Origin of the sequence: Neorhizobium tunisiense (assembly GCF_039631515.1) — a bacterium.
Classification (GTDB): Bacteria; Pseudomonadota; Alphaproteobacteria; order Rhizobiales; family Rhizobiaceae; genus Neorhizobium.
This window is the reverse complement of the sequence record NZ_JBDIUU010000010.1, coordinates 1-115,343: the sequence shown is the minus strand read 5'-3', so window position 1 is coordinate 115,343 and position 115,343 is coordinate 1. Positions and strand designations below refer to the sequence as shown.

Genomic DNA, 115,343 nt, shown 5'->3' with positions numbered 1-115,343 from the left:
TTTCCACAAGGGTATGCCTGGCGACTACGCCCCCGCGCAACATGCCCGCGACGTTCCCGGCGTGACCGGCGCTTGCCTCGTAACCCGAAGAGACACCTACGAGCGCGTTGGCGGCTTTACCGAGGACTACGTGATCGGCGACTATGAGGACAGCGACCTCTGCCTCAAGATCCGCCGGCTCGGGCTCCAGATAGCCTACGAGCCGGCAGCGTGCCTCTATCATTTCGAGCGCCGCTCGATCCGCCGCAGCCAGGACTACATGCGCGGCGTTGCAAGCCAATACAATTCATGGCTCCACACGCAGCGCTGGGAGGACGACATCACCGAACTGATGGCGAACCTGTTCGGCAGGGACCACGATCGACCCGCGGCAGGGGGTATGGGAACCCGGGAAAGGAACGCGGCATGAGCCATGCGGCACTCCTGCACCCCAATAGGCCGGCGCGGCTGATCGATGAAGACCGCGTTCGCTGGCTCATCGAATCCGTTCGGGGCAATCGTTTTCTGCCGCAACCGGAATCCACCAATGTCTTCGTGGGAGACGGTGATTTTCGCGCGATAGGAGCGGAGTTTCTCGGTTACTTCATTCGCATCGGCGGCCTGCGCGAAGACAGCCGCGTGCTCGACATCGGCTGCGGTATCGGCCGGATGGCCGTGCCGCTCACGCAATATCTCGATCCGCAGACGAGCCGCTACGATGGCGTCGATCCCGTCGAGGGCGGTATTGGCTGGTGCCAGCGAACGATCGCGCCTGCCTACCCCAATTTCGCCTTCCAGCGGCTGGACATCGCGCACGAACTCTACAATCCAGACGGCAAGATCAGCGGGAAGACCTTGAGGCTTCCCTTTCCGGACCGTCATTTCGACTTCGTCATCATGACGTCCGTGGTCACTCATCTGCCGCCCGCGGAAATCCTTGTCTACCTCGCCGAAGTCCGCAGGGTCCTGTCACCAGGCGGGCGCCTGTTCATGACCGCCTTCGTGGTCGACCGGATCGCGGCGGCAAACGAACACGGCCGGCGCGATCCGCGCCTCGCCTTCCGCCGCTATGGCGAAAGCCCATGCTGGTTCGTACCCAACCAGCCGCCGCTTGCCGCGGTCGGCTTTGAAGACGGCTTTCTGGACAAGGCGCTCGAACGGGCCGGCCTCTCCGTCGCTCTGAAATCGCTTGGCCATTGGCGTGGCACCACCGCGGGCCACCATCAGGACTTCATCGTGGCGAAACGCCGGGGAAATGGTCGATGAGCAAGCGCATTCTGGTGGCAGCGCACAACCATCCGTCCCTCCACCCGGGTGGAACGGAGATATTCGCTCACGACCTGTTTCGCGCCTACCAGCGCGAGGGGCACGAAGCCCTGTTTCTCGGTGCCACCAACCAGATCCACCGCGAGGCAAGGCCAGGCACGAGCTTCCAGAGCATCGGTTCGGCGGGAGATGAGGTCCTGTTGTGGTCCGGGCACTTCGACCGCTTCTTCATGAGCCAGATCGATCTCTACGGTGTCGTGCCTGATATAACGGACTTGCTGCGCGATTTCCGGCCGGATGTGGTTCACCTCCATCACCTGCTGCTGCTGGGCGCCGAGTTCCCCCACATCGTCCGCCGCACCTTGCCCGACTGCCAGATCGTCATGACGCTGCATGACTACTACCCCATCTGCCACCATGACGGCCTGATGGTACGCACCGGCAGCAAGGAACTTTGTTACCAGGCCAGCCCTGACCGCTGCCATGCCTGTTTCAAGGATATTCCGCTCGATCGCTTTGCCCTGCGCGAACGCCACCTGAAGGCCCTCCTGAGCACGGTCGACCACTTCGTCTCGCCAAGCGCCTTTTTACGCGACCGCTTCGTGCGGTGGGGACTGGACGAAGACAGGATCAGCGTCATTCCCAATGGTATTCCCACCCGAACTGCCGGCGCGCGAAGGGAGCTGCTGCAGGGCGGCAAGCCGGTCTTCGGATATTTCGGAAATCTCAACCCCTGGAAGGGGGTAACCGTCTTGCTCGACGCTTCGCGCCAGCTTCTGGCCGATGGCCTCGATTTCGAGCTCCGCGTGCATGGCGGAGCGCCCTTTCAGAGCGAGGGCTTCGTCGAGGAGATCAATCGGCGCTTTTCCGAAACGTCGGAATCCGTGCAGTCCCGAGGACCCTACCGCCGCGAAGATATTGCTGATCTCGTTGCAGCGGTCGATTGCACCATCGTTCCTTCCGTCTGGTGGGAGAACGCCCCGCTTGTCATTCAGGAAGCCCAGGCCCAAGGCCGTCCGGTCATCGCTAGCAATATCGGGGGAATGGCGGAAATGGTCGAGCATGGCGTCAACGGCCTCACCGTTCCACCCAACGATGCCAGAGCGCTCGCCGCGGCGATGCGGACCATAGTGGAAGAACCGAACCTGCTGCGCCGGCTTTCCGAAAACGCCCGCAAACCCGACGACATCGACACGACCGCCCGCCGCTACCTCAAGTGGATGGAGACGGCACAGGTTCAGGTATTGGAGAGCGTATGACCAGTCCCGCTGAACGACCGGATGCCGCATCCGAACAGGACAACGCCAGGCCGATGAACGGCCGGGTGGATGCCGTCGACATGGGCAGGATCTTCGGCTGGGCATTCGACCCGATGGCGCCGGACCAACGGCTCACCATCCGTGTCCTCCTCGACGGCAAGGTGATTGCCGAGGCCGTTGCCGACCGCAATCGCCCCGACCTGCGGCGCAACGGTATCGGCGACGGCAAACACGCATTTGAAATCGCACTGCCTGATCCCCTCCAGTCCCGGGCGAACGATATCGTCGTCATGGCGCGAAATGGAGCCGGTTCCGAGCAGGCCCTGCGCGTTCCCCAGCCAAACGAGCAGGCGGCCGAGGCTCTTATCGCCGCACCGCTGGCGAAAGTGCTCGACAAGCTCGATGTGTTGATGGCGGCGCAGCGGCAGTTGCAGGTCTCGCAGCGCTCGCTGCAGCGCGCACCGGAAATCGATGCCGACAAGCCCGAGACCGCCGGCCTGACCGATGTCAGCAATGCCGTCGAAGGCCTCAAGGTGGAGATCAGCCAGCGGCTGAATGATCTCGATGTCCACCTGATGCGGATGGATGGGATTGTGGCAGGAATGGAAAAGAACCTGAACGCGTTGCGCAAGCGTTCGAACGGCGAAATAAAGCCCCTGCTGCTGCTGTTGTTCGTTCTCGTGGGATTTGCCGCGGGCGCCAGCCTTGTGCTGGTTGCCAGAATCTGACCCAGGGAGGGTAAGGCGTGCTGATTACAGAACAATCCCCCGCTGTCACCGCCCCCTCGACGGGCAGGCATGCGGTGAGCAGGGCAATACGCTCCGGAAGGGTTATCGGCTGCCGTATCGACGAGGCAACCTTGCTGATCGTCGGCCTTGGCCGTGTCACGGCCGGCGAGGTAACGGTCGGCGTCGGCGAGGATCAGGCCGTCACGCGAAGCTCGTTTGTCTCGGAATGGCGACTGGCCGCACCCTCGCCGCGGGCCAGGCATGGGTTCGCAGCGCTCCTTCCGGCCGTGGACACGGACCTGGCCATGACCACGATCCGGTTCGGAGAGGAGGAGACGGGCGCACGCTACATTTTTGCGCCCCGGCTGGCTTCCGCGGAGGAAGCAGCCGCGCTTGTGGTCGAGTCCGCCGGATCTCAGTCAGCCGCCGTCCTCAACCGGCTGATGGACGCTCTGATGGTCGGCAATGTAAGCCGACGCCGACTTTTGACCATAACCGCGCTTTTGCAGTCAGCCCACGCCAGCGATGGTTTCATCGAGTTGATTGGCGAGAGCCATGATGGTGCGGCACTCCTGCAGGGCTGGAGCCGCGGCATGGCGCCAGGTCCTTGCCGGGTCTCCGTGGTCGGTAACGTGACACCGGTGGTCGCAGAATGCGGTATCGCCATCTTTCCTCGCCCCGACGCTCCCGACGGCGCCTCCGGTTTCGTCGGCCTTATCGAGGCCAGCCAGGCTACCCGCGCTCCCGACATCGAGGGGCTGGTCTTTCGGGGGCGCGCCGGCTGGCGGTATGTTGCGGTTCATCCCCGAAAGCGCATAGCCGGCCCGCTGGAAACCCCGGAACACATCCGGTCGATTTTGCTGCGAACCCAAAGCACTCCGGACGTGCTTCTGTCCCTGCGAGCAGCCGCCAACAGCTTTGAGGGCAAGGAAACCGTCTCCAGCCTGCCGTATCCCGTCCGGATGGGAATAGACAGTGCATTTGAGACGGATGGAGGAAACCTCCTCGTCTGCGGCTGGCTTTATGACCCCGACGGCCACGTCGCAACGGTAAGGCTGCGCCGACGCGATGCTGCGGCTCGCCTCGACGAGGGCTGGACGCGCTTCGATCGCCCCGATGTCACCGACAGCTTCAACGACCAGCAGCACTTCGCGCCGAGCCTTCTGAGCGAACAGCGCGCGCATGGCTTCATCGCCCATGCCCAATTGCCGCATGAAGATCCTGGTGCGCCCCTCTACTTCGAACTCACGCTGCACGATGAGCGCCGTGCGTTCCTGCCGTTGAAACCAATGCGGGTTTCGGCGCGCTCGGCGGTATTGCGCCAGATCGGCTCCATCGATCCTGCGAACTATGCGCTGCCGGCGATCGTCGATTCACAGATTGTCCCGTTCCTCGGGCGATCCGGAAGATCGACGCCGGTCATAGAGACAATCCTAGATGCCGGCTCCTTCGACGAGGAAGGCAGCCCGCCGATCGTCATCGGCGCGGGAGAGAGCGAGGAGGACATTTCCCCGCTGCTGGCCTTGCTTGCGCTCGATCCGGAGACCCGGCGCGTGCCGATCGTGATCGCCATGCCGGCGGAACGCTTTCGCAGGCAGGGTGCCCGCCTCAGGGAGCTCGCGCGGTTCTATGGCCTTTCGGCCACGCTGGTGTCGGCGAAGGGAACAGGCGACGTCTACGACATGCTGGAAGCTGGCACGCAGGCGCTCTCCTGTGAAACGGTCGTGTCGCTCTCCGCCTCACTGATCCCGCGCGGGACAGGCTGGTACGGCAAGCTCCTGGCCACGGCCGCGACGCTGGAAGGAAGCGTCGTCTCGCCCGTCCTGGTTTACGAAGACCATTCCATCCGCTGGGCGGGAAGCTGGATCGATGACGGCAATCGCGACGAACCCGTCGTGGGCCGCTATACCGGATATCCCCTCAAGGCGGCTACCGACATGAAGCTGACCCGCATCGCATCGGCCTCGCTCGAGTGCTGCGTCATGCCTCGGGATGCCTTGTTGCGCGCCGGCGGCTTTTCCGGCGGTTATCTGGGTGCGCAGGAAAAGGGTCTGGATCTCGGCCTCCGTCTCAGCCGCTGCGGGTTTGACTCCTATTTGCTGCCATCGGTGCAGATGTGGGGCTGCGACGACGCACGCGACGGTGACAGTCCGGCGATGGCGGCCCTGGTGGAAGAGATCGATCGAAAGATCTTCAGGAGCCAATGGTTGCCTATCCTCACCGCTGAAAAGCACCCGGAAAAGGGGCCCGCATGAACGAGCAGCTTCGCGTCCTTGTCGTCTCGCATGGGCACCCGACGGTTTCGCTCGGTGGGGCGGAAATCGCATCTCACAACCTGCATCGCGGCCTGAACGCGTTGCCGAACGTGCAATCGGTTTATCTCGCACGGGTCGGCCACCCGGTCCCGCGGCATGCCTCGTCCGCGCTCATGAGCCTTCGCCTTGCCGAGGATGAGTTGCTGTTCCACGCGGACGACTACGACCACTTCTTTTTATCCAACGGCGATACCCAGGCGATCAGCCGGGACCTCTTGCGTTTCGCGCGCGATCTCCGGCCGCATGTCATACATTTCCATCATGTTCTCGGTATTGGCCTTGAAGCCCTCTACGCCCTGAGAGAGGCGTTTCCGCACGCGGCCATCCTCGTCACCTTCCACGAATACCTGTCGATCTGCCATAATCACGGGCAGATGGTGAAACGGCCTTCGGGCCAGCTCTGCGAAACGGCATCCCCGGCCGCCTGCCACGGCTGCTTTCCCGACATTCCCGTCTCGCGCTTCCTCAAGCGGGAGCTGTTTGCGCGCGGAATGCTCGGCCTTGCCGATGCCTTCGTCTCCCCCAGCCGGTTTCTGGCGGAACGCTATGCCGCATGGGGCATCGAAAAGGACAAGCTCAGCGTGATCGAAAACGGCATCGCCATGGAAACAGCCGCCCCCGCGCGCGAAACGCAAGGTCCCAACCCGCGCCGCAACCGCTTCGCCTATTTCGGACAAATGACGCCGTTCAAGGGAGCCGACCTCCTGATCGACGCCGTTTCGCGCATCCCGAAGGAGATATGGGGCGAAGACTCCTGCCTGATGATCTTCGGCGGCAACCTCGAGCGGCAGCCGATCGAATTCCAGGAGCGGATGAAGAAACTTGTCGCGGACGCAGGCGACCGCGTCCGTTTCTACGGCGCTTACCAGAACGCGGATGTGCCGCGTCTCATGCGTTCGGTCGACTGGGTGGTTCTGCCGTCCGTCTGGTGGGAAAACTCGCCCGTCGTGATCCAGGAGGCCCTGCTCCATCGCAGACCGATGATCACGTCCGACATCGGCGGGATGGCCGAGAAGGTGCGTGACGGAAAAGACGGCCTGCACTTTCGCGCCGGCAGCAGCCAGGACCTCGCGGACCGCCTCGTTGAGGTCTTGGGTGATGGCCAAATCTGGAAGCGGCTGCGAGGCTCCATGCGACAACCCGCCGACCGCCTCGCCTGCGCGCAGGAACACATCAAACTCTATCGCACGCTGCTGCGGCGCAAGCTCGACACCGCCATGACCGAGAGCCCAGCGCTTCTTGCGCACTCGTTTTGACGCCTCTCGCCTTGTGAAGCGCTGAAGGGGCTTCGATCGGGAGGGGATAATCAGCCCAACCCTTGAGAAGCCGGTCGGAAGATCGCCTGGAGGCTCCCTCCATGCAGACGAAAGTCCGCAAGGCCGTCATCCACCGCCGGTTTGGAACAAGGATGCTGGACCTGATGGGCTGTCACTCTTCAGCAAGACCGACTTGCCGAACAGGCTCGGCAACATTCGGATCACGAATGCGCAGCGCCATCCGCGCCTAGGCGGCGTGCCATACGGCTGTCCAGTTCCGCCATCCGGCGCGCGAAGCCGGCATTTTCCGGCTGGTATGTCATGGCGTCCACAAGCATGGTCCGCGCCGCCGCAAGCTCGCCGTCGCGGATGTGGCGGTTGGCCCGATGATAGAGGAAGTTTGCTCGCTCTATCGGAGAGAAAGCCGATCCGAAGCGTGCATGAAGCCGGTCGGCCCAGGCCCGATGCCGTGCGATCGCCGTCACCGCGATCTGATAGGGCCGCATCGGCGCCATGACCCGGGCTGCACGGGCCAGCGCGCGCAGGGCCGGAAGATCGTCCCCGCGGCAGGCCTCGATTAGCGACTGGGCGCGCGCCGTTCCGGTGAACGCCCGAACGGTACCATGGCCGGTCATGTGGACCGGCACGAGGTGCGTCCTTTCCTGCAGCGTCGCGATTCGCGCCGCATGCTGGTGATCGACGGCGTGGAACGGATCGAAGAAGAGATAGGCCCGGCCGGCTGCGTGATCAGGCGCGATCCCCATCTTGGCGTGGAGGTCGGGCGAAAAATGGCGGGCAAACCTGCCGTCGAAAGGAACGGCTTTCGGATCGATCGAAACTTGCGGGCAAAAGGCGATGGCAACGGCGGCGTTGAAGCGCCTTCGATATCGCAACGCCGCGTAGCCGCCCTGCGAATGCCCGTAGAGAATGCGCTCCGGCGCTGCGGCAAGGATCGGCTCGGCCGCCTCGACAGCCTTCACGACACTCGCCGCGGGAAACCAGTTGGGCCGTCGGCTGATGAAGCCAAGCGCCGAAATGTCGGCTTTTTCGCAGAACCGCTGCCCCCAGAAGCGGCTGCCGTTCGCCTTCATTTCCATCTCGTTGAAGGTGACGAGAAGATAGGAAGATGATCCCGGACGATGTATCACCTCCAAATTTTCATCTGAAAATACCAGCATGTGGCGACTCACCGGATAATCATGGGAAGTATACTTCAACATTTGAAATATACGACATATTCGGATAATATATAGAAAGACATACCTGAATTCAACTTCGAATCCATGCTTGCACCTTAGCGATATATTTCTTCGTCGCTTACCCCAGGCTACAGAAGAGGTTTGTCCTGCTCGCAGCGCTATTGCTCATGTCCAGCATCCATGCGTGCCGTGTCTCTCCCGGATGCCGAAGAGACACGGCATATGACTTCGTTAAACGCCTGGGTGAGCGGCCGTTCTTGAGATTCTTTCTGAAACCGGAAGACTTTCGACTTACTATCCGGTCCTGCTGACACATATTCTCGATAATGAACACTCGACGGAAGACAATAGGGAGTTTGGGGTTCTGGCGGCTGATGTCTCGAGCCGTCGCTTTTTTGCTTGCGCTGCCGCTTTTCGGTCTGGCCGCCACGCCGTCGTCGGAATTGGGACAGGTGGCGATCGTGCTGAAATTGAACGGCGCCGTCGGTCCAGCGACGGCTGACTATGTGAAACGCGGTCTTCAACGCGCCGCCAATCAGCACGCCGGCCTCATCGTCCTGCAGATGGACACACCCGGCGGTCTCGATGCATCGATGCGCGACATCATTCGCGCGATCCTTGCCTCCCCCGTCCCTGTCGCGAGCTTCGTAGCGCCGAGCGGAGCGCGAGCCGCCAGCGCCGGCACCTATATTCTTTATGCGAGCCACATCGCGGCAATGGCGCCGGGCACCAATCTGGGCGCGGCGACGCCGATATCCTTGGGCGGAGGGTCCGATGAAAGCCCGGATGCCGGCAAGGAAAGCTCAGGTAAACCGGACAGTACGCAGGGGCGACCTTCACGTAGCGCCAGCGAAGCAAAGGCGATCAACGATGCAACCGCCTATATCCGCGGCCTCGCGGAACTGCGCGGCCGCAATGCTGACTGGGCGGAACGTGCCGTGCGCGAAGCCGCGAGCCTTTCCTCGGACGCCGCCGTGCGCGAACATGTGATCGATTTCACCGCCACCTCCATTGAAGATCTTCTGGCGCAGGCTCGAGGTCGCGTCGTACGGGTCGGCAATACGGATGTCCGGCTCGAAACTGCCGGTCTTGACGTTCAGGATTTCGAGCCGGATTGGCGAACCCGATTGCTTTCGGTGATCACCGACCCGAACATTGCGCTTATCCTGATGATGGTCGGTATCTATGGCTTTATCTTCGAGTTTCTTACCCCAGGGACATTCCTTCCCGGCACGATCGGAGGTATCTGCCTGCTCCTCGGCCTCTATGCCCTCGCCTTGCTACCCACGAACTATGCGGGCATTACGCTGATCGTTCTCGGTATCGGGCTGACCGTCGCCGAGGCCCATTCACCGTCCTTCGGTGCCCTCGGCCTGAGCGGAGCGGCGGCGCTGGTGCTGGGCGCGACGATCCTGTTTGATACGGATATACCGGGTCTGGAGGTTTCCTGGCCGATCCTTGGGAGCGTCGCGCTTGCAAGCATCGTCCTCAGCCTCATCGTTGCCCGCCTTGCCTTCATCTCACATCGGCGCCACGTGGTCACCGGTACGGAACAGATGATCGGTATCGACGGCAAGGTGATCAGTTGGGAGGGCACTTCAGGCTACGTCATCGCGCACGGCGAGCGGTGGAAAGCAGTCTCCGCCGAGCCGTTGGCCGCCGGAAACGATGTACAGGTAACCGGCCGGAAAGGCTTGACACTCGAAGTCACCCCTGTTGCGCAGCAGGATTGATAACTTTCGAAAATCAGGGAGGAAAAGTCATGGGCATGTTTGCAGACTTCGCTTTCTATCTCGTAGTCGTCCTTCTGCTGCTGCTCGTCATCGCGTCCGCAATCAAGATCCTGCGGGAATACCAGCGCGGCGTCGTTTTCACGCTCGGCCGCTTCACCGGCGTCAAAGGCCCGGGGTTGATCTTTCTCATCCCTTATGTGCAGCAGATGGTCCGGGTCGATCTACGCACGCGCGTCCTCGACGTTCCCAGTCAGGACGTCATCTCCCACGACAACGTCTCTGTCAGGGTCAATGCCGTGATCTATTTCCGGGTGATCGATCCCGAGAAGTCGACGATCCAGGTCGAGGACTTCATGATGGCAACGAGCCAGCTGGCCCAAACGACGTTACGCTCGGTGCTCGGCAGGCACGATCTCGACGAGATGCTGGCGGAACGCGACAAGCTCAACCGCGATATACAGGAGATACTCGATATCCAGACCGACGCCTGGGGCATCAAGGTCGCCAATGTCGAAATCAAGCATGTCGACATCAACGAATCCATGATCCGTGCGATCGCCCGACAGGCGGAGGCCGAACGCGAGCGGCGGGCCAAGATCATCAATGCCGAAGGCGAGCAACAAGCCGCAGCGAAACTGCTGGAGGCAGCCGAAATCCTGGCAAGGCAACCAGAGGCCATGCAGCTTCGTTATCTCAATACGTTGAATGTCGTTGCCGGCGAGAAGACCTCGACGATCATCTTTCCATTCCCGATGGAATTCAGCAATTTTATGCTGCTCAAGTCGGATAAATCACCGAAATGAAAAGCAGCTCCAGAAGGAAAGCATGATCCGCATTCAAGCGGCAAAATCCGGCACACGTGCATCCGGACATTCGGCGGCGATAATACTCAATCCGATGCGACATTCAGGCAAGCATGAACGTGACCCGGCGTGATCGCGCGCAGTTCCGGCCGGATTCGGCGGCAGTGATCGGTGGCAATCGGACAACGCGGATGGAAATGACAGCCGGATGGCGGGTTGAGCGGCGACGGTATCTCGCCCTGTATCGGCATGAAGCGACGGCGCTGCATGGAAATCTTCGGCATGCCCTCGAGCAGCATGCGCGTATAGGGATGGGTGGGCGACGCGAAGAGCTGTTTCGTCTCGGCAAGTTCCACGACCCGTCCCAGATACATGACCGCAACCCGGTCGCAGAGATGGCGGATGACGCCGAGGTCGTGACTGATGAAGATCATCGCCAGGCCGCTGTCACGCTTGATATCCATCAGAAGGTTGATGATCTGCGCCTGCACGGAGACGTCGAGCGCGGCGACCGCCTCGTCGCAGATCAGCATGTCGGGCTTGACGGCGAGGGCCCGGGCGATGCCGACGCGCTGGCGCTGGCCACCGGAAAACTGGTGCGGATAGCGGCCGATGCTGTCGGCCGGCAAGCCGACGCGGGCGAGGATGTCGCCGACGTAGTCCTTCACCTTCGAACGCGGTACCAAGCCGTGCAGCACCGCCGCTTCGCCGATGATATTGCCGACGCGCAGTCGCGGATTGAGCGAGGAAAGCGGGTCTTGGAAGACCATCTGGATCTTCAGCGCATCCCGCTTGCGGGCGAGGAAACTGTCATAGGTTTCGCCGCGGAAGCGCCGCTCCCCGGACGAGACCGGCAGGATGCCGGCGATCATCCGCGCCAATGTCGATTTCCCGCAGCCGGACTCGCCAACGACGCCGAGCGTCTCGCCTTCTCGCAATGTCAGCGAGACATTGTCGACAGCGCGAAGCACGGTCGGCTGGCGATTGCGCAGGAAATGGTCCGCGAGATCGCGAAGCGGGCTGCCTCCGACCGTGAAACTGCGCGACAGGTCTTTTGCTTCGAAGATCATCTCGTTCACGGGGTCAATCCTCGAATGGATGGTAGCACCAGATGCGGTGGGTTCCGGAGAGCTGCTTTGCCGGCACCGGCTCGCCGCAGATTTCCGATACCCGCTCGCAGCGGTTCGCGAAGGGACAGCCCTTTCCAAGCGCAAGCAGCGACGGCATGTTGCCAGGGATCTGCTTCAGCTTCTCTCCCGGCGCGTTGCGCGACGGTACGGAATCGAGAAGCTTGCGGGTGTAGGGATGACGGGCGGAACCGATGATCTCCTCGGTCGTGCCAATTTCCATCATCGCCCCGGCATACATGACCATGATCCGGTCGGCGAGCTCCGACAGCGTCGAAAGGTCGTGGGTGATCCAGATCATGCCGAGGCCACGCTCATCGATCTGCCGGCGGATCTGGTAGATGATCTGTGCCTGGATCGTCACGTCGAGCGCGGTCGTCGGCTCGTCGGCGATGATCAGGTCCGGCCCGAGCAGCAGCGCGATGGCGATAACGATGCGCTGCCGCATGCCGCCGGACATCTCGTGCGGATAGGCGGTGAGCCGTTCCTCGGGCGAAGGGATGCCAACCGACTTCAGCGCCTCGATGCAGCGGGCGTGCATGTCCTTGTGCGGAACGTTCTCATGGGCCTCGATCGCCTCGTACATCTGGTCGCGGACGCGCATCAGGGGATTGAGCGTCATCAGCGGGTTCTGGAAGACCATGGCGATCCGCCGGCCGCGATAGCGGCGCATCGCCTCGAAATCGAGCTTCGTCAGGTCCTCGCCGTTGAGGCTGATCGAACCGGAAACGATACGGCCCGGCTCATCTATCTGGCCCATGACCGACATGCCCGTCACCGACTTGCCGGAACCGGATTCGCCGACGATACCGAGCACTTCGCCTCGCGCCAGATCGAAGGAAATGTCGCGCACGGACTTGATGACGCCCTGGCGGGTGAAGAACCAGGTATTGAGCCCGTCGACCTGGAAGAATGGTTCGCTCATCGGCGGCCCCCCTAGCGGTCCAGCCGCGGATTGTTGAGATCGCGCAGCCGGTCGCCGAGCAGGTTCATGGCGACGATCATCACCAGCAGCACGACGCCCGGATAGATGCTGATCCAGTATTTGTGCGAGAAGATGAACTCGTAGCCGCTCGCGATCAGCATGCCGAGCGATGGCCGAGTGAGCGGCAGGCCGACACCGAGGAAGCTCAGCGAGGATTCGAGCGAGATAGCGGCCGCGATGTTCAGCGTGAAGAGCACAATGATCTGCGGCATGCAGTTGGGCAGCACATGGCGCAGCATGATGCGTGTCGGCGAAAGACGCAGACAGCGAGCGGCCTCTACATATTCCTTGCCGAGTTCGCTGATCGCGAAGGAACGCGCCGTTCGGGCATAATAGGACCATTGCACGATGACGATGGCGAGCACGACCTTGCTGACCCCGTTGCCGAGGATGGCGAGGATCGCCAGGCCGACGAGCAGCGCCGGAAGGCCGAGCATGAAGTCGACGGCGCGCATGATGATCGCGTCCGTCAATCCGCCCCGCCAGGCCGAAAGAAGCCCGAGCCCCGTGCCGATGACCATGGCGGCGCCGGCGGCGACAAGCCCGACGAAGACGCTGATCCGGATGCCGTAGAGGATAGCGGAGAGCATGTCGCGGCCGAAATTGTCGGTACCGAGGCGGAAGACGAAGTCCGTCTCCTGATCCAGCGACTTGGCGATCGCGAGGAGCGTGGCGTTCGCAGGCAATGGATTGCTGGACGTGATCCTGACCTCGTTTCCCTCCGGATTGTCCACCGTCCACCACGGCTGGATCGGGTGTTTCTTGCCGCCTTCGACGGTAGCACTGGCCGGAAGATTGCGAATCTGCAGGTTGGCGAGCTTCGCACCTTCCGGCCGGACACCGACGCTCATGCAGTTCGCCCCACAGGGCTCGGCCGTCAGCGAAAGGCGGGTCCCGGCCGGCGAGACCGGTTGGATGGTTGCCTTGCCGCCCTCAAGGCGGATAGTGGCACGTGCCTCCTCGCCCGGCAGCATCCGCTTTGAGCCCGTGGGCTTCAAGGCATCGGAGAGCTGAAGCTGGGTTAGGTCGTACGGATCGGTCAGCGCTATCAGCGGCGCGAAGATCGCGCAAAGCACGAAGAAGAGGCTCACCGCGAGGCTGATGATAGCGGAGCGGCTTTCGGCAAAACGCGCCGCATAATCTGTGAAACCGCTCGTGCTCATGCCACTCTCCGCCGCAGAACGGATTTGACGCGCGGGTCGATGACCATCTGCAGGATATCGACGATGAAGTTGATGAAGATGAACAGGAGCGCCGTGTAGGTGAGCTGCGCGACGATCATCGGCCGGTCCAGCACCTTGATCGAATTGATCAAGAGCTTACCGAGGCCCGGCCAGGAGAAGACCGTCTCAGTGATCACCCCATAGGCCAGAAGGTTGCCGAGTTCGATGCCGGTAACGGTGACGAGCGGCACCAGCGCGTTGCGCAGGATATGGCCGATCACCACCCGGCGGCTCTTCACACCCTTGGCATAGGCGAACTTGACGAAATCCAGGCGCAAGATTTCCATCACCGCGGCGCGCGTCACCCGCATCAGCAGCGACATCTTCAGGAGGGCCAAGCTGAAGGCCGGCATGATGACATGCGACCAGCCGTCGAGCGTCCAGAGGCTGGAGGTGATACCGAAATGGGTTGCGAGCTGACCCCGGTCTCCGACCGGCAGGATCGGCAGGGCGATGCCGAAGGCGACGATCAGCAGCATTCCCTGCCAGAAGGTCGGAATGCTGACCCCGATCAGCGAAAAGGCCATAATGCTGCGACCGAGCAGCGATTGCGGCCGAAGGCCCGCATAGAGCCCGGCTGGCACGGAAACACCAATGGCGATGACGAAGGCTATCAGACCGAGTTCCAAGCTGGCCGGCAGGCGCTGCAGCAGGATGTCGACGACCGGTTCCTTATAGACGAAGGACGAGCCCCAATCCCCCTGGACGGCGTTGACCAGGAAAACCAGATACTGCTCCCAGAGCGGCTTGTCGAGGCCAAGCGCGGTGATGGCCGCCAGACGGTCGGCCTCGGAGGCTTCCGACGAGATTAGAATATCCACCGGATTGCCGATCAGCCGCACCCCGACGAACAGCACGATCGACAGGACGAGCACCACGATGACGCTTTGCAACAGGCGTTGCAGTACGAAGGACAGCATCAGGGGTCGGCCTTCAGGTAGGCGTTGATATTGCGTTGCTTGGCGGTCGGCATGGACCCCGGTGTAATGTCCTGCACCAGCGACCCGAAGTGCAGCGCATATTCGGCGCATATGCCGCCCGCACTGCCGGTTTCAAGCCGCTCCTCGATCTCGGAACGGATCGCCGAGCCACCCGGCAGCTGCGCCAGTTCCTCCAGGAAAGGCGCCTTGCCGTCCGCCGCCGCGATCGCGGCATCGTGGACGAGCTCGTGGCCGCGGTGCTTGCCGAGGGTTTCGCCGAGCCGCATCATCGCAAACTCGCCGAAGATTGCCCCGTGCGACAGGTCCAGATTGGCCCGCATCCGCTCCGTATCGACATGCAGGTCGCGCACCAGGAGTTCGGTCCGCACGAGGATTTCGGACATGGCCGCAACGACTTCGGCCAATCCGTCCTCGAACATCTGGTTGGCGCTTCCGTCCGATTCGAACGGGCGATGGGCGGTCGCCATCAGCGTCGCGGCACAGGAATAGAGCCTGTTGCTGCTGGCGATGATGCCGTAGCAGAGGATCGGGTTGATCTTCTGCGGCATGGTGGAGGAGCCGATGGTACCCTCGATGCGCCCCTCGTGCAGTTCTCCATATTCCTCCGAGGAACTCTGGTAGATCTCCTCTGCGATCTTGTGGCAGATGGAAGCCGTCAAGCCGAGCGCGTTGACGTATTCGCACATATGCGTGCGGATCGCCCGCGACGGGATCGCCATCTCGCCCATGCCGACAAGCACGGCAACGCGAGTCTGGAAGGCAGGGCCCCGCCTGCCGAGCGCCGAGAAGCAGCCGACCGCGCCGCCGCTCATGACCACAAAGGCCCGCTTTTCAGCCTCCTTGAGCCGATCCGCGGCCTGCAGAAACTCTTCGATCCAGACAGCCACCTTGAAGCCGAAGGTGATCGGCACGGCATGACGGAAATGGGTGCGCCCCGCCATGATGGTGTTCGCATGGGTGCGGGCATGGCGGCCGAGATGACGCAGGATGTCGGCAAGAAAGCCGTCCATAGCGACCTGCGCACGCTTGGCAAGCAGCAGCAGCCCCGTCTGGATAATGTTCTGCGTGGTGATGCCCCAATGAACGTACCCGCCGTGCTCGGGACCACAAAGCCGGACAAGCTCGTTGATCAGCGGCATCAACGGGTGGCGGGTCGTCCGGTAACCGGCGTCCAGCCGCTCCATGTCGAGACACTCACAGCGGCAGTGGTCGGCAATGACTTTCGCGGAAGCGGCGGGGATCATGCCGAGTTCGCCCTGGGCCAGGGCCACGGCCTTCTCGACATCCAGGAAGGCCTGATACATGGCCCGCGGCGCGAATGCGTCTCGCAGTCCCCGATAGTCATATTGCGACGTCAGGGCGTCGTTGAATTCAGTACCCATCTGGCTTCTTGCTTTCATGAAAATAGCGGCAGGACCGCCATTGCGGTGCCGGCCCTGCCGGTGCCGCCTCACTCGGGATGCGCGGTGTAGAAGATGTTGGTCAGGTTGGCGTTGGCGTCATAGTGGACGCCGTTGCGCACGCCCCAGACGCCGAACTCGTGGTACAGCGGCACATAACCGTCGTCCTTATAGACCTGGGCCACGGCGGAACGGAGCAGCGCTTCCCGCTTGCCATCGTCGAGCGTCGACTGGGCGTCTTCCAGCGCCTTGTCGGTGACCTTGCTGGAATAGCGTCCGCGGTTGGCGCCGCCCCACCCGCGATCGGGATTGCGCGTGCCGGCAAGATTGATCATCTGGCTCAGCCCCTCGCCGGTATCGGCAGCAGCGCCGGCCAGATAGAGACTGAACTCATAGGCGCTCGCCTTGGTGAAATAGATGCTGAAGGGGAAAGTCTCCAGCGTTACGTTCAAGCCGATCTGCGACAGCATCGCGGTCACCGCCTGGGCGACCTGGGCGCCGTTGACGTAACGGTCGCTCGGAGCATTCAGCGTCAGCGAAAAGCCGTTGGGATAGCCGGCCTCGGCCAACAGGCGCTTGGCTTCCGCCGGATTATAGGGATACGGCTGCAGACCCGGGTCATAACCGAAGACGCCATCGACGACGATCTGGCTTGCCGGCTGCGCCATGCCGCCCATGACGGTCTCGGCGATCTGATCACGGTTGATGGCAAGATTAAGCGCCTTGCGAACGCGCGGATCGAGGAAGGGGTTCTTGCCATCCGTGCCGGAGACCTTCGGCGTCTTTTCCTGGCCCTGGTCGGGCAGCAGGAAGATCAGCAGCGTCGAGGGCATGGACGACAGATGATATTTGCCCGACGATTGGATGCTGTCGACGCTGTTGATCGGCACGGCGTTGATGACGTCGACCGCACCCCCAAGCAGCGCGGCGATGCGGGCGCTGTTGTCCGGCAGGGATTTGACCAGCACTGAATCATAGGCAGCCGACGCACCGTAATATTGCTGATTTCGTTCCAGCTCGATCTCGACATCGGGCGTGAATTTCCTGACGCGGTAGTGGCCGATGCCCGGTGACGTCTTGCCATTGTTGAAATCGCCCGTCGCCAGCCAGTTGTCGTTGCCGCAACTCTTGTCGTCGTAAGTCAGCGTGCGGCCGGTCGGGTTCTCGACGATGCCAATATAACTCAGGTTGCGCAGCAGGTTCGGATCGGGTTTCTTTGTCGTGATCTCAATCTTGCCGCCGCCCGCGTCCTTGATGCTGCCGATGGTCGAAATGAAGCTGCTGAACAGGCCGGGGCTGTTCGGCACGTTGCGCACCCGGCAGAGCGAATAGATCACGTCGTCGGCGCCCAGTGGATTACCGTCGTCGAATTTCGCCTTGGACTCAAGGTCGATCACCCATTTGGTGTCGCCCTGGATCTCCCAGGATTTCGCAAGCCGCGGTTCGACATTGCCGTTGACGCCGTTGGCGTAGACGAGCGCATCCGAAATATTCTCGCGAAGATCGAAATTATAACCCGCCCGGTGGAAATGCGGATCGGCCGAGGTGGCGAGCGCCGCAAGGCCGACGCGCAATTGCTCGGCGGAAGCCGCGGCGGGGACCAGCGAGGTCGCGGCCGCAAGCGCCAGGCCGAAATATGCCAGTGAAAAGTCCTTCATGGTTCCTCCTCCCATTCGTTGCGCAGGACCGTATCGCCGCATCGCCGCCGGAAAAATCGAAATTTTCTGGCTTCGATTGAGTTTTCCTCAATTGAACGCTAGAAATGGCGGCGGGAGGAAAATTCCAATGCGAACAAGGCGTAGAGGGTTGCCGCCGATGACCTCGCTGCCGGTCTTCGAGGCGGTAGGCCGGCACATGAGCATCGCAAAGGCTGCGGACGAACTCTGCCTGACGCCGGGGGCCGTCAGCAGACAGATCCAGAACCTCGAAACGTTCCTGGGCTGCGATCTGTTCGAACGGATGCACCGGAGGATCGCGCTCACGCCCGCCGGCGAAGTCTATTGGGCAAAGATCCATGCCTCCCTGGGCCAAATCCGCGCCGTCACCAGCGACCTGTCCGTCAGCGTCGACCTCAAGCCGTTGGTGATCGGCAGTCCACGGGTCTTTCTGCAGAAATGCATCATGCCGGCGCTCGGAACGCTCTATGCGCGCCACCCCGACATGGTCGTGAAATTCGTCACCGGCAGGCAGGATCCGGAGGGATTGGACGGCCTGGTCTATGTGGGCGAGACGGAGATCAGAAAAGGGTTCTTTTGTGAAAAACTCGCCGATGCCGACCTCATGCCGGTCTGCAGCCCGGCCTATCTGCGTCGCGCCCCACCCCTGGTGACACCCGATGATCTGGAACGGCACGTGCTCCTGCGGTCGGCCGAATTCACCCGCAATTGGGAACGCTGGCTTGGCCACCGCACGCAAAGAATATTCGCCCATACACGTTTCATCGACCTGGAGAGTTCCGGGCTCGAATTGACCGCCGCCGTCGAAGGCCTCGGCATTGCGATCGTCCGGCAGAAACTCGTGAAGCAGGAATTGGCGGACGGCCAGCTCGTCTCGCTTTTCGAAGAACATATGGTCCACGAGCACTATGTCTTCATGTTCTCGGAGCCGAAGCTTCGCTCACAGAGTTTCCGCTTCTTCCGCAGTTGGCTGAAGGACGCCGTCTAACCGCAGTTTCTGACGTGGGTTACGATGTATCGACTTGTAGGATATCTTTCAAGTCTATAAATGGGAAGCCGAAAATGATGCCCCGGTGGGCAGTCGGCGACATCAGGCGACGAGGCGCTGCAAGGGAGGTGAACGTGGCGGTCACAAAACTGGAGCGGCAGGATAGCCGCTGGGGTCACATACGGGGAAATTGGGCGACGCTACTGCTGCCGATCAATGAAGACGATTCAATCAGTTTCTCGCGCCTGACCGACGCAATCGACCGACTGATTGCCGCCAGGGTGGACGGCATTTACTCCAACGGTACCGCAGGTGAATTCCACAATCAGACAGAAACGGAGTTCGGCCAAATTCAACAATTGTTGGCGGACCGCTGCAAGGCTGCGATGATGCCGTTCGTAATCGGTGCGTGCCAGCCTGATCCCCGCATATCCTTGGAACGTGTTCGACGGGCGGCAGGACTGAAACCAGAAGCCATCCAGGTGATCCTTCCCGACTGGTGGCCGGTGACGGCCGTGGAGGCAACCGATTTCCTGAAAATGGCCGCCGATGCGGCCGGCTCGGTGCCGTTGCTGCTCTACCAGCCACCACATGCCAAGCGCGTCTTTACCCCGGCCGAGCTGGCCGTCATCCTCGAATCGGTCCCGCAGGTTGTCGGCGTGAAACTTGGAGATGGAGATGCCTCCTGGTACGAGCAGGCCCGCCGGCATCTCGACCCCTGGGGCATTTATGTACCGGGGCATCATCTCGCGACAGGCGTAAAACAAGGCATTGCGGCCGGGGCGTTCTCGAATGTCGCCTGCCTCAGTCCGTTGGGAGCGCAGCGCTGGACTGCGTCCATGGCAGGCAACCTTGATCAGGCGCTCGAAATAGAACACCGGCTGCGCACCTTTTTGGACGACCACATAGCGCCTTTCGCAAAGGTGCACGGCTACTCGAACGCCGCGCTGGACAAGCTGCTGGCTGCGATCGGAGGATGGGCGGAGATCGGCACCCGGCTGCGCCGGCCTTATCGCTGGATCGATCCATCAGTCGTTCCAGCATTGCGGGAGAAAGCCAAAGCAGCCCTTCCCGAAATCATGCTGTGATCGTTGAGGTAAACATCGTGACACCGCCGAACATTCTGATGATCATGACGGACCAGCAACGTCGGGACACGCTCGGCATCTATGGCTGTGACTGGATCCCCACCCCCAATCTCGACCGACTCGGCGAAGCCGGAACGGTCTTCGCGCACTGCACGGTCGACAACCCCATTTGCACGCCTTCGCGTGCCAGTATTTTCACCGGCAAGCCCGTGCCCGATCATGCAGTGCGGCGGGTGCACGACAATCTGCCTGCGGAGGAAGTTTTGTTCACGAAGCGACTGCGGCAGGAGGCCGGCTATAGGACCGCGCTTTTCGGCAAGCTGCACGTCAGCAGCCGCGTGCAGGAAGAGCGCGAGCGACACCCGCATGATGGTTTCGATATCTATGAATGGTGCCTGGAGCCGTCAGTCTCGATGCAGAGCCCCCTCAACGGCTATGCGGCCTGGCTGCGCGAGACGGCGCCGGACTTCTTCGCCGCCCTTCAGCGCAATGGCCGAAAGGAACTTCATCATCCCGAAGCGGTGCACATGAGCAAGTGGGCGGCTGACCGGACCATTACCTTCATCCAATCGATGAAAGCAGAGAGACAGCCTTTCTTTTGCCTGATGAGCCTGTTCGACCCTCACGATCCCTATGAGGATTATCCCCTCACGTTCAGAAATTGCATAGATGCAGCGAAGATTCCGGACCCGGTCGTTTCGCGTACGACACAACCCGGATGCGTCCGTCAGGAGCAGCAGGGTTCCTATCTCGGACGTTTCTCAGATTTCTCTCCGGAGGAAATACGCAAGATCCGTCTCGGTTATGCCGCCTCCATTGCCTTCCTCGATGTGCAAGTCGGCCGGGTTCTGGCGGCACTTGACGAAGCGGAGATGACCGAAGACACGCTGGTTATCTTCATATCCGACCACGGCGACCAACTTGGCGATCACGGGCTCTTCGTCAAGGGAGTTGCACTCTACGAGCCTACCGTCGGAGTGCCGCTATTACTGCGTTGGCCAGGGCGCACCATCGCCGGCACCCGATGCACCGCACTTGCGCAAGGTCGCGACGTGGCGGCCACATGTCTCGCCGCAGCAGGCCTCGATACGCGATCCTGCCCCGAGAGCGAGGATCTGGTGGTCATGGCATCCCGGAATGCGGCGCGGCGCAGCAGCGCGATCTGCGCCTACCGCAACTCCGGCGTAAACGACAGCGGTAGTTTCTGGGACCCACCGATGCTGGCGACCATGGCGCGGGACCAGCGCTTCAAGCTGACGCTCTATACTAGCGGAGGATTGAGCGAGCGGGAGTTGTTCGACCTTCAGACCGACCCGCAAGAGACAATCAATCTCTCAGGCGATCCTGATTACACCGAAATCGAAATCAAGCTGCTCAACGACATCGCCGCTTTTCTACACAATGAAGCGGCGACGGCGACACCGCGGGCAACATCGTCCATCCCCAATGCGATCCAGCGGTTACAGAACAGAATTAAATAGGAGGAGCCCGCGTCGCGCGAGGATGAACGGCTGCGTGGAACACGAAGGACCCGCCGAACCTCTCCGTCTCGCTGACATAGCCGGCGGCATCGACGGCCAGCCGTCAGCCGAGGTCATCGCGGATGCAGGCCTTGAAATGCCCTTTCGCCCCTTCCCGCAGCGGCGGAACAATGCCCGCACAGGCTTCGATCGCGACCGGACAGCGGGTACGGAAGACGCAGCCGCTTGGAGGATTGGCCGGGCTCGGGATATCGCCCTTAAGGATTTGGCGACTGGTGTGCCTGGAAGGATCGGGTGACGGAACGGCCGAGAGCAACGCGCGCGTATAGGGGTGTTGCGGATTGGCATAGAGCTGGCGGCTTGGCGCCATTTCCATGATCCGCCCTAGATAGAGCACGACAACGGTATCGGCGACGTATTCGACCACCGCAAGATCATGCGCGATGAAGAGCATGGTCAGGCCGAGCCGCATTTGCAACTCGCGCAGCAGATTGACGATCTGCGCCTGGATGGAGACATCGAGCGCCGACACCGGCTCGTCGGCGACAAGCAGGTCAGGTTCGAGCGTAAGCGCCCGCGCAATGCCGATACGCTGGCGCTGGCCGCCGGAAAATTCGTGCGGATAGCGGGAAATCGCATCGGCAGGCAGGTCCACCGATGCGAGAGCCCGTGCAGCCTTTGCGATCCGCTCCGGCTTGCTGCCGGTCCGCTGGATATCCAGCCCTTCGGTGAGGATTTCGCCGATGGTCATTCGCGGCGAGAGGCTGGCGAAGGGATCCTGAAAGATATACTGGACGCGCCGATGCAAGCGGCGAAGTTCACGACCCTTGAGGCTCACCGTCTCGGCGCCGTCAAAACGGATGCTGCCGCCAGTCGGCGCGATGAGTTGTGCGACCATCCGGCCGATGGTGGTCTTGCCGCTGCCGGACTCCCCGACAAGGCCAACGACTTCGCCGCGTCTGATATTGAACGAGACATCCTCGACGGCACGGACGACCGGCCCCCGCCCGAACGCTACGGGTGCGAAATGTTTGGTCAGCCCGCTGATCTCAAGAAGAGATTCATCAGACATCGCTCAGACCTCCTGCCATCGGATACAGCGGCTGAACTGGCCCTCGCCTGCATCGGCAAGCGGCGGATAGGCCTGCGAACAGGCCTCTATGCGATAGGGACAGCGAGGGGCGAAAGGGCAGCCTTGCGGCAGGTTCATCAGACTTGGGACCGATCCGGCAATGGTCGGCAGCGGCGTACCCGCTTCTCTGAGAAGCGTCGCTGTCCCAAGCCGCGGCACCGAACGCATCAGGCCCTGGGTGTAAGGGTGACGCGGATGAGCGAAGACCCGGGCCACGCTGCCTGTCTCGACGAGCGAACCCGCATACATGACAGCCACGCGGTCGGCGACCTCCGCGACGACCCCGAGATTATGAGTGACGAACAGCATGCCCATGCCGCGTTCCTTCTGCAGCTGGTCGAGCAGGTCGAGGATCTGCGCCTGGATAGTGACATCGAGGGCTGTCGTCGGTTCGTCGGCGATCAGCAGGGTCGGGTTGCATGCAAGCGCCATGGCAATGGTTGCCCGCTGCCGCATGCCGCCCGACAGTTCGTGCGGATATTGACCGGCGCGCCGGCGCGGATCGGGAATACCAACATCCTCCAGCCCCCGGACGGCATCCGACAACGCCTCCCGATGGGACTTGCCGAGATGAATGCGGATCGGCTCGGCAATCTGCTCACCTATCGTATAGACCGGATTGAGACTAGTAAGCGGCTCCTGAAACACCATGCCGATGTCGTTGCCGCGTACCCGGCGCAGGGCTTCGCCGCCGATGGCCTGCAATTCGACGATCTCGCCGGACTTGCGTCGGAGACGCAGCGTTCCCGCGGCGATGCTGCCGACGCCGCGCGGCAGGAGCCCCATGATCGACAAGCTCGTCACCGATTTTCCCGAACCAGATTCTCCCACCAGCGCCACAGTCTCCCCGGTCCCCACCGCAAGGCTGAGGTCGCGGACGGCGGCGATCTCCCGATCACCGATGCGGAACACCGTCGTCAATCCGGAGATTTCGAGGATCGGTCCAGAGCTCATCATCGCTTCAGAAGGCCGGTTTGACGCAGGATGCCGTCGATGATCGCAGCCTCTTCGTCGTTGAGAGGTCGCTGCGGACGGGCCATGATATTGGTGTCGATGACGCCGAGTGCGCGCATGGCGGTCTTGAAGGCCCCTACTCCGGCAGAGCCCGCGCTGGTCCGTGGCAAGCTGACCCACACCATCTCGAAAAGCCGGCACAGCCTCTCCTGTTCCCGGCGGGCCGCAACGAAGTCGCCCGCCTGGCATAAATCCCAGAGGCGCACATAGCCGTGCGGATCGACATTGGCGAGACCGGGCACGATGCCATGCGCGCCCATGTTCACGACGCTGTCGGCGACGATCTCGGAGCCCGTCATGACGAAAAAATCCGGCAGATCGGCCGTGTCGGCCATGACATAGCGAAGGTTGCCGTCATCGCCGCTCGAATCCTTGAGGCCGATGACGGTGCCCTCGCGGGCCAGCGTGACCGTCGTCTGGCGTTCGAGCTTGGTATGAACGCAGACAGGAATATCGTAGGCGATAACCGGGATGTCGACGGCCTCCCGAATGTAGCGGAAGTGATCAATCGTCTCGGACTGGTTCGTGCGCGCATAGAATGGGGCGGTGACGACAACCGCATCGGCACCGGCCGACTGCGCCGTCCTTGCATGGGCAATCACACGCTCCGTCGTGGGATCGATCACGCCGACCAGGATCGGCACGCGGCCGCCCGCCTGCTTGACTGCATGTTCGATGATGCGGCGCCGCGTGACTTCGTCATGAAACACGACCTCACTGGTCGAGCCAAGCACGAACAGGCCGTGCACGCCACCACTCAGCAGATGGTCGATGGTGCGCGTGAAGGAAGGATAGTCGACCTCGAAAGCCGTCGTGAGCGGAGTGACGACGGGTGGAACGACACCGGTAAACAGGGGCATTTTCGACCTTTCACTTGAGTTCGGAGCGTGGGTCGAAGGCATCCCGAAGCCCATCGCCCACGAAGTTGATGGCAAGAACGGTCAGGACGAGCGCTCCGCCGGGAAACATCCATTGCCAGGGATAATTTTCGAGCACGTTGGTGGCGCGGGCCGCGTTTAGCATGTTGCCCCAGCTCGCCTCCGGAGGCATGACGCCGAGCCCCAGGAACGAAAGTCCCGCTTCAAGCAGGATTCCGCTTGCCACCTGCAGGGTGGCATAGACCACGAGAATATCGATCGTATTGGGCAGGCCGTGCCGGATCAGCAGATGCCAAAGGCCCGCTCCCATGCCGCGGGATGCCACGACAAAGTCGCGCTCGCGTAATTCCAGCAACCGGGCCCGTACCATGCGGGAGAGAACCGGCCACGACAGCAGCGAAATCACGAAGATGGTCGGCAGGATGCCGCTGCCGACGATCGAGGCGAGGACCAGGAGGAAAATCACCGGCGGCAAGGTCATGGCGAGATCAACGAACCGCATCGTGGCACCATCAACGAGACGTCCCGCAAAGCCGGCGATGGCTCCGATAAAGAAACCGATGAACGTGGAGACCACCATCGACACCGTCGCCACCAGCAGCGAAATCCGTCCGCCTTGCAGCAGCCGCGCCATGATATCCCGGCCCACCCCGTCGCTGCCGAGCCAATGGGCCGATGACGGCCCCCGGTTCATCGCCAGCAGGTCGATGTCATTGGGCTTGTAGGGCCACCAGAGATCATAGGTGAAGGTAAGCAGCAGGATCGGGACCAGGATGGCCAAGCCGGCTACGGCTGCGCCGTTTTCGAAAAAGCGGGAAAGCGCGCGTCGGATGGGGCCGGCCGAGCCGGTACGTATCAGGCTCGCCATCTTACGCCACCTTGATGCGCGGATCGACAGCAGCATAGGCGATGTCGGTGAGCAGGTTGACTATGATGACACAGGCGCCGGTGAGCAGTGTCGCGCACATGATCACGGGATAATCGCGCCGGACCACCGCGTTGATCATCAGGAGGCCCATGCCAGGCCAGTCGAACACGCTTTCTATGAAGATGGCGCCTCCGATGGCGATGCCGATGGTCGACCCGATCAGCGTGATCACCGGCAGCAAAGCGTTGCGGACGGCATGCTTGACGATGACCCAGAACTCACGAACGCCCTTGGCGCGCGCCGTCCGCACATAGTCCTGCGACAACACTTCGAGCAGAGAAGAGCGCATATATCGCATGATCAGCGCGCCATGACCGATCGACAGCAGGGTGGCCGGCAAGATGAGATGCGCCAACAGATCGCCGATGGAGAAGGGAGCGCCAGGCGTCAGCATCCCGCCGGCCGGCACCCAACGCAAAATGACCGCAAACACATAAAGCCCCAGCAAGGCCGTCAAGAAGGCCGGGCTCGAAATCCCGACAAATGCCGCCGTCGAAAGCGAGAGATCGGACAATCGGTTACGCCGGACCGCGGCAAAAATGCCGGTCGCGATTCCAACGACGACGGCGATGGCAAGCCCACTGAACATCAGCAGGACGGTCGGTCCGATCCGGCTCGCGACGAGTTGCAGAACCGGCTCTCCACTGCGCTGGATGGAATAACCGAAATCTCCGGTCAGGGCCGCAGCGAGCCAGGCGACATACTGCACCGGCAGCGGCTGGTCGAGACCGAGGCGCGTTCGCAACATCTCAACGTCGGATGCCGCCATTGGCACCGACGGATTGATGTAAGCATCGATCGGGTCGCCCGGCGTGAGCCGCAGCAGTATGAAGATAAGAACGGTCAGGGCCAGCAACATCAGCAGGCCGACAGCTGTGCGGCGAAGAAGGTATTGCAGCATGTTTCACCAGCAAGGTCCGCAGGGGATGCGGCCGGACGACCAAGCCCGACCACAACTTGATTCATCCTGGATTCAGGGAGCGATGTCCCATTTCTCTGGATGGGAGACAAAGGGGCCGCCGGCTGGAGCCGGTGTCCAGAAGAAGTCTTTGAGCTTGCTGGAGACGACTCCATAGCGGCTGGCGACCCACAACGGGCCCCAGGGAAGCTCGGCATTCATTTCCTTGCAGACCCGCTGCCATTTGGAATCCGCCTTGGCCGCATCGGTTTCCGCCATCGCTGTGTTCAACGCCTCGGTCAGCGCCGGCATCTCGACCCGCATGATGTTGTTGCCAACCGGCGGCAGTTGCGATCCGTTGAGCCCTACATTGAGAGAGGCCGGGTTGGGACCGTTTTGCAGGCCCGCATAAATCATGGGGAAATCCTGCCACTTGTCGCTTCGAACGATGCCGTTATAGGCCGGTACATCGAGGGCACGCGGCACCACGTTGATGCCGACCTGGGCCAGCATGGCCTGCATCGCCGCCATGACATTGGCAACCTGTGGCGTATTGTAGTAAGTCAGCCACGAGATCGGCTTATCGCCATTAATCTTGTCCCAGCCGGCCTGCGCCAGCAGGTCCTTCGCCTTCTGCGGATCGTAGGCGTAATTGATCAGTTCCTTCGGAACGATCTGCGGCGCGACATAACCGCAATTGGCGAGCTTGGCCGCGCCGCCGAACAGGCTCGAGACGATCGCGTTTCGGTCGATCGCGTGCATCACGGCCTGACGCACGCGCAGGTCCTTCCAGAGTCCAACCCTATGATTGAAGCCGATATAATTCACCACATAGGAGTCGCCCTCGATCACCCGGAAGTTGTCGTTACCCTTGAAGGTCTTGGCGTCATCGGGCTCGGCGAAGGTGAACTGGATCTCTCCTGCCCTGAGTGCGGCGACAGCCGAGGCAGCATTGGCAAAATAGCGGTTGATCAGGCGATCGACCTTCGGCTTGCCGCCTCGATAGCCTTCATAGGCAGCCATTTCGACATATTGATCGCTGACATATTTCACGAATTTGAACGGACCCGTCCCGATCGGCTTGGTCGACCACCAGGAGCTTTTGGCGATCTCGGCGACCGGGATCTGGGACAGCGCATGCTGAGGCAACATCATTACATAGCCGAGCACCGACAGGAAGGCGGAGTTGGGCTTGCTGAGCTTGACGATCGCCGTGTGCTGGTCAGGTGTCTCGATCGAAGCGACATCGGCGAGCCGCGCTGCGAAAAGGCCCCCGCTTTCGGCGTTTTTGGCAAGCTCGAGCGTGAATTTGACGTCCGCTGAGGTGAAAGGCTTGCCGTCATGCCATTTGGTATCGACGAGCTTGAAAGTGTAGGTCAGGTTATCCTGGCCGACAGTGAACTCCGAAGCGAGAGCGCCGACCAGCTTCGAGAGATCGGAATTATAGATGACCAGCGGCTCGAAATAGGTGTTGAGCCAGGTGAAGCCGGCCGTTGCCGTCATGGGATTGAAATTACCCTGAAACCCGCCAGGCCCGACGTCGAAGCCACCGGTGATGGTCTTGCCCGCTTGCGCCAATGCCGGCGTAGCCACCATTGCCGTGGTCGCAGCAAAAGCCAAGGCCGTTGCCGCCACAAGGCGACCGAAATTCCGTCTATTCATGCTCTCCTCCTCCTGTTTGTTTATTTTGGTTTATTGCTGAACCGGCTCGACCTCCTCGGGCCGGTTCTTCGCAATCACCCTCCTGATTCCGGAATAGTGGTCACTCAAACGCTTTCGGGCGGCCTCGACATCTCTGGCGGCGATGGCTTCGACGATCTCGTGGTGATCACGCCAGGTTGCCAGAGGGGTGGGACTTGCCAGATTGGCGAAACCCGAGGCCTTGTAGAAGGCGGACCAGAAGATATCGATCAATGCGCTCAGCATCTTGTTGTTCTGGCAGCGGAACAGAAGCTGATGAAACTGCTGGTCCTCCTCGGCAAAGCTCTCACCGCGTTCCGCACGCTCGCGCATGCGATCGCTAATGCACCGAAGCTCGGCAATATCCTCCTCATCGATCATCTCGATGGTCCTGTCGATGAGGCCGGTTTCCAGCACGCGCCGGATCTCCTGCAGCTCCTCCACATCACGCAGCGACGCCTGCAGCCCGTAGGCAAGATTGTCCAGCAGCGGCTCGAACGAGAACTCCCTGACGAAAACACCGATGCCGCGCCGCGTCTCCAGGATACCCACCGACTCTAGCGCCTTGATCGCCTCCCGTACCGAGTTGCGCCCAACACCCAATTGCTGCGCCAGGAACGTCTCCGGCGGCAGGGCCGCACCGGCCGTCAGCTTATTGTCCTCGATATAGTCGCGCAGGCTTTCCTGCACGCTGACGTGCAGAAGCGGCGGACGCTCCAGCGGCTTTATCGGCTTGGCCAAAAATTGCTCCATGTGCAGTTTAACAGTCGAATGAGATTGCATCTATATCGACTTGTAGGATATCTAGCAAGTCTATAAATAACGAAAGCGGATTTGGGAAAGCGGGCCTATGCCCAGTCCAAGCAGGATCATCGCCGGAAGGGCAAGTGTCAGTGGCATAGGTATGAGGAAAACCAGGCCGCCGAGAATGGCAAGGAGAGCGGCGGGTTGATGGTTTGAGCAAACTCGATCGGCGTCAGCCAGCCGAGGCCAGAGTGCGGGCGGTGATCACGGCGGTCTCGATAGGGATCGAACCGACGACGACTCAATCAGACGACCTAATGGCCCGGAAATCGATATTTGCGAGTCCTGTTTGGAACTCAGGGTCGCAGATCCAAAGCTTTAAACGGTCGCCAATAGGAAAATCGCAGACCACATCAACCGAAGAGGCCGACGCTGGCGATGTAGCAGCTCCCTGGAAACCCTGCCAAGATCTTAGGATCCAAATTGATCGAGCAGACAGGAAACGCTCTAAGCCAGACAGAGATGGAAACTACCCTACCCGCGAACGGTAAACGCGGCGCGAAATGCCTCAAGCGCCATCTGCGGATCACCCTTTGCGAAGGCCTCCAACCCGACGGGCCCACGATAGCCCATCTCGTGAAGCGCGCGCGCTATCATCGGGTAATTTACCTCGCCGGTACCTGGCTCGCACCGACCGGGCACATCGGCTACCTGCACCTCGCCGATCCATGGGAGGCAGGCACGGCAGGTTTCGATCAGGTTTCCCTCGCCTATCTGCACGTGATAGAGGTCGAGGTTGAGGCGTACGCGCGGGTGATTGACCGAGGCGACCAAAGCCAGGGTATCCTCGGCGCGACCGAATGGCGTGCCGGGATGGTCAACCGGCAGATTGAGGTTTTCCAGTGTGAAGACAACCTTTTCCTCCTCCGCCATATCAGCAATGCGGCAAAGCGTGTCTCTTGCCTTCAGCCACATCCGTCCCGTCACCACATCGCTGGGCCGGGCTGGGAGCCCACCCTCGCCAAGCCCGGTCCCATGCAGGTTAAGGCGCGCGACGCCGAGCCGCTTGCCGACCATGGCCGTCTGGCGCGCGGAACGCAGCAGCTCGTCGGCGCCCTCATCGTCTGCAAGCCGGCCGGTAAGATAGCCGTTCATGATCGAGAACTTGGCCCCCGATCTCTCCAGCGCGGCGAGATCGTGATCCGACCAGTTCCATAGGCCGACTTGAAAGCCCAGCTCGGTCAACCGCGCACAGCGCCACTCGATCGGCTTGTCGCGCCAGAGCATTTCCGCACAGGCGGCGAGCGTGAAGGGTTGATCCATGTTTACTCTCTCGATTGTTATGGGGCGAAAGAAGGTGCGTCTTCAATCAGGCCTGGCGCTGCCGCAGGCTATGTCGGCAAGCGTGCCGGATGCCGATGACATCGGGCGCTCCCCTCACGTTTTCTGCCCTTCGATGCGGATGACAGTGCCATTCGAGGCAGCCATAGCGTGAATGACTTTCTCGATGTCGAGCCCTTGGGCGAAATCGGGACCTGAGTTCGGACCGCCGGCGATCGCCACCAGCAGGTCGCGCGCCTCGACCACCTTCTGCTCGTTGAAGCCGAAATTGTGTCCCGGTGCCGGGCAGAAGGCGGCAAAATCCGGCTGTGTCGGTCCGGTTAGATGACGCACAAAACCGGCCTCGCCGGCGCGATGCACCCACAATTCGTTCATGTTCTCCTGATCGAACACGATCGTGCCGTCGCTGCCATGCACCTCCCATTGCAGCCGGCACTTGCGGCCCCGCGCCACGCGGGAAGTGGCGAACGAGCCCTGCGCGCCCGAGGCGAAGCGCAGGAGCGCCAGCGCACTGTCCTCGTTCTCGACCCGTTTCGGCCCATCCGGAGAGGGGCGCGTGGGGATGGTGACCTGGGTCTGGGCGACCACATCGGTGACCGGCCCCATCAACGCCAGCATATGGCTCACGAGGTGGCAGCCAAGGTCGCCGAGCGCACCCAGTCCGCCACCCTCGTGAGTCATCCGCCATGACCACGGGAGGAGCGGATCGGCAGAATAGTCTTCGTCATAGACGCCGCGGAAGGCGACCGGCCGTCCGATCGCGCCGTCGCGGATCAGGCCGCGCGCCGCCTGGAAGGCCGGGCTCCTGAGATAGTTGTAGCCGAGGATGGTCATCTGGCCCGGATGTGCGGCCGCCGTCGCCGCCATCGCCTCGGCGTCTGCCAACGTGAGCGCCATCGGCTTTTCCAGCCACACGTGCTTGCCGGCCTCGAGCGCCGCCTCGGCCATCGGGCGGTGCATGCCGTTCGGGGCGGTGATCGAGACGATGTCAACCTTCGGATCGGCTACCGCCTCCTCCCAGCGCGCGGTGGCGCGGGCAAAGCCGAACTGGCGGGCGAAGGCTTCGGCACTCTCCGGCGTGGCATCCGAGAGGATCTCAAGCCGGTGATGCGCGCCGCCGAATACTGCGGCGACGTTGCGCCAGGCCATGGCGTGGCACTTGCCCATGAAGCCGGTGCCGATGAGGGCGACCCCGAGCGGACGTTGAGGCATTGACGACGATTTGTCCATTTCCGTTTGCCTCAGATCGTTCCGCCGAGCGAGCCTTCGAGCTCGGCCATTTCCTGGCCACCGGCCATCAGGTCCTGTAGTTGGGCAGCCGTGATTTCGCCGCGCGTAGCGGTGCCGAGCGTTTGCCCCCGGTTGAGCACGGTGAAGCGGTCGCCCACGGCAAGCGCATGGCGGACATTGTGGGAGATGAACACCACGCCTATTCCCTGGGCACGCACGCGGTTGATGGTCGCAAGCACATTGGCGGTCTGCCGCACGCCGAGCGCCGAGGTTGGCTCGTCGAGGATCAGCACCTTCGCTCCGAAGTAGACGGCGCGGGCAATCGCCACCGTCTGCCGCTCGCCGCCCGAAAGCGTGCCGACCGCCTGGTCCGGACCGCGCAGGTTGATGCCCATCTTGCGCATCTCTGCCATGGTGATCTCGTTGGCGGTGTCGATATCGAAGCGCTTGAACAGGCCGCGTCCCTTGGTCGGCTCGCGTCCCATGAAGAAGTTGCGGGTCACGGACATCAGCGGGATCATTGCCAGATCCTGGAACACCGTGGCGATGCCGGCCTCCATGGCGTCCCGCGGACTGTCGAAGGAAAGCGGTCTTCCCTCGAAAGTGATGGAGCCCTCGGTCGGCTTGTGCACGCCCGACATGGTCTTAATGAAGGTCGACTTGCCGGCGCCGTTGTCGCCGAGCAGGCAATGGCATTCGCCGGCGCGGAGGTCGAAGGTCACGCCGTTCAGAGCGATGACGTTGCCATAGTGCTTTTTGATGTTTTCCATATGGATGATGGGGGCGGACATCTCAGCGCTCTCCGGTCACACGTCGGCGGATGACGTTGTTGAAGATCACGGCGAGCAGCAACATCGCGCCGAGGAACACCTGGAACCAGTCCTGATCGAAGCGGGTATAGGTCAGCCCGATTGTGACCATGCCGAAGATGATCGCACCGAAGAAAGCACCGATCGCGGAACCGTATCCGCCGGTCAGGAGGCAGCCGCCTATGACTGCGGCGATGATCGCCTCGAACTCCTTCATGAAGCCGCGGCGGGCGTCCGTGGAACCGGCATCGATCACAGTGATGATGGCAACAAGCGCGGCGGCCATGGCCGTCAGCATGAACAGCGAGATCTTGACCCGACGTACGGGTACCCCGGAATTCTGCGCCGCCAAGGCGTCACCGCCAGTGGCGAAGATCCAGTTGCCGGCTGGCGTGCGCAGCAGGACATAGGTTGCGACAAGCGCGAAGGCGATAAACCAGATAATCTCGACCGGGATGCCCGGCACTTTGGGCACGCCGGATTTGAAGCTATCGACAAGACCCGCCTTTGCCAGCCACGTCAGGACAAATCCGAAGGCATCGCCGGAAAAGATCGGCGCCAGGAAATCGCCCTCGACCGCTTCGCGGATGCCGCGCAGCTGGGTCGAACCGCCGGTGAAGATTTTCAAGCCGACCAGTGATGCGCCCCGCAGCACGAAAAGACCGGCGAGCGTGACGATGAAGGAAGGCAGCCCAGTGCGCAGCACGATCAGCCCGTTGGTCACGCCAAGTGCCGCGGCGAGCCCCAACGTCAATGGGATTGCGATGATGAGCGGCATGCCGACATTGACGACGAAGACGCCAAAGACCATGCCCGCAAAGGCCACCATCGAGCCGATCGACAAATCGAATTCGCCGCCGATCATCAGCATGGCCGCGGCGATGCCGAGAATGCCAAGCTGTGCGGCCGGCGTCATGAAGTTCATGATCCCAGATAGCGTGAACATGGTGCGGTCTGCGGTCAGGAAAAAGAACACGGTGACGAGAACCACGCCCCCGATCGCTCCCAATTCCGGCCGCTTCATGAGTTTCGTTGCGAAGGACTCGGTTTTGATCCGTTCGTCCGCTCGCGACAGTGTTTCTGTCGACATTGACCTGCCTCCTGATCGGTGGCCGAGCCGCGACGTGGAACGCTGCGGCCCGGCAATCAACTGCGGTTAACGGATGCCTTTGGCCGAAAGATCGATGACCTTGGCGGCAGCCTCCTTGGTCACGAGGTTCGGCCCGGACGGAACGTCGCCACCTGGAACAAGGCCATACTGCGCATTGAGCGCGAGGAAGGCGACTGGCAGATAGCCCTGCAGGAACTGCTGTTGGTCGATGGCGAATGCCGCCTTGCCGTCCGCAACGAACTTGAGGAAGCCAGCCGAAAGGTCGAAGGTGGAGATCAACACGCCGCTGCGTCCGACCGCCTGCGCCGCCTTGACGCTGGGCTCGCCAACGAGCGAGGCGTTGAGCGCCAGGATTACATTCAGGTCCGGATCGGATTCCAGCGCTGCACGCACCTTGGCTTCGACCTCCGCCGGGTCGTTGGTGGTCGGCAGCACTTTAATTGCCTTGCCGAAGCCTTCCTTGAAGCCGGCGCAACGCAGGTCGAGTGAGACGTTGCCGACTTCCTGGTTTACGCAAATGGCCTTTTTGCCGCCCAACTCGGCAAGTTTCTGGCCGGCGATCTTGCCGGCGTCGAATTCCGATTGACCAACATGCAGCAACGCACCGAGCTTATGCGCGACATCCGAACCGGAATTCATGGAAATGACCGGAATGCCGGCAGCAACTGCGCGCTTGATCGCCGGACCGAGCGCGTCGCCATCAGGAATCGAGACGACGAGGCCATCGGGGTCCTGGTTGACGGCGGCGTCGATCATCTGGCCCATCTGGACCATGTCGAAGGTTTCCGGCGAGCGGAACTGGACTTTGACGCCTGTGTCCTTAGCCGCCTTTTCGACGCCGTTTTTCACTACAGACCAGAACGGATCGTTTGCCTGGCCGTGAGCCACGACGATGATGTCGGTTGCGAGGGCCGGACCGGCCATGGCGACGACCGCGGCGATGGCGACGGATGCAAGTAATTTCTTCATGCTAACCTCCCGATTGAGTTCCCCTTGGACGTCACTCCCGTACGTCCATTCCTCCAGCCGAATAGGCCGGAACCGAAAGCCGGTGGCGACACCTCCCGTGTGCCACGGCAATGCGTGGGCGATGGCCCCGGCCACCGCCCTAAATGCTTAAAGCGCCAGATCGACCGATTGGCCCGACCGTGCCGACTGGGTCGCAGCCTCGGCCATCGCCAGCGCCGCAACGCCGTCCGCCAGCGTGACCGGGATACGGGCACCGTCGAGAATGGCGCGCAGGAAGGCATCCCATTCCGCAGCATAAGCGCGCATGTAGCGCTCCAGGAAAAAGAGCTCTGGCTTGGCGCTCGTCACGCCGGCTTTCGTCGCCTTTGACACCGTGTGTTCAAGTACGTTTGCCGCTGACAGCAATCCCTCGGCGCCCAGCAATTCGACACGCTGGTCATAACCGTAGACGGCGCGGCGGCTGTTCTTGATAACCGCGATGCGCCCGTCGGCATAGGTCAGCGTCACGACGGCTGTATCGACGTCGCCCGCCGCGCCGATCTCGGCATCGACGAGCGAAGTGCCAACCGCATGAATGGTCTTCGGCGCATCACCCATCAAGAAATTCGCCATGTCGAAGTCGTGGATCATCATGTCGCGGAACAGTCCGCCCGACACCTTAATATAGCTAACCGGTGGCGGGGCCGGGTCGAACGAAGTGATCGAAAGCAACTCCGGCTTACCGATTTCGCCGGCGTCCAATGCCGCCTTGACCCTTGCGAAATTCGGATCGAAGCGACGATTGAAGCCGATCATCACCGGGACACCGGTGGCCGAAGCCACCGCCAGACATGCCTTGGCGCGCTGCAGCGAGAGATCCACCGGTTTTTCGCAGAGCACCGCCTTGCCGGCCCTCGCCGCATCCTCGATCAAGTTGGAATGGGTATCCGTAGAGGTCGCAATCAGCACGGCGTCGATCGAGGCGTCCTCGAGGATCGCCTCGGAACTTAGTGTTTTCGCACCATAGGAGCTGGCCAGAGATTGCGCGGCATCTTCGTTCACGTCCGAGACGGCAACCAGTTCGCTCCTCGCATGAGCCGCAATATTAATGGCATGCACACGGCCAATGCGGCCGGCACCGAGCAGTCCGATTCTTAGCACTGACATCCTCCAGAAAGCGGCCTCCCCGCCGCCTTGCAATGGACTATCTCCAAATTTGCTCGCGCGAGCAAGAACAATTTGCTCTCGCGAGCAAAAAAATCTGAATAAACGAAAAAGGCGCTATCAATAGAGGCTAAACCAATACAAAACAGAGGCGGGAGATCGGAATGCCAAACGAAAAGAAACCCCCTTTTGCCGAAAACGTCACGGCGGACGATGTCGCAATCGCCGCAGGCGTATCACGCTGGACGGTGAACCGCGCCTTCCGCAAAGATGCATCGATATCGGCGAAAAGCCTCCAGAAGGTGATGGTTGCGGCAGAGCGTCTCGGTTATCTGCCCGATCTGGGGGCCGCCAGCCTCGCCTCCGATCGTTCCAATCTGGTGGCGCTGCTGATCGACGATTTCGCCAATCCGCACAAGCTGGTCATGATGGAGCGCCTCACCCGCATCCTGCGGCGCGAGGGCTGGGATATCCTGCTGGTAAACACGCTGAACAGAGACGATGCCGGCCATGCTCTGCTGAATGCAAGCCAGCGGCGCGTCGATGCGGTCATCCTGATCGGCATCCAATTTGATGACGACGTGCTCGAAACAGCGCTCCAGGCTCGCCGTTTCCGCAAGCTGATCGTCTTCGCCCGCAGTTCAGAAAATCCGAACACCATCTCGATCGCAGTCGATGATGTCGGAGCAATGACTGAACTGGCGCGTTACGTGCATCAACGCGGATACCGGCGCCCTCTGTTTCTTGCAGGACCGCAGAGCTATTCGGCACATCTGCTCCGGAAAGAAACATTCCTTCAATATTGGGGGAAACATTTCTCGTTCCAACCCGAGTCGGTGACAGTTCCTGCCTATGATCCCGCGTTGGCCGGAACTATCGTGATGGAAACGTTAAGCCGTCGGGGACCATCAGACTTGCCGGATGTTATCGTTTGCGAGAACGACGCACTCGCAATGGGGGCGAGTGACGTTATTCGCCACGAACTGGGACTGGAAATTCCTGGGGATATTGCCATTACAGGCTTTGACGACGTGCCCCAAGCGGACAATCCAAACTACCGCCTTACCACCTATCGGCAACCCCTCACGGAAATGGTTGAATATCTCGTCAAAGTTTTGGCGGATCCGGAGGAGCGGGATCTCAATCGCCTTTTCAATGGAAGATTGATACCGCGGCACAGTGCTTAAGGGCCGACTTGACAGTAAGAGAGCGAAACAGCCCATCTTCGATGGAGTTTACCCGCTTCCGTATGAGTACTTTTCAGGTCCCGATCACCATCCTGACGTGGCTTTCACTTGAGAAATTTGCCAATACCTCCGGCATCATGGCAGGGGGAGCAGGTCAGCAAGAACGGGGCGGGACCCGAGGTCTCCAAGAGATTGCCATGAAGGTATTTTGGTGTGCGGAATATTTGCCCAATTCAGGCAATCCAGAAATTTTGCGTGGCGGTCCACGTCGTCCAGAGGCGCTTCGATCGCGCCTTTGGCATGAAGACGGTCAATACTCAGTTGCCTCCCATCGGAGGTAGTTACGGTGATGACATGTGGCAATCTTTCGATGCCCCGTTCTTCATCTGGCGTATAAGCTGACATCGAAATGCGGGACATGAGATTGCGCAAATCGGGACGCGCGACGGCGTCGGGCGTAAAGTCCGAAAGTCTCAACCGGCCGTGAACAAACGCTGTCGCCAGGCAATACTGCATCGAGAACCGCGCCTCCATCTCATCACGCGGCTCTGAATAAGCGAGATTTCGCTGCGCGGAGACGCCGACTTTCGCATCGATTCTCTGGATGTCGCTGATTTCGAGTTGATGTTGCTGCTTGAGATCGAGCAATGCGTCGATGGCTCGATGCGTGGAGCCGCAACAAGGATGCCTCTTCGTCACCAGCCCGCGTGTCTCGATAATATGATGTGCGTCGAACGGGAGTTTATCCCACCCGGCGGCATCTTCGCCGCCGCAAAGGTCCCGAAATCCCTGCTTGCCTTCGAGAATATCCAGACGTCCCCGCATTCCGGCTTTCGCGAGTAAGGCTGCCTCCACGGCGTTCCTTGCGGCAACACCCGCATGAAACGGTTTCACCATCGTGCCAAATTGACCTTTGGGACCACTTGAAAGGCTCACTGCAATGCTCATCGCCTGCGCCGCCTCACTCTCCGTGGCGCCCAGCAGCCGTGCGACGCCGGCCGTAGTGCCGATGCAGCCGACCGTGGATGTCGCGTGCCAACCGATGTTGTAATGGGAAGGATTTACGCCGAAACCGACGGCGGCCTGCGCTTCCAGTCCGGCAAGATAGGCTTCGAGGAAAGCCCTTCCGGTAATCGCTCTATCATTGCTGGCCACAGAGAGGAGCGCTGGCACCAGAACAGCGGAGGCGTGCGCCCTTGCCGGATGAAAATTATCATCGAAATCCAAACTGTGAGCTGCGGTGCCGTTTATGAGCGCGGCAATTGGCGCAGGCGCTCTGGAGCCTCTCACAACAGCCGACGGGCCCTCCCCGCCGATCTGGCTTGCGAACGCACGTATCGCGGCTTCAACCGGACTTTCCCGGGCTCCTGCCAGCATGGCGCCATATGTATCGACGATCGCGTCATTGGCGCGCGACAACGCAAGAGTTGAGAAATCCGAGCGCGTCGCGACCTGACGGGCTATGTTTTCGATGACTGTTGCCATTGACGAATATCTCCACGCGGGTTTGGTTGGCGTCGAAGATGTTCGAGCACATTAAATTGTGCAATCTTATGCGGTTAGCGGGTAACACTACCAAAATGACGGGGTCCCCATGTCGAAAGACAATAATCTTCCGATCAATGTAAAGCACATCGAAGCATACGATGCGATCTCCGCCACCGGCTCCACGATCGCCGCTGCCGCTGAACTCGGCATATCGCAGTCCAACGCAAGCCGGATGTTGCATCAGCTCGAGAACTATCTGGGCGTACGTCTCTTCGATCGCGAGAAAAACAGACTGTCGCCAACCCGGGAGGGGCTGCAGCTGGGGCCCGAAATCCGATCAATTTCGGACCGCCTGCATGCCTTGAGAATCTCGGCCCGCGAACTGGAAAGCGGCAGATCGGGAGAAATACTTTTACGCTTGGCATTTCCGGCAAGTCTGACCGTGACGATGGTTCCCCGGTTGATCCGGCGTTTCCGACTTGAGAACCCGCAGGTCAGAACAGAAATCGCGTCTGGCAACTACCTTACCATCGAAAGAATGGTTGCCGACCGTGTCGCCGACATCGGCTTCGTTCGTCTTCCTGCCGTCTCTGCGGGACTGAAGCACGAAATCACGATGTCGTCGCGGAATGTGTGCGTGATGCATGAGGATCACCCGCTCGCCAGCGAGAAGGTGCTTTCGGTCAATGATTTGAAGGGGCAGGATCTGATTTTGCTCAACCGCGAGCGGCCAATGCGGCACGAGTTGGAAGCGCTTTTCTATAAGGCCGGGTTACGCCAGAGACCGGTTGTGGAGGCACACTCGGTGGCATGCGCCTGCGCGCTCGCCGCGGAGGGGTTGGGTATCGGAATAGTCGGATCCCTACTGGCCAAGGAACATACGCAGCTACCCCTTCGTTTCGTGCCTCTGGAGCCGGTACTGCCGGTAACTTACGCAATCATCAGCGCAGACGGTTATGCCCTGCCTAAAATCGCTCAGCGTTTCCTGCACTACCTATCGGAATGGGAGATGATGAAGGCCGTGGTGCCGAAAGCGGACGTGTTCTGACAGAGCGGTTGCCGTGACCTAACTTGACCAGGAAGGTGCAGAATCTCAATCTTGTTCGCGTTTCGATCAAGCACAAACATGCCTTCGCTGGAGCAATCACCCGAGGGAATGCGACGCCAAGGCATAAACGACCGGGGCGCCATTCTGCCCTGTGCCATAACTGGCGGCTTCCTGGGTCACCATGGTCTTCACCGTGTTGTGGACGCTCAAGCCGCATTGCTGGACAAGGGATGCAAAGGCGCCAGTATGAAAATGGGTGTCTATGCGCAAAAATCCGCCGGCATGGGCGGCGACATGCGGATGGGTAACCCTGATTGCGTCCGCGTCGCATGCAGCAACCACCGGCCCCACCACATGCCCCCGTCCGAAACGGCGGCGCATCGAATAGGCCCTCAGGCGCTGCCCTTCGTAAAGGCCGTAGCCAATGGAACTGTCGAGCAGCCGCAGGAGGTGCTGGCGGCGGGCCGTTCCGAAGGCCGGCGCATCGAGATCGATGACGGCATCCAGGTCTGCGCGATCCAGCCGGCGCAGGGTAAGCCCGTCCTCAAGTGGGGCAAGCGGCGCCGGCGCTAGCGCGATCCCCTGGCACTGATAGACCGTACCCTTCGGTATGAAGCCGAGCGACATATAAAGCCGCCGGGCTTCGCGCGTGGAATTGAGCCGGGTACGGTCGTGGCCGCAATCGGCCATGATCCGTGTCATCAACCATTTCGCCGCACCGTTGGCCTGCAGCCTCGGCGAGGTGACGAGCATGCCGAACGTGGCGAAGTTTTCTCCGTGTGGAAACCACATTGCGGAAGCGCCGACACGGCCGATTTCGTCCAGCGCCACATAACCTTTGCCGATGTCGAGCAGGTGCTGCCAGTCCGCCGCCCTATGCGGCCAGCCAACGGAGATCGACAAGGCCTGCAACTGGGAGATTTCGACATTCGCGACATCGGCAAAGCGCATCTCGAAATTTTCGACATTAAAGGTTTTTGGTAATTCACTATCCATCATTGATCCAGCCGAGATGGTATATCCTCGTCCGTGGCGAACCGCCCGGATCTCCCGACAGTGATGTTAGTCGAGATCCCGCGAAACATTTCACTGCTGAAGCGAAATCGAACACAAGATTTGACCGTATCGCGTCCACTTTCGGCAGCCATTGGTTTCCCATGCCTCTAACTTTGATTGTCAGAATTGGTTCGCATGCTGTGCAAAAGCAAGGCATGGCGGCCACGAGGTGACGGCTTTGAGGCAGGAAGGATGACGATGCGCGCCTTGGACATCCTGGAGAAGCTGGTCGGCTTTCCCTCGGTCGTCGGCACGCCCAACGGCAATATCGTCGAATGGATTGCGGACTATCTCAAATCCTTCGGGATCGCCGCGCATATCCTGCCGGGGCCTGAAGGCGACAGGGCCAATCTTTTTGCCACGATCGGCCCTGCCGGCCACCCGGGCTACATCCTGTCCGGCCATATGGACGTGGTCCCGGCCACCGAGGCCGGCTGGGACAGCGATCCCTTTTCATTGAGGAGCCGGAAAGGCAGGCTCTACGGGCGCGGAACAAGCGATATGAAGGGGTTCTTGTCGGCCGCTCTGGCAGCCGTGCCCGCGCTTCTCGCAAGCCCGCTTTCACGCCCGATCCACCTTGCCTTTTCTTATGACGAGGAAGCCGGTTGCCGGGGCGTGCCACATCTTCTCTCACGGTTGCAGGACCTGTGCGCCCCGCCGCTGGGTGCCATCATCGGGGAGCCGAGTGGAATGCGCGCCATTCTGGCCCACAAAGGAAAGGCGGCAGCCCGGGTGACGCTCAAGGGCCGTTCGGGCCACTCCTCCCGGCCGGATCTCGGCCTCAACGCGATCCACGCCATGACGGATGTGCAGCAAGCTGCGATTGACGCGGCCGGCAGTCTCTCACGCGGACCGTTCGAGGCCGAGTTCGAGCCACCCTATTCCTCGCTGTCGATCGGCACGATCGGTGGCGGCCAAGCGGTGAACATCATTCCCGAAATCTGCACCCTTGAACTGGAAGCCCGCGCCATCTCGTCCGCAGATCCCGAAGCGCTGCTCGCCCCGGTGCGGGCGGTTGCCGAGGGCTTGGCGACGAAAGGCTTCGATGTCGACTGGCAGGTTCTCAGCGCCTATCCGGCGCTGCTGCTGGCGCCGACCTCTCCCCTCGCCGGTCTTTTGCAAGCTCTGACGGGGGTCGAGCCGCTGGCGGCGGTCAGCTACGGGACGGAGGCCGGTCTCTACCAGCGCGCCGGCGTGGATGCGATCATCTGCGGGCCTGGCGACATTGCCCGCGCCCATAAACCCGATGAATTCATTCTGGCGAGCGAACTCGACGACTGCCAGGCCATGATTGAAGCGCTTGGGCGGCATTGCCGCGCAGACTTCCAATGAGCAGGAACGTATCCGGACCATGACATTCCTCTTCAATTCCGATGCGGCCCGCGGCCGGATTTTCCAGGATGCCTTCGCTCGGGAAATCCCCGACCTGCCATTCTCCATGGATCCGGCGACGGTGGACCCCGAACAGGTGCGCTATCTCATGACCTGGACAGTGCCGGAAAGTCTGGCGCGTTACCGCAATCTCGAAGTGCTGTTCTCGACCGGCGCCGGTATCGACCAGTTCCGCGCCGCCAGCGTGCCCGACGACGTGAAGATCGTGCGCATGGTCGAAGAAGGCATCGTGCGGATGATGCAGGAATATGTCGCCCTCGGCGTCCTGTCGCTCCACCGCAACCTGGCGGCCTATCTGGCGCAGCAGCAGGCGGAGGTCTGGAAGGTCCTGCCGCAGGTTCAGGCCGCAGAGCGCCGTATCGGCGTCCTGGGGCTTGGCAATCTCGGCCAGGCCGTGCTTGAGCGGCTGAAACCCTTTGGCTTTCCCTTGTCCGGCTGGAGCAGGTCCCCGCGAGAGATTGAAGGTGTCAGGTGTTTCTCCGGCGAGGATGGTCTGAAGACCATGGTTGCCGAGACCGATGTGTTGATCTGCCTCCTGCCGCTGACCGACGAAACCCGCAGTTTTCTCGACGCAGAGCTTTTCGCCAGGTTGCCGGCGGGCGCTGGACTGGTTCATGTCGGACGTGGTCCCCAGCTCGACCAGGACGCGCTTCTCGCTGCACTCGACAGCGGGCACATATCCGGCGCCGTGATCGACGTCACCGACCCGGAACCCCTGCCGCCTGGCCATCCCTTCTGGCATCACCCACGCATCCTGCTGACCCCGCATATTGCCAGCATCACGCAGCCCCATACCGCCGCGCGCGCCGTCATCGACAATATCAAGCGGCTTCGCGCCGGGCTCGACCCGATCGGCCTGGTCGATCGGCAGCGCGGCTACTGAATCTTCAACCTCGAAAGGAATACCATGTCGCTTCTCAAGACCATCGAACCTAACCCCTCCTTTGCACCGCGCGAAAACGTTCCCGCACCGGACCGGCTGATCTCCGGCGACCCGCAGTTCAAGACCTGGGCGCAGGACACGGCCCATGGCGAACTGGTGCATACCGGCGTCTGGGAAGCGACGCCCGGCGTCACACATTCGATCAAGGGCCAGACCTTCGAATTCTGCCACATCCTTTCGGGCGTCGTCGAACTTACCCCCGAAGGCGGCCAGCCCGTTGTCTACAAGGCCGGCGACAGTTTCGTCATGAAGCCGGGTTTCGTCGGCGTGTGGAAGACGATCGAGACCGTCCGCAAGATCTACGTCACCGTTACCCCTTGATAGGTGCGGCCGCGGCGCGGCAACCGCTTCGGGGCCGCTCCGCAGAATACGCCGTGATACGCCGCCAAAACGGACTTTTCCGCTGCGGCCCTTCGCTCTACCGGATCAAGCGGTTCCAGCAATCCGGTAATATTGCCGTCCAGTGACCGGAGATATGCCGATGAGCCTCAGTTTCGATCCCGACAGCCTGGCCCTGCCGATGGGACATTTCATCGGCGATCGCCTCGTGGCGGCCGAAGGCGTCATTGCGATGCACCGTCCGTCCGACGGCAAGGCTTATGCCGAATGCCCCGTCGCCGATGCGGATCTCGTCGACCAGGCGGTGCAGACGGCAAAGGCGGCGCTGAAACAAAGCAATTGGGGCGGCATCCGCCCGCGCGAGCGTGTGAAGGTGCTGCATCGCTGGGCCGATCTCATCGAACAGGATGCCATGGCGCTTGCAAGGCTGGAGGCCGTCTCTTCCACCCGCCCGGTCGGCCACCTGGTCGAGGGCGACATCGCTGTCTCGGCCGAGCAGATCCGCTTCTTCGCCGAATTCGCCGACAAGGAAGGCAGCGACCTGGTGCCAACCGACGACGGCAATCTCGGCATGATCATGACGGAACCCTATGGCGTCGTCGGCGCCATCACGCCCTGGAATTTCCCGATCAACATGGCCGTGTGGAAACTCGGCCCCGCGCTTGCCGCCGGCAACGCCGTCGTGCTGAAGCCGTCCGAGATGACGCCGTTTTCTACCATCCGGCTGGCGGAACTTGCCGTGCGGGCCGGCATACCGGCCGGGTTGATCAACATCGTGCTCGGCGACGGCATGACCACCGGCAACGCCATGACCGGCCATCCCGATATCGCCAAGGTGAGCTTTACCGGTTCCACCCGCGCCGGCTCGGCGATCATGGAAAACATCGCCCGCACGGGCATCAAACCGATGACGCTGGAACTTGGCGGCAAGAGCCCGCAGCTCGTTTTCGCTGATGCCGATATCGGCAAGGCAGCAGCGGCCGTGACCGCAAGCATCACCAGCAATGCCGGCCAGGCATGTGTCGCCGGATCGCGCCTGATCGTCGAAAAAAGCGTTGCCCCACAGCTGATCGACGCCATCCTGAAGAAAATGGCAAACATTGTTCCGGGGCCGACCTGGGATGCGGCAAGCCAGTATTCTCCGATCATCTCCGACAGGCAACGCCAGCGTATCGACGACATCATCGCGGCCTCGGTCGCGGCAGGCGCCGAATGCCTGACGGGCGGGCGCCCCATGGACGCCCCCGGATATTTCTACTCTCCGACCCTGGTCACCGGCGTCGACCAGACGTCGCCGGCAGTGATCGAGGAGATCTTCGGGCCGGTTCTGACGCTGCAGACGTTCGAGGAGGAGGAAGAGGCCATGACGCTTGCCGATCATCCGAGCTACGGGCTTGCCGCCGGCCTGTTTACCAGCGACCTATCGCGCGCCATCCGCCTGACCCGCCGGCTGCAGGCCGGCACCATCTGGGTCAACCGCTATGGCCGCTCGCGCGACCATATCCTGCCGACCGGCGGTTACAAGCAGTCCGGCATAGGCAAGGATCTCGGCCGGGAAGCTTTCCAAGCCAATCGCAAGAGCAAGAGCGTCTTGATCAGTCTTTGAGGACATAAGAACATGACATCATACAAGATTGCCCTGATCCCCGGTGACGGCATCGGCCGTGCCATGGTTGCTGCCGCTTGGTCCGTGCTGCAGAAAGCCGCCGGTGCGCATGGCTTTGGTTTGGAAGGCACGAATTTCCCGTGGTCCTGCGCCTTCTACAGGGAAACCGGCGCGATGATGCCGGCGGACGGTATCGAGACGCTACGCGGCTTCGACGCGATCCTGCTTGGTGCCGTCGGCTGGCCAGCGGAAGTGCCGGATTCGGTCTCGCTGCACGGCCTGCTGCTGCCGATCCGCAAGAGTTTCGTGCAATACGCCAATATCCGCCCCCACCGTCTGCTGGCCGGCGTCGAAGGCCCGCTGAAGGCGACCGCCTTCGACATTCTCTGCATTCGCGAAAATACCGAGGGCGAATATTCCGGCGCCGGCGGCCGTGTCCATCAGGGCACGGCGGACGAAGTGGCGGTCGAGACGTCGATCTTCACCCGCAAGGGCGTTGAGCGCATCCTGCGCTTCGCCTTCGAACAGGCACGGGCGCGGCGCGGCAAGCTGGCCTCGGTGACCAAGTCGAACGCCCAGAAATATTCGATGGTGTTCTGGGACGACGTCACGCGGCAGCTTTCGGCGGAATATCCTGACGTCGAGGTCACCAGTTATCACATCGACGCCATGGCGGCGCGCATGGTGATGGCCCCGGAAACGCTCGACGTCGTGGTCGCGTCCAATCTTTTCGGCGACATCCTGACCGATCTCGGTGCGGCCATTCAGGGCGGCCTCGGTTTTGCCGCATCGGCCAATATCAACCCGGAGCGCAATGCGCCTTCGATGTTCGAACCGGTGCATGGCTCCGCGCCCGATATCGCCCATCTCGGGATCGCCAACCCGATCGCCACGGTCTGGTCCAGCGCAATGATGCTCGATCATCTGGGCGAAAAGGATGCCGCGAACGCCGTCATGACGGCGATCGAAGCGGTCACGGCCAGCGGCATCGGCACGGTCCCCGGCAGGGACCGGACAGACGCCATCACTGCGGCGCTGCTCGCCGCGCTCTAACATCGTATCGAGGATCGGACATATGCGGAATTTGAAGCTCCCCTCCCTGTTTCGGCAAGAAGGTTTGATCGGCGGCGCCTGGGTCGGCGCCCGGTCCGGCAAGACCGTCGACGTCTTCGATCCGGCGACCCGGGACGTAATCGGCACCGTTCCCGACATGGGAGGCGACGAGACACGCGCGGCGATCGAGGCGGCGAACAAGGCCTATCCAGCATGGAAGAAGAAGACCCATGCCGAGCGTGCCGCACTACTAGAGGCGTGGTACGCCCTGATGCATGAGCATCTCGAAGATCTGGCGCTGATGCTGACCACCGAACAGGGCAAACCGCTCGACGAGGCGCGCGGCGAAATCCGCTACGGCGCCTCCTTCGTCAAGTGGTTTGCGGAAGAGGCGCGCCGCATCGGCGGCCAGACCATTCCCTCTCCGACACCCGATCGCCGCATCATCGTCCTGAAGGAGCCGGTCGGCGTCTGCGGCATCATCACGCCCTGGAATTTTCCAAACGCGATGATCACCCGCAAGATCGCCCCGGCGCTCGCCGCCGGCTGTACCGTGGTGGTGAAACCTTCGGAATTCACGCCTTATTCAGCACTTGCGCTCGGCGTTCTCGCGGAAATGGCCGGCATCCCGGCAGGCGTCGTGAACATCGTCACCGGCATGCCGAAGGAAATCGGCAACGAGATCATGGCCAACACGACCGTGCGGAAAATCTCGTTTACCGGCTCCACGCCGGTCGGTTCGCTGCTGATGCGCGGCGCCGCCGACAGTATCAAGCGGCTGTCGCTGGAACTCGGCGGCAACGCCCCCTTCATTGTCTTCGACGATGCGGATATCGATCTTGCCATCGAAGGGGCGATCATTTCGAAATTCCGAAATGGCGGCCAGACCTGCGTCTGCGCCAACCGCATTCTCGTGCAGGCGGGCATCTACGATCGCTTCGCCGAGAGGCTCACTGCCCGGGTGAATGCCATGAAGGTCGGCCCCGGAACCGAGCCGGGTGTTTCGATCGGCCCGATGATCAACGATGCGGCGATCGCCAAGATCAACCGCCATGTCGAGGATGCCCTCGCCAAAGGGGCGACGATCGTCACGGCCAAGGCCGATCTGCCGGCCGGCAGCCAGTATACGGCTCCGATCGTGCTGACCGGAGCCACCGCCGACATGCAGCTTGCCAGCGAAGAGACGTTTGGCCCGGTCGCGCCGCTCTTCCGTTTCGAAACCGAGGAAGAAGCGATTGCCATCGCCAACGGCACGCCCTTCGGGCTGGCCGCCTATTTCTACACGGAAAGCCTGAAGCGGGCTTGGCGGGTCGGCGAGGCTCTGGAATTCGGGATGGTCGGGCTGAATACCGGCCTGATCTCCACCGAGGTCGCCCCGTTCGGCGGCGTCAAGCAGTCGGGCCTGGGGCGCGAGGGTTCGCAGCTCGGGATCGAGGAATATCTGGAAGTGAAGACTTTCCATATCGGCGGGCTCAACTGAGCCCGTTTCCGCACCGGAACGCTTCGAAAAGGTGGAGTTGCGCTCGCAACTCCACCTTTTTGCTCTCAACGATGACAGGCGTTCCGTTACTGGACCTTGTCGAGCACCTTGTAATAAAGCCCGACCAGCGGCAGGAACCACGGTTTGCCGAAATGACCCGGAACTGCCGGCCAGTCGAGCCCCTTCACGGGGTTTCTGTCAGGCCGGCCGAGGATTGCGTCGGCGACAGTCATGCCGAGATGGGTTGCAAGCTGCGCGCCATGGCCGGAATAACCCATCGCGTACCATAACCCGTCATGGAACCCCGCCCGCGGGTAACGATCCTTGGTGATGTCCACCAGGCCGCCCCAGCAATAGTCAATCTCGACATGGGATAGCTGCGGAAAGATGCGGGTCAGGCTATCGCGAAGGATTGCGCCGCTCCTGGCATCCGAACGCTGGTCGGAAGTCGCCGAAAATCGAGCCCGGCCGCCGAAGATCAGCCGGTTGTCCGGCGACAGGCGCCAGTAGTTGCCGATATTCATACTGTTGACGCAGGTGCGGTTGCCCGGCATCGTCGCGGCGACTTCCTGTTCCGTCAGTGGCCGCGTCGCGATGATGAAACTGCCGACGGCCATGATCCGACGGCGGAAATAACCGAAATTCGGCGTCGTGTAGGCGCCGCTGGCCATCAGGACATTGTCGGCCGTGACCGAACCTTTGGCCGTCTTCAGCACATGTCGGCCGCCCGATTTCGAAACATCGGTGACCGTCGCCTTCTCGACGATGATGGCACCACACCTTTTGGCCGCCTCGGCGAGACCGACGACGTAGCGTCCCATATGCATCATGGCGCTCTTCTTCGACAGCATGGCGCCGTGGAAAGGTGAACCGATCTCCTGGGCGAGGTCCTTGGGCGACAGCAGCGCCGTATCCGAATCGACCTCCGCGTGAACCGCCTCGAAATTCCGGGCGAGCCCTTCGAAATGCTGCGGCTTGGAAGCAAGCTTCAGTTTGCCGGCACGGCGGAAGTTGCAGTCGATACCTTCCTCGGCAATGATTGCTTCCAGCGTGTCGATCGAGCTGTCGAGCGCCTTGTAAAGGGCGATCGCCCGCTCCTTGCCAAGCTCCTGCTTGGCCGCAAGATAGCTGTGGGCAAGGCCGTTGTTCAGGTGGCCGCCGTTACGGCCGGACGCTCCGAAGCCCACCGTTTCCGCCTCCAGCACGATAACCTTCGCACCGGCCATGGCGAGCTGCCGCGCCGCGCCGAGCCCGGTAAAGCCGCCGCCGACCACGGCAACGTCGTAGTGACCTTCGATCGGCCCTTCGACGGCGCCCGTAAAACGGGGCGCCGTATCATGCCAGTAGGAGACATATTTCATCGGCTTCGGCCTTCCTTAGAGACCGACCACGCCCGGCAGGCCGGAAATGTCGGAGATTTCCACATAGCCATAGAAGGGGTTGGCCGGCTCGTGACCACGGTTGACCCAGACCTTGTTCTTGATGCCGAGGTCATGCGCCGACATCAGGTCGTAACGGAAGGACGAGGAGCAATGAAGAATGTCTTCCGGGCCGCAGCCGAGCATGTCGAACATGTATTCGAAGGCCTGAAAGCGCGGTTTGTAGGCATTTGCCTGTTCCGCCGTATAAACGGCGTGGAACGGCGCGCCGAGCTTTGCGACGTTGGAGTGGATCTGGTCGTTCATCGCGTTCGAGAGGATGACGAGCGGGATTTCCCTAGCGACCTTGGCAAGACCGGCAGGGACATCCGCATGGGGACCCCAGGTCGGCACGCGCTCATAGACCATCCTGGCGTCCTCATCCCTGAAAGCGACGCCGTTCACCTTGCAGCTGCGCTCCAGCGAGTTGTGGACGACATCCGCATAAGGTTTCCAGTCGCCCATGATCTCGTCCAACCGGTAGGCTGCAAAATTCTTGATGAACTTCGCCATGCGCGGCTCGTCGAGACGATCACCATAGAGATCACGCGCAGCTTCGGCCATCTGGAAGTTGGTCAGCGTGCCGTAGCAGTCGAAGGTGATGTATTTCGGGCGGAAGGTAGTCATGCGCTTGGTCCTTGCGTGATGGCCCATCGAGCCTTTCGGTTGACGACATGATCATAAGGCCGCTTCGGGCACCCGAGCCGACTGATTTCCCCCAATCCGAAGCAGAAAGTTTCGTATCGTGGCGCCGGTTTGGCATTTGGTTGCTGATCGTGGCCGACGTGGCGGCCAGCGACCGGGCTTTTTTCGACCATGATTATCGGCGCGCGGCATAAGATGCGGTCCCATGCCGCTGGTTTGGCGAAAGATACCGCCGCCGAGCCCGCCTTCGGATAATCGTCCGGCCCCTTCCCCTCGAAACTCGAAGTTCAAAATGGAGAGCATTGTCGATGCAAGTCGGAGACATCGAAACCATATCTTTCGGTATCGAGCACCTGGATCGCGCCACCCACCTTTCGCGCGAAGCCGGCTGGCCGCACCGCCTGCAGGACTGGCAGGTCGCCCTGCATCTGAGCCAGGGCGTGGTCGCGTTGGACGAGACCGGCGAAGTGGTCGGCACGGCATTGATGACCCCCTATGGCGATGACTGCGCCACTATCAACATGGTGATCGTCGGCGCCAACCTGCGCGGCCGTGGCGTCGGACGGCGCCTTATGGACGCGGTCCTCGGACTTGGCGGCGAACGGCCGCTTCGGCTGATCGCCACCTCCGACGGCCTGCCCCTTTATGAGAAGCTCGGTTTCCGGAAGACCGGCGCTGTTTTCCAGCATCAGGGCACCGTCGGCGAGGTGCCGGCACCCACCGAAACCGAGGCCGCCACGGCTGCCGATCTGTCCGAGATCACCGCCATCGATCGCGACGCCTTTGGCGCTACCCGTTCGGCGCTGATGGCAAAGCTTGCCGAAATCGGCGAGTTCGCCGTGATCCGCCGCAACGGCAAGATCGCAGGATTTGCCTGCATCAGGGCGTTCGGTCGCGGCGAGGTCGTCGGGCCGATCGTTGCAACGGATCTCGAGGACGCCAAGGCGCTCGTCAGGCATTTCATGAGCCGCAGGTCGGGTGCCTTCCTCAGGGTCGACACCGTCGATGCCGGCCTCGCCGCTTGGCTGTCTGAGCATTCGCTCGCCCATGCAGGCGGCGGTATCGCAATGGCGCGCCCGGTCGTTGCCCGTCCCGCCCCCTCGACATTCACCACCTTTGCCCTGGCCAACCAAGCCCTGGGCTGATCCGGAGACGACCATGCTCAGCAATTCCCTCATCGAACTCGATCGCGCTCATCTCGTCCATCCCGTCGCGTCCTATCGCGGCCATGAAAAACAGGGCGTGCGGGTGCTCGCCTCAGGCAAGGGCGCGACCGTCACCGACGCGCAAGGGCACCAGCTGATCGACGGTTTTGCGGGCCTCTGGTGCGTCAATGCCGGCTACGGGCATGAGTCGATCGTCGAGGCTGCGGCCCGTCAGATGCGGGAGCTTCCCTACGCGACCGCCTATTTCGGCCTCGGTTCCGAGCCGGCCATCCGGCTTGCCGCCGAGCTTGCCGAACGGGCGCCGGGCGATCTCGACCATGTCTACTTCACGCTCGGCGGCTCGGACGCCGTCGACAGCACGATCCGCTTCATCCGTTATTACTGGATTGCCAAGGGGCAGCCACAGCGCGATCAGTTCATCTCGATCGAGCAGGGTTATCATGGTTCCTCCACGGTCGGCGCCGGCCTGACGGCACTGCCGAACTTCCATGCGGGCTTCGGCATTCCCTTCGACTGGCAGCACAAGATTCCGTCGCCTTATCCGTATCGCAACCCGGTCGGCGAGGACGCAAAATCGATCATCGAAGCCTCGCTTGCCGCGTTGAAGGCGAAGATCGAGGCGGTCGGCGCCGGTCGCGTGGCAGCCTTCTATGCAGAGCCGATCCAGGGTTCCGGCGGCGTCATCGTTCCGCCCAGGGGCTGGATGAAGGCGGTCCGCAACCTCTGCAAGGAATATGGCATCCTGTTCGTCGCCGACGAGGTGATTACCGGCTTCGGCCGCACCGGGCCGCTGTTCGCCTGCAGCGAGGACGACATCGTCCCCGATTTCATGACGACGGCCAAGGGCCTGACCTCGGGTTATGTTCCGATGGGCGCCGTGCTGATGGCGGATCATGTCTACCAGGTGATCGCCGATGGCGCCGGTGCCTCGGCGGTCGGGCACGGTTACACCTATTCGGCCCACCCGGTCAGCGCGGCCGTCGGTCTGGAAGTGCTGAGGCTCTACGAGGGCGGGCTGCTCGAAAACGGCATCAAGGCCGGCGCGCGACTTATGGCAGGTCTCGAAAGCCTCAAGTCCCACCCGCTCGTCGGCGATGTCCGGGGTCGCGGCATGCTCGCGGCCATCGAGCTGGTGACCGACAAGACCGCCAAGACGCCGCTTCCGGCCGAAGCCGCGCCGGCTCGCCGGGTATTCGACCGCGCCTGGGACAATGGCCTGGTGATCCGGGCCTTTGCCAACGGCGTCATCGGATATGCCCCGCCGCTCTGCTGCACGGAGGCGGATATCGACGCGATCATCGAACGCACCGCAAAGACACTGGATCAGACCCTGGAAGATCCCGATGTCCGGCGCGCGGTGAAGGGTTGACCCGGCCTTGGGGCTGCCGGCCGAAATATCGTCGGCAGCCCGTTTTCGAAATTTTGTGCCGAGCGGCCCTACCGATTCGGCGAAAACCGTTCCCTCAAACTGTCACTATTGTCGCTAACGAGGGCCTTGAAGCCCCTAAAATCCGGGATTTTTGATAGAAAAAGGTCCAGGTCGGGAACAGCATATTCTTTCGCAGACGGCGTTCTGCCAGCAGCATCAACTGGGGATATGGAATTGACGAAAGCTCTTCCGGAATTCAAGTACATGACCTTCGACGTGGTCGGCACGCTCATCGATTTCGAGAGTGGTCTGACGTCCTGCCTGCAGGGCATCGCCGCCGAAGCCAATGTCGCAATCGACAGCGAAGAGGCGCTTTCCCTGTATCGCGCCGCCCGGTATTCCGGAGATGCTGATCTTTTCCCCGACGACTTGGTACGCGTCTATCTTGCGATTGCGCCGAAGCTCGGGCTGCCGGCCGAGGAGGCCCATGGCATTCGCCTGCGGGATTCCGCCAAGACCTGGAAGGCTTTCCCCGACAGTGCCGCGGCGATGGCAGAGCTTGGCAGCCGTTATCGCCTGATCGCCATGACCAATGCGCGCCGCTGGGCTTTTGACTATTTCGCGGCGGCGCTTGGCAATCCGTTTTATACGGCTTTCACCGCCGACGACACCGGTACGGAAAAGCCCGATCCGGCCTTCTTCCACAAGGTGTTCGACTTCGTTGCCGAGGATGGGAGCGACAAGAGCGACATCCTGCATGTCGCCCAGAGCCAGTATCATGACATCGGCGTTTCCCGCGACCTCGGCATGACGAATTGCTGGATCCAGCGTCGACATGCCCAGCCTGGCTACGGCGGCACGATCGAGCCGTCGCAGTTCACCGAACCTGACTATCATTTCACGTCCATGGCCGGATTGGCCGAAGCTGTGAGGACCGCGCACCGCAGCTGACAGAATTCACGATTTTCAAGCATCGGGCCAAACCACGGAAGATGGGTTGCCCGCCAACCAGCGAAAAGGGGAATGACATGAACGACAAGATCACGAACTGGACCACGTCTGACGACGCTATGATCGAGAATGCCATCCGCCGGGGCGCAAGCCGCCGCGAACTGCTGACGATGATGTTGGCAGGTGGCGTCGCGCTTTCCGCAGGTGGCCTGATCCTCGGCCGCGCTTCCAGCGCGGCGGCTGCCACCCCGAAGTCGGGCGGACATTTGAAGGCGGCCGGCTGGTCGTCGTCGACCGCCGATACACTCGACCCGGCCAAGGCGTCGCTGTCGACCGACTACGTCCGTTGCTGCGCAATCTACAATCGCCTGACCTTCCTTGATAAGAGCGGCACCGTTCAGATGGAACTCGCCGAAAGCATCAAGAGCGGAGACGCCAAGGTCTGGACCGTCAAGCTTCGCTCCGGCGTCACCTTCCACGACGGAAAGTCGCTGTCGTCGAAAGACGTCGTCTTTTCGCTGAAGCGGCATCTCGATCCTGCCGTCGGCTCCAAGGTCAACGCGATCGCCAAGCAGATCACCGACGTCAAGGACGTCGACTCGCTGACGGTCGAAATTACCCTGGCCAACCCGAATGCCGACTTGCCGACCATCCTCTCGCAGCATCATTTCATGATCGTGCAGGACGGGACGACCGACTTTTCGAAGGGCATCGGTACCGGCGCGTTCAAGATGGAAACCTTCCAGCCGGGTGTCAAATCGATCTTCACCAAGAACCCCAACTACTTCAAGGCTGGCGGCGCCAACGTGGACTCGTTCGAATTCTTCGCCATCAGCGACGACAACGCGCGCGTCAACGCTCTGCTTTCGGGAGATATCCATCTCGCGGCGTCGATCAAGCCGCGCACGATGAAGCTGGTGGAAAGCCAGCCCGGTTTCGTGCTGTCGCAGACCACGTCGGGCAACTATACCGACCTCAACATCCGTCTCGATCTCGCTCCCGGCGACAAGGCCGATTTCGCTGCCGGCATGAAATATCTGATCAACCGCCAGCAGATTCAGAAATCCGTGTTGCGCGGTCTCGCCGAAATCGCAAACGACCAGCCGGTCTCTCCGGCCAGCGTCTATCACAATGCGGACCTGAAGCCGAAAGCCTACGATCCGGACAAGGCGAAGTTCCATTTCCAGAAGGCCGGCCTGATCGGCCAGTCCATCCCGATGATCACGTCGGAAGCGGCGACCTCGGCGGTTGAAATGGCGACGATCGTACAGCAGTCCGGCTCCGAGATCGGCATGAAGTTCGACGTTCAGCGCGTACCTTCCGACGGCTACTGGTCGAATTACTGGCTGAAGGCGCCGGTTCACTTCGGCAATATCAACCCGCGGCCGACGCCCGACATCCTGTTTTCGCTTCTCTACGCCTCCAACGCACCGTGGAATGAAAGCCAGTACAAGTCGGCGAAATTCGATAATATGCTCGTCGAGGCGCGCGGTCTTCTCGACGACACCAAACGCAAGGAAATCTATGGCCAGATGCAGGTGATGATTTCCGAGGAAGCCGGAACGGTCATCCCGGTCTACATTTCGAACGTGGATGCGATCTCGGCGAAATTGAAGGGCCTTGAAGCCAACCCGCTCGGCGGCATGATGGGTTACGCGTTTGCCGAATATGTCTGGCTCGACGCCTGAAGCTGATCCCTGGCGGCAGGGGAGCTTCCCCTGCCGCCGTGGTTGCGCCTGACAGGCCTGTCCCGGCTCGTGCCCGGATGGTGCCGGCTATCTCAAACTTTTCAGGCAAGGAAACCCTTTTGCGCACCTATGTCCTTGGACTTATCGCGAACCGGCTCGGCAGTTCCGCGCTGACGCTGCTGATCGTGTCCTTCGCGGTCTTTTTCGCAACGGCAATGCTGCCCGGCGATACCGCCACGATCCTGCTCGGTCAGGCCGCGACGCCGGAAGCCGTTGCCGGCCTGAGGGCCGCGATGCATCTAGACGAACCCGCCCTCCTCCGTTTCGGGCGATGGCTCATCGGCCTGCTGCAGGGAGATCTGGGGATATCCTATGTCAACAACGTGCCAGTCGCAGATCTGATCGGGGCACGGTTCGTCAACACAATGCGCCTTGCCGGCATCGTCACGCTTTTTGCAGTTCCCCTGTCGCTGACGCTCGGCATCACCGCCGCCATGTTTCGCGGCTCGGTCTACGATCGTATCGTGACAGTCGTGACGATCGGCGTCATCTCGGTGCCCGAGTTCATGATCGCGACCTCGGCCGTGCTGTTGTTTTCCGTCTATCTCAAATGGCTGCCGGCGCTTTCGTTTACGAGCGACGTCACGTCCTTCTGGCAGGTGCTGAGGATCTACGCCATGCCGGTCATCACGCTCACCTTTGTCGTTTCGGCCCAGATGATCCGCATGACCCGCGCCGCCGTCATCGATACGATCAACACGCCCTATGTGGAGGCCGCGATCCTCAAAGGCGCGTCACGCTGGCGGGCGGTCCTGCTGCACGCATTGCCGAACGCGGTCGGCCCGATCGCCAATGCGATCGCGCTCGCGCTCTCCTACCTGGTCGGCGGCGTCATCATCGTCGAGACGATCTTCAACTATCCCGGCGTCGCAAAGCTGATGGTCGATGGTGTTTCCACCCGGGATCTCCCGCTCATTCAATCCTGCGCCATCATTTTCTGCGTCGGCTACCTCACACTCATCACGTTCGCCGACATTGTTGCAATCCTGGCCAATCCGAGGGTGCGCTGACCATGACCACGTCCACGACGCTGCCCCGCAGAGTGAGTTATCGTTTCAGCTGGGTTGGAATGGTCGGCTTTACGGTCATTCTCTTCTGGGCGGTCATCGCCCTTCTCGCGCCGCATATCATCCCCTATCCCGTCGGCGAGATTGTCGACGAGGACTATTTCGGCCCGATCAGCAGCAAACTGCTCCTCGGCTCCGACTATCTGGGCCGGGACATGTTCTCGCGCATCATCATGGGCGCCCGCTATACGGTCGGCATCTCGCTTGCCGCCGTCTGCCTCGCGTGTTTCAGCGGTGCGGCGCTCGGCATGGCGGCTGCGGTGATCGGCGGCTGGTTCGACACGCTACTGAGCCGCCTGCTTGATGCCCTCAACTCAATTCCGAGCAAGCTTTCGGGTCTGGTCGTCGCTGCCGCAGTCGGGTCATCGCTCCCCGTTCTGATCCTCATGCTCGCCGTGATCTACACGCCCGGCGCCTATCGGTTTGCCCGGTCGCTTGCCGTAAACGTCAATACGATGGATTACATCACGGTTGCCCGGACCCGTGGCGAGGGCATTCCTTATGTCGTCTTTTCGGAAATCCTGCCAAATATCACCGGGCCGCTGCTTGCCGATTTCGGCATCCGCTTCGTGTTCGTCGTCCTCCTTCTCTCCGGGCTTTCCTTCCTCGGCCTCGGCGTCCAGCCGCCCTATGCGGATTGGGGAGCACTGGTTCACGAGAATATCGGCGGCCTGCCATTCGGGGCGCCGGCCGTCATCGTTCCCTCGCTGGCAATTGCGAGCCTCACCATCAGCGTCAATCTGCTGATCGACAATTTGCCCAAGAAGATTCGCGATCGGAGCAGGTGAATGGAAAATCTCGTTGAAATCCGCGATCTGAGGGTAGAGGCAACGACCGATGCGGGTCGACGCATCGAGATCATCAAGGGCATCGACCTCGACGTCGCGCCGGGCGAAATCGTCGCCCTGATCGGAGAAAGCGGATCGGGAAAGACGACGATCGCGCTGACGATCATGGGTTATGCCCGTCCCGGATGCCGGATCACGAGCGGCAGCGTCACGGTGGCCGGCAAGGACATGGTGACGCTGAGCGAGCGTCAGCGCGCACATGTACGTGGCCTCGAGGTCTCCTATGTGCCGCAGTCCGCCGCGGCCGCTTTCAACCCGTCGAAGCGCATCATCGACCAGGTCGTCGAAGTGACGCGCATCCATCGGCTGATGCCGCTAGCGCAGGCAAGGGAGAAGGCAATCTCCTTGTTCAGGTCGCTTTCGCTGCCCAATCCCGAGGAGATCGGCAACCGTTACCCGCACCAGGTTTCCGGCGGACAGTTGCAGCGTCTTGCCGCCGCGATGGCCCTTATCTCCGATCCGAAGCTCGTCATTTTCGACGAGCCGACCACCGCGCTCGACGTCACCACCCAGATCGAGGTGTTGCGCGCCTTTAAGGCGGTGATGAAGAAAAGCGGCATTGCCGGCGTCTATGTATCCCACGATCTCGCGGTCGTCGCACAGATTGCCGATCGCATCGTTGTGCTGCGTGGCGGCGATGTGCAGGAAGTCGGCAACACCGCCGATATCCTGTCCGATGCCAAGCATCCCTATACGCGCGAGCTGCTTTCGGCCTTTGAACCGAAGTCTCGCGGTGAAAGCGTCGTTGTTGCGGCGCGGGAACACACGCCGCTCCTGAAGGTCAATGGCCTGATCGCCGGGTACGGTCCGGTCCAAGCCGACGGTCTGCCGCTCGTCAAGGCCGTGCAGGAGGCAAGCCTGTCCCTGCAACGAGGCCGCAATCTCGGTATCATCGGTGAATCCGGCTGCGGCAAGTCCACGCTTGCTCGCTCGATTGCCGGCATCCTCCCCGCATCAGCCGGTCAACTGACCCTCGACGGGCGCGAACTTGCCCGCTCCGCCCGGCATAGAAGCCGCGAGCAGTTGCGCGAGCTGCAGATCGTCTTCCAGCATGCGGACACCTCGCTCAATCCGGCGAAAACGATCGAGGAAATTCTTGGACGGCCGCTGAAATTCTACCACGGCATGAAAGGCAAGGTCCGGGACGCCCGGATCGACGCGCTTCTCGACATGGTCCGCCTGCCGAAGACACTTCGCAGCCGGACCCCCGCCGAGCTTTCCGGCGGTCAGAAACAGCGCGTCAATTTTGCCCGGGCGCTCGCCGCCGAGCCGAAACTGATCGTCTGCGACGAGATCACCTCTGCCCTCGACACCGTTGTCGCGGCGGCGGTCATCGATCTCCTGAAGGAAATGCAGCGGGAACTTTCCCTCTCTTACATCTTCATCAGCCACGATCTCTCGGTCGTCGAAGCGATCTGCGACGAGATCGTCGTCATGTATAACGGCCGCAAGGTCGAGGAAATCACGCCTGCGATCTCGAAGGTCCCGCAGCACCCCTATTCGAAACTGCTGTTCTCGTCCGTGCCAAAGCTCGATCCGGGCTGGCTCGATCGCCTGGAGCGTGATCCGGAGCTCGTCAAAACCTATGTGCACGGCTGAGGCGGCGATCGCCGTCTCACCTCCATGGACAATGCCCGGCTATACCTTAAACAGGCTGATCAGCGGCATATGCGCTTTGACGATCGGCGATTTCAGGACAACGAAGCTGAAATATTTGTCGATGCCGATATCCATGTCGGTCAGCCGTTCCATGATCGTCTGATATTCGCCGATACCGGCGGTGACAAATTTGAGCATATAGTCGTACCCGCCCGACACCAGGTGGCATTCGATCACCTGGTCGACTTTTTCCACGGCTGCGAGAAAACGCGCGAAGTCGATCTGCCGATGGTTTTTGAGCGTGACCTCGGTGAAGACCGTCAATGTCTGGCCGAGCTTGCCGATGTTGATCTGGGCCGAATAACCCTCGATATAACCTTCCTGCTGAAGCTTCTTGACGCGCATCAGGCAGGGGCTGGGTGAAAGATTGACCAGTTCGGCTAGCTCGACATTGGTGATGCGGCCGTTCTTCTGCAACTCGTAGAGGATCTTGATGTCGATACGATCGAGCTTCACGTGAGGACACCTCCCAAGGGCAGCGGCATTTTATGCCGCAGATTTTCAAGATCGACTTTAACGCATTGGCTTGTCTTGTCTATTCCATTCTGCGCAGGAACGGTCAGCACAATAAGTTGCATCATCGGCCATGAGCGGAATCTTGTGCGGTTCAAGGGGCGTGTGCAGTAACCTCGACGCGGGCTGCACCATTATGCTGGCGCACCGACCCGTTGTGCCAGGAGAATGATCATCATGCCAGCACCGCTCACGCTCGTCGAAACCGACGACCGACTGCCGCCTTCCGCCGACGCGGTGGTCATCGGTGCCGGCATCGTCGGCGTCTTCACGGCCTATTATCTCGCCGGACGCGGCCTGAAGGTGGTGCTCATCGAGAAGGGGCGCGTCGGCGCAGAACAATCGAGCCGCAACTGGGGCTGGTGCCGGCAACAGAACCGCGACGCGCGCGAACTTCCGATGGCGACCAAAAGCCTCGACCTGTGGGAACGTTTTGCCGCCGAGACCGGCGAGGATACCGGCTTCCGGCGCTGCGGTCTCCTCTATCTCAGTGACAGCGAGGAAGAGCTGGCAGGCTGGGCCCGCTGGCGGGATTTCGCCCGCACGGTGGGCGTCACCACCCACATGCTCGACAGTGCCGAGGCAACCGAACGGGGCAAGGCGACGCACCGCACCTGGAAAGGCGGGGTGTACTCGCCGACGGACGGGACGGCCGACCCCGCCAATGCTGCCCCGGCGGTCGCCCGCGCAATCGTGAAACTGGGTGGGGCGGTGCTCCAGAACTGCGCAGCGCGCGGCATCGAGATGGAAGGCGGCCGGCTCTCGGGCGTCGTAACCGAACGCGGCACGATCCGAACCAAGGTGGCAATCCTGGCCGGCGGTGCCTGGGCGTCGTCCTTCTGCCGCCAGCTCGGCATTCGGTTCCCGCAGGCCTCGATCCGTTCCTCCATCCTTTCCGTCGGTCCCGGTGACGGGACCCTGCCGGACGCGCTCCACACAGCCCGCGTCTCGGTGACCCGCCGCGGTGACGGTGGCCACACGCTCGCGATCAGCGGGCGCGGACGGATCGACCTGACGGCCCAGAACATGCGTTTCGCGGCGCAGTTCCTGCCGATGTTCATGCGCCGCTGGCGCAGCCTGTCACCCGGCGGCCTCGAAGGTATCCGCAGCGGCCATGAAAGCCTGGCCCGCTGGCGGCTGGACCGGCCGACGCCGATGGAGCATATGCGCATCCTCGATCCGGCGGTCGACGCGAGCACGATCAAGCTGACCTACGAGCGCGCCGTCGAATTGCTGCCGGCGATCGGCGGGCGCCGCATCACCGCGAACTGGGCCGGCTATATCGATTCGACCCCGGACGGGGTTCCGGCGATCGGCGAAGTCGCGAATGTTCCGGGCTTCCTTCTGGCCGCGGGGTTCAGCGGCCACGGCTTTGGCATCGGACCCGGCGCCGGCCACCTGATCGCCGACATCGTTACCGCCGCCACGCCGATCGTCGACCCGCTACCCTATCATCCGAAACGTTTTCAGACGTCCGCCTGGGGCAAGGTGGCGGATTTCTGATCCTGGGGCCTATAGACTAGAGTGAAACCCGCGAACCAAAGGACACGGTGAACCGAATGCAGGCACGCCAGCTCGAGGTCTTCTGCATGCTCATGCGGACCGGGACGGTGACCGGCGCCGCGGCGATGCTCAACATATCGCAGCCGGCGCTCAGCCAGATCCTGCTGCATGCCGAGGACCAGCTGGGTTTCAAGCTGTTCAACCGGGTCCGCGGGAAGCTGGTTCCGACCCGGGAGGCCGAAGAGCTCTATCCGGAATGCGAACGGATTTTTTCGGAGCTCGGCGCCCTTCGCCGCCGGACCACGGACATGCGTTTCGGCCGCACCGGACTGATCCGGGTCGCTGCGTCGGCACCGCCGGCGATGTCGATCGTACCCAAAGCGCTTCTGTCGTTCCGTGCGGCCCATCCCGATATCGTCGTGCGCTCGCTGATCGCCCCGCTGGTCAACGTCGTCGACATGATCCGCGACGGCGACGCGCCGCTCGGAATCGTGATGAACAACACGGCCCGTCCGGGCATCGAAGTCGAGACACTCGGGCACACGCAACTTGTCTGCATCATCCCCGAGCGCCACCGGCTGGCCGAACTGCATCGGATCGGCTTTGCCGATTTGCAGGACGAGACCTTGATCTCCTACCGGGCCGGCACACTGCCGGGCCGCCTTCTGGTCAGCGCCGCGGCCGCGGAAATGCAGATATTCAACCCGGCGATCGAGATCGATATCTCGATTACCGCTCTCCCCTTCGTCCGCGACGGCTTTGGTGTCGCTATCGTTGACGGGCTCCTGCCATGGCAGCAGTTCCCGGGCCTTGTCCTCAGGCCGCTGCGACAGAAGGTTTCCGTGCCGATTGCCCTGCTCACCAGCCGGGACCGGCCTTTGACGGGAAGTCATCTCGCCATGCGTGACGATCTCCGCGAAGCCTGTGCCAGTATCCTGAAGGCAAGCGGTCTGGAATCGTAAGCCCTGGCAACCGGTCAGGCATCGCGAACCCAGAGGCCAATCGGCAGGGGCCTGGCGGGCGCCTGTTCGCGGAGCCGTCCCGCGTCACAGACCCTGATGCAGGCCGTTCCGGCGATCAGCTCGGCACCGGCGAGCTGACAGTAACGCCCCTGGCAGCGGCCCATTCCGACGCGTGCCAGCGATTTGACCCGGTTGGCTTCGCCCCCACCGTAGATGACGCTCTCACGCAACTGGCCTGCCGTCACCCCTTCGCAGCGGCAGACGACCGTATCGTCCGGAACGGCGCGGACCATTTCGCCCGGCCAGGGAAAGGCGCGCGCCATGGCGCGGGCAAAACGTTCGTAGCGGCCCAACCGGCGCAGATCCGATCTCGCATCCGGCGAAGGAAGGCCCATGTCGGCAAGGCAGGCGGTCGCGGCAAGCCGACCGGCGACCTCCGCCCCGTCCGCACCGAGAATTCTCAGGCCGTCACCGGCCAGATAAAGTCCCGCAGCCGCCCTTCCCATCCGGTCGGCCCGGGGCAGCCATTGCGACCAGCTTTCGTCGTAGTCGAACGTGCAGCCTGCCAGGCCTGCGAGCTGCGTTTCGGCGCGCAGGTGCCAGCCAAGGCCGACCATGTCGCATGCCGTCACATGCGCCCGGCCGCGAGCATCCCGCCAGCACAGGCCGACGGGGCCGCGTTCGTCGGTCTCGATCCGGTCCAAGGTCACGCCGGCATGATAAAGCCGGCCGAGCCTTGCCCTCATCAGCAGACCGCGCAGGACAAGGCCAGGCCTTGCCAGCATGCCCGGAAGACCTGCCGCCTGGTCGCGGATCGAGGACGTGTCGAGGATCGCGGCGATTTTGGCGCCGGCTTTCAGCAACTGGGTCGCGACGAGTGTCAGCAGCGGTCCCGAACCGGCAAGAACGATCCGGCTGCCAAGGGCGACCCCTTGCGCCTTCAAGGCGATCTGTGCCGCCCCCAGGCTGAAGACTCCCGGCGCCTGCCAGCCGGGGATCGGCGCCAGACGATCCATGGCGCCGGTGGCGAGGATCAGGCGGTCGTATGTGAAATCCTTGCGACCGGCGGGCGTCAGCGCCTGCAGAAAATCGCCGGCGATCGTCAGGACCGAACTTTGCGGATGGTAGTCGATCTGTCCGGCGGCAAGCATGCGGTCGAACACCGTATGAAGTGCCTCGGCCTTACGGGCTTCCGATCCGTAGAGCTGTTCCGGCGATCGCACGAAGCCTGGTGGCGGGCGTCGATAGATCTGGCCGCCGGCCTTGATGCCCTCGTCGATGATTATGGGCCTGACCCCGGCCTGAACCAGCATCTCGGCGGCGCGGATACCGGCCGGTCCGGCACCGACGATCACCACCTTTTCACCGCCCGATGCCGTCATAGCCATGCTTCCGGCGGCACGGTCCGCAATTGCATGCCCTCGGCGACCAATGTCGAACAGGCACGCAGCCGCCCGCCGTCTTCCTGCCAAATCCAGCAATCCTGGCAGGCTCCCATCAGGCAGAAGCCGGCTCGTTTCTCCCGGCCGAATTCCGACTGCCGCACGGCAGATGCGCAGACTAGGACGGCGGTAAGCACGGTGTCGCCGGCCAGGGCTTGGCAATCGAGGCCATCCAGCCGGAACCGGACCTGCGGCCTGCCATTTTCGGCAAGGCGCACAATTCGGCCCCCGGGGCCGGCGGGCTGGAATTCGGATGTCATTCGGCAGCCTCTTTCCGTGCCTCGGCGGGGGTTGGCATGTTCGTGAAACGTGCGCGCACATCCGCGAACGCGGCGGCCACGCCTTCAGCCCCGACCCGACCCTTCATCCGGCGGAAGATCTCCGTCTTGGTGAAGAAGCGCCAATGGATGGGAAGGCCCTGCAACAGGTCGGTCAGCAGGTCATAGGCCTCCGGCGTCCATTGCGCCTCGTAACCGTCGCGCTCGGGACCATAGTGGAAGTGTCCGGTCGGCGCGGTCCGAGCGGCTCTCACCTTTTCGGTCTCAGCCTCGTCCACCATGCCGCTGCGGATAACGACGCCGTAATCACGCTCGGCAGCCTCGGAAGAGACATAACCGCGTGCGACGTCCTGCGCCACGCGCCAGGTCTCGCGCTCGATCGGGTTGCCGCGCCCGCCGCCGCCGGCCGAGCGGATTTCCAGGACATCGCCGGGCTGCAGAATCGCGGTATCGATATTGCCGAGCCGCTGGAAGTCGTCGCGGCCGGGGTTCAGCACCATGTCGGACAGGCCGGCGGCCCTGCCGCCCAGCGTGCCCCAGGGGCGGAAAAAGCTGCGGTCGCGGTTACGGGCGGTGATCCGGCTGCCGGGCGAGAAGACCCGGAAGGCCATTTCGGTCGCCAGCCCGCCGCGCCAGCGTCCGGCGCCGCCGCTGTCCCTTGCCAGGCCGTATTTGACGAACTCGATCGGCACTTCCGTCTCGGTGATCTCGATCGGGGTATTCTTGAGATAGGCCGCATCGGCGCCGGAGCCGTTGGTACCATCGCGGTGAGGCATGCCGCCGCCGCCGCCGACAACCGGATTGACGGCGGCGATTACGGTGCGGCCGTTCCGTTCGTCCGTCGTCATGACGTTGACGATGCAATTGTTGCCTGCCGGTGCTGCCGGCAACTTTTCAGGCACGGCCTGGCAGAAGGCACCGAAAATGACGGAACGCAGGCGCGCGCAGGTCAGCGAGCGCATGCCGACGGCAGCCGGCGCGATCGGATTGAGCACGCTGCCCTTCGGCGTGATGCAGGTAAACGGTCGGGTCAGGCCGGTATTGAGGAGGATCTTCGGGTTCAACGTGTAAAGTACGTAATACACACCGACCAGAAGCATCGTATGGCGCGGATCACCGCCCGAGGGGACATTGAGCGAGGAGCCGAGCTGCGGGTCGGAACCGGTGAAATCGAGGATCGCCTCGTCGCCCCGGATCGTCAGCGTCAGCTTCAGACGGCACGGGTTGGCTTCGACCGAATCCTCGTCGGCATAGTCGACGAATTCCCAGGTCCCATCCGGCATCGAGCGCAGAAGATCGCGCGCCTGCGCTTCGGCGTGGTCGAGCAGGACCTCGGTGCCTTCGAGAAAGGCCTGCTTGCCGAATTTCTCGACCATGGCAAGGATCTTGCGTTCGCCCGTGTTGAGCGCCCCCACCAGCGCTTTCATGTCGCCGATATTGAGATCGGGCTTGCGGACATTGGTGGTCATGATCTTAAGAATGTCTTCGTCGAAAACTCCCTCGTTGACCAGTTTCATCGGCGGGAAGCGGATGCCCTCCTGATGGATCTCCGTCAGCGCTCGCGACAGCGAGGCCGGCACCGCGCCACCCATGTCGGTGTTGTGGATATGACCGCCGGTCCAGGCGATGATCTCACCATCGTAGAAGACCGGTTTCCACAGATGGGTGTCCGGCGCGTGCGTCGCCACGAAGCAGGAATAGGGATCGTTGGTGAAGGCCACGTCACCGGGCTTGTAGTCGTCGATCATCGCGATCGCGCGGGTATAGGTAAGACCCGGATACCAGGTCGCGCCCAGTCCCATCGGCACGCCGAACGTCTCGCCTTTGCGGTTGATCAGCATGACCGTGAAGTCTTCCGTCTCCTTGACGAAAGCGGAATGCGCTGTCCGCTGCAGCGTATAGGCCATGTTTTCGGCAGCAGCGCGGGTGTGGTTGGCGAACACCTGAAGGTTCAAGGGATCGAACATGGGCCGTTACTCCGAAAAGGTGAGATGCAGGTTCAGTTGACGATCGACCTCGACATGCGTGCCGCCCGGGATTGCAAAGGTCGTATCTTCCTGGGCAACGACCGCCGGGCCGGCGAAGCGGCTGCCGGGGCGCAGGCGATCACGCCGATAGAGGCCGATCCATTCGAAGCTCTTGCCGGTATAGACCGGGATTTCGCGTTCGGGATTGACCGCCTCTCCGTCCTCTTCGGCATTGACCGGGATTTCCAATTCCGGACCGGCGCCGATTGCCGAGAGACGCAGGTTGACGATCTCGATCGCGCCATCGGGATCATGGAAATCGTAGAGCCGGGCATGCATGGCATGGAAGGCTTCCTCGATCGAAGCGAGCCTGCCCTCGGCGATCCAGGCTGGCTGGATCGGCACTTCGATCTCGAAGCTTTGGCCGACATAACGCATGTCAGCGGAGACATTGAGCGTCGCGGCGCCGGCATGCCTCTGCTTGGCAAGCCAGTCACGTCCTTCGACGGCAAGCGAAGCCAGCGCCTCGCGCAATTGTGGTGCCGCCTGGTCGGAGAGATGCGTAAACACCGTACGGATGAAGTCGCCGCGCAGATCTGCCACCAGGCCGCCGAGGGCCGAGACAACACCCGGGCGCGGGGCGCCGATCACCTTCGCCATATGAAATTCGCGGGCGAGGAACGCGCCGAGCATCGGGCCGCCGCCGCCGAACGGCATCAGCGTGAATTCCCTGAGATCGACGCCGGCGCGCGATGCGAGCTTCTCGACCTCGACGAACATTTCCGAGATGGCGATGTCGATGATGGCCTGGGCGGCCTCCTCCGCAGTGCGGCCGATCTTTTCAGCGAGCCGGGTGACGGCCGCGCGGGCAAGGCCGACGTCGATCTGTAGCTGCCCATAGGCCATCTGGCTGTGACCGAGCCAGCCGCAGACGGCCATGGCGTCGGTCACCGTCGCCTGCTCTCCGCCGCGTCCGTAACAGGCCGGTCCGGGTGTCGAGCCTGCCGATTCCGGTCCGACCCGCAGTACGCCCTGCGCATCGACACTGGCGATCGAACCGCCGCCAATGCCGATCGAGCTGACCGACACGGACGGGATATGCAACGGGAACTCACCGACCAGTTCGCCGGTGCCGAATTGCGGTTCGCCATCGATGATCAGCGCAAAGTCGGCCGAAGTACCGCCGATATCGAGGGTGAGGATATGTTTTTCGCCCGCACGACGGGCGAGCCAGGCGGCACCGATGACGCCCGACGCCGTGCCCGAAAGCAGCATCTGCACGCAGGAGCGTTTGCCTTCGTCGGCATTCATCACGCCGCCGTTCGACTTGGTCAGCAGCGCCGGAGCGGTGACGCCACGCAACAACAGTTTTTCCTCGAGTGCGGTCAGATAACCGGAGACACGCGGATGAACATAACCGTTTAGGATAGCAGTGGTGGTCCGCTCGTATTCGCGGATCACCGGCCAGACCTCGCATGACGTAAAGACAAAGAGTTCGGGGGCGATCCGGCCGATTTCCTGCTTGACCGCCACCTCATGGATGTCGGTGCGCCACGAATGCAGGAAGGAGACAATGATGCCGGCGGCGCCATTGGCCTTCGCCTTTGCAACCGCTGCCGCAACCGCCTCCAGATCAGGCGCCTCGATCTCGCTGCCATCCGCCCGCAAGCGAGCGGGAATGCCGAAGATCATGTCGCGGGCGATAAGCTGGTCGGGCCGGGAGCAGAACAGCGAATAGACGTCCGGCATCCGCAACCGCGCCAGCTCGATCACGTCTTCGAAGCCGGCATTGGTCATCAGCGCCAGCGACACGCCACGACGCTGGATCACGGTGTTGATGCCGACGGTCGTCCCGTGGACAAAACGGCTGATGGCGGCCGGATCGAGCCCTTCCCGTTCGGCCAGAAGCGACAGTCCTGTCATCAGTTCCGCACCCGGATCGTCCGGTGTCGTCAGAACCTTGAGCGAGGCCACTCGGCCGGATCGCGTTTCCAGCGCACAGAAGTCGATGAAGGTCCCACCGATATCGACGCCGATCTTCCAGTCCTGCTGATCGCTGGTTCCTCTGCCGGGCGCGGCCGCACTGTCCATGTCGCTCAATCCTTTCCTGCTGCTTGTCATGAAGCTGGCACGAATGGGCAAAGGCGGTCCAAGAGCGAAAAAGCCGCTGCCCATAAGTGCCGCTTATGCTCCGTCGCCCATAGGTCCGACTTATGGGAAGACGAAAACCTCGACTTTGACACCGGACGGTCGCACCGGAATGGTGGCGGGTATGAGAGACATTGCGGAAATAGCCTTATGGATGTGATCGTGCTGGGTGGTGGCCTGATGGGGGCCGCATCGACCTATTTTCTCGCCCAGCGTGGTCTGCGCGTGACGCTCGTCGAGCGGAACCGGGTGGGCAGCGGCGCGACGGTCGCCTCCTTCGGCAATATCCGCCGCAGCGGCCGCTACCTGCAGCAACTTCCCCTCGCCCGACGATCGTTGACGCTTTGGGGCAAGGCTGCGGAGATGCTTGGCCGGGACGTCGAGTTTCGGGCAACCGGCCATGTTCGGCTCGTGTTCAGTGAAAAGGGGCTTGATGAGATGCGCGGATTCGCGAGAGCTGCGCGACCGTGGGGGCTTAATCTCGAGGAACTAACGCCGAAGGAGCTCCATGCACGTTTTCCGGGGATCGGGCCTGAGGCAATGGCCGCATCCCTTTCGCCCGAGGATGGAAGTGGCAACCCCCGCCTGATCGCACCTGCCTTCGCGGACGCCGCGCGGCGGATCGGCGCCGAGATCGTCGAGAACGTAGGGGTGAAGGCTATCCGCCAAACGGACTACGGCTTCGAGGTCGACACATCAAATGGCACCTATGCCGCGGCAGCGCTGCTCAATACCGCCGGCGCCTGGGGCGCCCGGATCTCCGCCCAGTTCGGCGAGCCCGTTCCGATCGTTGCGAAAGGGCCGCAGATGGGCGTGACCGAGCCTTTGCCCCATCGTATCCTGCCGGTCGTCGGCGTCTGGGCTCATGATCATGGCGGCGGCTACCTGCGTCAGGTCGAGCGCGGCAATATCGTCTTCGGCGGCGGCGCAGCGCGGACCGATGTTTCGCTCGATAGCGGCCATGCCAAGGCAGATCCCGCCCGCCTGCCGGGTCAACTCCGTTCCCTCCTGCCGATCCTGCCGGCACTTGCGAAGGTCTCTGTCATCCGCACATGGTCCGGCTGCGAAGGTTATGTCGGCGATGGCTTGCCGGTCATGGGGCGATCGGCAACGACATCGGGTCTTTTCCACGCCTTTGGCTTTTGCGGACACGGCTTCCAGCTCGGGCCGGGTGTCGGCGATGTGATGGCGGAGTTAATGGCGACCGGCGTGACTGAAACACCCATCGATGATTTCCGCATCGGACGATTTCGCCAGACGCATGACGGAGAATTCGGCGTCGCTGTCGCCGTGGCCAAGCAGGTCCAGATCGCGCGTGGCGCGAAACTCATCGGCGACCCAGGTCAACGCGACAAGGATCCTATCGATGCCCCGCGCGGCCCGTCGCAGCTCCCTTCCAAGGTATCTACCCCGTGTTGAAGAGGTGATCGAACCGGAAAGGCTGATCTGCGCCTGCGGCGGTTGCCTGCATTGCATCGGCGAGGATAGGGCCTCTGGCACCGCGATGCGATGCACCGGCCCGATCAGTCCGGCACCTCCGCCGCCGATCAAGCCGAGACGAAGACGGCGGCCACTCATGCGGATAACGGGATTATCGGCCAAGCGGCCTCTCCTTTTGATGGCTATGCCGGGCGGTCACTATAGAACGCCCGGCATTGTAGTTCAGGCGTCGAGGAACAGGTCGCTTGTGTAGATCTGCTCGGGCGAAAGCGGATCCTTCACCGTGCCGAACTCCTGGAACATCTTGTTGAAGTCGGTCAGCCACTTGTTGACGGTGCCGTCTTTGGTGAAGGCATCCAGTTCCTTCGCCGTCAGCATCTTGCGGCTACGCGCGACCTTCTCGGTCGCATCCGCCGGCGCGTTGAGGAAGGCGGTGGTAATCTGGATAGAGCGGTCGAGATTGGCGACGCGATAGTCCATCGCCTTTTTCATCACGCGCAGGAATTTCTTCACGAGGTCCGGGTTCTGCTGCACGATCTCGTTGCGGGCAACGAAGGTGTTGATGAACGAGGTCTGCGGAAAAAAATCCTGGTTGGAGGCCAGTTCCTTCATGTCCGGCACGCGCGGCTTGATCGTGTCGATCAGTGGATACCAGATGCCGGCAGCATCGATTTGCTTGGAGGTGAAAGCCGCGACCACGGTCGAGGGATCCATCGGGACGACCTGGATATCGTTGATCGTCATGCCGTTCTTGGTGAGTGCCATGCGCAGGATCATGTCGCCGGAAGTGCCCTGCGGCACGCCGACCTTCTTGCCCTTCAGGTCCTTGATCGAAGCGATGGCGGCCTGGGTGATGACGCGGTCGGAAAAACCGATATCGTTGACGCCGACCACCTTGGCCTTGCCGCTGGCCGGAAGCCAGAGCGCGCCAGGGCCGATCGTGCCGAAGTTCAGGCTGCCGGCGCCCATCGCCTGGATCTGGATCGGGCCGTTGGTGAAGACCTTGACATTGGGCGTGATGCCCTCGGCTTCCCACAGTTTCTGGTCCTGGGCGATCGCCAGCACGCTGGCATTCGGGAAATCGGCAATGTAGCCAATCGTCATGTCCGCGGACTGGGCGCTGGCCCGTCCGCCGATTGCAAACGTGCTGGCAGCCGCCACGGCCGCCGTCGTTTTCATCAGGTTACGTCTCGTCAGCATGTTCATTCCTCCTCTTGTAACAGCTGATTACGGCAAGGCGTCAGGCTGCAGCCGGGTGATAGACCGACCGCCAGACTTCGTTGCGCAATGCCGAGAATTCCGGGGAAAGGCGCATCTCTTCGGTGCGCGGATAGGGCAGATCGACCGGAACGATCCTGTGAAGGCGGCCCGGACGGGCGGCCATGACCACGACGCGGCTCGCGAGATAGACCGCTTCGTCCACATCGTGGGTGATGAACATCACCGTGCGCCGCTCCTTGCTCCAAGCGGCGAGCAACTGATCCTGAAGCTGGACGCGGGTCAAAGCATCCAATGCTCCGAACGGCTCGTCCATAAGCAAGATCTTCGGGTTGACCGCATAGGCCCTGGCGATCGCACAGCGCTGTTTCATGCCGCCGGACAGCGTCTTCGGCAACGAATCCGCAAACTGGCTGAGGCCGACGAGATCGATGAAGTGATCGGCGATCTTGCGCCGCTCGGCCTTGGGATGGCTGGCGATCTTCAGTCCGAACTCGACGTTCTGGCGAACGGTCAGCCAAGGGAAGAGCGCGTATTGCTGGAAGATGACGCCACGTTCCGGCCCCGGTCCCTTGACCGGGGCGTTGTCGACCAAGACCTGGCCGGACGAAGGAGCCGTCAGGCCGGCGGCAATGTTCATGGCCGTCGACTTGCCGCAACCGGATGGGCCGACCACGGTGATGAACTCGCCGTCCTCGATATCGAGATTAAGGTCCTGCAGCGCGTTGAAAGCCGTCTGCCCGGCGATGTTGAACGTCTTGGTGACGTTCTGGAAGGAGATCTTGGTGGTCATAGCTTTTCCTGCCAGGCGGTCAGCACGCCATCGATTGCCTGCACGATCCGGTCCATGATGAGACCGAGCACGCCGATGGCGACAAGGCTTACGAAGATTGTCGGAAGGTCGTAATAAAGTTGGGCCTGCTGCATGCGAAAACCGAGGCCCGACTGCGCAGCGATCAGTTCGGCCGCCACCACGGTCGCCCAGGAGGAGCCGAGGCCGACGCGCACGCCAACCATGATATAGGGCAGCGAGGCTGGCACGATGACCCGCCGGAAGATAGTGAAATCGCTAGCACCGAGCACGCGGGCGGCATTGATCAGCGTCTTGTCGACATTGACCACGCCCTGGTAGGTCGCGACGATGCTCGACAGGAACGACGCCAGGAAGATGACAAAGATCTTCGGCGTCTCGTCGATGCCCATTGTGACGATCGCCAGCGGAATGATGGCGAGCGGCGGAATGGTGCGGAAGAACTGCACGTAGGGTTCGATGATGCCGCGGGCGAGACGATACCAGCCCATCAGGAAGCCGATCGGGATCGCAACGGCAATACCGAGCGCAAAGCCGGTGAAAACGCGGCCGAGGCTGGAGATCGCATCGGTCCAAAGCAGGCCGTTCTGCGCCTGGATCACCGCCTGCCTGGCGACGGCGAGCGGCGTCGGAAGACCGACGACGCCCTGCGACGTGACGAAGGCCCAGAGAAGGATGCCGACGACAACGGCAACGGCGTTGACCGCCAGCATGCCGAACGAACCGGACAGGAAGGACGGCTTCTGAGCCGGCTCGAAATTCTGCTCGCCCCTCATCGCGCACCCGCCATAACGTCTCGCGTCTTGAAGTTGGATTCGATCAGCCAGTCGCGCAGTACGTCCAGAAGCTCGCGTTTCTTGTCGTCATGCGCCGGATCGCTCCAGAGGTTCTTCACCTCCATCGGATCGTGTTCGAGGTCGAAAAGCTGTCCGTCGGTCGAACCCTTGAAGTGGACGAGCTTCCAGCTGTCGCTACGGACGCCGGTCATGAACTCGACGCCACCCGCCATCGCCACATCGCCGATCTGCTCGCAGAACACGTGGGCGCGCGGCGTCCAGTCCTTGCCTTCCAGCGCCGGCTTCAGGCTCTGGGCCTCGAAACTTTTCGGCGGCGTGATGCCGGCATACTCCAGAATGGTCGGGCCGAGGTCGAAAAGCTGGCAAAGCCCATCGATCGAGCGGCCGCCTTCGAAACGCCCGGCCGTCGACCAGATGACGGTCGGCACACGGGTGACGACGTCGTACATCGACCATTTCTGTACCAGGCCGTGCTCGCCGAGGCATTCGCCATGGTCGGAGGTGAAGATGACGATTGCATCCTCCAGATAACCGCGCGCCTCCAGCGATTCCAGCAATTCGCCAACCTTTTCGTCGATCAGGGTGACATTGCCGAGATAATGCGCCCAGAGACGCTGCATCTGGTCTTCGGTCGGGTCGAGGCTCCAGACGACGGAATCGTGGTCGACCTCGACGTCGTGCTTGCGCTTGTCCTTCAGCTCCTGATGGAGCGAATCCAGCTCCTCTTTCGTCGGCTTCGGTAGCGGCAGGTCGTTGCGTTTGAGATAGGCCTCGGTGTAACGGGCCGGGGGATCGAAGGGGGGGTGCGGTCCCGGGAAGCCGACCTGCAGGAACAAAGGCTCGGTCGTCGGATAGGTCTCCACCCACCACTTGGCCATGTTGCCGACGAAAGCGTCGGAATGCAGCGCTTCGGGCAATTCCCAGTCGAAGCAACCAAGGCGGTCGCGATAATCGTCGAGCTTGCGATAGTGCTCGCGCTGCTGCTTCACGAGACCGTTGGCGGCGAGCGCCTTGTCCCATTCATCGAAGTACCAGCGACCCTCCAAATAACGGTCCTTGTTTTCCACAACGTAACGCTCGTGGAAACCGGAATCCGAATTGTAGGGGATGGTGTGCATCTTGCCGACATTGACGCAGCGGTAACCCGCCTCGCGAAGGTGCTCCACCCAGGTCCGCTGCCATTTCTGGCCGTTCGCCAGAACGCCGGTCGTATGCGGATAATAACCGGTGAAGAGACTGGCCCGCGACGGAACGCAGCTTGGCGCCGTGATATGGCAATTGGTTAGCGCCACGCCCTTTTCGACCATGGCGTCGATATTCGGCGTCACCGCATAGGGGAATCCGAGCGCTGCGATGGAATCGTAGCGCTGCTGATCGGTCATAATCAGAATGATGTTTGGCCTTTCAGCCATATGTCCTGCTCCTCCGCCCAGACCACCACCGGCCTGCCCTCATTTCAAGCCAAAACAGCCGTCGCCCGCTCTTTCGCTTGCCTCACATTCAAAACGATGGCATAAAGTGAACGTTAACGCAACGATCACTTACACGGTTTTTTGGTCTCGAAATGAACATGAGCGGCTCAGAAAAAGAAGCGAAAAACGTGCCCACGTTAGCTTCAATCGCGGATCGGGTCGGCGTCTCGATCAACACCGTGTCGCGGGCGCTTCGCGCACCCACCACGGTGCGGCCCGAGCTTCGCCAGCGCATCAAGACAGCCATGGAAGAACTGAACTACGTGCCGAACCGGCTTGCCGGCGGACTGTCCGGCACCCGGTCGGACATTGTCGGGGTGGTCGTCACCTCGCTCTATTATTCGGAATTCGCCAGCATCATCGATACGCTGCAGTCGGCGCTGCTGGAGCACGATCTGCAGGTCATGCTGGCCAACACACGCTACAATGCCGACCAGGAATTGAGGCTCGTCCGCTCGATCCTCAGCTGGCGCCCGGCCGCGGTGGCAATCATCGGCATCGACCATCCACCGAAAGTCGTCGAGCTGCTGATGGCGTCTGGCATTCCTATCATCGAGATGTGGGATACCGGTGGCGAGGTGATAGACACGGCTGTCGGCTTCGACCATGTCAAGGTCGGCTTCGCCCAGGCGCAGCATCTGATCGACCAGGGTTATCGCCGTCTCGCCTTTCTCGGCAGCGTCCGCGACAACGACAAGCGCGCCCAGAAACGCCTGATCGGCGTGCAGGCGGCAGCGGCGGCGGCCGGTCTGCCCGACATCGTCAGGCAAACCATCCAGCAGGGCGGTAGTCCCGAACTTGGGGAAAGGCTTGCCGTCGAGCTTCTGGAGAGCCATCCTGAGATCGACGCGATCGTCTGCAACAGCGATGTGGTGGCTTTTGGCGTTCTCAGTACCTTGAAACGGCTCGGCAGGCGCGTGCCGGAAGATATCGGCGTACTCGCCTTCGGCGACAACGAAGCGGCCGGCTGCGTCACGCCATCGCTGACCACCGTTCGCCCGGCGCGTGAACGGATCGGCAAGCTGACCGCCGAGGCCATCATCGCGCGGATCAACGGCGCGGAGCCGAGCACCACCGTCGTGGATTGGAAACTTGTCGAGCGGCAAAGCACGAGGCGCCGTGAACCATGATCATATCGCGCTGTGCCTTCCGATAACCTCGGAAATCGACCACACCTTCCAATGTATTATGCAGGAACGGCCACGCCCGGTATCCAAGCCGAGGCGATCTCATCCCATCAGCGTGTAAGGTGGGAGCATATGATGCCTGCTCCATAGCTGCAGCGACCGTCGTTATTCGCCGCCCTGCTTGGCATTGTTGACCGGCGTCCGCTCGGAATTTGCACCGAGCGCTACGCTTGCCAGCGTCCACACTTGAGTCTTGAGCGCGCCTCTGATGCGCCATTTCAGGATTTCGGTAATCAGTTCCTGCTTGGTTGCCTGATGCGCGGGCTTGCTCCACAGATTGCAGACCTCAGTCGGATCCTCGCCCGACCGCCGCCCGATCTCCCGATCCGGCGGGCGAACCGAGCTGAGCGAGGGGGGAGGCCGTGGCGGCAAAATCGAAATCCCCGTATCCGCAGAATTTGACATCATCCGGCACCCGGATGCCAGGCCGGCCGGCCTCGAACAGGGCAACATGACACCGCCGAATCGGGCTGTATCCCGCGGTCGATTAGACAGATTCACGCTCGACGAGGGCGCACTCGACCTTCAGCTGGTCATGGCTGCTTTTCAGGCCGCCGGCGATATCGTGGATCATTTCCACGGCCATGGCGCCCATCTCGAACAACGGCAGGTGCAGGGTCGTCAGCGGCGGGCGGATGAACTGGGCGATGTCGCGGTTGTCGAACCCGATCACGGAAACGTCCTTCGGGACTGACTTTCCCCGTTCCTTGAGCGCTTCGATGCATCCCAGCGCCATCAGGTCGTTGGCGCAGAAGATGGCATCCGGTGGATTGGGCAGCTCCATGAGGACATTGGTTTCCGTGTAGCCTGACGACGGCTCCCAGTTTCCGTAGCGCACCAGTTGCGGGTCGAAGGTGAAGTCGTTGCTGGCCAGCGCCTGCTTGTAGCCGCGCAATCGATCGCGCGGGTTGTCGAGACCTTCCTGCCCGTTGATCAGGGCGATGCGGCTGCGCCCGGCGCGGATCAGCCGTTCCGTCGCGGCGCGACCGCCGGCAACGTCGCCCGGCAGGATGGACGGAAGACGCCGGCTCTCGTCGTAGCAGTTGACCAGCACCGAAGGCACGGTGAACAGCGCCGCCGGCGGGGCGATCTTCCGGGTCAGGATGGTGCCGAAGATATAGCCCAGCAAGGGCTGCTGCTGGCACAGCGAAAACACGTTCTCGTCGGGGTCTTCGCCGGCGCGGAAAATACCGAGCGTGACGATGATGCCGAGTTCGAGCGCCTTTTCCCGCGCGCCCTCGAAGGCGAGCGCCATCCAGGGATCGGTCGTCAGCTCGTCCGTGATGAAGCCGATGACGCTGTTGTCGGACAGGTCGCCGGACGGCGACCTGTTGGGGAGCCTGTAACCGAGTTCCTGAACCGCATCCATCACCTTCTTGCGCGTGGCTTCGCTGAAGCGGGCGCCGGAACTGCCGTTGAGGATCAGGGAAACGGTTGCCTGTGACACACTCGCTCGCGCCGCGACATCCATCATGGTTGGTTTCAAGGCGTTCTCCATGTCGCGTGCCGCAACACCGCAACGTTTTCCCACCTATCTCCGCATATTCCGGAATCGGTCGAATGCCACGGCAACGATAATGAACGTACCTATGAACATTCCTTGCCAGAAAGTCGAGATGCCCAACAGGATCAGGGAGTTGCGAATCACCTCTATCAACAGCGCCCCAACCACCGCGCCAAGCACATTGCCCTCTCCGCCCGCCAGATTGGCGCCCCCGATCACCGCGGCGGCAATCACGGTCAGCTCCATTCCCTGCCCGAGATTGGTCGTAACGCTTCCCAGCCAGCCCGCCATCAGGATGCCGGCGACGCCGGCGGTCAATGCCGAGAACATGTAGATGCTGACTTTCAGTCGCCTGACCGGAATGCCGGCCAGCACCGCCGCATTCTCGTTGCCGCCAATGGCGAACAGATGCTGCCCCCACCTCGTCCATCGAAACACCAGTGACATGACGATCGCAAGGGCGCACAGCACATAGAGCGGATGCGGCAGGCCGAGCGTCGAGCCGCCGCCGATCCACAGCAGCAGGTCATGATCGGGGCCGAATTCCCAAATCATCTTGTTGTCCGAAAGGACCATGGCCAGGGACCTCGCGGCCGAAAGGGTTCCCAGCGTTACGACAAAGGCCGGCATACCGGCATAGGCGATCAGGATGCCGTTGAGCAGGCCGACCAGCAGGGCGGCGCCCAACGCAAGACCGGCAGACAACCAGAAACCCATGCCGCTGGCCATGGCCACACTTATCACCATGGCGCTCAGCACCACGCTCGAGCCGACGGACAGGTCGATGCCGCCCGATGCGATCACGGCCGTCATGCCGATGGCAATGACCGCCACGAAGGCGAAATTTCGGGCGACATTGAAGAGATTGCGATCGCTGGTGAACGCATCAGTCATCAGCGACAGGGCCAGGCATGCCAGCACGGCCGCTATGAAGACCCAGAAGACCTGCAGGTTCTTCAGCCGGGCAAACCAGCTGTCGTGCTGGGAATTGTTGATGATGTCGTCGAGTGTCGTCATGGCGATTTTCTCCTAAGCGGCATCGATGGCGCCGGTGATCAGTCCGGTCACTTCCTCGGGCGACGAGGCGCCCACCGGTTTTCGGCAGACCAAGCGCCCGCGGCGCAGGACGGCAATATTGTCGGACACGCTGAAGATGTCCGGCATCCGGTGGCTGATCAGGATCACGCTGATGCCGCGGTCGCGCAGGCGGCGGATCAGGTCGAGCACTTCGGCCACCTGGCGTACCGAGATGGCCGCCGTCGGTTCGTCCATCATCACGATCTTCGGTTCCGACAGCAGCGTGCGGGCGATCGCGACCGCCTGGCGCTGCCCCCCGGACATGCGCCGCACGAGCTGCCGCGGGCGGGTTTCGGACTTGAGCTGCTTGAACAGGTCGGCAGAGACCGTGTTCATCCGCTTGAAATCGATGTATCGGATCGGCCCGAACCGGCGCAGCGGCTCCCTGCCCAAGAAGACGTTTGACGCGGCCGAGAGATTGTCGGCAAGCGCGAGGTCCTGGTAGACCATCTCTACCCCCTCGCGCTGCGCATCGATCGGCTTGTGAAAGACGACAGACTTTCCATCGATGCTGAGTTCGCCGGTAGATGGGCGGAAATTGCCGGCGATGATCTTGACCAGCGTGGACTTGCCCGCGCCGTTGTCACCCATCAGTCCCAGCACTTCTCCCGGTTCGATGGACAGCGACACGTCGCTGAGTGCCTGGATCGCCCCGAAGTTTTTCGAAATTCCTGAAAAGACAAGTCGCGACACGTGGTTCTCCCTCCCCCGCGATGGTTTCCTGGCGCGCCGGCAGGCCGCTCCTTGCCCCGCCGGCGTTTCCGTTTTGCGCATTTAATAACTAATTACTTGACTTAATATTATTAGTAAACAAAATCCATCACACAGGAATGTTGCAGGGGAGTGCGACATGAAACTGCTGGTTACAGGCGCCACGGGGAAGGTAGGACAGGCTTTCCTGCCGGCGTTCCTGTCGGATCTCCGTTTCGCGGATTGGGAGGTGGCGGCGCTTTGCAACAACAGGACCGTCGAGCCGGCAGACCGCCTGTCCGTCGTCGCGGGTTCCATGTCGGATCCGGCCGTGGTCGCCGGGGCCCTGCAGGGCGTGAGCCATGTGATCCACATGGCCGCCGTCAAGGAAACGCCGGAACAGATCTTCGATGTCGCTCTGAAGGGGCTTTTCCTGCTGCTCGACGCGTTCCGCAATTCCGATACCGCCCGGCAGTTCATCCTTCTCAGCGGCGATTGCACCGTGGGCCATATCTTCCAGCGCTACGATGAGCCGATAACGGAAGCCTCGGCGCGCCGCGCCTACAAGGGCTGCTATGCCCTGACCAAGACCCTGGAGGAGGTGATGCTGGAGCAGTTCGGCATCCAGTATGGGGTGAATTGGACGACCCTGCGGGCGCCCTGGATCATGGAAAAGGATGACTTCCGCTTCGCGCTTGCCCTGGGCGACGACCAGTTCGGCGGCCCAAGTTGGGCGGAACTGATCGACGCAGATGCGCTCGAACAGTGCCGCAAGGGCAGCTATGCGCCCGTCATGCGCGACGCCGGGGGCGGCTATCTCAGGCGCAATTTCGTCCATGTTGACGATCTGGTCGGCGCGATCCTGGCTGCTATCGACAACCCGCACGCCACCCGCCAGCTCTTCAATATTTCAATGGACCAGCCAGTGGATTATGGCGATCTCGGCGCCCGGCTGGCGGCGCGGCATGGCTTACGGCCGATCGAGATCGACACCCCGTTTCACAGCAACTGGCTCGATAATTCCAAGGCGAAAATGCTGCTTGGCTGGGCACCGCAGGTCGATCTCGAGCAGATGATCGATCGCGCATGGCGCTACGAGCGCGCGGACAACGACCCGCGCATTGTCTGGTATCCCGGCTGAGGCATGAGGCCTCGATCGGTGTAAGAGGAGGAGGAAAGAAAATGAAAATCAATATATTGGCCATAGCGGCCATGTCAGTTGCGGCGCTTGTTGCGGCGCCGGCCGCAGCGCAAAGCAAGAAGACCTTGGCGATCGTCGTCAAGGGCCTCGACAATCCGTTCTTCGAACAGATCAATCTCGGCTGCAAGAAGTGGAAGTCGGAGAATGCGAGTAGCGACTATGAATGCCTCTATACCGGCCCGGCTTCATCAGCGGATGAGGCCGGCGAGGTCCAGATCGTCGACGACCTGCTGACGAAAGGCGTTGCGGCCATCGCCATTTCGCCCTCGAACGCGCCGGCCATGGCGACCCGCATCAAGGCCATCGCCCCGACCGTTCCGGTCATGACTGTCGATGCGGACTTTCTCGAGAAGGACCATGGCCTGCGCAAGACCTATCTTGGCACCGACAACTACCTGATGGGCGTGAAGATGGCCGAGCAGACCATGAAGCTGAAGCCCAAGGGCGGATCGGTCTGCCTGCAACTCGGCAACGTGGCAGCCGCCAATATCAATGCCCGCGCCCAGGGCTTCCGCGACACCATCGGCGGCGCCAAGAACATCGATCGCCTGACCGGACAGGGCGGTTGGAAGGAAATCGGGGGGTGCCCGGTTTACACCAATGACCAGGCAGACCTTGCTAACCAGCAGATGTCGGATGTGTTTACTGCAAATCCCACACTGGACGCCTTTATCCTTGTCGGCGGCTGGGCCCAGTTTGCCCCGCAGGCCTATGCGCAGGTCACGGACCAGGTGATGCCCAAGCTCAAAAGCAAGGAGCTGATCATCATCGCCGGCGATACGCTGCCGCCGCAGACCAAGGCCTTCCGCGAAGGTCGCAGCCATTCGCAGGTCGGTCAGCGCCCCTTCGAGATGGGCTACAAGGCGCCTGACGTCATGATCAAGCTGATCAAGGGCGAGAAAGTGGCCGATCCGCTGTTTACCGGCCTTGACGTCTGCAACCTCGACGATCCGGGTTTCTGCGCCAAGAACTAGTGCGTATCCATGCCAGCGACCGAGGTGCCGGTTCGTCTCAAGGCCCTCGAATGCGAATTATTAGTAATAGTATTAATTCGCCAACAGATGTGAAACCGTGTTTAGCGCGACCTTTGAGGAATGAGGATCGCGGGGAGGAGCAACATGAAACGTCTCAATTCGCTGATGCTTGCCGCAGGCCTGGTGTTCGCCGCCAGTCCGTCACTTGCCGAGGACAAGCCGGCGCTCGCCTTTGTCGTCAACGCCGCGTCCGATTTCTGGAAACTGGCTGAGGCTGGCGTGAAGGCGGCCCAGGCCGAATTGCCGGGTTACGACCTGCAGTTCCGTTATCCGGCCCAGGGGACCGCCGCCCTGCAGAATGCCCTGATGGACGACCTGGTCGCCGCCGGGGCGGATGCGATCATGATCTCGTCGGCCGATCCGAAAAACTCGATCGGCGCCTTCAACAGGATCGCGGCCCAGGTGCCGCTGTTCACCACCGATAGCGATGCGCCCGCCAGCAAGCGCATCGCCTATCTCGGTTCGTCCAATACGGATGCCGGGGTCCAGGCCGGCGAGATCGCGCGGGCGGCCATGCCCAAGGGCGGAAAGTGCATGGGCTTCGTCGGCTTCCTGGGGGCCGACAATGCCGTCGAACGGATCGCAGGCTTCCGCAAGGCGGTTAAAGGATCCGGCATAGAGCTGGTCGATGTGCGTGGCGACGATGTCGATTTCGCCCGCGCCCGGTCGAATGTCGATGACGTGCTGGCCGCCAACCCTGACATCACCTGCATGGTCGGCTTCTATTCCTATAATCCGCCCAAGATCTACGAAGCGCTGCAGGCGGCCGGCAAGCTGGGAAAAATCCAGGTCATCGCCTTCGACGAAGACCCCGTCACTCTCGGCGCGGTCAGGGAAGGCAAATTCGCCGGAACGGTGGTCCAGGATCCCTACCAATGGGGATACCAGGGCATGAAGCTGATGGCCGCCTACCTGAAAGGCGACAAATCTCAGGTACCGGCAAACGGCCTGATCATCGTGCCGACCAAGAAGATCGACAAAGGCAATGTCGATGCCTTCGCCGCCGAGTTGAAGGCGCGCGTGGGGAAATAGAAGCCGTCTCCAAAACGGTCCTGCTGCACGAACTCCCGTGGTTCGTGCAGCACCTATCCGTCCCTGCCATCCGGGAGTTTCGATGACGGCCTATCGGCAAAAAGACATATCGCTCGACCTTCTGGGGATTACCAAGGTCTACCCGGGAGCAATCGCCCTCAACAATGTCTCGCTGAGCATTCGTGGCGGCGAGGTGGTCGGCCTGGTTGGAGAAAACGGTGCGGGAAAATCCACGCTGATGAAAGTGCTAAGCGGCGCAATCGCACCGGACGAGGGCCACATCGTCATCGACGGCAAGGAGGTGACATCGCTGACATCGGCGCGCGTGCATGAGCGCGGCATCGCCCTTGTCCACCAGGAACTCAATCCGTTTCCCAATCTCAATGTGACGGCAAACGTGCTTCTCGGGCGCGAGATCAGGCGCGGGATGTTCGGCTTTCTCGACCAGGCCGCCATGGAGCGCAAGGTCGCGCCGATCCTCGCCAGGCTGGATACTCGTTTCGGTCCTAATGACGCTGTCTCCGGTCTCTCCCTGGCCGACCAGCAATTGCTTGAAATCGCCCGTGCGCTTTCGATCGATCCGCGCCTGCTCATTCTCGACGAACCTACGTCCAGCCTGACCCTGTCCGAGACCAAGCGTCTTCTTGACGTAATCAGGCAGTTGAGCGCCGACGGCGTGGCGGTGCTGTTCATCACCCACCGCCTGGCTGAAGTCGAGGAGGTGGCGAGCCGCGTCGTGGTGCTGCGTGACGGCCGCAATGCCGGAACCCTCGGTTGCGGCGAGATCACCAAGGACGCCATGATCCGGATGATGATCGGCCGCGATGTCGGCCAGTTCTATGAAAAGGCAGAGCATGATCCCGGCAGGCCGGTCCTGGAATTGAAGGGACTGCGCACAAAGGCCTATCCGCAGCATCCGCTCGACCTTTGCCTGCGCGCGGGGGAGATCCTGTGCCTGACGGGCCTCGTCGGCGCGGGACGTACGGAGCTTGCCCGCGCGCTTTTTGGCATAGACCGCATCGAAGCGGGCGTGCTGGAGATCGAGGGCCGGCGGCTCGTCGGCCATTCCGTTCCAGCCGCCATCGCCGCCGGCCTCTGCCTGGTGCCGGAGGATCGCAAGACGGAAGGCCTTTTTCTCGATTTCTCGATCACCGAGAACATCGCCCTCCCGAGCCATGCCGCGCTGTCGCGACTAGGATTTGTCGATATAGGCGCCGAGACCGCCCTGGCTGAGGCATCGCGGCGCAAACTGAACATCAAGACGGCGGGCCTCGGTCGCGCGGCGGCAGAAATGTCAGGTGGCAACCAGCAGAAGGTGGTCTTGGCCAAGTGGCTGGCAATGAAGCCCAGGATCATCATTCTGGACGAGCCCACACGCGGTATCGATGTCGGCGCTAAGGCAGAAGTCTACCGCCTGATGCAGGCGCTAGCCGCCGATGGCGTAGCGCTGCTGATGATCTCGTCGGACATGGAAGAGGTGATCGGGATATCCGACCGGGTCGCCGTCATGTGCCGCGGTCGCATCGCCGGTACGCTCGCGCGCGATCAACTGACCGAGGAGACCATTCTCCAACTGGCCGTGGAATAGGAACTCCGTAGCATGCAGAAAAAAGATATCGGATTAGCCACGCTTGTGATGACCGTCGGCGCAATCGTCGCCGTGATGAATCCACGGTTCCTGTCGCCGATCAACCTGGCCAACACGGCAAACCTGATCGGCCTGTTCGGGCTGTTCTCCATTGCCGAGGCCTTCGTCATCGTCACGGCGGGCATCGAACTGTCCATCGGCTCGGTGATCGCGTTGATAGGCGTTATTTTTGTCGATCTTATCGCCAGCTTCGGCGTTCCCTGGCCAGTCGCACTTGCAATCGTGATGGTGCTGTCAGTCACCATCGGGCTTCTGCACGGCTGGCTGATAACCCGCCTCAAGCTTCAGCCTTTCGTCGTCACGCTCTGCGGGCTTCTGATCTATCGCGGCATTGCTCGCTTCTACACTAGGGATGGCACGGCCGGCTTCACCTTCGGGTCCGACTTCCCGATGCTGGAATATCTGATCGCGGGCCGCACGGCCGGCGTGCCACATTCCGTCGTCGCGTTCCTGCTGGTAGCCGTTGCCGCCTGGTTTCTCCTGCACCGGACGGTGCTCGGCCGGCATCTTTTTGCCGTCGGCAAAAATCCCGAGGCGGCGAGTTTTTCAGGTATCGACACCACCAGGGTCATCATCCAGGCCTACGTGCTTTGCGCTTTCCTGACGGGCATTTCGGCGGTGTTTTTCGCCATGTATACCCGCTCTGTCCAGCCTTCGTCCCATGGCAATTTTTACGAGCTGTACGGCATAGCCGCCGCGGTCCTGGGCGGCTTCTCCTTGCGGGGTGGCGAGGGGTCGATCATCGGCGTGGTGCTGGGCGTGATCCTGCTTCAGGTCCTGCAAAATCTCGTCAATCTCTTGGGCATCCCCTCTTCACTGAATTTCGCCGTCATGGGCAGCGTCATCCTTGCCGGCGTGATCGCCGACACGCAGTTTTCCCGCTACCGCGACGCCCGCAGGCAGGCCATCGCCATGGCCGCCTTGGAAGACGGTGGCAAGCCTCAGGCGTGAGCTGAGAGCTTCCGACGGAGGCTACGATTGCAGGGGCTAAACGGCTTCCGACCCCTCTCCAGTCAATCGTCGAAACCGCAACCAAGAGCCTTCCCGCCCTTGTTGGTCATCTGTTGCTCTTGATGATATTCGCGCGCCGACAACGTCACCGGACGCGACTGACTTCGATTAACATCTTACGCTTGCTTATAAATTTGCGCAGGATTGGTCGGGAAAAGGCTTTGCTGAAACCGTGCGAAGCCTGCAATGAGGATGCTGGCGCTGAGCCGCCTAAAGCTTGCTGGGTCGCGGATTTGAAATTTGATCGCTAGTCTCCATGGCAATAGCTGTCCCGCTGTCGAAGAGAGACCAGAAATCCCTATCGGCCGAAGGAGCGGACCAAGGCGATTGTCGACGTGCTGGGAGCAGCTCTATAACTTGCTATCAGTGATGTGAGACTCAGCTGGACGCATCCCAGGCCGACGATGCTCCGGGAGACTTCTGCGAGACACTTGGACAGGAAGACGTCATGACCAACGCACAGCCGACGACCGGGACAGCCGCCAAGCGCAGAGTACCGCCAGGCCTCGTCCTGGCATTCTGGCTCATTCTGTTGCCACTGGCGCTGGCTGGCCTCGGAATCTGGCAGCTCGATCGGTCTGTCGAGGCCAGCCGCTCCGTCCAGCTCGATGCCCAGGACATGGCTCGCGCACTCGACGAAATCCGACCTATCGTGGCCCAGGCGCCGGGTTCGATGATCCGCTTCGAGGGCGGGAGATCCTATCCGGCCTCGATGGCGGTTGCGGAGCTGGAAAATGCAGTTGGCGAGAACGATCTTCTCCAAACGGTGGCCGCGCTCCGCCATCCGTTCGCCTATGTCACGATTGCGGGAGGAACGCTGGCCTTTCTGGGCGGCGCGATCGGCCTGCTCTCTTCGAGCCTTGCCGGTTCCTCGGCCCGGCAGTCGCGCGACCAGCTGGTGCGCAGCTTCACGTGGCTGAGAATGGCGCTGCCATTTTTCTTGGCGGCCGTGATGCTCGGACTTGGCTTTGCGGGCGTCGGCGCCACCGTGTTCGAAACGATGACGCTGCCGTTCTGGGGCGATATCTCGGGCAATGCCGTGAAACTGGCGCTGGCTGGCATCATCCTTGCGGGCATCGCACTCTACTGTGCCATCACCGCTGTCCGCGGACTGCGCCGCGTCTTCGCGCTGGTCGAGCCGGAGCCGATCGTCGAACGGGCCCGTGTCGTGAGCGAGCAGGATGCGCCTGCGCTTTGGACATTCGTTCGCAATCTGGCGACACGCATGCAGGCTGGCGCGCCGGACACCATCGTCGTCGGCCTGACCAGCGGTTTCTACGTGACCGAGAGCCGGCTTCTGCTGCTTCCGGAAGAGCGGTTGATCGAAGGCCGGACCCTCCACATGCCGGCGCCCTTCCTCGAGCTTTTGGACACCGTCGAGATTGCCTCCATCGTCGGGCATGAACTTGCGCACTTCGCCGGCGAGGATACGCGATATTCGCAGAGGTTCGTGCCGATCTACTCCAGCCTGCAACGCTCACTGGATGCGCTTTATCGTGCCGACATCAACGGAGATTTCGGCATCGCCGCCGGTCTTCGCCTCGGTTACCACGCGCTGTCACGCTTCGATGCAGCGGTTGCCCACTGGAGCCGGCTGCGGGAGTTCGAAGCCGATCGCCATGGCAGCACCGTCGGCGGCCCGACCGGCGCCGCATCCGCTCTCGTTCGCGTTCACGTCGCCGACTCGGGCGTGCATTTCGTTCTTAGCGATGCCTTCCGGGGAAATGAAGAACTTGGTCCAGATCTTGTTGCCGCCATTGCCAAGGTGACGACCGAGCGGGGTGTCGATGATCCGGCCGCGCATCTGGAGGACCGTCAGTCCCACCCCACAGACAGCCATCCGCCGACGATCCAGCGCATTCAGGCACTCGGTGTCGCGATCGACGACAAGCTACTGGCTCACGCGACGCGCCGGCCGGACGCGAGCGTTGCGTCCTTCGGGCGGCGCGCCTTTGCCGACTGGGATCGACTTTGCCACGACCTGTCTGCGGACTTCCTGGTCAACGCCAGCGCCGTTCGGAGCGAATATCGCGAAGAGCTGAAAACTGCGGCCGCCGGCGTAGCCGAGCCGGAACTGGCCGTGCATGAGAATACCGGGCCGATGGCCGGGGCGATGATGTTCATCTTTGTGCTTTTCGGCCTGTTCATCGCGTGCACTTATCTCTTCCCCTACCAGATGGGGCTCGGCGGCAATGAGAACGACAAAGCGATATTGGCGGCAGTGCTTGGCGCCGGCATGCTCCTGTGCCTTGCGGCCTTCGTCTTCTACCGCCGCCGCGCCGCCCACCCATTGATGGTGTTCACCCCGGAGACGCTGCAGTCGCCTTGGCTAAGCGAGCCGGTGCGGTGGGACGCCGTTATCGGCTACCAGGTCTACGCCTCCACCCGTTTTACCCTTAAGTTATATCTGGGGGAAAACGAGCCACTGCCCGACCGGACACGGTTTTCGTTTTACAATAAGGTCAAGCCCAAGCGCCGGACGATCGAACTGGACGCCATCGGCATTCGCGGCATGAAGGCCGATGCGTTTTCGGAACTTGTCGGTCGTTATCTCGCCGCCGCACATGCACGGCGCGCACTCGCGGCGGAAGAGCTTGAAGCAAGCCCTATTGCTTCCTCTGCCGGCGCCTAGCTGTCTTTCCGACCCCCACCAAAGTCATTTTCGCAATGTCGGCCGGAGGCGCCGAGCAATTGACCGGCTGACCCTGAACAATCCGCTGCCGCCGGCGGCGTTGCGAGCCATGCGACGCGGGAGTAGAATGCAGTTCTGTGGACCAGGAGCGATGGAAGCATCGTGGAAGGAGGTCCGACATGAACAATGCGCTCTCAAATGGCAGCCCGTCGGGACCGCCGCAACAGGCTGGCGTCATCTTCGCCGACGATGTGCATGAAATGGCCGTCCAGGCCGCTGTTCTCGCCTTGCTCCCCGATCCCGCAACTGCGCGGTCTTGCCTTGATATCGCCGAGGATGTCGCACGAGCCGTCCATGGCACCATGGCCGCCGCCCATGTCGGTGCTGACCCTGAAAAGATGATCGCCGCGCCTGAGGAAATCGACCTGCAGATGCTGAGAGAGCACAATGAAGGCTCGCCGCGTGAGCGGCTGGAGCGAGTCGCCCGCGCCTTCGAGGATTGGAAGCGGGACAAGCCCGATAGAGAGCGTCTCCATCTCGATGACTGCCGTGGCGATCTCGGCCGTTGCGTGACGCGCGAATGCCACGAGACGGCGCTCGTCGTCGCCCCGCGCCATGGCAATATGGATGCCTGCGACGCGTTTCACGACATTCTTTTCAACGAACACCAGCTGGTGCTGGTGCCACCACCCGGCCAATATGCCGGCGACCTCCTGGGCCATGTCGTGATTGGCTGGAAGCCGCACGAGCATGCGCAGCGCGCGGTCGTCGCAGCGAGACGCTGGCTGGCGGTAGCCGATCGTGTCACCGTCCTCTGCGTCAACGACAAACCCGACGGAAGTTATCAATTCACGGCGCGGGAACTGCTCACGCAGCTCGGCCTTGACGGCGACGTTGTCGCGATCAGCTCAGGCAGCCGCTCCGTTGGCGAGACGATCCTCGATTTCGCGAAATCTGGGAATGCCACCTGCCTGCTGATCGGTGCCTTCAAGCATGGCTATTTTCTGGAGCTGGTGCTCGGTCGCGTCACCCGCTATCTGTTGTCGCATAGCACACTTCCGATGATGATGAAGCATTAGCCGCCGGCTGGCCCAGGTGACCATCTTGTCGCGGTCGGTGATAGTTGATCAGCCGATGCTCACGGCGAATCCGTTCCCGCAGACGCCGATCCCGAGAGCTTGGAAAAGCGCTAAGCAGCCCCCACCGGAGACCGCGAAATGTCGCCGGTCGCGGTCTCAAGCCGGCCGTCGCGCAGCCGGAAAATATGGTCGAAGCGGTCGAGGATCATTTCATCGTGCGTGACGACGATGATGGCGGCGTTCTGGTCGATCGCGATCCGCCGCAGCAAGTCCATCACGATCCTGGCACGCTGCGAATCGAGCGGTGCTGTCGGTTCATCGGCGAGAATGATGCGTGGCCGGTTGGCGAGCGCGCGGGCGATCGCCACACGTTGGGCCTCGCCGCCCGAGAGCTGCGAGGGCATCGCATGCTTGCGGTGGCCGACCTCGAGATAATCGAGCAGGCCTATGGCGCGATCGCGCGCCGCCGCGGCGCCGAAGCCGGCAAGGTGGAGAACGACCGCGACATTGTCGCTGCCATCGAGAAAAGGCAAGAGATTGGGATACTGGAAAATGAAGCCGATCTTGTCGAGCCGGAGCCGACGCAGATCGGCCTTGAGCCAGCGATCGTCATAGACGGCTTCACTGTCGAGCATGAGGCGGCCGCTGCTCGGCTCCAGGATGCAGGCAATGCAGTTGAGCAGCGTCGTCTTGCCGGAGCCGCTCGGCCCCATCAGGCCGATAACCTGGCCTGGATAGACGTCCATGTTGATGTCGATGAGAGCGTCCACCCGGGCGCTGCCCGCGCCAAAATGTTTGGAGAGGTGTTCGACCCGGACGATTGCCTGTCTGTTTTCCCCGGTCATCGCCCTACCCCGATGCCGCGAGCGCTTCGGCCGGATCCACCTTGAGGGCGAGCCGAATGCCGAGCGTGCTCGCGGCGAGACAGACCGCGATCGTGATGACGAACACGACCGCGACACTCTCGATATCCAGCACGAGCCGTCTCGGGAAATAGGGCTTGAAGATGAGAACGAGCGCGAGGCCGATGAAATAGCCGAGCAACCCCATCGACAGGGCCTGCTGGACGATGAGACCGACGATGGTACGGTCCGGTGCGCCGACGAACTTGAGCGTGGCGATCGAGCGCACCTTGTCCATGGTCATCGTGTAGATGATCAAGGCGATGATGACTGCCGACACGATCACCAGAAGCACCATGATCATCATCTGCTGGCTGCGCGCCTTCTCGATGACGAACTTGCTCAACAGGGTTTCCTGCTGCTCCTGGGTCAGTGTGGTGAGGTGTTTCCACCGCGACAGCGCCGTGGCCACCTCGTTGATGGGGACATAAGGTGACACCTTTGCGATCACCGCGTTGATCTGGTCGTTGGTTTCCGCAGCACCGCCGCGCGCGACCTCGCGCCGCGCAGCCGGAGGGGCGAGTTCGAACTGCAGCGCTTGCGCGTCGTGCAAGGTGATGTAGCCAACGGGATCGCCGGAGGATGTGACCTCGTCACGCATCAGGCCGACGATTGTGAAATTGTGTCCGTGCGTACCCAGCGGCACTTCCTGTCCGAGCTTCAATCCGGTCGAGCGATCGATGATCATTTCGTAGTGGTCGCGCAGGATGTCACGCCCGGTCGATAGCTTGCGGGGCCCGCCGGGCCGGCCCGGCTCGAAGCCGATGAGGAACAGGCGGAGCGGCTTGCCATTCAGCTCGGTCTGCACAGACTGGTAAGTAACGGCGCCGGCGCGCTCTATGCCGTAGACCCGGCTGACCAGCTCGCGCGTATCGCCGGGAATGCGCGACGATTCGGCGAATGGCCCATTGGTGCCAGCCTCGACCACCCACAAATCCGCGTTGGCCGCCCGGGCCTGCCTCAAGGCGTCGTCGATTAGCCCGCCATAAACGCCAGTGATCATGATGACGATGCCGAGCAGGAGGCTCAGGCCAAAATTGGTCAGGACGAAGCGCAGAAGGTTGTGCTTGATGTCCCGGTAGGCCAAGTTCATCGGGTCGACCCTTCGCTGATCTTGGCCGCACGGCCGACACGCAGTCCGCCGCGCAACTCGGTGACGATAACGGCATGTTCCGGCACACCGCCGGTGATTTCGAAGCGCCCATCAAGCAACCGGTGCCCGAGTGTCACGTCATGCTGCTGAAGGTGCCCGTCCTCGACGGTCCATAGCGTGCCCTGATTGTTGCCAAGCCCCGTGATCGCCGTTTCGGGGGCAAACAATGCCGCCGGAAGCCGGAGTGTCGTGATGTAAACTTCGGCCTGTTCGCCGAGGTGGAAGTCCGCTGGCAACGCGTCGAAGGCGATCTCGACCCGTCGCTCCTCGTTGACGCGATCGCTTTCCGGCTCGATGCGCACCACGTGTCCGGCGATCCGCCGACCCGGCTGGGATCGCAGCACGATCTCGGCGGATTGGCCCACAGCGATCTCGCCGGCCTTGCTCTCGTCGATATAGGCGAGTGCCCACACCGTCTTCGGATCGATCAGCGTGAACACCGGCTCGCCCGCGCCGAGCGCTGAGCCCGGTTCCTTGAGGCGCGCGGTTACCATGGCGTCGTAGGGCGCCGCGAGGATATTAAAGTCCAATATCGTCGATTGCAGTTGCTGTTGTGCTTTCGCGTCGCCAATATTGGCCCTGGCCACCAAGACGTCGCTTTGGGCCAGGTTCACGTCGGCGAGCGCTGCGTCTAGAGCGGCCTGTGCTGTCTGCGCCTCTTCGATCGAGATGTTGTTGTTCTTGAGAAGCGACTGCCGGCGCTCGTTGATGCTCTTGGCATTTGCATAGTTCGCCCGCGCCTTTTCAACGCTTGCAGCAGCTCTTTGAAGATTGGCATCAGCCAGGTCGATGGCTGCGTTTGCCCTTGCAACCTGCGCGCTTTGCTCGCGGTCATCAAGCCGGGCGAGAATTACGCCCTTGGCGAGACGATCGCCGACATCGGCGCGAAGGTCGACCAGCACGCCAGGCACCTTGAAGCCGACCCTGGAGGTCACGCGCGCCTCGACCGTGCCGAGGCCGAAAACCTGCACCGGCACATCTCGTTCGATGGCAGCAACCTGGATTTCGATCGGGCGCAGGAACACCGCCCATGCGCTGACACCTGCACCGATGGCGATGGCCAGCACAATGGCAGAGGCGAGAATGCGCGCGATTGTTGGTCGCCGTGTCTTGCCGGCGACTTGGTCCTGTTTATCTCCGGCAGCGGAAGGAACCTCCTTGACGCCGGGCTTTGGGATTTCAAGCATGTGCGTTCCTTCAATCGGGGGCGCCGATCATCCTGTTTACGCTGCACCTTGGCCGAGGCACTCGCAATGACGTGGATCAACTGCCGCCTCTCTGTTCTCGAAAACAGCGAGACAATAGCGTAGGCCGGTCGGGAGACGCTTGACCGGCTGCTCGCCTTCGTCGACACAGTGGCCAATCGTAAACGGACGCGATGGACGACCACACACAATGACAAATCTCGTCGTTATTCTCTTCGGGCTAACCTATCTCGGGATGGCATTGGGACGCGTCCCGGGACTGAGGATCGACCGCGCCGGTATCGCAATGATCGTCGCAGTCGCGCTCGTGGTTATCGGGGCTGTTCCCGTCGACGCGATCAGCGAAGCGATCCATTTTCCGACCTTGCTTCTGCTCGGCGGCTTGATGATCCTTTCCGCGCGTGTTGGTGCAAGCGGCTTCTACGACGCGGCGTCGGTCTGGATAGCGGGCCAGGCGGGCAGGCCCCTGCGCCTGCTCGCCTTGACGATCACGGTCGGCGGCATCCTCTCCGCCTTTCTTGTCAACGATATCGTAGTTTTCGCCATGACGCCGCTGTTGTGCACCGGCCTCAAAGTGCGGAAACTCGATCCACGGCCATTCCTGCTTGGTCTCGCAGCGGCCAGTAACGCGGGTTCGGCCGCCACCTTGATCGGCAATCCGCAAAACATCCTGATCGGTCAGGCCGGTGCACTGGGCTTCTGGTCCTATTTCGCACAGGCCGTCGTCCCGGCAATCGCAGCCCTTGGTCTCAGTTTCGGATGCATCGCGATCATCTGGCGATCAAGCCTCGCAGCGGCAGACGACAATGCACCACTCGAGCCTGTTGCCTTCGACCGCTTGCAGGTCGGAATCTGTGCCGTCGCCCTTCTGGCGCTGCTTGCGCTGTTTGCCACGCCGCTCCCACGCGAAATCTCCGCTCTTCTGGTCGCAGCCTGCCTGATCGTAAGCCGCACGCTTCCGACCAGGCAGCTCTTCGATGAGATCGATCTGCCATTGCTGATCCTGTTTGCGGCCTTGTTCGTCGTCAACGACGCCTTCGCCCGTACAGGAATCCCGGAGGAAGCGGTGCGGATTCTTGCCGCCCATGGCCTCCTTCCCGATCGGGTTTCGTTCCTGATGCCGATCTCACTCTTTTTGAGCAACACGATCGGCAATGTTCCGGCCGTGGTGATGATCCTGAAGGTCTGGCAGGGGATCCCGGAGGGGGTCCTGGTCGGCCTCGCTATTCTTTCGACGCTGGCCGGAAACCTGTTTCTGGTCGGAAGCCTGGCAAATCTGATCGTGGCAGAGCGTGCGTCAGCCCAAGGGATACGGCTGACCTTTCGGGATCATGCGAAAGCGGGCGTACCGATCACGGTTCTGTCCATGGCCTTCGCCGGATTGTGGCTGTGGTTCGGCGGGTTCATGCCCCTTTAGGCATGCTTGGCAAACCCTCAGTTTCGGGCTGGGACAGCCTTCAGCATTATTGTCACTGCGATCAGTCCGGCGCCAATCCAGATCGTGATGATGGCGACCATGGCGACGCGGCCTTGCCGAACCACGAGGCGATGCGGCCGAGCAGGATCAGCGGCCAGCCGACGGAAAGCGCGATCAAAGCCTGGCCGAGTGGCGTCAGGCCATAGCCGACCAGCACCAGGAATTTGCGATGACCGAACTTGTCGGCAACGTAGCCGGCGATCATCCTGGTAAAACTCGCCACGGCGTCGGCGACGCCCTCGATAATCCCGAGCGCCGCCGCGGGGAGAGCCCGTCCGCCGGGCTCATTTTTCCCCATAATAGCTGCCGAAGTATTTAACGGGTGACCAAGCCGGAAGGATGTGGGGCAGTTTTGGCGATAGAACACTATAGTCTTGTGCGCCGTAGACTACCCTTCCGTCCATGATAGTCAGTACAGAAGATATCGAGCTGATCTGATCTTCCGGCACGGAGAAGTAGTCCCTGTCGAGAACGGCGAAGTCTGCCAGATTTCCGGGGGCGATTACGCCCATTTCTGATTCTGTGTTCATGAACCACGCTGCGCCATTGGTGAAAAGTTTCAGCGCCTCGGTGCGGGATAGGCGATTGTCCGCGGCAAGAATCTCGGATCCGGAGACGGACTTGCCGGAGACCATCCAACTTATAGCGACCCAAGGATTAAACGTGGCTGCCCGGAAGGCGTCGGTGGTCATGGCCAGCGGCATGCCGCTATCGACGAGCATGCGCAGACGCGGTGTCTCCAACGCCTTCTCGCGACCATGGGTCTTGATGAAACCATCGCCGTGCAGCGCCATCTTGGCGTCCAGGGCAATACCGCCACCCAGCTTTTTCACCCGAGCGATGTTCTCCGGACTGATGGTCTCAGCGTGCTCGAGGCTCCATTTCAGGCCATCGAGCGGGATCATCTCGTTCACCTTCTCCAGCGCGTCGAGAAAGGGGGAGATGTTCTCGTTGTAGCTGACGTGCATGCGGAACGGGATGCGCCGCTGGACCAGCTTCATCACATCCTGCTCGACGAAGCGCCGCATCTTCTCAGGCTCGATGATGACAGCCGGACGGTCGAAGTTCTCATGATCGTGTACTTCCCCGCTCAGAACCTCCCCGGCACCTCGATATTCGTGGCCATGTGCCAGGGTGGGGTGGAGGTTTTGCCCTGCACTTATCGGCGCCGTTTTCGTGATCGCCTCGATTTCCAGATCCACCATGTTCACTGGCCCGCCGTCGCCGAGTTGCAAGTCCACAAAGGGCATGCGCACATTGAGGCGGTTGCCTCGTGCAAGCACGTCTACTCTCGCCTGGGCCTCCGGGTATGGCCACCTGCCGCCGTTGTCGATGATCGAGGTCACGCCGAACCGGTTCAGACCGTGAATGCTGTAGATCAACGAGCTCACCTGTTCGTCGAACGTGGGCGGCGGCACCATGCTCTCGAGGGCGAGAAACAACCAAGTATAGCCGTGGACCACGCCAGTGGGATTGCCGTGGCTGTCCTTTTCGAATTCGGTGTCCGGCACCTTTGGGAACCGGGCGGTTCCCACGCCAAGCGCTTCCATCGCCTGCTTGTTCAAGAAGGCTTGGTTATAGGCATATTGCACGATCAGGGGGCGATCGGACACCGCGCCGCGCAATTCGTCCAGCGTGGGAAAGCGGTTCTCCTCAAATTGGTAGGGTGACCAGCCTCCAATAACTTTGACCCATTGGCCCTTCGGCGTGCGTTGGGCCTGCTCGCTCAGCATCGTCAACGCCTCACGCAGCGTCGGCACGCCATCCCATCGAACATTGTAGCTGTAAGCCAGATCATTGAGGACATGGATATGGGCATCGATGATGCCTGGGATCAGTCTGCGGCTGCGCGCATCGATAATCTCGGTATTGGAATTCTTTAGGCCGAGAATATCCACATCAGAGCCGACGGAATAAATGCGGCCATTCTTGACCGCCAAAGCCGAAGCTTCGGGCTGAGCACGGCTGCCGGTGAAGATCTTTGCGTTGATAACGATCAGATCAGCGCCGGGCTGTTCCTGCGTCGTTTGTGCCTGAACTGCAGAGAAAGAAAAAGTTGTCATCAACGCGATGAATATCTTTCTGATCATTTTACCCTCGTTCGACTGATTTTACGAAATGCGGTCATTCGGAGCCGGTGCCATGCGAATGCGCGCGATGGGCGAAGACGTGAGTCCAAGCCGTCGCGAAAGGTCATCACTTTTTTGCACGCCGTCGTTGAAGGCCGACTTGTCGGAAGACAAAAACCCTTGTGAAAACGTCCCAGTGGACAGTGCCATTGCAATTTCGGCTACGCTAGGCCATCAAACTGACACACCATGTCGCCAAAAAGGAAACACCAATGGATATTGAGGAATTGCGCACCTTCGTGGAGGTTGCCGACGCAACCGGCCTCACACAGGCAGCGCGCCGGCTCGGCGTTTCCAAATCGCTTGTCAGCCGAAGGCTTGCCCGACTTGAGCAATTCCTGGGCGTTCAATTGCTCGCGCGAACGACGCGCGGCGCTTCCTTGACCGAAGCTGGCGCAACGTTTCGCGAGCACGCAGCAAGAATCTGCAGCGAGTTTGAAGTTGCGAGGGAGGCCACTCTTCCCTCCGGAGATCTTCGCGGCCGGCTACGTGTCGCTGCGCCGCTTTCTTTTGGCCCAACACATTTTGCTCCTATCCTCTCTCAAATGGCGCGCAGGCATCCGCAACTGCAAATCCTTTCTTCCTATACCGATCGTTTCGTCGATCTCGTCGGAGAGGGTTTTGACTGCGCCATTCGGCTTGGCCACCTTCAAGATTCGGTGCTGGTCGCAAAACGTGTCGGATCGATCTTCGGCATCCTCGTGGCAAGTCCTGAATACATAGACGCTCACGGCGCTCCCGTAACACCGGACGACATCGTAGATCATCAAGTCGTCATGCGAGACGACGAGAGGTGGCAATTCATGGACGGCGACAGGATTGTCACGGTGCGTCCCCAGGGACGATTCATAGCTGATAGCGGAGTATCGCTTGTGTCTGCCGCTCTGGACGGTATCGGGATCGGGTACCTGCCGGAACCGCTTGTCGCGGATCATATTTCCTCGGGCGCGCTGGTGCCAATCATGACGCGCCATCCGATTCCGCCAGCCGGTATCTTTGTCGTGAGGCCGCCAGGCCAGCATCCCTCGCGAAAGGTGAGGATACTCACTGAAATGCTCATCGAACGTTTCGGAACCGCGTCCATCAAGGACGGCGCGGCGGGCCTTGGCAAGCAAGACGAACGATCAGCTTGCCTGTAACGTCAGGATTGCAAGGTCGACCGGCTCTCTCCAACTCTGTGGCTTGGCAAAAGAGATCGCTGGCCCTGAGGTCAAATCAAGTTCTCGATCGAACCCTTGCGGTCAGGCGGGCGGGTCTGCGCGATACTGGATGTCGATGAATGATCCATCGCTATTTCGGTGGATAAGGCTCAATGTCCGCGGACCAGTAGTGCTTGGCGATATTCTGGGAATTGCGGATGACGTGGTAGGCAATTTCAGGGTTTCCCCCTTCGAATGTATCCGGGTCTGCACCACACATGAGACAATACATTCTCTGATGAACAACTGCCGCAAAATATTGCGATGCTGGCGCAGCATCTTCCTGGCCGATTGCTCGCATTTCCTCGACCACCCTTTTGGTCGCTTCTTCCAGAGCACAGGAGACCGCGGCAGCAAGAGTCTTGTCGGTGCGACTGATGACCTCGGCGATCTGGCGATCTGCCAAAACTAGATCAGGAGTGTTTTCGGCCATTGTTCATCTCTTCGGCAGTAGCTTGAAGGGCCTGCTTCGCCTCTTGAAACAGATAGGTGTTCTTCCGCATAACATTCCGTATCGCCGGCTCTGGTTCTTTGTTCGGCAGAATTTTTCACTTTCTCAAAACATCCCGCCATTCCGCATGGCGCTCTATCTGCGCTTTCGCGAATGGGCAAAGCGGTATGATCGCGATACCTTCGCGCCGGGCGTCCTCTACCGCCTGCCGGACCAATTGCTCGCCGATTTTTCGACCGCGCAACGCGGCAGGAACATCCGTGTGGTCGATGATGATCAGCTTTTGACCCGCTCGACTGTATGTCATCTCGGCCTCGTGCCCATCAACAACGATCCGGTAGCGCCCCTTGGACCTGCCATCTTCCCGTTCAACCTCTTCGCTCATCGCATTTCCTCCGTGTTTAAGGCGCCGACCCGCCCCATCCTCAGATGGTCTCCAAATTAAAGCCGACTGGCAGAAATCAATCGGGCAACGGAATGTGCTCGTCCCTGTCGTCAACCGGGAGATCGAAACGCCCCTTCCCCCAGTTCTCGGCCCGCCATTCGGCCTTGGCCTCTTCGATACGCTCCTCCGAGGATGCGACGAAATTCCACCAGATATAGCGTGGCCCTGAAAGCGTCGCGCCGCCCAGTGCCATCAGCCTTGCACCTTGGCCGCCTGTGGTGCGGCCCGCTGCGGCCTTCTGGCGTAGTGCGCTCTGAATGCGACACACCCCGCCCCGCGACCATCCAGTTCAGGGCTCCGGGGCGAATGATCTGGTCGGCACCTGTGCTGTCGCGGTGATGGAATTCGCCGCGATAAAGATAGGTGAGGGTGCCGAGGCCAATATGGGGGTGCGGCCGCACATCGATGCCCTGTCCAGTCAGAAATTCCGCAGGCCCGACCTGATCGAAGAAGATGAACGGACCCACCATCTGGCGCTTCGGCGCAGGCAAGGCGCGCCGGACTTCGAAGCCACCGAGATCGCGCGAACGTGGAATGATGAGGGTGTCGATCGCATCCAGGCCGATCTCTTCAGGACAGGCTGGTGCAATGGCGGGATTCCAACTCATGCGTGTTCTCCTCTTCACTCTGCAGGATAGGCGCCGTTCGCCTGCCCTTTCGTTGTGCTGCCCGATCGGCCAAAGCCGCCACCGAGACTAGAAAGCGACGGCACCCGCGGCTAGCTGCGGGAAACGCTACGCTGTGTTGCGGCAAGCGGAACGCGCTGTTTACGGCATCAACTTCCGGCGCCCCAAAGATGCGCGTCAGTCTCAAAGGATTCGATCAGGAACTCCGAAAGGACGCGCACTTTTCGGGACGGATGTGGACCGGGAGGCCGTACGACATAGACCCCGCCGACCGGTAGCGGAAAACGGGTCATGATCGGAACGAGAGCCCCTGACGCGAGATAATCATGGGTGACGCAATCGGGGAGCCAGGCGATGCCGAGCCCCTCGGCGGCTGCGCTCGCAAGCGCCATGCCGTTGTCGGTCCTGAAGCGGCCCTGCGGCTGCACGGTGATGATCTTGTCGCCGTCCATGAATCGCCAGGTCTCCGCACCAACCAAAGCCTGGTAGGACGCGATCTCTTCCGGCGCCTCCGGCGAGCCGTTCAATCTTATATAGTCCGGACTCGCCACCAGCTTGCCGCAAATCTGGCCGACCCGTTTTGCCATGAGATTCGAGTCGCGCAGGGCACCAACACGGATCGCGCAATCGAACCCGTCGACGATCAGGTCGGCGAACCGATCGCTGTAGTCGGCTTGTATCTGAAGCTGCGGGTGGTGGCGCGCCATCTTGGCGAGAACAGGTGCAAAATGTACCGGACCCGATGTCAGCGGAACTGCCACCCGGAAACGTCCACGAAGGTCACCTTCGGGCAGGATCGCCTCGCGCGCGGTGTCGATCTCGGCACAAACCCGTGCTGCATGATCCCGAAACAAGACCCCTGCTTCCGTCAGACCGGCTCCCCGTGTCGTTCGCGCAAGAAGCTGGGTCCCGAGCGCAGCCTCGATCCTGGCGAGCGCGCGGCTGACCATCGACTTGGACACTCCCAGTCGGCGCGCAGCCGAGGTGATCCCCCCTGAATCGGCAACCTCGACGAATACCCGCAGATCTTCGATATCCATTTGGCATTCCTCCGTTGCGACACGGTCGATACCCGGTCCTATCGCGCCGCCCTGATGATCGGAGCTACCTCAGTGCCCAGCAGTTCGATCGACCGCCTCATCGCTTCCGTTTCAAGCGAAGCGGTACTCATCTGAAAGGTCATGCGCGACAGGCCACCAAGCGTTTCGCTAGCCCGCAGCATCTTAGCTGCAACGGTTTTCGGATCGCCGACCAGGAATGCGCCGTCAGGACCCGCCATGATCTCGAACTGCGGTCGCGTCGGTGGCGACCAGCCGCGCTCACGACCGATCTTCGTCGTCAGATGCGCCCATCCGGGAAAGAAGGCATCCTTTGCAGCCCTGTCGGTCTCGCCGACGAAACCCATTGCATGGACTCCCACCTTGAGCTTTTCGGGATCATGCCCGGCGCGTTGACCATTTTCGCGATAGAGATCGACAAGTGGCCGGAAGCGTTCGAAGCTGCCGCCGATGATCGCCACCATCAAGGGAAGGCCAAGTGCACCGGCGCGTGCGAAGGATTCCGGCGAACCGCCGACGCCGATCCAGACCGGTAGCCGCGACTGATGTGGACGCGGAAAGACGCCTTGCCCTTTGAGCTGCGGACGAAAGCGGCCTTCCCAGGTGATATCTCTCGCCTCACCGAGCTTGAGAAACAGGTCGAGCTTTTCGGCGAAGAGCTCGTCATAGTGACGCGTATCAAGGCCGAACAGCGGGTAGGCCTCGATGAAGGATCCGCGGCCGACCACGAGCTCCGCACGACCCTTGGAAATCAGGTCGAGGGTTGCGAATTCCTGGAAAACACGCACCGGATCGGCGGCGCTGAGAACCGTGACCGCACTCGTCAACCGGATGCGGGAGGTGCGGGCCGCGGCCGCGGCCAGAATGACGGCCGGGGCGGAGTCGAGAAACTCGCTGCGGTGATGCTCGCCGATACCGAAGACGTCGAGCCCGACGCGATCTGCGACCACGACCTCCTCGATAAGCTCGGCCATGCGATCGGTCGGTGACGGGAGATTTCCCGTTGCCGGATCAGGAAGGATGGCTGCAAAACTGTCGATACCGATTTCCATGTGAATCCTCACAGATGCATTTAGTCGTTGTCGGCGATAAGCGACGCCTCTTCAGGGTCGAGGAAAGCGGTTGATCGGCATTACAGTTGTTCCTTCAGAAATGGTGGTGATGACGAGGCTCGACTTAGCGCCTTGCAATGGCATTAGGCCGAGAACTCGCCATCTCAGCCGGCTTTTACAGACCGGCCTGACGGGCCGCCTGTACAGGCGTGTTGAGCAGTTGCTGTTCCCACAGGTAGGCGATGCCGCTGCCGCCGGCATGGTCGACGATGACGTCGGTCAGCGCGGCCGCGGTCTCCTCACGAGCCCAATCGCGCTGCCATTCGGCAGCGATCGCGAGCCAGGTCATCATATTGATGCCAGCCCCCATCATCCGCTGGATCGCCACCTGGTGCGCTTCGACTGAAGTCCCACCCGATGCGTCGGTAATCACCGTAACGTCCCAGCCTTCGCCCGCGGCCTGGATTGCCGGCATCGCAACGCAGACTTCGGTCCACAGGCCAGCAATGATCAGCTGCTTGCGGCCGGTAGCCTTCACCATGTCCACCACTTTCGGGTCCTGCCAGGTGTTGATGAATGTGCGGTCGATCACCTCCTGTCCGGGAAAAACATCGGTGAGGTGCTTGAAGAGCAGGCCACCCCGGCCGGCTATCACGCTTGTCAGGATTGTGGGGACGTTGAAAACCTTTGCCGCTTTCGCAAGCGCCGTCGTGTTGTTCACGACCGCCTGCGGATCGTGGCTGTTCACGTTCGCGAGCTGATAGGGCTGATGGTCGATCATGACGAGGACGGAATCTTCGGGACGAAGAAGTGAGTCAAGGCCGTTACGGAAGGTCATGGATAAATTCCTAGGTTCGCGGTTGGTTGAGACACGTTGCTGGAGGGAACAAGCGCCCTCCGAAGCGCCGTCTGCGAAGGGACCTTGTCATTCCCGATTTCGATGCGGTAGTCATCGTTTGTGCCAAACAGTGTCGCGGAACGGGGAACGCAGCATGGACATCGAAGATCTGCGGACGTTTGTGGAGGTTGCGGATGCGGGCGGAGTGACGTCTGCTGCGCTCCGGCTGGGTGTCTCCAAATCAATGGTCAGCCGACGGCTCGTAAGACTTGAGGCTGAGCTGGGCGTCCAGCTGCTTGCAAGGTCGACACGCGGGGCGTCCTTGACGGAAGCGGGCGCCACTTTCCGTGATTATGCGGCCAGGGTCAGCGCCGAGATCGATGTCGCCAGAGACACGATCCTGCCGGCTGGCGAACTGAGCGGTCGCCTGAGAATTGCGGCGCCCCTATCGTTCGGGCCCACCCACTTTGCATCTGTCCTTGCGGACCTGGCATTGCGCCATCCGCAACTGCAGATCCAGACAAGCTATAGCGACCGTTTCGTGGACCTGATTGCGGAAGGGTTTGATTGCGCGATCCGGGTCGGCACGCTTCAGGATTCCAACCTGATTGCAAGACGCGTTGGTCCCCTCTATGGAAAATACGTCGCGAGCCCCGCCTATATCAAAGCCCATGGCTCCCCGGAAACAGCGGAGGAACTCGTCACGCATCAGGCGCTTATGCAGGGGATGGAAACGTGGCAGGTGATGGATGGCGACAAGATCCTGACCATTCGCCCGCAGGGCCGTTTCAAGGCTGACAACGGGGCGGCTCTCGTCGTCGCTGCCGCGGCCGGTTTGGGTATCGCTGCCCTCCCCGATGGCCTCACCCGGGACTATCTCAATTCCGGCACGTTGGTGACGGTCATGAAAAATCATCCGCCACCCCCGGCCGGAATCTATGTCGTTCGTCCGCCGGGACAGCACCCCTCTCGAAAGATCCGCGTCCTGACCGAAATGCTGATCGAGTGTTTCGATGATAGCGGGCAAGGAAACGAACAGCCCATCTAACGGATATAGAGCGGCAGATCGAGACGGTCCCGGAGCTGACGCGCAGGCCGGCGACTATGTCGGCAGATACTTTGAATAGAACGCCGTCAGCCGGTCAATTGCCGGACCCACATATTCCGGTTTGTAATACATGTCGTAATGGCCAGCGCCCTCGACCACGAAAAAGTCCTTCTCGTCGGCAGGTGAAAGATCGAATAGTCTTTGGCGTATTGGCCGGTAGCGCCGCGGCGACCTCCGACCCGACCAGCACGCCGGCTGCGAAATATCCGGGAACCGAGCCGAGGCCTAACCGCCGAAACAGGGGCACCGCGACCACGGCCGCCGCCATCAGGACAATCGCCGGTCCAATCGTAAAGAAGAACGCGAGTTACGCGGCTGGTACGCTATTGGCGAAACGAAGGTTGCCTGATTGCAGGCGAGCAACCACAGCCATCACCAAGGACTACGCGAGAGCACCGCCGTCCACCGTGAGGATGGTGCCGGTAATCTGTCGGGCGGCCGGTGTCGCCAGGAAAGCAACTGCAGCCGCGACATCCTGCGGCTGGTTGAAGCGACCGAGTGCGCTGAGACTGCGCTGGTAGTCGGCGAATTCGCCCGTCTCCGGATTTGATTCCGTGTTTGTCGATCCCGGTTGCACGAGATTGACCGTTATGTCTCGGGGGCCCAATTCGCGCGCGAGGCCGCGGTTAAATGCCTGGAGCGCGCCCTTGGTCATGTAATAGACCGTACCAGGCACCCCGGCTATGCGATCCGCGCCTGCCGATCCGATGGTAATGATGCGCCCGCCTTCCTTGAGGTGAGGGATGGCAGCCTTTGCAGTCAGAACAGGCCCACGCACGTTAACGGCAAGCAGCGCATCGATGTCCTCGATCGTGAAATCTGCAATATTGTTGTATCGCGCGATCGCCGCATTGTTGACGAGAATGTCGAGACCACCCAGTGTGCGGACAGTTTCGTCCACCGACCGCTGGATGGCCGAAGGATTCGCGCTGTCGGCCTGTATCGCGATGGCCTTGCCCCCATTCCCTTCAATAGTCCGGGAAAGTCGCTCCGCGCTGTCGGCGGATCGCTCGTACGTTATCGCAACGTTCGCACCCTTCTCCGACAGAGCAATTGCGATCGCAGCCCCGATGCCACGCGATCCACCGGTGACGAGCGCATTCTTTCCAGCTAGTTCCTGCATGGTCGAACCCTTTCCTATTCCTGTCGCCTTGACGCCGATTGGGAGGCTCATTCCTCGCTACGAGCTGCTCCGGTAGGCTTTCTGTTGAGCCACAAATAGGCAGTTTCGACGCAGGCAACATTCCTGATCTTCCCAGACACTTGCCTGATCCTACCAATCACTACATGCTGACGTGATGTTCGATCCTGTGAAGCCATCGACACTTCTGCTGAAGGCCGTTGCTCCGTTTGTTTCGGCGCATGCGGGTACAGTCGGCGTTCCCACCCCCGTTCCGCGCTTGACGATTTGGACAAGCGCAAGGGCCACGTCGCCCACTCCGGCGGTGTTCGAACCCATGTTCTATGCGGTGTTGCGCGGAACCAAAGTCTTGATCATGGGCGCCAATCGGTTCGAACTGGTCACAGGCGCTTGCGCGGTATCGTCCTTTGGTCTGCCCTACAGCCACCAATTGACCGGCGCTAAGCCCAATTTCCCCTATGTCGGCATCAGCCTTCATCTTGATGCCGATATTTTGACGCGCGCCATGCTCGATATCCCCAAGCGTGAGGACCGTTGGACATGCGCAGTCGCCGCCGGCGGTCTGGACGGACCCGTCGGCGACGCGTTTGCTCGCCTCGTCGGGCTGCTGAACACGCCCGACGATATCGGTGCGCTGGCACCACACTACGAGTTCGAGCTCTATTATCGCCTGCTTCAGAGTTCGATGGGCGATACGCTCCGACAGGTCAGCCAGAGAAACGGCCGTTTCCAGCAACTCAAGGCAGCAGCCGATTGGCTCGCCGTCAATCACAGCGAAGTTGTCAACATTCCTGAGCTGGCAGCGTCATCTCACATGAGCGTTACAAGCTTTCACAGGCATTTCAAGGAAGTTACGGGATTCAGCCCACTTGCCTTTCAACGCCATATTCGCCTGCTTGAGGCGCGAAAGCTTCTTGCCGGCGGGAATACCAATGTGTCGCGCGTCGCATATGAGGTGGGGTATAAGAGCCCGTCGCAGTTCAGCCGCGAGTACAAGAGCATGTTCGGCAGCGCGCCGGTGGCTGATCTGCAGCGATGAACCCAGTTGTTTTCCGCTGACGGAAAAAATCGATTGCTTCGTCGCGCGCCGCCTGCTCGGTCTTCCGTCGGGCGGCTCGAAGCCAATGTCATTAAGTACCTGAGCGGCTTTCACCAACGATGAATTCGGCTCGGGGGTCCCGCTGAATTGACAATGGCGTTCCGCTTTCAGCGACACAGCTTTGCACGAAAGCGGCCTATCGGTTCACGTCTTGAGATGCCATCAAGTCATCGAACGTGCGCGCCGACGAACCTGCCACAATCAAACCATCAGAAGGAGAGCTTACCATGGGCTTCGTGACCACAGACGACGGTGTACAGATTTTCTACAAGGACTGGGGTCCCAAGGATGCGCAGCCAATTGTGTTTCATCATGGCTGGCCTCTGTCATCCGACGACTGGGACGCGCAGATGCTTTTCTTCCTGTCGAAGGGATTTCGCGTGGTCGCGCATGACCGGCGCGGGCACGGTCGTTCGGAGCAGGTTGCCGAAGGTCATGACATCGACCATTACGCGGCCGACGCTTTTGCCGTAACCAGGGCCCTGGACCTGCGGAACGCGGTTCACGTCGGCCACTCCACCGGCGGCGGCGAAGTCGCGCGATATGTGGCACGGCACGGCGAACCGGCCGGTCGTGTGGCCAAGGCTGTTCTGGTCGCCGCCATTCCTCCGCTGATGCTGAAGACCGACAGCAACCCCGAGGGCACACCGATCGAGGTCTTTGACGGCTTCCGTTCGGCGCTGGCCAGCAACCGTGCCCAATTCTTCCGAGACGTTCCCGCCGGTCCGTTCTATGGGTTCAATCGCGACGGTTCGACGGTCCATGAAGGCGTGATCCAGAACTGGTGGCGACAGGGTATGATGGGTAGCGCCAAGGCACATTACGACGGCATCAAGGCGTTTTCGGAAACCGACCAGACAGAGGACCTCAAGGCCATCACCGTACCGACGCTGGTGCTGCACGGCGAGGACGACCAAGTCGTTCCGATTGCAGCGTCGGCTTCGAAGGCGGTCAAACTGCTCAAGAATGGTTTGTTGAAGACCTATCCCGGTTACTCGCACGGCATGTTAACGGTCAACGCAGATGTTCTGAACGAGGATATTCTGGCTTTCATCACCAAATAGCAGCCTCCATCAATTCGGACCACCGCATCCGTTCGCTGACGATCGGCACCTTACGTCGGCGGATGGAAGCGGTGGTCTGTTGCGAACGAACAAACCAGCGACATGATTTGGGAAACGTCCCTCAAATGCGGCCTTGCTCCGGTCGTGACCAGCTGATAGCACTGACAACATGAACAAATGCCTCGCCAACGCCACGATGATGATGCCGCGCTCCTAGCGTGGCGGATTTTGTGCGCTTCTGATGCACCTTAGACCGCCCTTGAGGCGGTTTTTCATTGGCCGATCCGCCTTGAGGGACATTCAACCTTCACAAGGATATCCCGATGAACAGCACGACGACTTACATCACCACCTCGATTCCATACGTCAATGCCGCGCCGCATGTTGGTTTTGCGCTCGAACTCGTGCAGGCCGATGCTTATGCACGCCATTCCCGACTTCTGGGCAAAGACGTCAGGTTTCAGTGCGGTACGGATGACAACAGTCTGAAAAACGTTCGCGCCGCGGAAGCAGCGGGACGTCCGGTGGCCGACTTCGTCGGCGAGAACGCGGACCGCTTCGAAAAGCTGGGCAGGAGCCTTGATATCTCGAACGATGCATTCGTTCGCACATCCACGGATCCAAGACATATTGCCTGCGTTCATTCACTGTGGAACGCTTGCGCCAAGAATGGCGACCTCTATCGAAAGAGTTATGAAGGCTTTTATTGCGTGGGCTGTGAGCAGTTCTACGAGCTTCCGGATCTCGACGACGGCAGATGCCCGGAGCATGGCATCCCGCTTGAGATCGTGAAGGAGGAGAACTGGTTCTTCCGCCTCTCTCGATATGGCGACCGCCTTCGTCATTTGATCGAGGCAGAAGAGCTTGAGGTCGTTCCAATTCACCGTCGTAACGAGATACTCGCCCTGCTTCGGCGCGGACTCGAGGACATCAGTGTGTCGCGAAGTGCTGAACGAGCACGCGGCTGGGGCGTGCCCGTGCCTGGGAGCGACGAAGTTATTTATGTCTGGTTCGATGCTCTGGCGAACTATCTAACAGGCCTTGGTTATGGTTCAGACGAAGCCCTCTTCCGGCGATACTGGGCACACGAAGGCGAACGCACACACTATGTTGGCAAGGGAATTTCCAAGTTTCATGCGATTTACTGGCCGGCGATACTCCTGTCTGCCGGAGTGCCGCTCCCGTCCTCGATCTTCGTTCATGGCTACCTAACTCTAGACGGGCGAAAGATCGGAAAATCGGCCGGCAACGGCGTCGATCCACATGGCCTCGTGCAATACTATAAGACGCCGGACGCACTGCGCTATTACTTGCTACGCCACATTCGTTCCGCTGAGGATGGGGATTTCTCTGAAGAACGGCTGGAGGCCGCATGGTCTGGTGAGCTTGGCGGGCAGCTTGGAAATCTTCTCAATCGGGTTCTCACGGTGCTGGCGTCATCCTTTTCCGGTGTGACACCAGCGGTTCCCGACAGTGCCCTTGTTCGCGAAGCAGCGCGCCTTCCCGAAAAAATCCTGGATGCCTTCGATAACTACGAACTTCACGTTGGCCTGACAGAAATCTTTTCCTATCTAGGGTCCGCGAACAGGGAGTTTACGCGGAAAGCGCCCTGGTCTGATGCCAAGGCCTTGCTCGGCGAGCTCGACGAAACGGAACGACGATTAATTTCCGATCGTCTTGGGGCGGCTCTGGCGGAGCAGGTCTACGGGCTCGCCATCGTCGCTCGATGTTTGCTCCCGTTCTTACCGGAATCTGCTTCCAGATTGCATACGAAACTCGGAATATCGTGCCCGGCGCGATATGATGTGCCACTCGCCGTTAGCGGAATGGAGACATCATCTGGAGAGATTCTCTTCCCGCGGCAGAAAGTGGTGCGAACGCGATCATGATTTAGCGTCGGCGCTTTCAGTAACGCAGGCGTGCCATCCAAAGACCGAAACCGCCACGCAATAGCTCGCCGCAGCGGTTTCGCTGTTCTCTCGTCAGTCAGACCTCACACCTTCAATCTACGGAGCAAGCCTTCCAAATTTCTCTCACCCTCCCTGGTTTGCGCTCCTGTTTTCAGTCCGCCCCGGATGAGCTTTTCGGCAGCAGGGAGTTCGAACAATCCTGCCCAGGCCTCATGCTCGCGCCTAAAGCCATCCCGCAGGTCTTTGAGAGGCAACGCCCTTTTGGCCGCGGCGATAACGCCTTCGGGCAAGGCGGCGATGTTGCACGCCAGCCGATCGACGAAACCGTCGAGCTCTGAAGCCGGCAGCACCCGGTTGATCCAACCGTAGCTCTCCGCCGTCGTCGCATCGACGAGATCGGCGCCGAGGATCACTTCAAGAGCCCGGCCGCGCGTCATCCGGCTGGACAGATACTGGGTAGCCCCGCCGCCCGGCGTGATGCCCATCAACGCCTCGCATTGGGCAAGCCCTGCCCGACCCTCGGCGGCAAATGCCATGTCAGCTGCCGCGACGAACTCCGCTCCGCCGCCGCGCGCCAGCCCGGCGAGCTTGACGATCGTCACCTGCGGCTGCTCCCGCAGGAGCTCGCCGAACGCCTGGAACGGGTTGAGGCCTTCCGGAGCCTCACGGGCAATCTCGTCGAAGGCGTGAGGGCGCCAAAAGACCGCGACAGCCGGTTTGCGTACAGCGAAGGCGGGCGAGACTACGACGGAAGAAGGCAAACCATCAAGCCACTCAGCCGTTTTCGGAAACTCGCCCGAGACCCGCGGTGAGCGGCTTGGACCTCAGCACCGACAGGCTCCGCGATCTGGCGATCCTGACCAAGGTAGCAGTCGCGGCTATTTCGGATTCGCCGCGCCATAGCGCAGGCCATCCAGCAGCAGCATGAGCATTCGTTCGGTGTGCGCCGGCCCATCTTCCCCGGAAGCCACGGCGAGGTTCCCGATCGCGCGCAGCAGATCGTAGGGAGCGACGTCGGCACGGACTTCCCCTGCATCCGCAGCGGCATTCAGCAGCATCGACAGAGCCGGTTCAAATCGGCTTCGGAAATATTCCGGCAAGGTGGCGAATGCCGGATCGCCGGAATGGAGCGCGGCGGCCAAACCCTGCTTGGTGGACAGGAAGCGCGTGTAGCGCATCAGCCAGGCTGCCAGCGCATCGGCCGGTCCGCGCTCAGCGGCAAGCGGCCCTGCCGCATCGGCGCAGGCATCGACCTCGCGGCGGAACACCGCTGCCACCAGGTCGGCACGGTTCGGGAAACGGCGATAGAGCGTACCCAGCCCGACACCCGCTTGTGTCGCGATCTCCCGGATGGGCGCATCAACCCCCGAACGGGCGAACACGATTTTGGCGGCTTCCAAAATTGCTTCCTCGTTCCTGCGAGCATCGGCACGCATGCGCCGTGCGGGCGCTTCGGCATCGCCAGGGCTCGGCGACGCGGCCTCGACTGCATTCCGGAACTTGGTCGACAACATTTTCCGGGACCCTTCTTGCTAAACGGATCAGCGATCCGTATTTATAGCATAACGGATCACCGATCCGTTTGCTAGTTCGAAGGTTCGCAGTCCTATGTCCAGTTCTTGCGCTGAAGCCTGCGCGCATGTCGCCGGCTTACCCGCCATTGTCTCCATCGCTCCCATTACCTTGCCGTCCCCTGAACGAGGCGTTGACCTGCATGTCCGGGTTTCCTTACCGATCGCAGGCGACGCGCTGCCCGTCATCATCTTCTCGCACGGCAACGGCCAGTCGCTTTACGCCTATGGCCCCCTCGCCGATTATTGGGCGGCACACGGCTTTGTCGTGATCCAGCCGACGCATCTGGATTCGCGGATGCTCGGTCTTGCCCCCGACGATCCTCGCCGCCCGCAACTCTGGCGCTTCCGCGAGGAAGACCTTGCGGCCGTCCTCGACGGGCTCGATCGCATCGAGAGCGAGGCACCGATGATCCGGGAAGGCTCGATCGTTCGCGCATCGCGGTTGCCGGTCATTCGTGGGGCGGGCAGACCGCCAGTACCTTGCTTGGCGCCACCCATCCCGATCCCGACGGCGGATCGGCGGTCAACAGGAAGGACAACCGGGTAAAGGCGGGCGTATTACTGGCGGTGCCAGGCGGTGGGGGCAAGTACCTGAGCCAACGTGCAGCCCAGGCCTTCCCGTTCATGCACGCTGACTTCTCGACCATGACGGCGCCGAACCTTATTGTGGCGGGTGATCGCGATCAGGGCGGTCTGACCGTGCGTGGGCCGGACTGGTGGCGTGATGCCTACGATCTGAGCCCTTCGCCAAAGGCGCTGTTCACGGCCTTTGGTGGCGAACATTCTCTTGGCGGTATCCCCGGTTACGAGGCGCGCGAGACGACGGACGAACGGCCCCAGCGTGTCGCCGCGATTCAGCGTCTTTCAACCTCCTTCCTCCGCAGCGCGCTCTATCCCGGCGATCCCGCATTTTCGGATACGGTCGCGACGCTGGCAGCCGATGCTACGTCGGAAGGCGACGTCGAGACAAAGTAGGTCGCCGGACGCGCCTGTTCCGGCCCCCTCGTAAAACCCGTCCGACCCCTCCCACGGCCGCGCTATACCATCACCACAAACAGGAGTTTCACATGAACACCATCCTCATCACCGGCTGTTCGTCCGGCTTCGGGCTTGAGATCGCCCGCTATTTCCTCGATCACGACTGGACGGTTATTGCCACGATGCGCACGCCTCGTGGGGATATGCTGCCCGCATCCGAACGTCTGCGCGTCATCGCGCTCGATGTGACCGATGCTGCCAGCATCACCCGTGCTCTGGACGAAGCAGGACCGATCGATGCCCTCGTCAACAATGCGGGTGCCGGTCTCCTGGGTGCGCTGGAAGGCGTTTCGATCGACGCAACACGCCAGCTTTTCGAGCTGAACACCTTCGGCACCATGGCGATGTCGCAAGCCGTATTGCCCGGCTTACGTGCGCAAGGGACAGGCGTGATCGTCAACGTGTCGTCTGCCGTGACGCTCAAGCCGTTGCCGATGCTGTCCGCCTACACGGCCAGCAAGGCCGCCGTGGAGGCGTTCAGCGAAAACCTCGCGTTAGAGGTGGAGCCGTTCGGGGTACGTGTGCGGCTGGTCATCCCCGGGCGGGCGCCGGAAACGTCTTTTAGCGTGGCCGCCCGCGATCGCTCGCAGAACGGCATACCCGAAGCCTATGCCGGCTGGGCGAAACAGGTGTTCTCCGCAACGCCACCGCAGCCGGTCGAAATCACAACTGCGAACGACGTGGCAAAAGCGGTATGGCGGGCCGTGACCGATGCCTCTTCGCCGTTTCGCATCCCGGCAGGCGCGGATGCCGTAAAGCTTGCCGCACAGGTCGCATAACGGCTTGCTTCAGCCCCTTCACCGGCCGGATCGTTCAATGAGATCCGGCCCTTCCCCATCGGAAAAGTCGAATAAGCCGATCTGTTCCGTCATCCCAATTTCACTCGCTTCCAAGAGACCCTGAGCGATGACAAGTAGCCGGGCGTTTCGGGCGATCTGAGGGTGATGCGTTCGAGCCTCCAAACGCACGAAAGCCCTCGGGTGAGGAGGGCTTTCGTGTTGATGATTATGTAAGATTTGGTTGCGGGGGCAGGATTTGAACCTGCGGCCTTCAGGTTATGAGCCTGACGAGCTACCGGGCTGCTCCACCCCGCGTTAAGCGCAAACCTCTTTGAGGTTTGTCGCGGCTCCGCCGTCGCGACGCGATGGCGGACTGTGCCGGAGCAAATTGCCGAAGGCGATTTGTCTCCTGTGAGGGACGCAGGGGAAAGTTTCCAGTGCGGCTTGCCTCGTATTTCGGTATTGAACGGCAAAAGGGCCGCTTTTGGGCGGCCCTTGGTTTCGGCCAGGGGCCGTTTGTTTTCGTGAATGAGAAGATATGTTGCGTTTAGCAGACCTGGCAGCGACCTACTCTCCCGCGTCTTGAGACGGAGTACCATTGGCGCAGGGGCGTTTCACGGCCGTGTTCGGAATGGGAACGGGTGCGGCCGCCCCGCAATAACCACCAGGTCAGCGAAGCGCAACATTGTGAGAAGCTGGTGAAGTTTTCACTTCGTTTTTAGTCTTTGAACACGTCTTTAAACCTTTCCAGACCCGATGAGCGCTTTGGGCACCCATGCAGGCCAGAGGCCGTCGCGCCATGTGGCGCGGGCCGTCCGCAGGCAGCAAACCAAAGGTTTGCGTACGCCGTCAGGACAAAGGTCTTAGGCACATCGAACTTCGTTCGATGAGCATAATCAATGAGAACGATCAAGCCAATCGGGCTATTAGTACCGGTAAGCTTCATGCATTGCTGCACGTCCACACCCGGCCTATCAACGTGGTCGTCTTCCACGGCCCTGATAGGGAACACTCGTTTTCAGGTTGGTTTCCCGCTTAGATGCCTTCAGCGGTTATCCATTCCATATATAGCTACCCTGCTATGCCCTTGGCAGGACAACAGGTCCACCAGAGATATGTCCATCCCGGTCCTCTCGTACTAGGGACAGATCCTGTCAATATTCCTACACCCACGGCAGATAGGGACCGAACTGTCTCACGACGTTCTGAACCCAGCTCACGTACCGCTTTAATTGGCGAACAGCCAAACCCTTGGGACCTGCTCCAGCCCCAGGATGCGATGAGCCGACATCGAGGTGCCAAACAACCCCGTCGATATGGACTCTTGGGGGTCATCAGCCTGTTATCCCCGGCGTACCTTTTATCCGTTGAGCGATGGCCCTTCCACGCGGGACCACCGGATCACTATGACCGACTTTCGTCTCTGCTCGACTTGTCAGTCTCGCAGTCAGGCGGGCTTATGCCATTGCACTCGACGACCGATTTCCGACCGGTCTGAGCCCACCATCGCGCGCCTCCGTTACTCTTTCGGAGGCGACCGCCCCAGTCAAACTACCCACCATACACTGTCCCGGATCCGGATGACGGACCGCGGTTAGACATCCATGACGATAAGGGTGGTATTTCAAGGATGGCTCCACGAAGACTGGCGTCCCCGCTTCAAAGCCTACCACCTATCCTACACATGCCGACACGAATGCCAGTGTAAAGCTATAGTAAAGGTGCACGGGGTCTTTCCGTCTAACCGCAGGAACCCCGCATCTTCACGGGGAATTCAATTTCACTGAGTCTATGTTGGAGACAGCGGGGAAGTCGTTACGCCATTCGTGCAGGTCGGAACTTACCCGACAAGGAATTTCGCTACCTTAGGACCGTTATAGTTACGGCCGCCGTTTACTGGGGCTTCGATTCAAAGCTTGCACCTCTCCTCTTAACCTTCCAGCACCGGGCAGGCGTCAGACCCTATACGTCGTCTTTAGACTTCGCAGAGCCCTGTGTTTTTGATAAACAGTCGCTACCCCCTGGTCTGTGCCACCCCATTATGGTTGCCCAAAATGGGGTCACGCTTCTTCCGAAGTTACGCGTGCAATTTGCCGAGTTCCTTCAACATAGTTCTCTCAAGCGCCTTGGTATACTCTACCTGACCACCTGTGTCGGTTTCGGGTACGGTCTATAATGGTGGAGCTATTTCCTGGAACCGCCCCACTGCCCAACCAATCCAATAAGGTTGAACAATTTTTGCGATCCGTCACTACCACCAGGCCCACGAATATTAACGTGGTTCCCATCACCTACGCATTTCTGCCTCGGCTTAGGGGCCGGCTAACCCTGCTCAGATTAACTTTAAGCAGGAACCCTTGGTCTTTCGGCGAGAGGGTCTCTCACCCTCTTTATCGTTACTCATGTCAACATTCGCACTTCCGATACCTCCAGAGGCCCTCACGGGTCCTCCTTCACAGGCTTACGGAACGCTCCGCTACCACACGTGACAAGTCACGTATCCTCAGCTTCGGTGCATGGCTTTAGCCCCGTTACATTTTCGGCGCAAAGACCCTTAATTAGACCAGTGAGCTGTTACGCTTTCTTTAAATGATGGCTGCTTCTAAGCCAACATCCTGGTTGTTTTGGGATCCTCACATCCTTTCCCACTTAGCCATGACTTGGGGACCTTAGCTGGAGGTCAGGGTTGTTTCCCTTTTCACGACGGACGTTAGCACCCGCCGTGTGTCTGCCGATTAGTACTCCCGGGTATTCGGAGTTTGGTTAGGATCAGTAAGACGGTGAGTCCCCATAGCCCATCCAGTGCTCTACCCCCCGGGGTATTCGATCGACGCACTACCTAAATAGTTTTCGCGGAGAACCAGCTATTTCCGAGTTTGATTGGCCTTTCACCCCTAGCCACAAGTCATCCCAATCTATTGCAACAGATGCGGGTTCGGTCCTCCAGTTGGTGTTACCCAACCTTCAACCTGCTCATGGCTAGATCACTCGGTTTCGGGTCTAATGCAACTAACTGAACGCCCTGTTCAGACTCGCTTTCGCTGCGCCTACACCTACCGGCTTAAGCTTGCTAGTTACACTAAGTCGTTGACCCATTATACAAAAGGTACGCCGTCAGGGTTGCCCCCTCCGACTGTTTGTAGGCATCCGGTTTCAGGTTCTATTTCACTCCCCTTGTCGGGGTGCTTTTCACCTTTCCCTCACGGTACTTGTTCGCTATCGGTCATGCACGAGTACTTAGGCTTGGAGAGTGGTCTCCCCATGTTCAGACAGGATTTCACGTGTCCCGCCCTACTCTAGGACAATCAGTGTTCTACGCCTACGGGGCTATCACCCGCTGCGGCCGCCTTTTCCAAAGCGTTCGGCTTTATTCCTGATTGCCACTGGCCTGGTCCGCGTTCGCTCGCCACTACTTGCGGAGTCTCGGTTGATGTCCTTTCCTTCGGGTACTTAGATGTTTCAGTTCCCCGAGTTCGCTTCTTACCCCTATTTTATTCGAAGGTAAGATACCTTTTAACAATACCTAGAAACCTAAACCGATCCGAAGATCGGCTTAAACTTTCTAGGTATCTAAGGTGGGTTGCCCCATTCGGAGATCCATGGATCAAAGCTCATTCGCAGCTCCCCACGGCTTATCGCAGCGTATCACGTCCTTCTTCGCCTGTGCATGCCAAGGCATCCACCAAATGCCCTTACGACACTTAATCGTTCTCATTGCCAATGCTCATCAATATAGCCACCCATCAGGCTTTCAGACCCAATGCGCGACGGACCGGTTACCTTTTACAACCAGCCCTTCTCATGATGCCATCGACGTGTTCGACAGGCCTGCTTGATTGGGGTCACGCCGAGCGACCCGCTTGCAAACCTGTCTTTAAGACCAGCTTCTCGAGATTAAATCCGGGTCCGCGCGGTTAGCAAACGGACATCAGCAAGTCGTCAGAGATGCTCAAACCCGAAGGTCAGAACACCAACAACGACCGACCAGAGTGACAAGCTTCCTACCTCTTCCGGCCCCTCTTTCGTATCCGGCCGGCTAGGCCATCCACGACGTCATTGGAACCGGCCTCGGACATGGGCCTAAACCCATACCTGGAAGCCTCCAGATCAATCTTCTCTTCACGATTTTTGCAGAACAGGCAGCACTTCATCGAAGTGATGCAAACTTTTATTTCTTCAAAGGATATGTTTCGCGCTCGCATCGACACCAAAGTGAATTGGTGGAGCTGAGCGGGATCGAACCGCTGACCCCCTGCTTGCAAAGCAGGTGCTCTCCCAGCTGAGCTACAGCCCCAACCATCACAAACACCTGACGAAACAAACGCCAGGATCAGGCAAACCATCAAACAAACCACATTGGCGAACCAAAAATGGTGGGCCCGGGTAGACTCGAACTACCGACCCCACGCTTATCAAGCGTGTGCTCTAACCAACTGAGCTACGGGCCCATCTCGCCAGGCTCGAAAGCCCAAACGTAAACCGCCCATACAAGCTCAGCGAGCCGTCGCCGGTCGTCCGGCGCCCTCGCGGAGCACAGCCCGAAGGGCGGTACGTGCGTGAGCGCAAACCAATGGTTCATATCCTTTTGAAGAAAGAGAAACGTAGTCGGCGGGTTCGCCATACCATCCGATACCCGAAGGTATTCCGTGGCGTATTGCGTTTCGATGGTCACCTGACTGGTGCCATCTATTGTTCTAAAAAGCACGGGAAGGTTCATCCTGAGTTGATCCGAAGATCAGGTCAGGCGTCTTACCAATTCCACAGCTTCCTTAGAAAGGAGGTGATCCAGCCGCAGGTTCCCCTACGGCTACCTTGTTACGACTTCACCCCAGTCGCTGACCCTACCGTGGTTAGCTGCCTCCTTGCGGTTAGCGCACTACCTTCGGGTAAAACCAACTCCCATGGTGTGACGGGCGGTGTGTACAAGGCCCGGGAACGTATTCACCGCGGCGTGCTGATCCGCGATTACTAGCGATTCCAACTTCATGCACTCGAGTTGCAGAGTGCAATCCGAACTGAGATGGCTTTTGGAGATTAGCTCGGGATCGCTCCTTCGCTGCCCACTGTCACCACCATTGTAGCACGTGTGTAGCCCAGCCCGTAAGGGCCATGAGGACTTGACGTCATCCCCACCTTCCTCTCGGCTTATCACCGGCAGTCCCCTTAGAGTGCCCAACTGAATGCTGGCAACTAAGGGCGAGGGTTGCGCTCGTTGCGGGACTTAACCCAACATCTCACGACACGAGCTGACGACAGCCATGCAGCACCTGTGTCCCGGTCCCCGAAGGGAAAACCACATCTCTGTGGCGAGCCGGGCATGTCAAGGGCTGGTAAGGTTCTGCGCGTTGCTTCGAATTAAACCACATGCTCCACCGCTTGTGCGGGCCCCCGTCAATTCCTTTGAGTTTTAATCTTGCGACCGTACTCCCCAGGCGGAATGTTTAATGCGTTAGCTGCGCCACCGACAAGTAAACTTGCCGACGGCTAACATTCATCGTTTACGGCGTGGACTACCAGGGTATCTAATCCTGTTTGCTCCCCACGCTTTCGCACCTCAGCGTCAGTAATGGACCAGTAAGCCGCCTTCGCCACTGGTGTTCCTGCGAATATCTACGAATTTCACCTCTACACTCGCAATTCCACTTACCTCTTCCATACTCAAGATACCCAGTATCAAAGGCAGTTCCAGAGTTGAGCTCTGGGATTTCACCCCTGACTTAAATATCCGCCTACGTGCGCTTTACGCCCAGTAATTCCGAACAACGCTAGCCCCCTTCGTATTACCGCGGCTGCTGGCACGAAGTTAGCCGGGGCTTCTTCTCCGGATACCGTCATTATCTTCTCCGGTGAAAGAGCTTTACAATCCTAAGACCTTCATCACTCACGCGGCATGGCTGGATCAGGCTTGCGCCCATTGTCCAATATTCCCCACTGCTGCCTCCCGTAGGAGTTTGGGCCGTGTCTCAGTCCCAATGTGGCTGATCATCCTCTCAGACCAGCTATGGATCGTCGCCTTGGTAGGCCTTTACCCCACCAACTAGCTAATCCAACGCGGGCTCATCCATCCCCGATAAATCTTTCCCCCGAAGGGCGTATACGGTATTAGCTCCAGTTTCCCGGAGTTGTTCCGTAGGGATGGGTAGATTCCCACGCGTTACTCACCCGTCTGCCGCTCCCCTTGCGGGGCGCTCGACTTGCATGTGTTAAGCCTGCCGCCAGCGTTCGTTCTGAGCCAGGATCAAACTCTCAAGTTGAGAATCCAATCCGACTAATCACTCTTGTTCTGAATCGACGAGAACTCACTATGATCTTAAACCGCATCACTGCGCCAAAAAACCAGGTGTTCTCTTGTTCAAAACGTGACCGTCATTTGTCTTCCTATGAGCAAAGCCCGAAAGCTTCACCCGCGAAAACCGCCGACCACGTTTCTCTTTCTTCTCATCTTCAATTGTCAAATAACCGACGCTTCAAAACCAAAAGGCCAAACCGTCAAAACTTCCCGAACAGCACTGCTTTCAGAGACCAAACCGTAACCCGGTCCCAACCAGCATGCGCCAATCAATCAGTGATTTCTTTAGAACGAAAGTCGTCGTCGCCAGCAGCGCCGCCGCCCTCGTTCAGTGAGCGGGTTATAGTGCCCACCACCATTTGAAGTCAACAGC

General features: G+C 61.1%; 96 protein-coding genes, 3 tRNA genes, 3 rRNA genes and 1 pseudogene (1 of these 103 running past the window's edge). 46 read left to right on the top strand and 57 right to left on the bottom strand.

Annotated elements, in window-relative coordinates; all coding sequences use genetic code 11:
• The 6 genes in view from ABCW43_RS25280 to ABCW43_RS25255 are tightly spaced (at most 17 nt apart) and all read left to right on the top strand, a layout consistent with a single transcriptional unit that may run on beyond the window.
• A protein-coding gene (locus ABCW43_RS25280; protein ID WP_345929595.1) for a glycosyltransferase family 2 protein crosses the window boundary here: on the top strand, positions 1 to 409 show its 3' portion. It extends 1,847 nt beyond the left edge of the window; only the last 409 of its 2,256 coding nucleotides appear in the window; its start codon lies beyond the left edge, outside the window; its stop codon occupies positions 407 to 409.
• Positions 406 to 1,245, top strand: coding sequence for a class I SAM-dependent methyltransferase (locus ABCW43_RS25275; protein ID WP_345929593.1), 840 nt, complete (start codon positions 406 to 408; stop codon positions 1,243 to 1,245). Before ABCW43_RS25280 ends, ABCW43_RS25275 begins: the two co-directional genes overlap by 4 nt.
• On the top strand, positions 1,242 to 2,504 hold the full coding sequence (locus tag ABCW43_RS25270; RefSeq protein ID WP_345929591.1) for a glycosyltransferase family 4 protein: 1,263 nt from the start codon (positions 1,242 to 1,244) through the stop codon (positions 2,502 to 2,504). The genes ABCW43_RS25275 and ABCW43_RS25270 overlap by 4 nt, the downstream gene beginning before the upstream one ends.
• Positions 2,501 to 3,232 (top strand): hypothetical protein, encoded by a 732-nt coding sequence (locus ABCW43_RS25265; RefSeq protein WP_345929589.1) that lies wholly within the window; start codon positions 2,501 to 2,503, stop codon positions 3,230 to 3,232. The genes ABCW43_RS25270 and ABCW43_RS25265 overlap by 4 nt, the downstream gene beginning before the upstream one ends.
• 17 nt (positions 3,233 to 3,249) lie before the next feature.
• Positions 3,250 to 5,487 carry a glycosyltransferase family 2 protein gene (locus tag ABCW43_RS25260; protein ID WP_345929587.1) on the top strand — a complete coding sequence of 746 codons (2,238 nt, stop codon included), beginning with the start codon at positions 3,250 to 3,252 and terminating at the stop codon, positions 5,485 to 5,487.
• Positions 5,484 to 6,803 (top strand): glycosyltransferase family 4 protein, encoded by a 1,320-nt coding sequence (locus ABCW43_RS25255; RefSeq protein WP_345929585.1) that lies wholly within the window; start codon positions 5,484 to 5,486, stop codon positions 6,801 to 6,803. The genes ABCW43_RS25260 and ABCW43_RS25255 overlap by 4 nt, the downstream gene beginning before the upstream one ends.
• Positions 6,804 to 7,024: 221 nt before the next feature.
• Here ABCW43_RS25255 and ABCW43_RS25250 read toward each other — a convergent pair whose 3' ends face one another.
• Entirely contained in the window at positions 7,025 to 7,981 is a 957-nt protein-coding gene (locus ABCW43_RS25250) for an alpha/beta fold hydrolase domain-containing protein (RefSeq protein WP_345929583.1), read from the bottom strand.
• Positions 7,982 to 8,376: 395 nt separating this feature from the next.
• Here ABCW43_RS25250 and ABCW43_RS25245 point away from each other — a divergent pair, with 395 nt between their 5' ends.
• Positions 8,377 to 9,735 (top strand): NfeD family protein, encoded by a 1,359-nt coding sequence (locus ABCW43_RS25245; protein WP_345929581.1) that lies wholly within the window; start codon positions 8,377 to 8,379, stop codon positions 9,733 to 9,735.
• Positions 9,736 to 9,764: 29 nt separating this feature from the next.
• Entirely contained in the window at positions 9,765 to 10,538 is a 774-nt protein-coding gene (locus ABCW43_RS25240; protein WP_345929579.1) for a slipin family protein, read from the top strand.
• 86 nt (positions 10,539 to 10,624) lie between these two features.
• Here ABCW43_RS25240 and ABCW43_RS25235 read toward each other — a convergent pair whose 3' ends face one another.
• From ABCW43_RS25235 to ABCW43_RS25210, 6 genes are all read right to left on the bottom strand, one after another.
• Positions 10,625 to 11,608 (bottom strand): ABC transporter ATP-binding protein, encoded by a 984-nt coding sequence (locus tag ABCW43_RS25235; protein WP_345929873.1) that lies wholly within the window; start codon positions 11,606 to 11,608, stop codon positions 10,625 to 10,627.
• A gap of 13 nt (positions 11,609 to 11,621) precedes the next feature.
• Entirely contained in the window at positions 11,622 to 12,590 is a 969-nt protein-coding gene (locus ABCW43_RS25230) for an ABC transporter ATP-binding protein (RefSeq protein WP_345929577.1), read from the bottom strand.
• An 11-nt stretch (positions 12,591 to 12,601) separates the two neighbouring features.
• Complete coding sequence (locus tag ABCW43_RS25225; protein ID WP_345929575.1) at positions 12,602 to 13,813, bottom strand: ABC transporter permease; 1,212 nt, start codon at positions 13,811 to 13,813, stop codon at positions 12,602 to 12,604.
• On the bottom strand, positions 13,810 to 14,793 hold the full coding sequence (locus tag ABCW43_RS25220; protein ID WP_345929573.1) for an ABC transporter permease: 984 nt from the start codon (positions 14,791 to 14,793) through the stop codon (positions 13,810 to 13,812). The genes ABCW43_RS25225 and ABCW43_RS25220 overlap by 4 nt, the downstream gene beginning before the upstream one ends.
• A complete protein-coding gene (locus ABCW43_RS25215; RefSeq protein ID WP_345929571.1) occupies positions 14,793 to 16,196 on the bottom strand; it encodes a class-II fumarase/aspartase family protein in 1,404 nt (467 codons plus the stop codon). Before ABCW43_RS25215 ends, ABCW43_RS25220 begins: the two co-directional genes overlap by 1 nt.
• Before the next feature lie 68 nt (positions 16,197 to 16,264).
• The gene (locus ABCW43_RS25210; protein WP_345929569.1) at positions 16,265 to 17,872 is read right to left on the bottom strand and encodes an ABC transporter substrate-binding protein; all 1,608 of its coding nucleotides are present in this window, start codon (positions 17,870 to 17,872) and stop codon (positions 16,265 to 16,267) included.
• Positions 17,873 to 17,999: 127 nt separating this feature from the next.
• On the opposite strand from ABCW43_RS25210, the gene ABCW43_RS25205 reads away from it, so the two are divergent.
• The 3 genes from ABCW43_RS25205 (at position 18,000) to ABCW43_RS25195 (ending at position 21,447) form a co-directional block, all read left to right on the top strand.
• Positions 18,000 to 18,878 carry a LysR substrate-binding domain-containing protein gene (locus tag ABCW43_RS25205; protein WP_345929567.1) on the top strand — a complete coding sequence of 293 codons (879 nt, stop codon included), beginning with the start codon at positions 18,000 to 18,002 and terminating at the stop codon, positions 18,876 to 18,878.
• Between the two features lie 134 nt (positions 18,879 to 19,012).
• On the top strand, positions 19,013 to 19,966 hold the full coding sequence (locus tag ABCW43_RS25200; protein WP_345929565.1) for a dihydrodipicolinate synthase family protein: 954 nt from the start codon (positions 19,013 to 19,015) through the stop codon (positions 19,964 to 19,966).
• Positions 19,967 to 20,004: 38 nt separating this feature from the next.
• A complete protein-coding gene (locus ABCW43_RS25195) occupies positions 20,005 to 21,447 on the top strand; it encodes a sulfatase family protein (protein ID WP_345929563.1) in 1,443 nt (480 codons plus the stop codon).
• Positions 21,448 to 21,550: 103 nt separating this feature from the next.
• Here ABCW43_RS25195 and ABCW43_RS25190 read toward each other — a convergent pair whose 3' ends face one another.
• From ABCW43_RS25190 to iolG, 13 genes are all read right to left on the bottom strand, one after another.
• Positions 21,551 to 22,519, bottom strand: coding sequence for an ABC transporter ATP-binding protein (locus ABCW43_RS25190; RefSeq protein WP_345929561.1), 969 nt, complete (start codon positions 22,517 to 22,519; stop codon positions 21,551 to 21,553).
• Between the two features lie 3 nt (positions 22,520 to 22,522).
• Complete coding sequence (locus ABCW43_RS25185) at positions 22,523 to 23,533, bottom strand: ABC transporter ATP-binding protein (protein ID WP_345929559.1); 1,011 nt, start codon at positions 23,531 to 23,533, stop codon at positions 22,523 to 22,525.
• Positions 23,533 to 24,453, bottom strand: coding sequence for a dihydrodipicolinate synthase family protein (locus ABCW43_RS25180; protein WP_345929557.1), 921 nt, complete (start codon positions 24,451 to 24,453; stop codon positions 23,533 to 23,535). The genes ABCW43_RS25185 and ABCW43_RS25180 overlap by 1 nt, the downstream gene beginning before the upstream one ends.
• 10 nt (positions 24,454 to 24,463) lie before the next feature.
• The gene (locus ABCW43_RS25175) at positions 24,464 to 25,375 is read right to left on the bottom strand and encodes an ABC transporter permease (RefSeq protein ID WP_345929555.1); all 912 of its coding nucleotides are present in this window, start codon (positions 25,373 to 25,375) and stop codon (positions 24,464 to 24,466) included.
• Complete coding sequence (locus ABCW43_RS25170; protein WP_345929553.1) at positions 25,341 to 26,300, bottom strand: ABC transporter permease; 960 nt, start codon at positions 26,298 to 26,300, stop codon at positions 25,341 to 25,343. The genes ABCW43_RS25175 and ABCW43_RS25170 overlap by 35 nt, the downstream gene beginning before the upstream one ends.
• A gap of 72 nt (positions 26,301 to 26,372) precedes the next feature.
• On the bottom strand, positions 26,373 to 27,959 hold the full coding sequence (locus ABCW43_RS25165) for an ABC transporter substrate-binding protein (RefSeq protein ID WP_345929551.1): 1,587 nt from the start codon (positions 27,957 to 27,959) through the stop codon (positions 26,373 to 26,375).
• A gap of 30 nt (positions 27,960 to 27,989) precedes the next feature.
• Positions 27,990 to 28,730 (bottom strand): FadR/GntR family transcriptional regulator, encoded by a 741-nt coding sequence (locus ABCW43_RS25160; RefSeq protein ID WP_345929871.1) that lies wholly within the window; start codon positions 28,728 to 28,730, stop codon positions 27,990 to 27,992.
• A gap of 525 nt (positions 28,731 to 29,255) precedes the next feature.
• Entirely contained in the window at positions 29,256 to 30,044 is a 789-nt protein-coding gene (locus tag ABCW43_RS25155) for a TIM barrel protein (RefSeq protein WP_345929549.1), read from the bottom strand.
• A gap of 114 nt (positions 30,045 to 30,158) precedes the next feature.
• Positions 30,159 to 31,274 (bottom strand): Gfo/Idh/MocA family protein, encoded by a 1,116-nt coding sequence (locus ABCW43_RS25150; protein ID WP_345929547.1) that lies wholly within the window; start codon positions 31,272 to 31,274, stop codon positions 30,159 to 30,161.
• A gap of 29 nt (positions 31,275 to 31,303) precedes the next feature.
• A complete protein-coding gene (locus ABCW43_RS25145) occupies positions 31,304 to 32,083 on the bottom strand; it encodes an ATP-binding cassette domain-containing protein (protein ID WP_345929545.1) in 780 nt (259 codons plus the stop codon).
• A gap of 1 nt (position 32,084) precedes the next feature.
• Positions 32,085 to 33,191 (bottom strand): ABC transporter permease, encoded by a 1,107-nt coding sequence (locus ABCW43_RS25140; protein ID WP_046627557.1) that lies wholly within the window; start codon positions 33,189 to 33,191, stop codon positions 32,085 to 32,087.
• A 66-nt stretch (positions 33,192 to 33,257) separates the two neighbouring features.
• Positions 33,258 to 34,181 (bottom strand): sugar ABC transporter substrate-binding protein, encoded by a 924-nt coding sequence (locus ABCW43_RS25135; RefSeq protein WP_345929542.1) that lies wholly within the window; start codon positions 34,179 to 34,181, stop codon positions 33,258 to 33,260.
• 147 nt (positions 34,182 to 34,328) lie between these two features.
• Positions 34,329 to 35,321, bottom strand: coding sequence for an inositol 2-dehydrogenase (iolG, locus tag ABCW43_RS25130; protein WP_345929540.1), 993 nt, complete (start codon positions 35,319 to 35,321; stop codon positions 34,329 to 34,331).
• 167 nt (positions 35,322 to 35,488) lie between these two features.
• On the opposite strand from iolG, the gene ABCW43_RS25125 reads away from it, so the two are divergent.
• Positions 35,489 to 36,511, top strand: a complete 1,023-nt coding sequence (locus tag ABCW43_RS25125) for a LacI family DNA-binding transcriptional regulator (protein WP_345929538.1) — start codon at positions 35,489 to 35,491, stop codon at positions 36,509 to 36,511.
• 135 nt (positions 36,512 to 36,646) lie between these two features.
• On the opposite strand, the gene ABCW43_RS25120 is transcribed toward ABCW43_RS25125, so the two are convergent.
• Positions 36,647 to 37,996: an MmgE/PrpD family protein gene (locus tag ABCW43_RS25120; RefSeq protein WP_345929536.1), complete on the bottom strand. Its 1,350-nt coding sequence runs from the start codon at positions 37,994 to 37,996 to the stop codon at positions 36,647 to 36,649.
• Between the two features lie 109 nt (positions 37,997 to 38,105).
• Here ABCW43_RS25120 and ABCW43_RS25115 point away from each other — a divergent pair, with 109 nt between their 5' ends.
• Positions 38,106 to 39,047 (top strand): LysR family transcriptional regulator, encoded by a 942-nt coding sequence (locus ABCW43_RS25115; RefSeq protein ID WP_345929534.1) that lies wholly within the window; start codon positions 38,106 to 38,108, stop codon positions 39,045 to 39,047.
• A 96-nt stretch (positions 39,048 to 39,143) separates the two neighbouring features.
• Here ABCW43_RS25115 and ABCW43_RS25110 read toward each other — a convergent pair whose 3' ends face one another.
• Positions 39,144 to 39,998 carry a GNAT family N-acetyltransferase gene (locus tag ABCW43_RS25110; protein ID WP_345929532.1) on the bottom strand — a complete coding sequence of 285 codons (855 nt, stop codon included), beginning with the start codon at positions 39,996 to 39,998 and terminating at the stop codon, positions 39,144 to 39,146.
• Between the two features lie 303 nt (positions 39,999 to 40,301).
• On the opposite strand from ABCW43_RS25110, the gene argE reads away from it, so the two are divergent.
• The 6 genes from argE to ABCW43_RS25080 all read left to right on the top strand — a co-directional run bounded on the left by argE (position 40,302) and on the right by ABCW43_RS25080 (position 46,916).
• Entirely contained in the window at positions 40,302 to 41,435 is a 1,134-nt protein-coding gene (argE, locus tag ABCW43_RS25105; protein ID WP_345929531.1) for an acetylornithine deacetylase, read from the top strand.
• A gap of 19 nt (positions 41,436 to 41,454) precedes the next feature.
• Entirely contained in the window at positions 41,455 to 42,378 is a 924-nt protein-coding gene (locus ABCW43_RS25100) for a 2-hydroxyacid dehydrogenase (RefSeq protein ID WP_345929529.1), read from the top strand.
• Positions 42,379 to 42,402: 24 nt separating this feature from the next.
• Positions 42,403 to 42,759: a cupin domain-containing protein gene (locus ABCW43_RS25095; RefSeq protein ID WP_345929527.1), complete on the top strand. Its 357-nt coding sequence runs from the start codon at positions 42,403 to 42,405 to the stop codon at positions 42,757 to 42,759.
• A 160-nt stretch (positions 42,760 to 42,919) separates the two neighbouring features.
• Positions 42,920 to 44,383: an aldehyde dehydrogenase family protein gene (locus ABCW43_RS25090; RefSeq protein WP_345929525.1), complete on the top strand. Its 1,464-nt coding sequence runs from the start codon at positions 42,920 to 42,922 to the stop codon at positions 44,381 to 44,383.
• A 12-nt stretch (positions 44,384 to 44,395) separates the two neighbouring features.
• Positions 44,396 to 45,436 carry a tartrate dehydrogenase gene (locus ABCW43_RS25085; RefSeq protein ID WP_345929523.1) on the top strand — a complete coding sequence of 347 codons (1,041 nt, stop codon included), beginning with the start codon at positions 44,396 to 44,398 and terminating at the stop codon, positions 45,434 to 45,436.
• A 22-nt stretch (positions 45,437 to 45,458) separates the two neighbouring features.
• A complete protein-coding gene (locus ABCW43_RS25080; RefSeq protein ID WP_345929521.1) occupies positions 45,459 to 46,916 on the top strand; it encodes an NAD-dependent succinate-semialdehyde dehydrogenase in 1,458 nt (485 codons plus the stop codon).
• 86 nt (positions 46,917 to 47,002) lie between these two features.
• Here ABCW43_RS25080 and ABCW43_RS25075 read toward each other — a convergent pair whose 3' ends face one another.
• Positions 47,003 to 48,277, bottom strand: coding sequence for an NAD(P)/FAD-dependent oxidoreductase (locus ABCW43_RS25075; RefSeq protein ID WP_345929519.1), 1,275 nt, complete (start codon positions 48,275 to 48,277; stop codon positions 47,003 to 47,005).
• A 15-nt stretch (positions 48,278 to 48,292) separates the two neighbouring features.
• The gene (locus ABCW43_RS25070) at positions 48,293 to 48,961 is read right to left on the bottom strand and encodes a haloacid dehalogenase type II (RefSeq protein WP_345929517.1); all 669 of its coding nucleotides are present in this window, start codon (positions 48,959 to 48,961) and stop codon (positions 48,293 to 48,295) included.
• Positions 48,962 to 49,287: 326 nt separating this feature from the next.
• Here ABCW43_RS25070 and ABCW43_RS25065 point away from each other — a divergent pair, with 326 nt between their 5' ends.
• From ABCW43_RS25065 to ABCW43_RS25035, 7 genes are all read left to right on the top strand, one after another.
• Complete coding sequence (locus ABCW43_RS25065) at positions 49,288 to 50,124, top strand: GNAT family N-acetyltransferase (protein ID WP_345929515.1); 837 nt, start codon at positions 49,288 to 49,290, stop codon at positions 50,122 to 50,124.
• Between the two features lie 13 nt (positions 50,125 to 50,137).
• Positions 50,138 to 51,514, top strand: coding sequence for an aspartate aminotransferase family protein (locus tag ABCW43_RS25060; RefSeq protein ID WP_345929514.1), 1,377 nt, complete (start codon positions 50,138 to 50,140; stop codon positions 51,512 to 51,514).
• A gap of 234 nt (positions 51,515 to 51,748) precedes the next feature.
• Complete coding sequence (locus ABCW43_RS25055) at positions 51,749 to 52,465, top strand: HAD-IA family hydrolase (RefSeq protein ID WP_345929512.1); 717 nt, start codon at positions 51,749 to 51,751, stop codon at positions 52,463 to 52,465.
• A 77-nt stretch (positions 52,466 to 52,542) separates the two neighbouring features.
• The gene (locus ABCW43_RS25050) at positions 52,543 to 54,153 is read left to right on the top strand and encodes an ABC transporter substrate-binding protein (protein ID WP_345929510.1); all 1,611 of its coding nucleotides are present in this window, start codon (positions 52,543 to 52,545) and stop codon (positions 54,151 to 54,153) included.
• Between the two features lie 119 nt (positions 54,154 to 54,272).
• Positions 54,273 to 55,223: an ABC transporter permease gene (locus tag ABCW43_RS25045; RefSeq protein ID WP_345929508.1), complete on the top strand. Its 951-nt coding sequence runs from the start codon at positions 54,273 to 54,275 to the stop codon at positions 55,221 to 55,223.
• The gene (locus ABCW43_RS25040) at positions 55,220 to 56,068 is read left to right on the top strand and encodes an ABC transporter permease (protein WP_345929869.1); all 849 of its coding nucleotides are present in this window, start codon (positions 55,220 to 55,222) and stop codon (positions 56,066 to 56,068) included. The genes ABCW43_RS25045 and ABCW43_RS25040 overlap by 4 nt, the downstream gene beginning before the upstream one ends.
• Positions 56,069 to 57,727, top strand: a complete 1,659-nt coding sequence (locus ABCW43_RS25035; RefSeq protein WP_345929506.1) for an ABC transporter ATP-binding protein — start codon at positions 56,069 to 56,071, stop codon at positions 57,725 to 57,727.
• Between the two features lie 39 nt (positions 57,728 to 57,766).
• Here ABCW43_RS25035 and ABCW43_RS25030 read toward each other — a convergent pair whose 3' ends face one another.
• Positions 57,767 to 58,243, bottom strand: a complete 477-nt coding sequence (locus tag ABCW43_RS25030; RefSeq protein ID WP_046633118.1) for an Lrp/AsnC family transcriptional regulator — start codon at positions 58,241 to 58,243, stop codon at positions 57,767 to 57,769.
• Between the two features lie 234 nt (positions 58,244 to 58,477).
• On the opposite strand from ABCW43_RS25030, the gene ABCW43_RS25025 reads away from it, so the two are divergent.
• Together ABCW43_RS25025 and ABCW43_RS25020 are read left to right on the top strand one after the other, a co-directional pair.
• Positions 58,478 to 59,803, top strand: a complete 1,326-nt coding sequence (locus ABCW43_RS25025; protein WP_345929503.1) for an NAD(P)/FAD-dependent oxidoreductase — start codon at positions 58,478 to 58,480, stop codon at positions 59,801 to 59,803.
• Positions 59,804 to 59,859: 56 nt separating this feature from the next.
• Positions 59,860 to 60,765 carry a LysR family transcriptional regulator gene (locus ABCW43_RS25020; protein WP_345929501.1) on the top strand — a complete coding sequence of 302 codons (906 nt, stop codon included), beginning with the start codon at positions 59,860 to 59,862 and terminating at the stop codon, positions 60,763 to 60,765.
• A 14-nt stretch (positions 60,766 to 60,779) separates the two neighbouring features.
• Here the strand turns inward: ABCW43_RS25020 and ABCW43_RS25015 are convergent, their stop codons facing one another.
• The 4 genes from ABCW43_RS25015 to ABCW43_RS25000 are packed head-to-tail and all read right to left on the bottom strand — an operon-like array spanning position 60,780 to position 66,543.
• Positions 60,780 to 62,147 (bottom strand): FAD/NAD(P)-dependent oxidoreductase, encoded by a 1,368-nt coding sequence (locus ABCW43_RS25015; protein ID WP_345929499.1) that lies wholly within the window; start codon positions 62,145 to 62,147, stop codon positions 60,780 to 60,782.
• Positions 62,144 to 62,467: a (2Fe-2S)-binding protein gene (locus ABCW43_RS25010; RefSeq protein ID WP_345929497.1), complete on the bottom strand. Its 324-nt coding sequence runs from the start codon at positions 62,465 to 62,467 to the stop codon at positions 62,144 to 62,146. The genes ABCW43_RS25015 and ABCW43_RS25010 overlap by 4 nt, the downstream gene beginning before the upstream one ends.
• Complete coding sequence (locus ABCW43_RS25005; protein WP_345929495.1) at positions 62,464 to 64,452, bottom strand: hydantoinase B/oxoprolinase family protein; 1,989 nt, start codon at positions 64,450 to 64,452, stop codon at positions 62,464 to 62,466. Before ABCW43_RS25005 ends, ABCW43_RS25010 begins: the two co-directional genes overlap by 4 nt.
• A gap of 6 nt (positions 64,453 to 64,458) precedes the next feature.
• A complete protein-coding gene (locus tag ABCW43_RS25000; protein WP_345929493.1) occupies positions 64,459 to 66,543 on the bottom strand; it encodes a hydantoinase/oxoprolinase family protein in 2,085 nt (694 codons plus the stop codon).
• Between the two features lie 207 nt (positions 66,544 to 66,750).
• On the opposite strand from ABCW43_RS25000, the gene ABCW43_RS24995 reads away from it, so the two are divergent.
• The gene (locus ABCW43_RS24995) at positions 66,751 to 68,019 is read left to right on the top strand and encodes an NAD(P)/FAD-dependent oxidoreductase (protein ID WP_345929491.1); all 1,269 of its coding nucleotides are present in this window, start codon (positions 66,751 to 66,753) and stop codon (positions 68,017 to 68,019) included.
• Positions 68,020 to 68,262: 243 nt separating this feature from the next.
• Here the strand turns inward: ABCW43_RS24995 and ABCW43_RS24990 are convergent, their stop codons facing one another.
• From ABCW43_RS24990 to ABCW43_RS24975, 4 genes are read right to left on the bottom strand one after another with little or no spacing between them, the layout of a single operon-like run.
• On the bottom strand, positions 68,263 to 69,240 hold the full coding sequence (locus ABCW43_RS24990; protein WP_445739001.1) for an aliphatic sulfonate ABC transporter substrate-binding protein: 978 nt from the start codon (positions 69,238 to 69,240) through the stop codon (positions 68,263 to 68,265).
• 40 nt (positions 69,241 to 69,280) lie between these two features.
• On the bottom strand, positions 69,281 to 70,051 hold the full coding sequence (locus tag ABCW43_RS24985) for an ABC transporter ATP-binding protein (RefSeq protein ID WP_345929489.1): 771 nt from the start codon (positions 70,049 to 70,051) through the stop codon (positions 69,281 to 69,283).
• Positions 70,048 to 70,782 carry an ABC transporter permease gene (locus ABCW43_RS24980; RefSeq protein WP_345929865.1) on the bottom strand — a complete coding sequence of 245 codons (735 nt, stop codon included), beginning with the start codon at positions 70,780 to 70,782 and terminating at the stop codon, positions 70,048 to 70,050. Before ABCW43_RS24980 ends, ABCW43_RS24985 begins: the two co-directional genes overlap by 4 nt.
• Before the next feature lie 59 nt (positions 70,783 to 70,841).
• Complete coding sequence (locus ABCW43_RS24975) at positions 70,842 to 72,278, bottom strand: sulfatase family protein (protein WP_345929487.1); 1,437 nt, start codon at positions 72,276 to 72,278, stop codon at positions 70,842 to 70,844.
• A 188-nt stretch (positions 72,279 to 72,466) separates the two neighbouring features.
• On the opposite strand from ABCW43_RS24975, the gene ABCW43_RS24970 reads away from it, so the two are divergent.
• Positions 72,467 to 73,468 carry a LacI family DNA-binding transcriptional regulator gene (locus tag ABCW43_RS24970; protein WP_345929485.1) on the top strand — a complete coding sequence of 334 codons (1,002 nt, stop codon included), beginning with the start codon at positions 72,467 to 72,469 and terminating at the stop codon, positions 73,466 to 73,468.
• 162 nt (positions 73,469 to 73,630) lie between these two features.
• Here the strand turns inward: ABCW43_RS24970 and ABCW43_RS24965 are convergent, their stop codons facing one another.
• From ABCW43_RS24965 to ABCW43_RS24950, 4 genes are all read right to left on the bottom strand, one after another.
• Complete coding sequence (locus ABCW43_RS24965; protein ID WP_345929483.1) at positions 73,631 to 73,933, bottom strand: hypothetical protein; 303 nt, start codon at positions 73,931 to 73,933, stop codon at positions 73,631 to 73,633.
• A gap of 79 nt (positions 73,934 to 74,012) precedes the next feature.
• The gene (locus tag ABCW43_RS24960; RefSeq protein ID WP_345929481.1) at positions 74,013 to 75,011 is read right to left on the bottom strand and encodes a LacI family DNA-binding transcriptional regulator; all 999 of its coding nucleotides are present in this window, start codon (positions 75,009 to 75,011) and stop codon (positions 74,013 to 74,015) included.
• A 45-nt stretch (positions 75,012 to 75,056) separates the two neighbouring features.
• Entirely contained in the window at positions 75,057 to 76,046 is a 990-nt protein-coding gene (locus tag ABCW43_RS24955) for an ABC transporter permease (protein ID WP_345929479.1), read from the bottom strand.
• 12 nt (positions 76,047 to 76,058) lie between these two features.
• Entirely contained in the window at positions 76,059 to 76,880 is an 822-nt protein-coding gene (locus ABCW43_RS24950; protein ID WP_445739000.1) for an ATP-binding cassette domain-containing protein, read from the bottom strand.
• Positions 76,881 to 76,956: 76 nt separating this feature from the next.
• Here ABCW43_RS24950 and ABCW43_RS24945 point away from each other — a divergent pair, with 76 nt between their 5' ends.
• The 7 genes from ABCW43_RS24945 (at position 76,957) to ABCW43_RS24915 (ending at position 86,433) form a co-directional block, all read left to right on the top strand.
• A complete protein-coding gene (locus ABCW43_RS24945; RefSeq protein WP_345929476.1) occupies positions 76,957 to 77,937 on the top strand; it encodes an NAD-dependent epimerase/dehydratase family protein in 981 nt (326 codons plus the stop codon).
• A gap of 41 nt (positions 77,938 to 77,978) precedes the next feature.
• Entirely contained in the window at positions 77,979 to 78,971 is a 993-nt protein-coding gene (locus tag ABCW43_RS24940; RefSeq protein ID WP_345929474.1) for a substrate-binding domain-containing protein, read from the top strand.
• Positions 78,972 to 79,115: 144 nt separating this feature from the next.
• Entirely contained in the window at positions 79,116 to 80,063 is a 948-nt protein-coding gene (locus ABCW43_RS24935) for a sugar-binding protein (RefSeq protein ID WP_345929472.1), read from the top strand.
• An 82-nt stretch (positions 80,064 to 80,145) separates the two neighbouring features.
• Positions 80,146 to 81,651, top strand: a complete 1,506-nt coding sequence (locus ABCW43_RS24930; protein WP_345929470.1) for a sugar ABC transporter ATP-binding protein — start codon at positions 80,146 to 80,148, stop codon at positions 81,649 to 81,651.
• Positions 81,652 to 81,663: 12 nt separating this feature from the next.
• Positions 81,664 to 82,662: an ABC transporter permease gene (locus tag ABCW43_RS24925; RefSeq protein ID WP_345929468.1), complete on the top strand. Its 999-nt coding sequence runs from the start codon at positions 81,664 to 81,666 to the stop codon at positions 82,660 to 82,662.
• 508 nt (positions 82,663 to 83,170) lie between these two features.
• The gene (locus tag ABCW43_RS24920) at positions 83,171 to 85,354 is read left to right on the top strand and encodes a M48 family metalloprotease (protein ID WP_345929466.1); all 2,184 of its coding nucleotides are present in this window, start codon (positions 83,171 to 83,173) and stop codon (positions 85,352 to 85,354) included.
• A 179-nt stretch (positions 85,355 to 85,533) separates the two neighbouring features.
• A complete protein-coding gene (locus ABCW43_RS24915; RefSeq protein ID WP_345929464.1) occupies positions 85,534 to 86,433 on the top strand; it encodes a universal stress protein in 900 nt (299 codons plus the stop codon).
• 110 nt (positions 86,434 to 86,543) lie between these two features.
• On the opposite strand, the gene ABCW43_RS24910 is transcribed toward ABCW43_RS24915, so the two are convergent.
• Genes ABCW43_RS24910 through ABCW43_RS24900 form a run of 3 tightly spaced genes read right to left on the bottom strand, consistent with a single transcriptional unit; the run spans position 86,544 to position 89,675 of the window.
• Positions 86,544 to 87,278, bottom strand: a complete 735-nt coding sequence (locus ABCW43_RS24910) for an ABC transporter ATP-binding protein (protein ID WP_345929462.1) — start codon at positions 87,276 to 87,278, stop codon at positions 86,544 to 86,546.
• 4 nt (positions 87,279 to 87,282) lie between these two features.
• Positions 87,283 to 88,428, bottom strand: coding sequence for an ABC transporter permease (locus tag ABCW43_RS24905; RefSeq protein WP_345929460.1), 1,146 nt, complete (start codon positions 88,426 to 88,428; stop codon positions 87,283 to 87,285).
• Positions 88,425 to 89,675 (bottom strand): efflux RND transporter periplasmic adaptor subunit, encoded by a 1,251-nt coding sequence (locus ABCW43_RS24900; RefSeq protein WP_345929458.1) that lies wholly within the window; start codon positions 89,673 to 89,675, stop codon positions 88,425 to 88,427. Before ABCW43_RS24900 ends, ABCW43_RS24905 begins: the two co-directional genes overlap by 4 nt.
• Positions 89,676 to 89,883: 208 nt before the next feature.
• Here ABCW43_RS24900 and ABCW43_RS24895 point away from each other — a divergent pair, with 208 nt between their 5' ends.
• On the top strand, positions 89,884 to 91,110 hold the full coding sequence (locus ABCW43_RS24895; RefSeq protein ID WP_345929456.1) for an SLC13 family permease: 1,227 nt from the start codon (positions 89,884 to 89,886) through the stop codon (positions 91,108 to 91,110).
• Between the two features lie 61 nt (positions 91,111 to 91,171).
• Here ABCW43_RS24895 and ABCW43_RS24890 read toward each other — a convergent pair whose 3' ends face one another.
• Both ABCW43_RS24890 and ABCW43_RS24885 read right to left on the bottom strand, forming a co-directional pair.
• On the bottom strand, positions 91,172 to 91,468 hold the full coding sequence (locus tag ABCW43_RS24890) for a hypothetical protein (protein WP_345929454.1): 297 nt from the start codon (positions 91,466 to 91,468) through the stop codon (positions 91,172 to 91,174).
• On the bottom strand, positions 91,455 to 93,260 hold the full coding sequence (locus ABCW43_RS24885) for an amidohydrolase (protein ID WP_345929452.1): 1,806 nt from the start codon (positions 93,258 to 93,260) through the stop codon (positions 91,455 to 91,457). The genes ABCW43_RS24890 and ABCW43_RS24885 overlap by 14 nt, the downstream gene beginning before the upstream one ends.
• A gap of 251 nt (positions 93,261 to 93,511) precedes the next feature.
• Here ABCW43_RS24885 and ABCW43_RS24880 point away from each other — a divergent pair, with 251 nt between their 5' ends.
• Positions 93,512 to 94,438, top strand: a complete 927-nt coding sequence (locus ABCW43_RS24880) for a LysR family transcriptional regulator (RefSeq protein ID WP_345929450.1) — start codon at positions 93,512 to 93,514, stop codon at positions 94,436 to 94,438.
• Positions 94,439 to 94,589: 151 nt separating this feature from the next.
• Here ABCW43_RS24880 and ABCW43_RS24875 read toward each other — a convergent pair whose 3' ends face one another.
• From ABCW43_RS24875 to ABCW43_RS24850, 6 genes and pseudogenes are all read right to left on the bottom strand, one after another.
• A complete protein-coding gene (locus ABCW43_RS24875; RefSeq protein WP_345929449.1) occupies positions 94,590 to 94,931 on the bottom strand; it encodes a hypothetical protein in 342 nt (113 codons plus the stop codon).
• A gap of 115 nt (positions 94,932 to 95,046) precedes the next feature.
• Complete coding sequence (locus tag ABCW43_RS24870; protein ID WP_345929447.1) at positions 95,047 to 95,334, bottom strand: GNAT family N-acetyltransferase; 288 nt, start codon at positions 95,332 to 95,334, stop codon at positions 95,047 to 95,049.
• A 76-nt stretch (positions 95,335 to 95,410) separates the two neighbouring features.
• Positions 95,411 to 96,002: pseudogene (locus tag ABCW43_RS24865) on the bottom strand (pirin family protein).
• Positions 96,003 to 96,169: 167 nt separating this feature from the next.
• Positions 96,170 to 97,060, bottom strand: coding sequence for a LysR family transcriptional regulator (locus ABCW43_RS24860; RefSeq protein WP_345929445.1), 891 nt, complete (start codon positions 97,058 to 97,060; stop codon positions 96,170 to 96,172).
• Between the two features lie 38 nt (positions 97,061 to 97,098).
• Positions 97,099 to 98,130 carry an LLM class flavin-dependent oxidoreductase gene (locus ABCW43_RS24855; RefSeq protein ID WP_345929443.1) on the bottom strand — a complete coding sequence of 344 codons (1,032 nt, stop codon included), beginning with the start codon at positions 98,128 to 98,130 and terminating at the stop codon, positions 97,099 to 97,101.
• Positions 98,131 to 98,305: 175 nt separating this feature from the next.
• Positions 98,306 to 98,968 carry a hydrolase gene (locus tag ABCW43_RS24850; RefSeq protein WP_345929441.1) on the bottom strand — a complete coding sequence of 221 codons (663 nt, stop codon included), beginning with the start codon at positions 98,966 to 98,968 and terminating at the stop codon, positions 98,306 to 98,308.
• Between the two features lie 154 nt (positions 98,969 to 99,122).
• Here ABCW43_RS24850 and ABCW43_RS24845 point away from each other — a divergent pair, with 154 nt between their 5' ends.
• Positions 99,123 to 100,016: a LysR family transcriptional regulator gene (locus ABCW43_RS24845; RefSeq protein WP_345929439.1), complete on the top strand. Its 894-nt coding sequence runs from the start codon at positions 99,123 to 99,125 to the stop codon at positions 100,014 to 100,016.
• A 442-nt stretch (positions 100,017 to 100,458) separates the two neighbouring features.
• Here the strand turns inward: ABCW43_RS24845 and ABCW43_RS24840 are convergent, their stop codons facing one another.
• On the bottom strand, positions 100,459 to 101,199 hold the full coding sequence (locus ABCW43_RS24840) for an SDR family NAD(P)-dependent oxidoreductase (protein WP_345929437.1): 741 nt from the start codon (positions 101,197 to 101,199) through the stop codon (positions 100,459 to 100,461).
• Between the two features lie 175 nt (positions 101,200 to 101,374).
• On the opposite strand from ABCW43_RS24840, the gene ABCW43_RS24835 reads away from it, so the two are divergent.
• The 3 genes from ABCW43_RS24835 (at position 101,375) to ABCW43_RS24825 (ending at position 105,269) form a co-directional block, all read left to right on the top strand.
• Positions 101,375 to 102,256, top strand: coding sequence for an AraC family transcriptional regulator (locus tag ABCW43_RS24835; protein ID WP_345929435.1), 882 nt, complete (start codon positions 101,375 to 101,377; stop codon positions 102,254 to 102,256).
• A 287-nt stretch (positions 102,257 to 102,543) separates the two neighbouring features.
• Positions 102,544 to 103,380, top strand: a complete 837-nt coding sequence (locus ABCW43_RS24830) for an alpha/beta fold hydrolase (RefSeq protein WP_345929433.1) — start codon at positions 102,544 to 102,546, stop codon at positions 103,378 to 103,380.
• Positions 103,381 to 103,703: 323 nt separating this feature from the next.
• Entirely contained in the window at positions 103,704 to 105,269 is a 1,566-nt protein-coding gene (locus ABCW43_RS24825) for a methionine--tRNA ligase (protein WP_345929431.1), read from the top strand.
• 104 nt (positions 105,270 to 105,373) lie between these two features.
• Here the strand turns inward: ABCW43_RS24825 and ABCW43_RS24820 are convergent, their stop codons facing one another.
• Together ABCW43_RS24820 and ABCW43_RS24815 are read right to left on the bottom strand one after the other, a co-directional pair.
• Entirely contained in the window at positions 105,374 to 106,051 is a 678-nt protein-coding gene (locus tag ABCW43_RS24820) for an enoyl-CoA hydratase/isomerase family protein (protein ID WP_345929429.1), read from the bottom strand.
• Between the two features lie 117 nt (positions 106,052 to 106,168).
• Positions 106,169 to 106,804, bottom strand: a complete 636-nt coding sequence (locus tag ABCW43_RS24815; RefSeq protein WP_445738999.1) for a TetR/AcrR family transcriptional regulator — start codon at positions 106,802 to 106,804, stop codon at positions 106,169 to 106,171.
• 94 nt (positions 106,805 to 106,898) lie between these two features.
• Here ABCW43_RS24815 and ABCW43_RS24810 point away from each other — a divergent pair, with 94 nt between their 5' ends.
• From ABCW43_RS24810 to ABCW43_RS24800, 3 genes are all read left to right on the top strand, one after another.
• Positions 106,899 to 107,411, top strand: coding sequence for an alpha/beta hydrolase family protein (locus ABCW43_RS24810; protein WP_345929428.1), 513 nt, complete (start codon positions 106,899 to 106,901; stop codon positions 107,409 to 107,411).
• Positions 107,345 to 107,839, top strand: coding sequence for a hypothetical protein (locus tag ABCW43_RS24805; protein WP_345929893.1), 495 nt, complete (start codon positions 107,345 to 107,347; stop codon positions 107,837 to 107,839). The genes ABCW43_RS24810 and ABCW43_RS24805 overlap by 67 nt, the downstream gene beginning before the upstream one ends.
• Positions 107,840 to 107,931: 92 nt before the next feature.
• On the top strand, positions 107,932 to 108,681 hold the full coding sequence (locus tag ABCW43_RS24800) for an SDR family oxidoreductase (protein WP_345929426.1): 750 nt from the start codon (positions 107,932 to 107,934) through the stop codon (positions 108,679 to 108,681).
• A 238-nt stretch (positions 108,682 to 108,919) separates the two neighbouring features.
• Here ABCW43_RS24800 and ABCW43_RS24795 read toward each other — a convergent pair.
• The 6 genes from ABCW43_RS24795 to ABCW43_RS24770 all read right to left on the bottom strand — a co-directional run bounded on the left by ABCW43_RS24795 (position 108,920) and on the right by ABCW43_RS24770 (position 114,935).
• Positions 108,920 to 108,996, bottom strand: a tRNA-Met gene (locus ABCW43_RS24795).
• Between the two features lie 239 nt (positions 108,997 to 109,235).
• A 5S ribosomal RNA gene (rrf, locus tag ABCW43_RS24790) occupies positions 109,236 to 109,350 on the bottom strand.
• Positions 109,351 to 109,586: 236 nt separating this feature from the next.
• Positions 109,587 to 112,388 (bottom strand): 23S ribosomal RNA (locus ABCW43_RS24785).
• 511 nt (positions 112,389 to 112,899) lie between these two features.
• Positions 112,900 to 112,975, bottom strand: a tRNA-Ala gene (locus tag ABCW43_RS24780).
• 77 nt (positions 112,976 to 113,052) lie between these two features.
• Positions 113,053 to 113,129 (bottom strand) — tRNA-Ile (locus ABCW43_RS24775).
• Positions 113,130 to 113,454: 325 nt separating this feature from the next.
• A 16S ribosomal RNA gene (locus tag ABCW43_RS24770) occupies positions 113,455 to 114,935 on the bottom strand.
• Together the 16S, 23S and 5S rRNA genes with 3 tRNA genes alongside form the textbook arrangement of a ribosomal RNA operon.
• Positions 114,936 to 115,343 lie beyond the last annotated feature (408 nt).

Bases quoted from the DNA above. Each gene is read 5' to 3' on its own strand.
- ABCW43_RS24900 (WP_345929458.1), bottom strand. From the start codon at position 89,675: ATGCTTGAAATCCCAAAGCCCGGCGTCAAGGAGGTTCCTTCCGCTGCC.
- ABCW43_RS24855 (WP_345929443.1), bottom strand. From the start codon at position 98,130: ATGGAAATCGGTATCGACAGTTTTGCAGCCATCCTTCCTGATCCGGCA.
- ABCW43_RS24885 (WP_345929452.1), bottom strand. From the start codon at position 93,260: ATGATCAGAAAGATATTCATCGCGTTGATGACAACTTTTTCTTTCTCT.
- ABCW43_RS24850 (WP_345929441.1), bottom strand. From the start codon at position 98,968: ATGACCTTCCGTAACGGCCTTGACTCACTTCTTCGTCCCGAAGATTCC.
- ABCW43_RS24930 (WP_345929470.1), top strand. From the start codon at position 80,146: ATGACGGCCTATCGGCAAAAAGACATATCGCTCGACCTTCTGGGGATT.
- ABCW43_RS25180 (WP_345929557.1), bottom strand. From the start codon at position 24,453: ATGCCCCTGTTTACCGGTGTCGTTCCACCCGTCGTCACTCCGCTCACG.
- argE (WP_345929531.1), top strand. From the start codon at position 40,302: ATGCGCGCCTTGGACATCCTGGAGAAGCTGGTCGGCTTTCCCTCGGTC.
- ABCW43_RS25210 (WP_345929569.1), bottom strand. From the start codon at position 17,872: ATGAAGGACTTTTCACTGGCATATTTCGGCCTGGCGCTTGCGGCCGCG.
- ABCW43_RS24945 (WP_345929476.1), top strand. From the start codon at position 76,957: ATGAAACTGCTGGTTACAGGCGCCACGGGGAAGGTAGGACAGGCTTTC.
- ABCW43_RS25010 (WP_345929497.1), bottom strand. From the start codon at position 62,467: ATGACATCCGAATTCCAGCCCGCCGGCCCCGGGGGCCGAATTGTGCGC.
- ABCW43_RS25230 (WP_345929577.1), bottom strand. From the start codon at position 12,590: ATGAGCGAACCATTCTTCCAGGTCGACGGGCTCAATACCTGGTTCTTC.
- ABCW43_RS24825 (WP_345929431.1), top strand. From the start codon at position 103,704: ATGAACAGCACGACGACTTACATCACCACCTCGATTCCATACGTCAAT.
- ABCW43_RS25060 (WP_345929514.1), top strand. From the start codon at position 50,138: ATGCTCAGCAATTCCCTCATCGAACTCGATCGCGCTCATCTCGTCCAT.
- ABCW43_RS25170 (WP_345929553.1), bottom strand. From the start codon at position 26,300: ATGCTGCAATACCTTCTTCGCCGCACAGCTGTCGGCCTGCTGATGTTG.
- ABCW43_RS25075 (WP_345929519.1), bottom strand. From the start codon at position 48,277: ATGAAATATGTCTCCTACTGGCATGATACGGCGCCCCGTTTTACGGGC.
- ABCW43_RS24870 (WP_345929447.1), bottom strand. From the start codon at position 95,334: ATGAGCGAAGAGGTTGAACGGGAAGATGGCAGGTCCAAGGGGCGCTAC.
- ABCW43_RS25025 (WP_345929503.1), top strand. From the start codon at position 58,478: ATGCCAGCACCGCTCACGCTCGTCGAAACCGACGACCGACTGCCGCCT.
- ABCW43_RS25000 (WP_345929493.1), bottom strand. From the start codon at position 66,543: ATGGACAGTGCGGCCGCGCCCGGCAGAGGAACCAGCGATCAGCAGGAC.
- ABCW43_RS24800 (WP_345929426.1), top strand. From the start codon at position 107,932: ATGAACACCATCCTCATCACCGGCTGTTCGTCCGGCTTCGGGCTTGAG.
- ABCW43_RS24940 (WP_345929474.1), top strand. From the start codon at position 77,979: ATGAAAATCAATATATTGGCCATAGCGGCCATGTCAGTTGCGGCGCTT.
- ABCW43_RS24995 (WP_345929491.1), top strand. From the start codon at position 66,751: ATGGATGTGATCGTGCTGGGTGGTGGCCTGATGGGGGCCGCATCGACC.
- ABCW43_RS24860 (WP_345929445.1), bottom strand. From the start codon at position 97,060: ATGGATATCGAAGATCTGCGGGTATTCGTCGAGGTTGCCGATTCAGGG.
- ABCW43_RS25125 (WP_345929538.1), top strand. From the start codon at position 35,489: ATGCCAAACGAAAAGAAACCCCCTTTTGCCGAAAACGTCACGGCGGAC.
- ABCW43_RS24965 (WP_345929483.1), bottom strand. From the start codon at position 73,933: ATGATGTCAAATTCTGCGGATACGGGGATTTCGATTTTGCCGCCACGG.
- ABCW43_RS25185 (WP_345929559.1), bottom strand. From the start codon at position 23,533: ATGAGCTCTGGACCGATCCTCGAAATCTCCGGATTGACGACGGTGTTC.
- ABCW43_RS25050 (WP_345929510.1), top strand. From the start codon at position 52,543: ATGAACGACAAGATCACGAACTGGACCACGTCTGACGACGCTATGATC.
- ABCW43_RS24905 (WP_345929460.1), bottom strand. From the start codon at position 88,428: ATGAACTTGGCCTACCGGGACATCAAGCACAACCTTCTGCGCTTCGTC.
- ABCW43_RS24835 (WP_345929435.1), top strand. From the start codon at position 101,375: ATGTTCGATCCTGTGAAGCCATCGACACTTCTGCTGAAGGCCGTTGCT.
- ABCW43_RS25175 (WP_345929555.1), bottom strand. From the start codon at position 25,375: ATGCTGCTGTCGATCCGCGCATCAAGGTGGCGTAAGATGGCGAGCCTG.
- ABCW43_RS25215 (WP_345929571.1), bottom strand. From the start codon at position 16,196: ATGGGTACTGAATTCAACGACGCCCTGACGTCGCAATATGACTATCGG.
- ABCW43_RS25195 (WP_345929563.1), top strand. From the start codon at position 20,005: ATGATCATGACGGACCAGCAACGTCGGGACACGCTCGGCATCTATGGC.
- ABCW43_RS24920 (WP_345929466.1), top strand. From the start codon at position 83,171: ATGACCAACGCACAGCCGACGACCGGGACAGCCGCCAAGCGCAGAGTA.
- ABCW43_RS25165 (WP_345929551.1), bottom strand. From the start codon at position 27,959: ATGAATAGACGGAATTTCGGTCGCCTTGTGGCGGCAACGGCCTTGGCT.
- ABCW43_RS24830 (WP_345929433.1), top strand. From the start codon at position 102,544: ATGGGCTTCGTGACCACAGACGACGGTGTACAGATTTTCTACAAGGAC.
- ABCW43_RS24985 (WP_345929489.1), bottom strand. From the start codon at position 70,051: ATGACCACCAAGATCTCCTTCCAGAACGTCACCAAGACGTTCAACATC.
- ABCW43_RS25155 (WP_345929549.1), bottom strand. From the start codon at position 30,044: ATGGATCAACCCTTCACGCTCGCCGCCTGTGCGGAAATGCTCTGGCGC.
- ABCW43_RS25255 (WP_345929585.1), top strand. From the start codon at position 5,484: ATGAACGAGCAGCTTCGCGTCCTTGTCGTCTCGCATGGGCACCCGACG.
- ABCW43_RS24875 (WP_345929449.1), bottom strand. From the start codon at position 94,931: ATGGCCGAAAACACTCCTGATCTAGTTTTGGCAGATCGCCAGATCGCC.
- ABCW43_RS25275 (WP_345929593.1), top strand. From the start codon at position 406: ATGAGCCATGCGGCACTCCTGCACCCCAATAGGCCGGCGCGGCTGATC.
- ABCW43_RS24980 (WP_345929865.1), bottom strand. From the start codon at position 70,782: ATGCTGGCGGTCAACGCCGTTGCCGTTGTCGTCGGCATCCTTCTCTGG.
- ABCW43_RS25160 (WP_345929871.1), bottom strand. From the start codon at position 28,730: ATGGAGCAATTTTTGGCCAAGCCGATAAAGCCGCTGGAGCGTCCGCCG.
- ABCW43_RS25150 (WP_345929547.1), bottom strand. From the start codon at position 31,274: ATGCCTCAACGTCCGCTCGGGGTCGCCCTCATCGGCACCGGCTTCATG.
- ABCW43_RS24950 (WP_445739000.1), bottom strand. From the start codon at position 76,880: ATGCGCAAAACGGAAACGCCGGCGGGGCAAGGAGCGGCCTGCCGGCGC.
- ABCW43_RS25205 (WP_345929567.1), top strand. From the start codon at position 18,000: ATGCGAACAAGGCGTAGAGGGTTGCCGCCGATGACCTCGCTGCCGGTC.
- ABCW43_RS25005 (WP_345929495.1), bottom strand. From the start codon at position 64,452: ATGTTCGATCCCTTGAACCTTCAGGTGTTCGCCAACCACACCCGCGCT.
- ABCW43_RS25145 (WP_345929545.1), bottom strand. From the start codon at position 32,083: ATGTCCGCCCCCATCATCCATATGGAAAACATCAAAAAGCACTATGGC.
- ABCW43_RS24975 (WP_345929487.1), bottom strand. From the start codon at position 72,278: ATGGCTGAAAGGCCAAACATCATTCTGATTATGACCGATCAGCAGCGC.
- ABCW43_RS25110 (WP_345929532.1), bottom strand. From the start codon at position 39,998: ATGCGCTTTGCCGATGTCGCGAATGTCGAAATCTCCCAGTTGCAGGCC.
- ABCW43_RS24910 (WP_345929462.1), bottom strand. From the start codon at position 87,278: ATGACCGGGGAAAACAGACAGGCAATCGTCCGGGTCGAACACCTCTCC.
- ABCW43_RS24925 (WP_345929468.1), top strand. From the start codon at position 81,664: ATGCAGAAAAAAGATATCGGATTAGCCACGCTTGTGATGACCGTCGGC.
- ABCW43_RS24840 (WP_345929437.1), bottom strand. From the start codon at position 101,199: ATGCAGGAACTAGCTGGAAAGAATGCGCTCGTCACCGGTGGATCGCGT.
- ABCW43_RS24890 (WP_345929454.1), bottom strand. From the start codon at position 91,468: ATGGGGAAAAATGAGCCCGGCGGACGGGCTCTCCCCGCGGCGGCGCTC.
- ABCW43_RS24935 (WP_345929472.1), top strand. From the start codon at position 79,116: ATGAAACGTCTCAATTCGCTGATGCTTGCCGCAGGCCTGGTGTTCGCC.
- ABCW43_RS25100 (WP_345929529.1), top strand. From the start codon at position 41,455: ATGACATTCCTCTTCAATTCCGATGCGGCCCGCGGCCGGATTTTCCAG.
- ABCW43_RS25085 (WP_345929523.1), top strand. From the start codon at position 44,396: ATGACATCATACAAGATTGCCCTGATCCCCGGTGACGGCATCGGCCGT.
- ABCW43_RS24895 (WP_345929456.1), top strand. From the start codon at position 89,884: ATGACAAATCTCGTCGTTATTCTCTTCGGGCTAACCTATCTCGGGATG.
- ABCW43_RS25080 (WP_345929521.1), top strand. From the start codon at position 45,459: ATGCGGAATTTGAAGCTCCCCTCCCTGTTTCGGCAAGAAGGTTTGATC.
- ABCW43_RS25250 (WP_345929583.1), bottom strand. From the start codon at position 7,981: ATGCTGGTATTTTCAGATGAAAATTTGGAGGTGATACATCGTCCGGGA.
- ABCW43_RS25220 (WP_345929573.1), bottom strand. From the start codon at position 14,793: ATGCTGTCCTTCGTACTGCAACGCCTGTTGCAAAGCGTCATCGTGGTG.
- ABCW43_RS25095 (WP_345929527.1), top strand. From the start codon at position 42,403: ATGTCGCTTCTCAAGACCATCGAACCTAACCCCTCCTTTGCACCGCGC.
- ABCW43_RS25035 (WP_345929506.1), top strand. From the start codon at position 56,069: ATGGAAAATCTCGTTGAAATCCGCGATCTGAGGGTAGAGGCAACGACC.
- ABCW43_RS25190 (WP_345929561.1), bottom strand. From the start codon at position 22,519: ATGTCTGATGAATCTCTTCTTGAGATCAGCGGGCTGACCAAACATTTC.
- ABCW43_RS25020 (WP_345929501.1), top strand. From the start codon at position 59,860: ATGCAGGCACGCCAGCTCGAGGTCTTCTGCATGCTCATGCGGACCGGG.
- ABCW43_RS24915 (WP_345929464.1), top strand. From the start codon at position 85,534: ATGAACAATGCGCTCTCAAATGGCAGCCCGTCGGGACCGCCGCAACAG.
- ABCW43_RS24845 (WP_345929439.1), top strand. From the start codon at position 99,123: ATGGACATCGAAGATCTGCGGACGTTTGTGGAGGTTGCGGATGCGGGC.
- ABCW43_RS25115 (WP_345929534.1), top strand. From the start codon at position 38,106: ATGTCGAAAGACAATAATCTTCCGATCAATGTAAAGCACATCGAAGCA.
- ABCW43_RS25270 (WP_345929591.1), top strand. From the start codon at position 1,242: ATGAGCAAGCGCATTCTGGTGGCAGCGCACAACCATCCGTCCCTCCAC.
- ABCW43_RS24955 (WP_345929479.1), bottom strand. From the start codon at position 76,046: ATGACGACACTCGACGACATCATCAACAATTCCCAGCACGACAGCTGG.
- ABCW43_RS25240 (WP_345929579.1), top strand. From the start codon at position 9,765: ATGGGCATGTTTGCAGACTTCGCTTTCTATCTCGTAGTCGTCCTTCTG.
- ABCW43_RS25015 (WP_345929499.1), bottom strand. From the start codon at position 62,147: ATGACGGCATCGGGCGGTGAAAAGGTGGTGATCGTCGGTGCCGGACCG.
- ABCW43_RS25135 (WP_345929542.1), bottom strand. From the start codon at position 34,181: ATGAAGAAATTACTTGCATCCGTCGCCATCGCCGCGGTCGTCGCCATG.
- ABCW43_RS25265 (WP_345929589.1), top strand. From the start codon at position 2,501: ATGACCAGTCCCGCTGAACGACCGGATGCCGCATCCGAACAGGACAAC.
- ABCW43_RS25235 (WP_345929873.1), bottom strand. From the start codon at position 11,608: ATGATCTTCGAAGCAAAAGACCTGTCGCGCAGTTTCACGGTCGGAGGC.
- ABCW43_RS25140 (WP_046627557.1), bottom strand. From the start codon at position 33,191: ATGTCGACAGAAACACTGTCGCGAGCGGACGAACGGATCAAAACCGAG.
- ABCW43_RS25065 (WP_345929515.1), top strand. From the start codon at position 49,288: ATGCAAGTCGGAGACATCGAAACCATATCTTTCGGTATCGAGCACCTG.
- ABCW43_RS24990 (WP_445739001.1), bottom strand. From the start codon at position 69,240: ATGCTGACGAGACGTAACCTGATGAAAACGACGGCGGCCGTGGCGGCT.
- ABCW43_RS24810 (WP_345929428.1), top strand. From the start codon at position 106,899: ATGTCCAGTTCTTGCGCTGAAGCCTGCGCGCATGTCGCCGGCTTACCC.
- ABCW43_RS25070 (WP_345929517.1), bottom strand. From the start codon at position 48,961: ATGACTACCTTCCGCCCGAAATACATCACCTTCGACTGCTACGGCACG.
- ABCW43_RS25120 (WP_345929536.1), bottom strand. From the start codon at position 37,996: ATGGCAACAGTCATCGAAAACATAGCCCGTCAGGTCGCGACGCGCTCG.
- ABCW43_RS25225 (WP_345929575.1), bottom strand. From the start codon at position 13,813: ATGAGCACGAGCGGTTTCACAGATTATGCGGCGCGTTTTGCCGAAAGC.
- ABCW43_RS25090 (WP_345929525.1), top strand. From the start codon at position 42,920: ATGAGCCTCAGTTTCGATCCCGACAGCCTGGCCCTGCCGATGGGACAT.
- ABCW43_RS24880 (WP_345929450.1), top strand. From the start codon at position 93,512: ATGGATATTGAGGAATTGCGCACCTTCGTGGAGGTTGCCGACGCAACC.
- ABCW43_RS24815 (WP_445738999.1), bottom strand. From the start codon at position 106,804: ATGTTGTCGACCAAGTTCCGGAATGCAGTCGAGGCCGCGTCGCCGAGC.
- ABCW43_RS25245 (WP_345929581.1), top strand. From the start codon at position 8,377: ATGTCTCGAGCCGTCGCTTTTTTGCTTGCGCTGCCGCTTTTCGGTCTG.